This window comes from Massilia sp. IC2-477 (assembly GCF_020707265.1).
Taxonomy (GTDB): Bacteria; Pseudomonadota; Gammaproteobacteria; order Burkholderiales; family Burkholderiaceae_D; genus Telluria.
The window spans coordinates 397871-511815 of the sequence record NZ_JAJFEQ010000003.1 but is presented as its reverse complement, the minus strand read 5'-3'; the positions used below and the strand labels follow the sequence as shown (position 1 = coordinate 511815).

The 113945-nt window shown below is 65.4% G+C and carries 107 protein-coding genes and 2 tRNA genes (2 of these 109 running past the window's edge); 52 read left to right on the top strand and 57 right to left on the bottom strand.

Annotated features, from left to right (window positions below; translation table 11 throughout):
• Both LK542_RS08470 and LK542_RS08465 read right to left on the bottom strand, forming a co-directional pair.
• A protein-coding gene (locus tag LK542_RS08470; protein ID WP_027864053.1) for a DUF5985 family protein crosses the window boundary here: on the bottom strand, positions 1 to 64 show its 5' end (the start). 194 nt of this gene lie to the left of the window's left edge; 64 of the gene's 258 nt are visible here — the first part of the coding sequence; it begins with the start codon at positions 62 to 64; its stop codon lies beyond the left edge, outside the window.
• The gene (locus LK542_RS08465; protein ID WP_227811557.1) at positions 65 to 415 is read right to left on the bottom strand and encodes a hypothetical protein; all 351 of its coding nucleotides are present in this window, start codon (positions 413 to 415) and stop codon (positions 65 to 67) included.
• 217 nt (positions 416 to 632) lie between these two features.
• Here LK542_RS08465 and LK542_RS08460 point away from each other — a divergent pair, with 217 nt between their 5' ends.
• From LK542_RS08460 to LK542_RS08440, 5 genes are all read left to right on the top strand, one after another.
• Complete coding sequence (locus LK542_RS08460; RefSeq protein ID WP_227811556.1) at positions 633 to 1430, top strand: DNA/RNA non-specific endonuclease; 798 nt, start codon at positions 633 to 635, stop codon at positions 1428 to 1430.
• Positions 1431 to 1441: 11 nt separating this feature from the next.
• The gene (locus LK542_RS08455) at positions 1442 to 1699 is read left to right on the top strand and encodes a hypothetical protein (protein WP_227811555.1); all 258 of its coding nucleotides are present in this window, start codon (positions 1442 to 1444) and stop codon (positions 1697 to 1699) included.
• Positions 1700 to 1804: 105 nt separating this feature from the next.
• Entirely contained in the window at positions 1805 to 2230 is a 426-nt protein-coding gene (locus LK542_RS08450; protein WP_227811554.1) for a DUF2382 domain-containing protein, read from the top strand.
• 28 nt (positions 2231 to 2258) lie between these two features.
• Positions 2259 to 3473, top strand: a complete 1215-nt coding sequence (locus tag LK542_RS08445; RefSeq protein ID WP_227811553.1) for a YsnF/AvaK domain-containing protein — start codon at positions 2259 to 2261, stop codon at positions 3471 to 3473.
• A 235-nt stretch (positions 3474 to 3708) separates the two neighbouring features.
• Positions 3709 to 5574, top strand: a complete 1866-nt coding sequence (locus LK542_RS08440; RefSeq protein WP_227811552.1) for a hypothetical protein — start codon at positions 3709 to 3711, stop codon at positions 5572 to 5574.
• An 86-nt stretch (positions 5575 to 5660) separates the two neighbouring features.
• On the opposite strand, the gene LK542_RS08435 is transcribed toward LK542_RS08440, so the two are convergent.
• Both LK542_RS08435 and LK542_RS08430 read right to left on the bottom strand, forming a co-directional pair.
• Positions 5661 to 6650 (bottom strand): diguanylate cyclase, encoded by a 990-nt coding sequence (locus LK542_RS08435; RefSeq protein ID WP_227802955.1) that lies wholly within the window; start codon positions 6648 to 6650, stop codon positions 5661 to 5663.
• Between the two features lie 138 nt (positions 6651 to 6788).
• Positions 6789 to 7688 carry a sensor histidine kinase gene (locus tag LK542_RS08430; RefSeq protein WP_227811551.1) on the bottom strand — a complete coding sequence of 300 codons (900 nt, stop codon included), beginning with the start codon at positions 7686 to 7688 and terminating at the stop codon, positions 6789 to 6791.
• Between the two features lie 214 nt (positions 7689 to 7902).
• Here LK542_RS08430 and queE point away from each other — a divergent pair, with 214 nt between their 5' ends.
• The 9 genes from queE to LK542_RS08385 all read left to right on the top strand — a co-directional run bounded on the left by queE (position 7903) and on the right by LK542_RS08385 (position 15699).
• A complete protein-coding gene (queE, locus tag LK542_RS08425) occupies positions 7903 to 8538 on the top strand; it encodes a 7-carboxy-7-deazaguanine synthase (protein WP_227811550.1) in 636 nt (211 codons plus the stop codon).
• A 24-nt stretch (positions 8539 to 8562) separates the two neighbouring features.
• Entirely contained in the window at positions 8563 to 9012 is a 450-nt protein-coding gene (queD, locus tag LK542_RS08420; protein WP_227811549.1) for a 6-carboxytetrahydropterin synthase QueD, read from the top strand.
• Entirely contained in the window at positions 9002 to 9496 is a 495-nt protein-coding gene (gene tadA / locus LK542_RS08415; RefSeq protein ID WP_227811548.1) for a tRNA adenosine(34) deaminase TadA, read from the top strand. The genes queD and tadA overlap by 11 nt, the downstream gene beginning before the upstream one ends.
• A gap of 119 nt (positions 9497 to 9615) precedes the next feature.
• Positions 9616 to 10542, top strand: coding sequence for an alpha/beta fold hydrolase (locus LK542_RS08410; RefSeq protein ID WP_227811547.1), 927 nt, complete (start codon positions 9616 to 9618; stop codon positions 10540 to 10542).
• The gene (gene ldcA / locus LK542_RS08405) at positions 10539 to 11468 is read left to right on the top strand and encodes a muramoyltetrapeptide carboxypeptidase (RefSeq protein WP_227811546.1); all 930 of its coding nucleotides are present in this window, start codon (positions 10539 to 10541) and stop codon (positions 11466 to 11468) included. Before LK542_RS08410 ends, ldcA begins: the two co-directional genes overlap by 4 nt.
• 143 nt (positions 11469 to 11611) lie before the next feature.
• A complete protein-coding gene (locus LK542_RS08400; RefSeq protein ID WP_227802962.1) occupies positions 11612 to 13213 on the top strand; it encodes an ABC-F family ATPase in 1602 nt (533 codons plus the stop codon).
• A gap of 151 nt (positions 13214 to 13364) precedes the next feature.
• Complete coding sequence (gene nadA, locus LK542_RS08395; protein ID WP_227811545.1) at positions 13365 to 14510, top strand: quinolinate synthase NadA; 1146 nt, start codon at positions 13365 to 13367, stop codon at positions 14508 to 14510.
• Positions 14507 to 15379, top strand: a complete 873-nt coding sequence (nadC, locus tag LK542_RS08390; RefSeq protein WP_227811544.1) for a carboxylating nicotinate-nucleotide diphosphorylase — start codon at positions 14507 to 14509, stop codon at positions 15377 to 15379. Before nadA ends, nadC begins: the two co-directional genes overlap by 4 nt.
• Complete coding sequence (locus LK542_RS08385; protein ID WP_227811543.1) at positions 15376 to 15699, top strand: hypothetical protein; 324 nt, start codon at positions 15376 to 15378, stop codon at positions 15697 to 15699. Before nadC ends, LK542_RS08385 begins: the two co-directional genes overlap by 4 nt.
• Before the next feature lie 10 nt (positions 15700 to 15709).
• Here the strand turns inward: LK542_RS08385 and LK542_RS08380 are convergent, their stop codons facing one another.
• The 4 genes from LK542_RS08380 to nadB form a co-directional block, all read right to left on the bottom strand.
• A complete protein-coding gene (locus tag LK542_RS08380) occupies positions 15710 to 16717 on the bottom strand; it encodes an alpha/beta fold hydrolase (RefSeq protein WP_227811542.1) in 1008 nt (335 codons plus the stop codon).
• On the bottom strand, positions 16714 to 17607 hold the full coding sequence (locus LK542_RS08375; RefSeq protein WP_227802967.1) for an NAD-dependent protein deacetylase: 894 nt from the start codon (positions 17605 to 17607) through the stop codon (positions 16714 to 16716). The genes LK542_RS08380 and LK542_RS08375 overlap by 4 nt, the downstream gene beginning before the upstream one ends.
• An 84-nt stretch (positions 17608 to 17691) precedes the next feature.
• Positions 17692 to 18591 carry a DMT family transporter gene (locus LK542_RS08370; RefSeq protein WP_227811541.1) on the bottom strand — a complete coding sequence of 300 codons (900 nt, stop codon included), beginning with the start codon at positions 18589 to 18591 and terminating at the stop codon, positions 17692 to 17694.
• A gap of 40 nt (positions 18592 to 18631) precedes the next feature.
• Positions 18632 to 20260, bottom strand: a complete 1629-nt coding sequence (gene nadB, locus LK542_RS08365; protein ID WP_227811540.1) for an L-aspartate oxidase — start codon at positions 20258 to 20260, stop codon at positions 18632 to 18634.
• Between the two features lie 159 nt (positions 20261 to 20419).
• Here nadB and LK542_RS08360 point away from each other — a divergent pair, with 159 nt between their 5' ends.
• Both LK542_RS08360 and pnuC read left to right on the top strand, forming a co-directional pair.
• Positions 20420 to 20920, top strand: a complete 501-nt coding sequence (locus LK542_RS08360; protein ID WP_227811539.1) for a pyridoxamine 5'-phosphate oxidase family protein — start codon at positions 20420 to 20422, stop codon at positions 20918 to 20920.
• A 63-nt stretch (positions 20921 to 20983) separates the two neighbouring features.
• Positions 20984 to 21577, top strand: a complete 594-nt coding sequence (gene pnuC, locus LK542_RS08355) for a nicotinamide riboside transporter PnuC (protein WP_227811538.1) — start codon at positions 20984 to 20986, stop codon at positions 21575 to 21577.
• On the opposite strand, the gene LK542_RS08350 is transcribed toward pnuC, so the two are convergent.
• Complete coding sequence (locus LK542_RS08350) at positions 21574 to 21924, bottom strand: hypothetical protein (RefSeq protein ID WP_227811537.1); 351 nt, start codon at positions 21922 to 21924, stop codon at positions 21574 to 21576. The genes pnuC and LK542_RS08350 overlap by 4 nt on opposite strands.
• Before the next feature lie 61 nt (positions 21925 to 21985).
• Positions 21986 to 22429, bottom strand: a complete 444-nt coding sequence (locus LK542_RS08345) for a DUF411 domain-containing protein (RefSeq protein WP_227811536.1) — start codon at positions 22427 to 22429, stop codon at positions 21986 to 21988.
• A 107-nt stretch (positions 22430 to 22536) separates the two neighbouring features.
• On the opposite strand from LK542_RS08345, the gene LK542_RS08340 reads away from it, so the two are divergent.
• A complete protein-coding gene (locus LK542_RS08340; RefSeq protein WP_227811535.1) occupies positions 22537 to 23709 on the top strand; it encodes a tyrosine-type recombinase/integrase in 1173 nt (390 codons plus the stop codon).
• A 12-nt stretch (positions 23710 to 23721) separates the two neighbouring features.
• Here the strand turns inward: LK542_RS08340 and LK542_RS08335 are convergent, their stop codons facing one another.
• A complete protein-coding gene (locus LK542_RS08335) occupies positions 23722 to 24000 on the bottom strand; it encodes a hypothetical protein (RefSeq protein ID WP_227811534.1) in 279 nt (92 codons plus the stop codon).
• A 75-nt stretch (positions 24001 to 24075) separates the two neighbouring features.
• Positions 24076 to 25581: a hypothetical protein gene (locus LK542_RS08330; protein WP_227811533.1), complete on the bottom strand. Its 1506-nt coding sequence runs from the start codon at positions 25579 to 25581 to the stop codon at positions 24076 to 24078.
• A gap of 325 nt (positions 25582 to 25906) precedes the next feature.
• On the opposite strand from LK542_RS08330, the gene LK542_RS08325 reads away from it, so the two are divergent.
• Positions 25907 to 26776: a protein phosphatase 2C domain-containing protein gene (locus tag LK542_RS08325; protein WP_227811532.1), complete on the top strand. Its 870-nt coding sequence runs from the start codon at positions 25907 to 25909 to the stop codon at positions 26774 to 26776.
• A 182-nt stretch (positions 26777 to 26958) separates the two neighbouring features.
• Here the strand turns inward: LK542_RS08325 and LK542_RS08320 are convergent, their stop codons facing one another.
• Positions 26959 to 27387 (bottom strand): hypothetical protein, encoded by a 429-nt coding sequence (locus LK542_RS08320; RefSeq protein WP_227802978.1) that lies wholly within the window; start codon positions 27385 to 27387, stop codon positions 26959 to 26961.
• A 731-nt stretch (positions 27388 to 28118) separates the two neighbouring features.
• Between LK542_RS08320 and LK542_RS08315 the strand changes: the two genes are divergently transcribed.
• Entirely contained in the window at positions 28119 to 29111 is a 993-nt protein-coding gene (locus LK542_RS08315; RefSeq protein WP_227811531.1) for a site-specific integrase, read from the top strand.
• 27 nt (positions 29112 to 29138) lie between these two features.
• On the opposite strand, the gene LK542_RS08310 is transcribed toward LK542_RS08315, so the two are convergent.
• From LK542_RS08310 to LK542_RS08295, 4 genes are all read right to left on the bottom strand, one after another.
• On the bottom strand, positions 29139 to 30287 hold the full coding sequence (locus tag LK542_RS08310; protein WP_227811530.1) for an NADH:flavin oxidoreductase/NADH oxidase: 1149 nt from the start codon (positions 30285 to 30287) through the stop codon (positions 29139 to 29141).
• 114 nt (positions 30288 to 30401) lie between these two features.
• A complete protein-coding gene (locus LK542_RS08305) occupies positions 30402 to 30992 on the bottom strand; it encodes a hypothetical protein (RefSeq protein ID WP_227811529.1) in 591 nt (196 codons plus the stop codon).
• Between the two features lie 10 nt (positions 30993 to 31002).
• Complete coding sequence (locus tag LK542_RS08300) at positions 31003 to 32187, bottom strand: zinc-dependent alcohol dehydrogenase (protein ID WP_227811528.1); 1185 nt, start codon at positions 32185 to 32187, stop codon at positions 31003 to 31005.
• Between the two features lie 132 nt (positions 32188 to 32319).
• Positions 32320 to 33468, bottom strand: a complete 1149-nt coding sequence (locus tag LK542_RS08295; protein WP_227811527.1) for a glutathione-independent formaldehyde dehydrogenase — start codon at positions 33466 to 33468, stop codon at positions 32320 to 32322.
• Positions 33469 to 33904: 436 nt separating this feature from the next.
• Here LK542_RS08295 and LK542_RS08290 point away from each other — a divergent pair, with 436 nt between their 5' ends.
• From LK542_RS08290 to LK542_RS08275, 4 genes are all read left to right on the top strand, one after another.
• Positions 33905 to 35044, top strand: a complete 1140-nt coding sequence (locus LK542_RS08290) for a major royal jelly family protein (protein WP_227811526.1) — start codon at positions 33905 to 33907, stop codon at positions 35042 to 35044.
• A gap of 56 nt (positions 35045 to 35100) precedes the next feature.
• Positions 35101 to 35913, top strand: coding sequence for an SRPBCC family protein (locus LK542_RS08285; protein ID WP_227811525.1), 813 nt, complete (start codon positions 35101 to 35103; stop codon positions 35911 to 35913).
• A 10-nt stretch (positions 35914 to 35923) separates the two neighbouring features.
• Positions 35924 to 37096 carry a zinc-dependent alcohol dehydrogenase gene (locus LK542_RS08280; RefSeq protein ID WP_227811524.1) on the top strand — a complete coding sequence of 391 codons (1173 nt, stop codon included), beginning with the start codon at positions 35924 to 35926 and terminating at the stop codon, positions 37094 to 37096.
• Positions 37097 to 37195: 99 nt separating this feature from the next.
• A complete protein-coding gene (locus LK542_RS08275) occupies positions 37196 to 37513 on the top strand; it encodes a DUF5335 family protein (RefSeq protein WP_227811523.1) in 318 nt (105 codons plus the stop codon).
• A 21-nt stretch (positions 37514 to 37534) separates the two neighbouring features.
• Here LK542_RS08275 and LK542_RS08270 read toward each other — a convergent pair whose 3' ends face one another.
• Both LK542_RS08270 and LK542_RS08265 read right to left on the bottom strand, forming a co-directional pair.
• Positions 37535 to 40378 (bottom strand): EAL domain-containing protein, encoded by a 2844-nt coding sequence (locus tag LK542_RS08270; protein WP_227811522.1) that lies wholly within the window; start codon positions 40376 to 40378, stop codon positions 37535 to 37537.
• A 141-nt stretch (positions 40379 to 40519) separates the two neighbouring features.
• On the bottom strand, positions 40520 to 42715 hold the full coding sequence (locus tag LK542_RS08265; protein ID WP_227811521.1) for an OsmC domain/YcaO domain-containing protein: 2196 nt from the start codon (positions 42713 to 42715) through the stop codon (positions 40520 to 40522).
• Positions 42716 to 43035: 320 nt separating this feature from the next.
• Between LK542_RS08265 and LK542_RS08260 the strand changes: the two genes are divergently transcribed.
• A complete protein-coding gene (locus tag LK542_RS08260) occupies positions 43036 to 43887 on the top strand; it encodes a flagellin (protein WP_227811520.1) in 852 nt (283 codons plus the stop codon).
• 210 nt (positions 43888 to 44097) lie between these two features.
• On the top strand, positions 44098 to 45738 hold the full coding sequence (locus LK542_RS08255; protein ID WP_227811519.1) for a DUF4394 domain-containing protein: 1641 nt from the start codon (positions 44098 to 44100) through the stop codon (positions 45736 to 45738).
• 18 nt (positions 45739 to 45756) lie between these two features.
• Here LK542_RS08255 and LK542_RS08250 read toward each other — a convergent pair whose 3' ends face one another.
• The gene (locus LK542_RS08250) at positions 45757 to 46467 is read right to left on the bottom strand and encodes an anti-sigma factor domain-containing protein (RefSeq protein ID WP_227811518.1); all 711 of its coding nucleotides are present in this window, start codon (positions 46465 to 46467) and stop codon (positions 45757 to 45759) included.
• A complete protein-coding gene (locus tag LK542_RS08245) occupies positions 46464 to 47024 on the bottom strand; it encodes a sigma-70 family RNA polymerase sigma factor (RefSeq protein ID WP_227811516.1) in 561 nt (186 codons plus the stop codon). The genes LK542_RS08250 and LK542_RS08245 overlap by 4 nt, the downstream gene beginning before the upstream one ends.
• Positions 47025 to 47230: 206 nt before the next feature.
• Here LK542_RS08245 and LK542_RS08240 point away from each other — a divergent pair, with 206 nt between their 5' ends.
• The 4 genes from LK542_RS08240 to LK542_RS08225 all read left to right on the top strand — a co-directional run bounded on the left by LK542_RS08240 (position 47231) and on the right by LK542_RS08225 (position 51227).
• Positions 47231 to 49117: an AI-2E family transporter gene (locus tag LK542_RS08240; RefSeq protein ID WP_227811514.1), complete on the top strand. Its 1887-nt coding sequence runs from the start codon at positions 47231 to 47233 to the stop codon at positions 49115 to 49117.
• Between the two features lie 140 nt (positions 49118 to 49257).
• Positions 49258 to 50217 (top strand): chemotaxis protein, encoded by a 960-nt coding sequence (locus tag LK542_RS08235; RefSeq protein ID WP_227802990.1) that lies wholly within the window; start codon positions 49258 to 49260, stop codon positions 50215 to 50217.
• Between the two features lie 195 nt (positions 50218 to 50412).
• Positions 50413 to 50610: a hypothetical protein gene (locus tag LK542_RS08230; RefSeq protein ID WP_227811513.1), complete on the top strand. Its 198-nt coding sequence runs from the start codon at positions 50413 to 50415 to the stop codon at positions 50608 to 50610.
• A 65-nt stretch (positions 50611 to 50675) separates the two neighbouring features.
• Positions 50676 to 51227: a putative glycolipid-binding domain-containing protein gene (locus LK542_RS08225; protein ID WP_227811511.1), complete on the top strand. Its 552-nt coding sequence runs from the start codon at positions 50676 to 50678 to the stop codon at positions 51225 to 51227.
• Here LK542_RS08225 and LK542_RS08220 read toward each other — a convergent pair.
• Positions 51191 to 51634 carry a MarR family transcriptional regulator gene (locus tag LK542_RS08220; protein ID WP_227811509.1) on the bottom strand — a complete coding sequence of 148 codons (444 nt, stop codon included), beginning with the start codon at positions 51632 to 51634 and terminating at the stop codon, positions 51191 to 51193. The two genes, LK542_RS08225 and LK542_RS08220, sit on opposite strands and share 37 nt — an antisense overlap.
• Before the next feature lie 84 nt (positions 51635 to 51718).
• Here LK542_RS08220 and LK542_RS08215 point away from each other — a divergent pair, with 84 nt between their 5' ends.
• Positions 51719 to 52447 carry a siderophore-interacting protein gene (locus tag LK542_RS08215; protein ID WP_227811507.1) on the top strand — a complete coding sequence of 243 codons (729 nt, stop codon included), beginning with the start codon at positions 51719 to 51721 and terminating at the stop codon, positions 52445 to 52447.
• A 91-nt stretch (positions 52448 to 52538) separates the two neighbouring features.
• Positions 52539 to 54509 carry a U32 family peptidase gene (locus tag LK542_RS08210; protein ID WP_227811506.1) on the top strand — a complete coding sequence of 657 codons (1971 nt, stop codon included), beginning with the start codon at positions 52539 to 52541 and terminating at the stop codon, positions 54507 to 54509.
• A 69-nt stretch (positions 54510 to 54578) separates the two neighbouring features.
• Here LK542_RS08210 and LK542_RS08205 read toward each other — a convergent pair whose 3' ends face one another.
• Positions 54579 to 55556: a tripartite tricarboxylate transporter substrate binding protein gene (locus LK542_RS08205; RefSeq protein WP_227811504.1), complete on the bottom strand. Its 978-nt coding sequence runs from the start codon at positions 55554 to 55556 to the stop codon at positions 54579 to 54581.
• 222 nt (positions 55557 to 55778) lie between these two features.
• On the opposite strand from LK542_RS08205, the gene LK542_RS08200 reads away from it, so the two are divergent.
• Entirely contained in the window at positions 55779 to 57110 is a 1332-nt protein-coding gene (locus LK542_RS08200; RefSeq protein WP_227811502.1) for a PEP-CTERM sorting domain-containing protein, read from the top strand.
• On the opposite strand, the gene LK542_RS08195 is transcribed toward LK542_RS08200, so the two are convergent.
• The 9 genes from LK542_RS08195 to LK542_RS08155 form a co-directional block, all read right to left on the bottom strand.
• The gene (locus LK542_RS08195; RefSeq protein WP_227811500.1) at positions 57094 to 57792 is read right to left on the bottom strand and encodes a glutathione binding-like protein; all 699 of its coding nucleotides are present in this window, start codon (positions 57790 to 57792) and stop codon (positions 57094 to 57096) included. The two genes, LK542_RS08200 and LK542_RS08195, sit on opposite strands and share 17 nt — an antisense overlap.
• 261 nt (positions 57793 to 58053) lie before the next feature.
• Complete coding sequence (gene wrbA / locus LK542_RS08190) at positions 58054 to 58653, bottom strand: NAD(P)H:quinone oxidoreductase (RefSeq protein ID WP_227811499.1); 600 nt, start codon at positions 58651 to 58653, stop codon at positions 58054 to 58056.
• 73 nt (positions 58654 to 58726) lie between these two features.
• Positions 58727 to 59410 (bottom strand): alpha/beta hydrolase, encoded by a 684-nt coding sequence (locus LK542_RS08185; RefSeq protein WP_227811498.1) that lies wholly within the window; start codon positions 59408 to 59410, stop codon positions 58727 to 58729.
• Positions 59411 to 59455: 45 nt separating this feature from the next.
• Positions 59456 to 60355, bottom strand: a complete 900-nt coding sequence (gene lpxO, locus LK542_RS08180) for a lipid A hydroxylase LpxO (RefSeq protein ID WP_227811497.1) — start codon at positions 60353 to 60355, stop codon at positions 59456 to 59458.
• A gap of 178 nt (positions 60356 to 60533) precedes the next feature.
• Complete coding sequence (locus tag LK542_RS08175; protein ID WP_227803003.1) at positions 60534 to 60761, bottom strand: DUF6139 family protein; 228 nt, start codon at positions 60759 to 60761, stop codon at positions 60534 to 60536.
• A 107-nt stretch (positions 60762 to 60868) separates the two neighbouring features.
• A complete protein-coding gene (locus LK542_RS08170; protein ID WP_227803004.1) occupies positions 60869 to 61069 on the bottom strand; it encodes a hypothetical protein in 201 nt (66 codons plus the stop codon).
• Positions 61070 to 61220: 151 nt separating this feature from the next.
• On the bottom strand, positions 61221 to 62135 hold the full coding sequence (locus tag LK542_RS08165; protein WP_227811496.1) for a methyltransferase domain-containing protein: 915 nt from the start codon (positions 62133 to 62135) through the stop codon (positions 61221 to 61223).
• A gap of 117 nt (positions 62136 to 62252) precedes the next feature.
• Positions 62253 to 62906: an ankyrin repeat domain-containing protein gene (locus LK542_RS08160; protein ID WP_227811495.1), complete on the bottom strand. Its 654-nt coding sequence runs from the start codon at positions 62904 to 62906 to the stop codon at positions 62253 to 62255.
• A 2-nt stretch (positions 62907 to 62908) separates the two neighbouring features.
• Positions 62909 to 63691 (bottom strand): TatD family hydrolase, encoded by a 783-nt coding sequence (locus LK542_RS08155; RefSeq protein WP_227811494.1) that lies wholly within the window; start codon positions 63689 to 63691, stop codon positions 62909 to 62911.
• Between the two features lie 79 nt (positions 63692 to 63770).
• Here LK542_RS08155 and LK542_RS08150 point away from each other — a divergent pair, with 79 nt between their 5' ends.
• Complete coding sequence (locus LK542_RS08150) at positions 63771 to 64787, top strand: transporter (RefSeq protein WP_227803008.1); 1017 nt, start codon at positions 63771 to 63773, stop codon at positions 64785 to 64787.
• Positions 64788 to 64793: 6 nt separating this feature from the next.
• Here the strand turns inward: LK542_RS08150 and LK542_RS08145 are convergent, their stop codons facing one another.
• Genes LK542_RS08145 through mltG form a run of 5 tightly spaced genes read right to left on the bottom strand, consistent with a single transcriptional unit; the run spans position 64794 to position 68404 of the window.
• A complete protein-coding gene (locus tag LK542_RS08145; RefSeq protein WP_227803009.1) occupies positions 64794 to 65312 on the bottom strand; it encodes a GNAT family N-acetyltransferase in 519 nt (172 codons plus the stop codon).
• Positions 65313 to 65360: 48 nt separating this feature from the next.
• Positions 65361 to 65747 (bottom strand): PilZ domain-containing protein, encoded by a 387-nt coding sequence (locus LK542_RS08140; protein WP_227803010.1) that lies wholly within the window; start codon positions 65745 to 65747, stop codon positions 65361 to 65363.
• A 10-nt stretch (positions 65748 to 65757) separates the two neighbouring features.
• Positions 65758 to 66777 (bottom strand): DNA polymerase III subunit delta', encoded by a 1020-nt coding sequence (locus LK542_RS08135; protein WP_229521231.1) that lies wholly within the window; start codon positions 66775 to 66777, stop codon positions 65758 to 65760.
• Between the two features lie 2 nt (positions 66778 to 66779).
• Complete coding sequence (gene tmk / locus LK542_RS08130; RefSeq protein ID WP_227811493.1) at positions 66780 to 67409, bottom strand: dTMP kinase; 630 nt, start codon at positions 67407 to 67409, stop codon at positions 66780 to 66782.
• Positions 67406 to 68404: an endolytic transglycosylase MltG gene (gene mltG, locus LK542_RS08125; RefSeq protein ID WP_227811491.1), complete on the bottom strand. Its 999-nt coding sequence runs from the start codon at positions 68402 to 68404 to the stop codon at positions 67406 to 67408. The genes tmk and mltG overlap by 4 nt, the downstream gene beginning before the upstream one ends.
• Positions 68405 to 68527: 123 nt before the next feature.
• On the opposite strand from mltG, the gene LK542_RS08120 reads away from it, so the two are divergent.
• From LK542_RS08120 to LK542_RS08105, 4 genes are all read left to right on the top strand, one after another.
• Positions 68528 to 69586 (top strand): folate-binding protein YgfZ, encoded by a 1059-nt coding sequence (locus LK542_RS08120; RefSeq protein ID WP_227811490.1) that lies wholly within the window; start codon positions 68528 to 68530, stop codon positions 69584 to 69586.
• Positions 69587 to 69588: 2 nt separating this feature from the next.
• Entirely contained in the window at positions 69589 to 69867 is a 279-nt protein-coding gene (locus tag LK542_RS08115) for a DUF4936 family protein (RefSeq protein WP_227803014.1), read from the top strand.
• Positions 69858 to 70601, top strand: a complete 744-nt coding sequence (locus LK542_RS08110; RefSeq protein ID WP_227811489.1) for an NRDE family protein — start codon at positions 69858 to 69860, stop codon at positions 70599 to 70601. The genes LK542_RS08115 and LK542_RS08110 overlap by 10 nt, the downstream gene beginning before the upstream one ends.
• A 147-nt stretch (positions 70602 to 70748) precedes the next feature.
• Positions 70749 to 72593 (top strand): glycosyl hydrolase family 18 protein, encoded by a 1845-nt coding sequence (locus LK542_RS08105; RefSeq protein ID WP_227811488.1) that lies wholly within the window; start codon positions 70749 to 70751, stop codon positions 72591 to 72593.
• Between the two features lie 94 nt (positions 72594 to 72687).
• Here LK542_RS08105 and LK542_RS08100 read toward each other — a convergent pair whose 3' ends face one another.
• Genes LK542_RS08100 through LK542_RS08090 form a run of 3 tightly spaced genes read right to left on the bottom strand, consistent with a single transcriptional unit; the run spans position 72688 to position 74750 of the window.
• A complete protein-coding gene (locus tag LK542_RS08100; protein WP_227811487.1) occupies positions 72688 to 73596 on the bottom strand; it encodes an SDR family oxidoreductase in 909 nt (302 codons plus the stop codon).
• A 23-nt stretch (positions 73597 to 73619) separates the two neighbouring features.
• On the bottom strand, positions 73620 to 74402 hold the full coding sequence (locus LK542_RS08095) for an SDR family oxidoreductase (protein ID WP_227811486.1): 783 nt from the start codon (positions 74400 to 74402) through the stop codon (positions 73620 to 73622).
• A 45-nt stretch (positions 74403 to 74447) separates the two neighbouring features.
• The gene (locus tag LK542_RS08090; protein ID WP_227803019.1) at positions 74448 to 74750 is read right to left on the bottom strand and encodes a Dabb family protein; all 303 of its coding nucleotides are present in this window, start codon (positions 74748 to 74750) and stop codon (positions 74448 to 74450) included.
• Positions 74751 to 75029: 279 nt separating this feature from the next.
• Here LK542_RS08090 and LK542_RS08085 point away from each other — a divergent pair, with 279 nt between their 5' ends.
• Entirely contained in the window at positions 75030 to 76730 is a 1701-nt protein-coding gene (locus LK542_RS08085; RefSeq protein WP_227811485.1) for an MFS transporter, read from the top strand.
• Between the two features lie 51 nt (positions 76731 to 76781).
• Here LK542_RS08085 and LK542_RS08080 read toward each other — a convergent pair whose 3' ends face one another.
• The 4 genes from LK542_RS08080 to LK542_RS08065 form a co-directional block, all read right to left on the bottom strand.
• Positions 76782 to 77318 (bottom strand): DUF2939 domain-containing protein, encoded by a 537-nt coding sequence (locus LK542_RS08080; RefSeq protein ID WP_227811484.1) that lies wholly within the window; start codon positions 77316 to 77318, stop codon positions 76782 to 76784.
• A gap of 137 nt (positions 77319 to 77455) precedes the next feature.
• Positions 77456 to 78655 (bottom strand): transposase, encoded by a 1200-nt coding sequence (locus LK542_RS08075; RefSeq protein WP_227811483.1) that lies wholly within the window; start codon positions 78653 to 78655, stop codon positions 77456 to 77458.
• 140 nt (positions 78656 to 78795) lie between these two features.
• Positions 78796 to 79050 carry a hypothetical protein gene (locus tag LK542_RS08070; RefSeq protein WP_227811482.1) on the bottom strand — a complete coding sequence of 85 codons (255 nt, stop codon included), beginning with the start codon at positions 79048 to 79050 and terminating at the stop codon, positions 78796 to 78798.
• 32 nt (positions 79051 to 79082) lie between these two features.
• Positions 79083 to 81170, bottom strand: a complete 2088-nt coding sequence (locus tag LK542_RS08065) for a 3-hydroxyacyl-CoA dehydrogenase NAD-binding domain-containing protein (protein WP_227811481.1) — start codon at positions 81168 to 81170, stop codon at positions 79083 to 79085.
• A gap of 140 nt (positions 81171 to 81310) precedes the next feature.
• Between LK542_RS08065 and LK542_RS08060 the strand changes: the two genes are divergently transcribed.
• Positions 81311 to 82021 carry a hypothetical protein gene (locus LK542_RS08060; RefSeq protein WP_227811480.1) on the top strand — a complete coding sequence of 237 codons (711 nt, stop codon included), beginning with the start codon at positions 81311 to 81313 and terminating at the stop codon, positions 82019 to 82021.
• Positions 82022 to 82155: 134 nt separating this feature from the next.
• On the opposite strand, the gene LK542_RS08055 is transcribed toward LK542_RS08060, so the two are convergent.
• The 3 genes from LK542_RS08055 to LK542_RS08045 form a co-directional block, all read right to left on the bottom strand.
• On the bottom strand, positions 82156 to 83481 hold the full coding sequence (locus LK542_RS08055; protein WP_227811479.1) for an amidohydrolase: 1326 nt from the start codon (positions 83479 to 83481) through the stop codon (positions 82156 to 82158).
• Between the two features lie 101 nt (positions 83482 to 83582).
• Positions 83583 to 85016 (bottom strand): hypothetical protein, encoded by a 1434-nt coding sequence (locus LK542_RS08050; protein WP_227811478.1) that lies wholly within the window; start codon positions 85014 to 85016, stop codon positions 83583 to 83585.
• A 392-nt stretch (positions 85017 to 85408) separates the two neighbouring features.
• Complete coding sequence (locus tag LK542_RS08045) at positions 85409 to 87073, bottom strand: 3-(methylthio)propionyl-CoA ligase (RefSeq protein ID WP_307728952.1); 1665 nt, start codon at positions 87071 to 87073, stop codon at positions 85409 to 85411.
• 192 nt (positions 87074 to 87265) lie between these two features.
• Here LK542_RS08045 and LK542_RS08040 point away from each other — a divergent pair, with 192 nt between their 5' ends.
• From LK542_RS08040 to LK542_RS08005, 8 genes are all read left to right on the top strand, one after another.
• Positions 87266 to 88750, top strand: coding sequence for a protein adenylyltransferase SelO family protein (locus tag LK542_RS08040; protein ID WP_227811611.1), 1485 nt, complete (start codon positions 87266 to 87268; stop codon positions 88748 to 88750).
• A 16-nt stretch (positions 88751 to 88766) separates the two neighbouring features.
• On the top strand, positions 88767 to 89162 hold the full coding sequence (gene msrB, locus LK542_RS08035; protein ID WP_227803026.1) for a peptide-methionine (R)-S-oxide reductase MsrB: 396 nt from the start codon (positions 88767 to 88769) through the stop codon (positions 89160 to 89162).
• A 20-nt stretch (positions 89163 to 89182) separates the two neighbouring features.
• The gene (locus LK542_RS08030) at positions 89183 to 89824 is read left to right on the top strand and encodes a septation protein A (RefSeq protein WP_227811610.1); all 642 of its coding nucleotides are present in this window, start codon (positions 89183 to 89185) and stop codon (positions 89822 to 89824) included.
• A complete protein-coding gene (locus LK542_RS08025; protein WP_227803027.1) occupies positions 89814 to 90098 on the top strand; it encodes a BolA family transcriptional regulator in 285 nt (94 codons plus the stop codon). Before LK542_RS08030 ends, LK542_RS08025 begins: the two co-directional genes overlap by 11 nt.
• Positions 90099 to 90253: 155 nt before the next feature.
• Positions 90254 to 91033 carry a peptidyl-prolyl cis-trans isomerase gene (locus tag LK542_RS08020; RefSeq protein WP_227803028.1) on the top strand — a complete coding sequence of 260 codons (780 nt, stop codon included), beginning with the start codon at positions 90254 to 90256 and terminating at the stop codon, positions 91031 to 91033.
• An 81-nt stretch (positions 91034 to 91114) separates the two neighbouring features.
• Positions 91115 to 91906: a peptidylprolyl isomerase gene (locus LK542_RS08015; RefSeq protein WP_227811477.1), complete on the top strand. Its 792-nt coding sequence runs from the start codon at positions 91115 to 91117 to the stop codon at positions 91904 to 91906.
• A 154-nt stretch (positions 91907 to 92060) separates the two neighbouring features.
• Entirely contained in the window at positions 92061 to 92519 is a 459-nt protein-coding gene (locus LK542_RS08010; RefSeq protein ID WP_227811476.1) for a hypothetical protein, read from the top strand.
• Between the two features lie 146 nt (positions 92520 to 92665).
• Positions 92666 to 93088, top strand: coding sequence for a hypothetical protein (locus tag LK542_RS08005; RefSeq protein WP_227803031.1), 423 nt, complete (start codon positions 92666 to 92668; stop codon positions 93086 to 93088).
• Between the two features lie 286 nt (positions 93089 to 93374).
• Here LK542_RS08005 and purL read toward each other — a convergent pair whose 3' ends face one another.
• Entirely contained in the window at positions 93375 to 97400 is a 4026-nt protein-coding gene (purL, locus tag LK542_RS08000; RefSeq protein ID WP_227811475.1) for a phosphoribosylformylglycinamidine synthase, read from the bottom strand.
• Between the two features lie 176 nt (positions 97401 to 97576).
• Between purL and LK542_RS07995 the strand changes: the two genes are divergently transcribed.
• Both LK542_RS07995 and LK542_RS07990 read left to right on the top strand, forming a co-directional pair.
• Positions 97577 to 99205: a tetratricopeptide repeat-containing response regulator gene (locus tag LK542_RS07995; protein ID WP_227811474.1), complete on the top strand. Its 1629-nt coding sequence runs from the start codon at positions 97577 to 97579 to the stop codon at positions 99203 to 99205.
• Positions 99206 to 99246: 41 nt separating this feature from the next.
• A complete protein-coding gene (locus tag LK542_RS07990) occupies positions 99247 to 100920 on the top strand; it encodes a bifunctional diguanylate cyclase/phosphodiesterase (protein ID WP_227811473.1) in 1674 nt (557 codons plus the stop codon).
• 84 nt (positions 100921 to 101004) lie between these two features.
• Here LK542_RS07990 and LK542_RS07985 read toward each other — a convergent pair whose 3' ends face one another.
• From LK542_RS07985 to LK542_RS07975, 3 genes are all read right to left on the bottom strand, one after another.
• A complete protein-coding gene (locus tag LK542_RS07985) occupies positions 101005 to 101553 on the bottom strand; it encodes a hypothetical protein (protein WP_227811472.1) in 549 nt (182 codons plus the stop codon).
• A gap of 92 nt (positions 101554 to 101645) precedes the next feature.
• On the bottom strand, positions 101646 to 102683 hold the full coding sequence (locus tag LK542_RS07980) for a dienelactone hydrolase (RefSeq protein WP_227811471.1): 1038 nt from the start codon (positions 102681 to 102683) through the stop codon (positions 101646 to 101648).
• A 96-nt stretch (positions 102684 to 102779) separates the two neighbouring features.
• Positions 102780 to 106379: a hydantoinase B/oxoprolinase family protein gene (locus LK542_RS07975; RefSeq protein WP_227811469.1), complete on the bottom strand. Its 3600-nt coding sequence runs from the start codon at positions 106377 to 106379 to the stop codon at positions 102780 to 102782.
• 83 nt (positions 106380 to 106462) lie between these two features.
• Here LK542_RS07975 and LK542_RS07970 point away from each other — a divergent pair, with 83 nt between their 5' ends.
• The gene (locus LK542_RS07970; RefSeq protein ID WP_227811468.1) at positions 106463 to 107962 is read left to right on the top strand and encodes an NAD(P)H-hydrate dehydratase; all 1500 of its coding nucleotides are present in this window, start codon (positions 106463 to 106465) and stop codon (positions 107960 to 107962) included.
• Here the strand turns inward: LK542_RS07970 and LK542_RS07965 are convergent.
• Entirely contained in the window at positions 107959 to 108690 is a 732-nt protein-coding gene (locus LK542_RS07965) for an ABC transporter ATP-binding protein (protein WP_227811467.1), read from the bottom strand. The genes LK542_RS07970 and LK542_RS07965 overlap by 4 nt on opposite strands.
• Positions 108691 to 108730: 40 nt before the next feature.
• On the opposite strand from LK542_RS07965, the gene LK542_RS07960 reads away from it, so the two are divergent.
• Complete coding sequence (locus LK542_RS07960) at positions 108731 to 109315, top strand: arylesterase (RefSeq protein ID WP_307728949.1); 585 nt, start codon at positions 108731 to 108733, stop codon at positions 109313 to 109315.
• A complete protein-coding gene (mnmH, locus tag LK542_RS07955) occupies positions 109315 to 110370 on the top strand; it encodes a tRNA 2-selenouridine(34) synthase MnmH (protein WP_227811465.1) in 1056 nt (351 codons plus the stop codon). Before LK542_RS07960 ends, mnmH begins: the two co-directional genes overlap by 1 nt.
• A gap of 242 nt (positions 110371 to 110612) precedes the next feature.
• Here the strand turns inward: mnmH and LK542_RS07950 are convergent, their stop codons facing one another.
• The 5 genes from LK542_RS07950 to lon all read right to left on the bottom strand — a co-directional run.
• The gene (locus LK542_RS07950; RefSeq protein ID WP_227811464.1) at positions 110613 to 112529 is read right to left on the bottom strand and encodes a SurA N-terminal domain-containing protein; all 1917 of its coding nucleotides are present in this window, start codon (positions 112527 to 112529) and stop codon (positions 110613 to 110615) included.
• 117 nt (positions 112530 to 112646) lie between these two features.
• Positions 112647 to 112723, bottom strand: a tRNA-Asp gene (locus LK542_RS07945).
• Positions 112724 to 112742: 19 nt separating this feature from the next.
• Positions 112743 to 112819: transfer RNA gene (locus tag LK542_RS07940), tRNA-Asp, on the bottom strand.
• 68 nt (positions 112820 to 112887) lie between these two features.
• On the bottom strand, positions 112888 to 113160 hold the full coding sequence (locus LK542_RS07935; RefSeq protein ID WP_227803043.1) for an HU family DNA-binding protein: 273 nt from the start codon (positions 113158 to 113160) through the stop codon (positions 112888 to 112890).
• Between the two features lie 200 nt (positions 113161 to 113360).
• On the bottom strand, positions 113361 to 113945 hold the end of the coding sequence (gene lon, locus LK542_RS07930; RefSeq protein ID WP_227803044.1) for an endopeptidase La. 1827 nt of this gene lie beyond the right edge of the window; 585 of the gene's 2412 nt are visible here — the last part of the coding sequence; the start codon falls outside the window, past its right edge; its stop codon occupies positions 113361 to 113363.

The following is a 113945-nucleotide window of genomic DNA, read 5'->3' as shown; positions in this document are numbered from 1 at the left end:
CAAAGAGCAGCCAGGTACAGGCCAGCGAGGTCAGCATGCACAAGGTATAGATGAGTTCGCCCATTTAATGTTCCTTACGCAGGCGGAAGGCGTCGGCGAACTGCTGCGCCTTCCGGTCCAGTGTGGAGTGGATCAGGTTGGTGATGTCGACCAGGTGGCGCGAGTACAGCTCGGCCAGGTTGTCGACGCGTTCGCGCAGGGCCTCGCTCGCCGGGGCGTAGCAATACTGTTGCGCCTGTGGCGCAGGGCAGGGCGCGGCCATGCCGGCCCGGCACAGCTCGTCGAGGAGGCCCTGGGCCGTGCGTTCGCTGGTATACAGGCGGCCGGCGAGCATCTCCCCAGTCCATTCCTGGCCGGGATTTGCACGCAGCAGCAGCAGCGCTTCGAGGAAGGGCACGGAGGGTACGCTCGTCAAGATGAAACGGCGCAAGTCCTCTGGGATCGGCGGACGATTCATTCGCTTCGGGTGAAATTTCCCAAAAGGAATCTTTTGTTGAGAAAGGCAAAAGTCTAACGTATTCTTGCCGGAAACGCATTTCCAATCGTGCGCATGCATTTTTGCGGTTGTGTTTGACGGCCCTCAAGGTCGCTCGGCTACAATGCGCCCTATCGATAGTTTTGATTAGCTCAACATGTTCCAAGCCTTGCTGGCCCGTCTTGCGCGCCTGTCCTTTGCAGGTGCGCTGCTGGCCGCCGGCGCCGTCCAGGCCGCCGGTTGTCCTTCCCACTACCTGGATGGCCGCGCGCCGGAAATCCGCAACCCGAAGCTGGGCGCCGCCACCCGCGAACTCTGTTACAGCGAATTCGGCGTGATGCATTCGGGCGTGACCCGCACCGCGCTGTGGTCGGCCGAACACCTGGCGCCGAGCCAGCTGGAGGCCGCCGAAGGCCTGGACCGCGACAACGCCTTCCATCCCGAGCCGCGCCTGCCGCGCGGCCAGCGCGCCGAACTGTCCGACTATGCCCGCAGCGGCTTCGACCGCGGCCACCTGGCGCCCAACGGCGACATGCCGGACCGGCGCGCCCAGCGCGAGAGCTTCTCGCTGGCGAACATGGTGCCGCAGGACCGCGAGCACAACCGCCACATCTGGGCGCCGATCGAAGGCGCGGTGCGCAAGATGGCCAAGCGCGAAGGCTCGCTGTACGTGATCACCGGCCCGGCCTTCCTCGGCAGCAGCCTGCAAAAGGTCGGCAACGTACTCGTGCCCACCCACCTGTACAAGGTGGTGTACAGTCCCCGCCAGAAGGCGGCCGCCGCCTGGTTCGTCGAGAACCGCGGCGACGCGCCGATCCAGGTGATCCCGGTGGCGGAGCTCGAACGCATCGTCGGCATCGAACTGCTGCCCTCCCTGAGCCGGCAGCAAAAGGAGCGCATGCTCGCGCTGCCGAAGATCCGCCAGGGCAAGAGCCGCGACCGGAACCGCTACTGACCGGAGAAGCCATGAGCAGGAAAAAAAGTTTTACCCCCTACGCCAACGAAGCCGACGTGCTAGAGATCGGCAATCTGATGCTGGAAAACCGTCTCGACCGCATCACCATCTCGGGCGACCTCGACCTGACCGCCGACCAGGCCGGCCTGGAAGCGGCGCGCCGCCTGCACGCGCAGCTGGGCGAAATCGTCACCGCCCTCGAGGCGCGCGAGCTGCCGGAACAGCTGCCGCCGCCCGCCGTCAAGACGGTCGACAATCCCTTCTCCTGACCCTGCCGCCCCGGCCGGCATGCCGCCCGTCAAGGGTGTGCGCTGCCGGCGATGTTTGGAGTACGCTGGTCCGCTCTCGCATTTGCGATACCGAGGAGGCGGCAGATGTCCAGCAATTCCCACGAATCCATAGGCCAGGACGGTCTGCGGATCCCCGTGATCGAGGAGCAGCTCGCAGTCGGCACCCGCGTGGTCGACACCGGCCGCGGCGTGCGCATCCATAAAACCGTTACCGAACAGCCGGTCACCATCGACGAGCGCCTCATGCGCGACGAGATGGAGGTCCGGCGGGTGGCGGTCGACCGTGTGGTGGACGCCGGCGAAACGCCGGCGCCACGCTACGAGGGCGACACCCTGGTCGTCCCCGTGCTCGAGGAAGTGCTGGTGGTGGAACGCCGCCTGCGCATCAAGGAAGAGCTGCACATCACCCGCATCCAGCGCGAGGAGAGCTACCACGACACCGTCCCGCTCAAGGCCGAGCGGGTCGAGGTCGAGCGCTTCGACGACGCCGGCGCGCCACCTTCACCCTGACTCAACCCCTGTTTCCGGAGGTCTTACCATGCAACACACGCTTGTAGCTGTCTTCGACAACCGTACCGACGCCCAGAATGCCCTCAACGAACTGCTGTCCTCGGGCTTTTCCAGCACTGACGCGCGCCTCTCCGGCAGCGACGCCGGCAGCGCCACGTCGGCATCGTCCGGCGCCGATGACGACCTTGGCATCGGCGGTGGCATCAAGAGCTTCTTCAGCAACCTGTTCGGCACCGACAACAGCGATCACGCCAACCGCTACGAAGGCGCCGTGACCCGCGGCCAGCACGTGCTGACCGTGACCGCGGACTCCTTGCCGGAAGTCGAGCGCGCGGCCGACCTGATCGAGCGCTACGGCCCGACCGACATCGACGAGCATTCCGACGGGGTCGGCAGCATGGGCGCTGGCGCGCTGCTCGCCGGTAGCGGCAGCGGCATGAGCTCGTCCTCGATGTCGTCCCAGTCGTCCGGCCTGCAGTCCGACACGCTGCAGTCCGGCTCCCAGCAGGGGCTCGCCGGCGGCGCCTCGCTGCAGCGCGATACCCAGATGCAGACGGGTGCGACCGGCGCCAACATCGCCGCCACCCAGTCGATCCCGGTGGTGGAAGAGCAGCTGAAGGTCGGCAAGCGCGAAGTGCAGCGCGGCGGCGTGCGCATCTATTCGCGCATCGTCGAGACGCCGGTCAATGAAAGCATCGGCCTGCGCGAAGAGCATGTGGACGTGCAGCGCCGCGTGGTCGACCAGCCGATCAGCCCGGCCGACGCCACCGCCTTCAAGGAGCAGACCATCGAGATGCGCGAAACCGCCGAGGAAGCCGTGGTCGAGAAATCGGCCCGCATCGTCGAGGAAGTCACCCTCGGCAAGCAGGTCAATGAACGCCAGGAGCAGATCACTGACACCGTGCGCCACACCGAAGTGGACGTGCAGCGCGTGGGCGGCACCATGGCGCAATCCGACCTGCGCGACGACGACAGCTATTTCCGCAACCACTTCACCAGCAACTACGGCAGCTCGGGTGCTTCCTATGACGACTATGCGCCGGCCTACAGCTACGGCTCGCAGATGGCCAGCAGCGGCCGCTACAGCGGACGCCAGTGGGACGATGTCGAATCCGACCTGCGTACCGACTGGGAATCGCGTGGCGGCGCCGGCGGCGCCTCGACCTGGGAAAAGATGAAGGCGGCGGTGCGCCATGGCTGGGACCGGATGACCGGCGACACGGGCAGCAACCGGACTTACTGATCGCAGAAGCGGCTCAAAACGGCGCCTCCGGGCGCCGTTTTTACATCGCTCCCACTGTCCGGTCAGCCGCGCGCGGGTACTGCCGGGTTTGGAGTAATCTGGTCCCGTGCACATGCGCGCCCCGGGTGCCATGAGCCGTCGCGACCTCGCCCCATTCGCCAGAGCGGGCCGGGGTCGGACTGTTCCGCTGCACCCCGCGCGTGCTTCGACATTCACCCCTTACGGAGGAACGACCATGCAACATACTCTTGTAGCCGTGTTCGACAACCGGACCGACGCACAGAATGCGATGAACGAGCTGATGTCCTCGGGCTTCTCGCGCGACGAGGTCAAGCTTTCCAACGCCGACCCGACCGGCATGACGGACAGTGTCACCGGACAGCCGTCCACCAGCCATGATTCCAGCTCCGACACGCTGGCCGACGGCACCGGCCTGGGCATCGGCGCTAGCATCAAGCACTTCTTCACCGACCTGTTCGGCGCAGACAACAGCCCCCATGTCAGCAAATATGAAGGCGCCGTCACCCGCGGCCACCACGTGCTGACCGTGCGCGCCGATTCGCTGCCGGAAGTCGAGCGCGCCGCCGACATCGTCGAGCGCTACGGCCCGACCGATATCGACGAGCAGGCATCCGGCCCGGGCGCCGACATGGGCACCTTGGGCGCCTCGGGTGGTCTGTCCGAATCGATGCGCATGAGCGGCGCCGGCGGCATGCAGCAGTCGTCGCAGATGTCGGCGCAGTCCGATACCGGCTCCAGCCAGGGCGGCATGACTGCCACCGGCGCGGCGATCTCGTCCACCGGCGTCGGCGCCAGCATGGGCGCGGGATCGGGCCCGAACGCGATCCAGCAGCTCGACAATCCGGGCGACCGCAAGCTGTTCCAGCAGCAGTCGCTCAACCAGGCCGAGCCGATGGGCACGACCTACCAGGAGCCGCAGGGCAAGAGTGGCCTGACCGCAACCGGCGGCACCTCGCTTCAGGCCTCCACCCTGCAGGAAAACTCGGTGCAGGCGTCCGCACTCGAAGGCACCCAGAGCGACCGCAGCCTGCACAGCTCGGGCATCCAGGGCGGCACCCTGCAAGGCTCCTCGCTGGACGGCTCGGCCATGCAGGGCACCAGCGGTTCGATGCAGCGCGACACGGCCATGGGTTCCGGCAGCACCGGCTACAACGAAACCCAGCGCGGCAAGTCGCGCATCTATTCGCGTTCGCAGGATGCCGGCGCGGGCGGCGGCAGCGGCCTGGCTATCGGCAGCAATTTCTTCGGCGACGATGACGACGCCTACCGCAACCACTTCCTCGCCAACTACAGCGGCGACGATTACGATCGCGTCAAGCCTGCCTACGCCTATGGCTCGGAAATGGCACGTAGCGACAAGTACCGCGGCCGCAAGTGGGACGAAGTCGAGAACGACCTGCGCAGCGACTGGAGCACCCGCAATGGCGGCAGCGCCGCCGGCGATACCTGGGACCGCATAAAGGCCGCCGTCCAACGCGGCTGGGATCGCATGACCATGGACCGCGACGACGACACCTATTACCGCAGCCATTACGATACCAACCTGAGCAACTCCGGCATGGACTACGACAGCGTCAAGCCGGCGTATTCCTATGGTTCCGAGATGCGCAAGAGCGAGATGTACCGCAACCGGCCGTGGGACGATATCGAAGGCGACCTGGCGCGCGGCTGGGATTCCCGCGTCACCGGCACCACCGGCACCACGGGCATGTCGACCTCGAGTACCACCGGCACCGGCGCAGGCGCAGCCGTCAGCGGCGCCTGGGACAAGATGAAAACCGCCGTCCGTCATGGCTGGGATCGCATGACCGATGACGAGGACGACGACCGCGAGTACCGCAGCCACTGGAACGCCACCTACAGCACCGCCACCGGCGCCGGCAGCTACGACGACTACAAGCCGGCCTACAGCTACGGTTCCGAGATGGCGCGCAACGAGAAATACCGTGGCCGCCAGTGGGGCGAGGTCGAGAACGACCTGCGCACCGACTGGGATTCGCGCTACGGCAGCGGTGACCAGTCGACCTGGGAGAAGATGAAGTCGGCCGTGCGCCACGGCTGGGATCGCATGACTTCCTGATCCACACGCTGTAAAAAAGAATCGGCGCCTGCGTGGCGCCGATTTTATTTCCACATCTATCGAAGCGTCATGGGCAGCCGGAAGTCTTACGCAGCCTCGCTCAGCGGCAGGCTGATGCGGTTGCGTCCCATGTGCTTGGCCCGGTACAGGGCGGCGTCGGCGGTCGCGACCAGCTGGCTGGCGTTGTTGTCGGGCCCGGCAAGGGCGGTGGCGGCGCCGATCGACACCGTCACATGGCGGGTCGGCGCGGTGGAGGGCAGCTGCAGCGCCTCGACCCGGCAGCGGATGCGCTCGGCGACGATGGCCGCGCCCTTGAGCGACTGGTTGGGCAGGATCACGGCGAACTCCTCGCCGCCGTAACGCGCCACCAGGTCATTGGCCCGCATCTCGCTGGCGACGGCGCGGGCGATGCGCTTCAGGCATTCGTCGCCGCCGAGGTGGCCGTTGGCGTCGTTGTAGGCCTTGAAGTTGTCGACGTCGACCATCAGGAGCGACAGCGGCTGCTGCTGGCGCAGGGCGCGCGCCCATTCCGCGTGCAGGGTGTCGTCGAAACAGCGCCGGTTGGCGAGGCCCGTCAGCCCGTCGCGGGTAGCCAATTGCTCGAGCGCCACCTGCGCCATCTTCTCGTCGGTCAGGTCGCGCAAGGTCTCGACCACGGCCGCCAGCGCGCCGTCGGCCCCGAAGATCGGGCTGGCGTCGGCAGCCAGGTAGCGCCGGCGCCCGGCGCGCGGCATGTCGAACCAGCTCTCCAGGCACAGGCTGTTGGGGGCGCTCTCGTTGGCGCAGCGCGGCAGGATGCGGCGTACGTCCTCGCTGCGGTTCTGCAGCACCAGGTCGGCCAGGGTAGGGCGGCGGTGGTCATAAAAGCTGCGCCAGTGCTCGCTCGTGCCCAGCACCTCGTGGGCCGGCACGCCGGTGAGCAGTTCGCAGGCACGGTTCCAGATCATTACCCGGCCGTCCGTGTCCAGTACGAACACGGGGATCGACAGGGACGCCACCAGCTGACCGACGAAGGCCCCGTCTTTCACGAGTGTGGTCGGGGCGGGCGGGGTGCTGGGGCTTGCTGGACTGATCATGGTCTTCCTCTGCGGTTCCGGTCGTCGATTAACTGCCAACAGGAAACGATTCTGCTACCGCGAAGGTGCAACCTTATTGATTTGCAGCAAGACTCCAGCGCAAGCCAGTGGCGCGCCCGCCACGCAGGCGAGGAGCTGCTAGGCTGGCGCCGGCGTTCGGTACAGGGGCAGCGTCGCGCACAACACCGTCCCGCCGCGCCGTCCAGGGGCCAGGGTCAGCGTGCCGCCATAGGCTTCGGTACGCTCGCGCATGCCGTCCACGCCGTAGCCGGCGCTGCTCCGCCGCGGTGGGAGCGGACCGATGCCGTCGTCCTCGACCGTCAGCACCGCCTCGCCGGCGGCTTCGAGCAGGCTCACGCAGACCGTGGTGGCCTGGGCGTGGCGCGCCACGTTCGACAGCGATTCCTGCAGTACGCGAAACAGCACGGCGTCCCGCTCGCCGTCGCGCTCGGTGTCAGGCGCCGGGTCCTGGCTGGCGTCGAAGCGGTAGTCGAGCCCGTGCAGGCGGGCGAAGTCGGCCAGGTGGCGCTCCGCCGCCTGGCGCAGGCTCTGGCCGGCCGTGATCGGCCGCAGGCCGCCGACGATCGCGCGCACGGCGCGGATTGCGCCATCAAGGCTGGCGATCGCCGTGCTCAGCCTGTCGTGGGCGCCGGGGGAGGTGCCGCGCAGCGCGGCCTGCTGCAGGGCCAGCTCGGCCCGCAGCGACAGCAACCGGTGGCCCAGCTCGTCGTGCAGGTCGCGCGCGATCCGGCTGCGCTCGGCTTCGCGCACGCTTTCCTGCTGCCGTACCAGCCGGCACAGCACTTCGTGGCTCCCGGCCAAGGCATGTTCGGATTCGGCATGGGCGCCGCGTGCGGCCTGCAGCTGGCGCTCGAGCACGTTGCCACGCTCCAGCGCCGCCTGCGAGCGGCGTCCAAGCAGCAGGGCCAGCGCAAGGGCCGCCAGCGTGACCAGGGCGGCGCCGGCCAGTTCCGGCGCGGCGCTCGGCTGCGGCAGTGGAAAGGGCAGTGCCGCGGCGGCCGGCGCGGAGACGGCCATCGCGGCAAATGCTGATAAACATATTAGGAATGATGTGGGCTTGTTCATGGCGTCCTTCTTACGAGCATTCGGAACATTCCGTATGAAGGTACACCTTATTCCGACAGGAAATGTTGCTCATCCTCAATGCATACGAGACAGCGGGTGCGAGGCGGCGGCCATACCACCGGCCGGGCGGCGCGGGGTATAATGGAAGGTTGACGAGAGGCTTACCGTGACTTACAGCATCAAAGAGATCTTCTACACCCTGCAGGGCGAAGGCGCCCATGCCGGGCGCCCGGCCGTGTTCTGCCGCTTTTCCGGCTGCAACCTGTGGACCGGCCGCGAGGCCGACCGCGCCACCGCGGTCTGCCAGTTCTGCGACACCGATTTCGTCGGCACCGACGGCGAGCGCGGCGGCAAGGTCCGCGATCCGGATGCGCTGGCTGCCGAGATCGACGGCCTGTGGCCGGAGCTTCATCCTGCCAGCAAGTACGTGGTGTTCACCGGCGGCGAGCCGCTGCTGCAGCTGGACCGCCCGCTGATCGACGCGATGCATGCGCGCGGCTTCACGATCGCGATCGAGACCAACGGCACGCTGCCGGTGCCGGAAGGCGTGGACTGGGTCTGCGTCAGCCCGAAGATGGGATCGACGCTGGTGGTCGGGAAGGGCAACGAGATCAAGGTCGTCATCCCGCAGCTCGGGCAAGACCTCGCTGCCTACGAGCAGCTCGACTTCGAGAACTTCTACGTGCAGCCGATGGACGGCCCGCTCGCCGCGCACAACACGCGCCTGGCGATCGAGACCTGCCGCCGCAATCCCAAGTGGAAGCTCAGCCTCCAGACCCACAAACTCCTCCAGATTCCTTAAGAGATTTACAAGATCGCCCCCGCAATGTTGACCATTACCCGCAAGCTGGAATTCGATGCCGGCCACCGAATTCCCGACCACAAGAGCCAGTGCCGCAACCTGCACGGCCACCGCTACACCCTCGAGATCACCCTGACCGGCGACGTGATCGACGTTGAAGGAAATTCCGACAACGGCATGATCATGGACTTCTCGGACGTCAAGACGCTGGCGAAGGAACACCTGGTCGACGTGTGGGACCATGCCTTCCTCGTGTATGAAAAGGATGACAAGGTGCGCGAGTTCCTGGCCTCGCTGCCCGGCCACAAGACCGTGGTGATCGACTGTATCCCGACGGTCGAGAACCTGGCGCGCGTCGCCTTCAACATCCTGAAATCGGTGTTCACCGACCGCTTCGGCACCGGCCTGCGCCTGCACAAGCTGGTCCTGCACGAGACCCCGAACTGCTGGGCCGAAGTCACCGATGCACGATAAGTACATGGGGCTGGCCCTGGAACAGGCGCGCCTGGCCTGGGCCGAGGGCGAGGTGCCGGTGGGCGCGGTGGTGGTCAAGGATGGCGAAGTGATCGCCACCGGCTACAACCAGCCGATCGGCCGCCACGACCCGACCGCCCACGCCGAGATCGTCGCGCTGCGCGCCGCCGCCGACAAGCTGGGCAACTACCGGCTGCCCGGCTGCGAACTGTACGTCACGCTGGAACCCTGCATCATGTGCTCGGGGGCGATGATGCACGCGCGCCTGGCGCGCGTCGTGTACGCGGCGGTCGACCCCAAGACCGGCGCCTGCGGCTCGGTGCTCGACCTGTTCCAGGAAGGGCGCCTGAATCACCACACGGTCGTCGAAGGCGGCGTCATGGCGGAGGAGTCGAGCAGCCTGCTCAAGGCCTTCTTTGCCGAACGCCGCGCCGCCGCGCGCAAGTTGCCGACCGCTGACGAAGCGCCTGCAACGGGCGCTTGAGGCTCTGCGCGGTGCGCAGTCGAGCGTAAGATAAATCGTACGCCCGCACGAGCGCACTGCCAGGATTGAAAGTGGTATGCTGGCCGCATGCCGCTGATGCGCCGAAACGACAAGCCGCCATGCCCACGCTGAATGCCAACGGAATCCGCATCGCCTTCGATACCGCAGGCGACAGAAAGTCACCGCCCCTGCTGCTGGTGCACGGACTCGGCATGCAGCTCACCGCCTGGCCCGACGAATTCGTCGAAGGCCTCGTCGAGCTCGGTTTCTACGTGATCCGCTTCGACAACCGCGACTGCGGACTCTCCACCAAATTCGAACAGGCCGGCGTGCCCAACCTGGGCCTGGCCTGGCTCAAGTCGAAGCTCGGCTGGCCGCTGCGCGCCGCCTATCGGCTGGAAGACATGGCCGAAGACGCGATCGGCGTGCTGTCGGCCCTGGGCCTGGCGCGCGCCCACGTGGTGGGCGTCTCAATGGGCGGCATGATCGCGCAAATCCTCGCCGCCCGTTATCCGAAGCGTATCCTGAGCCTGACCTCGATCATGTCCAGTTCCTGTCGGCGCGGCCTGCCCGGCCCGGCGCGCAAGCTGGGCAAGCTGCTGTCCAGCCGTCCTGCCGACCCCGGCAACATCGACAGCATCATCGAACACGGCGTCGGCATCCTGCGCGCGATCGGCAGCCCGTCCTATCCGACGCCGGACAAGCAGCTGCACAAGCGGGTGGCCCGCTCGATACGCCGCAGCTACTGCCCGGGAGGCATGGCGCGCCAGATGATGGCGATCGCGGCCTCGGGCGACCGCTGCGCGCAGCTCTCGACCATCACCGCGCCCTCGCTCGTGATCCACGGCGCCGCCGACCCGCTGGTGCCGGTCGCCTGCGGCGAAGACACCGCCAGCCGCATTCCGAACGCCCGCCTCGAGATCATCGAGGGCATGGGCCACGACCTGCCGCCGCAGCTGGTCGAGCGGATTCTCGCCTTGATCGACGCCCATGCCAGGGGTAAGATGTTGCCAGACTCAACACCCCGGCTCTTCGTCAAACAGTGATCACCCAACAACTCGGCATCGCCGTCGTGGCCCCGGCCGGCCAGGCGCTCGACCCGTGCGCGGTCGACCGCGGCATCGCCCGCCTCGAGCAGCACGGCTGTCTCGTCCATAACTACTACGACCACAGCGCCATCCACGAACGCTTCGGCGGCACCGACGAAGGCCGCCTGGCGCAGCTGCGCGCCGCCATCGAGGATCCGAACGTACAGATCATCATGGCCCTGCGCGGCGGCTACGGCGCCACGCGCCTGCTGCCGCACATCGATTTCGAGGCGATCGCCGTCAGCGGCAAGCTGTTCGTGGGCTTTTCCGACATCACCGCCATCCACATGGGCCTGATGGCCCGTACCGGGGCGCTCAGCTATGCGGGGCCGATGATCGCGGGCGACTTCGGTTGCAGGGAGCCGGTGCAGTTCACGCTGGACAACTTCTGGCAGTGCCTGGCGGGCCCGACCCACACCATTACCGAGTGCGTGCGCGGCAATCCCTGCATCGAAGAAGCCGGCACCGTCTGGGGCGGCAACCTGGCCATGATCGTGTCGCTGCTGGGCACGCCGTACTTCCCGCGGATCGACGGCGGCATCCTGTACCTGGAAGACATCGCCGAGCACCCGTACCGGGTCGAGCGCATGTTGCTGCAGCTGGACCAGGCCGGCGTGCTGGCGCGCCAGCGCGCCATCGTCCTGGGCGACTTCTCCGGCTACAAACTGGCGCCGAACGACAATGGCTACGATTTCGACACCATGCTGGCCCACCTGCGCGCCACGCTGCCGGTGCCGATCCTCACGGGCCTGAGTTTCGGCCATATCCCGCGCCGGGTGACGATTCCCTTTGGCGCGCAGGGCAGGCTGGTCTCGCATGAAGAAGGCTTCACGCTCAGCCTGTCGGATTATCCAACGCTGCGCAGCGTCCCAAGCTACAGCTGAGCCCAGTACGACACCCCTGGACGGCGCGCGCAAGTGCGCCGTCTGTATTTCTGCCCCCTGGTGTCGCCCTGCGGGCCCCGCGATGGTAAAATCGCGGGTTATCCGGCAACTTCGTTGCTAACTTCGCTTTCAAAGGTTTCCTAGTGCTATCTACTGCCAATATCACCATGCAATTCGGCGCCAAGCCGCTGTTCGAGAACATCTCCGTCAAGTTCGGTGAAGGCAACCGTTACGGCCTGATCGGCGCGAACGGTTGCGGCAAGTCGACTTTCATGAAGATCCTCGGCGGCGACCTGGAACCGTCGGCCGGCAACGTCAGCCTCGACCCGGGCGAGCGCCTGGGCAAGCTGCGCCAGGACCAGTTCGCGTACGAAGACGTGCGCGTGCTGGACGTCGTCATGATGGGCCACACCGAGCTGTGGAACGCCATCTCCGAGCGTGACGCGATCTACGCGAACCCGGAAGCGACCGACGAAGACTACATGAAAGCGGCCGAGCTCGAAGGCAAGGTCGCCGAATACGACGGCTACTCGGCCGAAGCGCGCGCCGGCGAACTGCTGCTGGGCCTGGACATCGCCAGCGACCTGCACCAGGGCCCGATGAGCGCCGTTGCGCCGGGCTGGAAGCTGCGCGTGCTGCTGGCCCAGGCCCTGTTCTCGAATCCCGACATCCTGCTGCTCGACGAACCGACCAACAACCTGGACATCAACACGATCCGCTGGCTGGAGGACATCCTCAACCAGCGCAATTCGACGATGATCATCATCTCGCACGATCGTCACTTCCTGAACCAGGTCTGCACCCACGTGGCCGACATGGACTACGGCACCCTGAAGGTCTACCCGGGCAACTACGACGACTACATGCTGGCCTCGACCCAGGCGCGCAACCAGCAGCTGGCCAACAACGCCAAGGCGAAGGAAAAGGTCGCCGAACTGCAGGACTTCGTGCGCCGCTTCTCGGCCAACAAGTCCAAGGCGCGCCAGGCGACTTCGCGCGCCAAGCAGATCGACAAGATCAAGATCGAGGAATTCAAGCCGTCTTCGCGCGCCTATCCGTTCGTGCGCTTCGAAGGCGAGAAGAAGCTGCACCGCCTGGCCGTGGAAACCGAGGGCCTGTCGAAAGCCTACGACCGCCAGCTGTTCAAGAACTTCTCGATCATGGTCGAGGCGGGCGAGCGCATCGCGATCATCGGCGCCAACGGTGCCGGTAAAACCACGCTGCTGCGCTGCATCGGCGGCCAGGAGATTACCGGTCTCGCGGCCGACCAGGGCCGCGTGAAGTGGGCCGAGAACGCCAACGTCGGCTACATGCCGCAGGATCCGACCGAGGAATTCGCCGGCGGCGAAAACCTCACCGACTGGATGGGCCAGTGGACGCAGGAAGGCGACGACGACCAGGCCGTGCGCTCGATCCTGGGCCGCCTGCTGTTCGGCGGCGACGAAGTCAAGAAGTCGGTCAAGGTGCTGTCCGGTGGCGAGAAGGGCCGCATGATGTACGGTAAGCTGATGCTGGGCCGTCACAACGTGCTGCTGCTCGACGAACCGACCAATCACATGGACATGGAATCGATCGAGTCGCTCAACATCGCGCTCGACAAGTACGCCGGCACCATGATCTTCGTGTCGCACGACCGCGAGTTCGTGTCCTCGCTGGCCACCCGCATTCTCGAGGTCCGCGAGAACGAAGTCGTCGACTTCCGCGGCAGCTATGAAGAGTACCTGACCAGCCAGGGTATCGATTAATTTGTAGGGTGGGCGGGTCTCCCGCCCACGCGGTGATCGCTCAAGGCTCCGCTCCCGTGCCGGATGAACTTGATGCTACGTATCACCGCGTGGGGTGCATTGGTCCAGTGGACCAACGCACGAGCCGCCCACCCCACAGGAGACTAGCTGAATGAACGCACCAGTCAAAATATACGAATACGACCACCCGCAGGTGGGCGAGTCCTGCAGCATCAACCCGGCGACCGCCGAAGCCTGGGCGCGCGTGCCCGCGGTCCCGAGCGCCGCCGAGAAGGCGGAGCTGAAGGAACGCATCAAGCGCCTCCTCAAGGAGCGCAATGCGGTGCTGGTTGCCCACTACTACGTGGACGCCGAGCTGCAGGACCTGGCCGAGGAAACCGGCGGCTGCGTGTCCGATTCGCTCGAGATGGCGCGCTTCGGCCGCGACCACCCGGCTTCGACCCTGGTGGTCGCCGGCGTGCGCTTCATGGGCGAATCGGCCAAGATCCTGAGCCCGGAAAAGACGATCCTGATGCCGGACCTGGACGCGACCTGCTCGCTCGACCTGGGCTGCCCGGCCGACGAATTCGCCGCCTTCTGCGACCAGCATCCGGACCGCACCGTGGTGGTCTACGCGAATACCTCCGCCGCAGTGAAGGCGCGCGCCGACTGGATGGTGACCTCGTCGATCGGCCTGGACATCGTCAAGCACCTGCACGAGCAGGGCAAGAAGATCCTGTGGGCGCCCGATCGCCACCTGGGTTCCTACATCCAGAAGCAGACCGGCGCCGACATGCTGCTGTGGCAGGGTTCCTGCCTGGTGCACGATGAATTCAAGGGCGTCGAACTGGACCTGCTGAAGGCCGAATACCCGGACGCCAAGGTGCTGGTGCACCCGGAGTCGCCTAGCTCGGTCGTAGCCCAGGCCGACGTGGTCGGCTCGACCACCCAGCTGATCAACGCCGCCGTCAACCTGCCGGCGGATACCTTCATCGTCGCCACCGACAACGGCATCCTGCACAAGATGCGCGCCGCCGCGCCGGGCAAGCGCTTCATCGAAGCGCCGACCGCCGGCAACAGCGCCACCTGCAAGAGCTGCGCCCACTGCCCGTGGATGGCCATGAACGGCCTGAAGAACCTGGCCGAAGTGCTCGAGAACGGCGCGAATGAAGTGCACGTCGATCCGGAAATCGGCCGCCAGGCCAAGCGCGCGATCGACCGCATGCTCGATTTCGCCGCCGCCAAGAAGGCGCAAGCCCTGCCGAGCGGTGCGCTCGAGCAGAATGCGACACTGTTCAATGGAGTAGGTCCCGCATGACGACACTGCGCAATCCGCACGACCAATTCGACGAGAAGCTGCAGTCGGCTTACGAGGCCAATATCCTGGCCGCGCTGCTGGAAGACGTCGGCACCGGCGACCTGACCGGCATGCTGGTGCCGAACGATACCCGCGTCCAGGCGCGCGTGATCGTGCGCGAACAGGCCGTGCTGTGTGGAGCGCCCTGGTTCGAAGGCGTGATGCTGGCAATCGACCCGGATACCGAGATCGATTGGCAATACGCCGAGGGCGAGCTGATGGCGGCCGACTCGACCGTCTGCACCATCGAAGCCAACCCGCGCTCGCTGCTCACCGCCGAGCGCGCGGCGCTGAATTTCATGCAGCTGCTGTCCGGTGTGGCCACCGCCACCCGCAAGTACGTCGACGTGATTGCCGGCACGAAGGCGGCGATCCTCGACACCCGCAAGACCCTGCCGGGCCTGCGCCTGGCCCAGAAGTACGCGGTGCGCGTCGGTGGCGGCAAGAACCAGCGCATGGCGCTGTATGACGGCATCCTGATCAAGGAAAACCACATCGCCGCGGCGGGCGGCGTGAGCAAGGCCCTGGCTGCGGCCGAAGCGCTCGGCTCGGGCGCGCCGGTGCAGATCGAAGTCGAGACCATCGCCCAGCTGGAAGAAGCGCTGGCAGCGGGCGTGAAGTCGGTCCTGCTGGACAACTTCGACCTTGGCATGATGACCGAGGCCGTGCGCGTGAACGCAGGCCGGGCGCTGCTCGAAGCCTCGGGCGGCATCAACATGCAGACCGTGCGCGCGATCGCCGAGACCGGCGTGGACCGCATCTCGATCGGCAGCCTGACCAAGGACGTGCGCGCGACCGACTACTCCCTGCGCATCGTGGGGGCGCCATGATGGACTGGAGCAGACTGCGCATTTCGACCGGCGCCCGCATCCTGTGGCTGGCCCTTGGCCTGCTGCTGGGCGGCCCGACTTTGGTGAACGGCATCCAGACCGGCAGCACCGCCGACCTGTGCTTCGGCATCGGCATGCTGCTGGTGGGCGTGCGCGGCTTCCTGCGGCCCGTCATGTTCGGCAAAGCCGTGCGCATGGAGATGGATCCGCGCACGTCGCAGGTGTCGATCGGCTCGCCGATGCTGCATGGCGGCCTGTCGCTGGTGATCTTCGCCGCGCTGACGGCAGGGATCGTCATCAAGTACGTCATCAAGGGCTGACTCGCCCCGCTTACACCCCGCTCTCGCTGGCCCGTGCCAGCGCCTCCGCTTCCGGTGTGCGCACGTGCACCGGCTCTCCCACGCGCGCCGCGATCCCGTCGATAGCCTCCAGGACCTCGTCCGGATGCGCATAGTGGGTCATGTGCCCCACGCCCGGCTCCAGTCGCAGCTGGCTGTCCGGCAAGCGCTCATGCAGGCGTTCGGAGTTGTGGCCGCAGTCGACGATCTTGTCCTGCGTGCCCGCCACGATCGCCACCGGCACCTTCAGCTCCGGATAGCGCTTGGCCAGCGACATCGCTGCCGGCACCATGAGCGCACTCTCCGCAGCGCTCGCACGCAGCTGTTTCGGCCGCAGCGCCATCCAGACCGGGAAGCGATTGAAACGTTCGGACACCGGCATGGGCGCGAACACGCGCTTGGTCGCGCCGGGCCACAGGAGGCGCCCCGCCAGGGGCGAGACCGTGTAGCGCAGCAGGTCGCCGATCACGGGAAGCGCGGGTGGCGCGAGCGCTGCGACGTCCATGCGCACACTCGGATAGTAGTAACCGGACAGCAGTACCAAGCCGCGCACGGCGCTCGGCGCCTGCAGGCCCATCGCCAAGGCCACCATGGTGCCCCAGGAGTGGCCAAGCACGATGGCGGATTCCACGCCCAGCTGTTCCAGTGCGCGCTGCAGCAGGGCCGCCTGCCTGTCCGGCGTCCAGACCGTCGTGCGCGGACGGTCGCTGTAGCCGAAGCCCGGGCGGTCGAAGGCGATCACGCGGTAGTGCTTCGCAGCCGCTTCGATCAGGCCGCTCGTTTCGAAATCTTTCGAATAGACGCCGTTGCCGTGCAGGAGTACCAGCACCGGACCGGCGCCGCGCTCCAGGTAGTGCAGGCGAACGCCGTCAATGTCGACAAACTTGCCCTGCGGCGGGTTCTCCTGTTCCGCCCGCCGCGTTTTGGCGCGAACGTAAAAGAACGAGGCGGCCAGGCCAATGCCGGCCAGGATTGCGGTAGTACGGTAGCGCTTGGTCACAAAATCCCCCTGTGGTCGAGTAGTGGATGTGACTCCTCCGGCTCCTCCGCGTGGAGCAGGTCGGCGACGCGCGGCAGCAGCCGCTCGGCCGACTCTTCTATTTTGAGTGCGATCAGGTGGTCGGCGCGGGTCAACCCGAGGTTGACGGCCGCGATCGGCTTGCCCGCTTCCTGGGCCATACGGCAGAAGCGAAAACCCGAATACACCATCAGCGACGATCCGACCACCAACAGCGCATCCGCCGCCTCCATCTGCGCCAGGGCGCAGGCGGTCCGCGCCGGCGGGATGCCGTCGCCGAAGAATACGACATCCGGCGCCAGGGCGCCGCCACAATGGACGCAGAAGGGCACATGGAAATCCTCGATCGCATCCGGTTCGATCGCGGCATCGCCGTCGGGCAGCGGCGTGGCCAGCACGTTCGCCAGCTCGGGATTGGCCTCGTTCAGCAGGGTTTGCACGAAAGCGCGGGGAAACTGCGCCTTGCAGTGCATGCAGACCACGCTGTGGACGTTGCCGTGCAATTCGAGTACGGCAAGACTGCCGGCCTGCTGGTGCAGCCCGTCGACGTTCTGGGTCAGCAGGTACTTGATGCGGCCGTGTTTTTCCAGCCGCGAGAGGGCGCGGTGCCCATGGTTCGGCCGCGCCTGGGCCATGATCGGCCACCCGATCATGCTGCGCGCCCAGTAGCGGCGCTGGATCTCGGGCGAGCGCCGGAATTCCGGCCCCTGGATCGGTGTGCGGCCGCGGCGGGTGCCGTCGCGGTCGCGGTAATCGGGAATGCCCGATGCGGTGGACAGGCCTGCGCCTGTCAGCACGAGAGCGCGCGGATACCGTTCCAGGAATTCCGCCAGCGCCTCGGCCTGGTCTTGAACGGTGAAGCCTTCAGCCATGTTGCATACCTCCATTGGCTGGGATCGTAACATCCCGGCCGGAGGGCTTCTCACACCTTTCCGGCCTGAATTTCGGCTTGAACGTCAGCGCGCCGAGACGGCGATGCCCCCGACGATCATGCCGAAGGCAAGCACATGGTAGAGATGCGGCGCCTCGCCCAGGAAGGCCGACGACAGCAGTGCCGTGAAAAGCGGCGTGAGGTTGATGAAGAAGGCGCCGATACTGGGTCCGGCGCGCTGCACGCCGGCGCCCCAGCAGCGCATGGCCAGGATGGCCGGGCCGATCGCCACGTACAGCAAGGCTGCCGCGAGCGGCCAGCTCCAGGCGATGTGCACCTCGCGCAGCGCCCATTCGCCGCCCGCCAACGCGGCCGACCACAGCACCCCGTAGCCGACCTGGGCCAGCAGGAACGCGGCCCAGTCGGCGCGCAAACCAGGAACATCCTTCTGCTGCATCAGCATCCAGCTGTAGAAGGACCAGGCGATGGTCGCCAGGATCATGTACAGGTCGCCCGTCACCAGGCGCAGCTGCAGCAAGCCATGGATGTCGCCCCGGCACAGCACCACCAGTACCCCCAGGATCGACAGCACCGCCCCCACGATCTGCTTGCGCTTGACCGGGACGCCATAGAACAGGCGCCCGACCAGCAGCATCCACACCGGCACGCCCGAGGCGACCAGGGTGACGTTGATCGGGGTGGAGCTCTGCAGGGCCAGGTATTGCAGCGAATTGTAGAGTCCCACGCCCAGCAGCCCGAGCATGGCGTAGCGGCGCCAGTTGGCCAGCACGCCGCTGCCCTCCCTGAACGCCGCACGCCCGAGCGGCACCAGCACCAGCAGCGCGATCGACCAGCGGATCAGGTTCAGGGTCATCGGCGGCACGGCGTCGCGCACCAGGCGCCCGACGATGGCGTTACCGGCCCACAGCACGGGCGGCACGGTCAGGAGCAGGATGGTGGAAGGTATGAGGGCAGGGCGGTTCATGAGGCATCCGACCCGCTCGCGCGGGCCGGTCAAGCAGGGATCAGCGGCGTTCCGGCGTCAGCACGCTCGGCAGCGCCTTCGGCAGGGTGTCCGGGAAGTCCCGAGAATAATGCAGGCCGCGGCTTTCGTGGCGCGAGAGTGCGCTGTTGACGATCAAGGAGGCCACCTCGACCAGGTTGCGCAGTTCCAGCAAGTCGTGGGTGATGCGGAAGTTGCGGTAGTACTCGTCGATCTCTTCTTTCAGCAGCGCGATGCGGTGCTGCGCCCGCTCCAGGCGCTTGGTGGTGCGCACGATGCCGACGTAGTTCCACATGAAGCGGCGCAGCTCGTCCCAGTTGTGGGCGATGACGACTTCTTCGTCGGCATTCGTCACGCGCGACTCGTCCCAGGGCGGCAGCAGCGGATTGTCGATCTTCGGTGCGGCCGCGATCTGGTGCGCGCAGGCGCGTCCGATCACCACGCATTCCAGCAGCGAATTGCTGGCCAGACGGTTGGCGCCGTGCAGGCCGGTGCAGGCGGTCTCGCCCACGGCGTACAGGCCCGGGATGTCGGTGCGGCCGGCGAGATCCGTCACGATGCCGCCGCAGGTGAAGTGCACTGCCGGCACCACGGGGATCGGCTCCTGCGTGATGTCGATGCCCAGCTCCAGGCAGCGCGCATAAATGGTCGGGAAGTGCTCCTTGAGGAATTCCGGGCTCTGGTGGCTGATGTCCAGGTGGACGTAGTCCAGGCCGCGCTTTTTCATCTCGAAGTCGATCGCGCGCGCCACCACGTCACGCGGAGCCAGCTCGCCGCGCTCGTCGTGGGCCGGCATGAAGCGGGTGCCGGCTGCGGGACCGGCTTCCGGGGGGAGCTTCAACAGGCCGCCTTCGCCGCGGATCGCTTCCGTGATCAGGAAGGATTTCGCGTAGGGGTGGTACAGGCAGGTCGGGTGGAACTGAATAAACTCCATGTTCGACACCCGGCACCCTGCGCGCCAGGCCATCGCGATGCCGTCGCCAGTGGCGGTATCCGGGTTGGTGGTGTACAGGTAGACCTTGCCGGCGCCGCCGGTTGCCAGCACCGTGTGCTCGGCTTCGAAGGTCAGTACCTTGCCGCTCTCTTCGTCCTGCACGTACAGGCCGTAGCAGCGCGGCTGGCCCACCAGGTGCGGCGCGCCACCATGGACCCCTTTGCCGGTCAGCTTGTCGGAGGTGATGACGTCGATCGCGCAGTGGTGTTCGAACAGGGAGATGTTCGGGTGCGCGCGCACCTTCTGTTCCAGCGTCACCTGCACCGCGTGACCGGTGGCGTCGGCCGCGTGGATGATGCGGCGCTGGCTGTGGCCGCCCTCGCGGGTCAGGTGGAAGCCCAGTTCCGCCGAGGCGTCGCGGGTGAAGGGCACGCCCTGTTCGATCAGCCATTCGATCGCGGCTCGGCCATTCTCGACGATGTAGCGCGTGGCGGCTTCTTCGCACAGGCCGGCGCCGGCCACCAGGGTGTCGGCGATGTGCTGGTCGTGACTGTCGCTGGAATCGAGCACGGCGGCGATGCCGCCCTGGGCCCAGTTGCTGGCGCCGTCCAGCAGGGCGCGTTTGGAAATGATCGCAACCTTGCGCGTCTGCGCCAGGTGGAGGGCCACCGACAGGCCGGCCAGACCGCTGCCGACAATAGCGACGTCAAATTTCATGGCATGTTCAGTTTTGTACAGAGGCATCACTATAGACGATTTGGCCAGACCGCGTGAGGGCCGGGCGCGAGGACAAGGCCGGGTCAGTGTACGCAGGCGCACGGATGGGCGACAGCACGCGCGCTAGGATCGGCGTTCAATCAAACAGCGAGGAATGCCATGCCAGCTCATAACGCCCAGGCGCACGCGGCCGCCCTATCGGAGAAAATCGGTTCGATGCGCTTCGCCATGTTCACGACGCGCGACGCGAACGGCCACCTGATCAGCCAGCCGATGACCAAGCAGCAGGTCGATGCCGAAGGCGGCCTGTGGTTCTACACCCGCAGCACCACCGAACTGTGGGACAACATCGCCCACGAACCCGAAGTCAACGTCAGCTTCGCCGACAACGACAACAGCACCTATGTGTCGGTCAGCGGCACGGCTGAACGCGTGGTCGACCGCAACCAGATCCAGGCCCTGTGGAACCCGATGGTCCAGGCCTGGTTCCCGTCCGGCCCCGAGGACGAGCACGTGGTGCTGGTGCGGGTGATGCCGCATGCGGCCGAGTACTGGGATTCGAACGACAGCAAGATGGTGCGCATGTTCGCCATGGCCAAGGCGGCCGTCACCGGCTCCACGCCCGACGTCGACGCCGAGCACGGTACCATCCGGATGTAAGCAGAAGCTTGCCGGCGCGGTCCGGCTCGCTTAGAGTGCTGGCTTCTGCCCAGGGAAGCCAGCATGACCCCACTCGAGATCGCGGCCAACGCCTTTACCGCCGTGGCGATTTTCCTCGCCGGGCGCAACAGCGTCCACACCTGGTGGACCGGGGTCATCGGCTGCTCCCTGTTCGGCATCCTGTTCGCGCAGACCCGCCTGTATGCAGACGTGGTCCTGCAGGTCTTCTTCGTGGGCACCAGCCTGCTCGGCTGGTGGCGCTGGCTGCGCGGCAGGCAGGGCGCGCCGCTACCCGTGACCCATGCGGGCTGGCGTACGCTGGCCTGGATGGTGCCCGCAGGCGTCGCCGCCACCGCCGCCTATGGTGCGATCCTCCATTACTACACCAATGCCTATGCACCCTTCGTCGATTCGGCGGTGCTGGTGTTCAGCGTGATCGCCCAGCTCCTGATGATGGGGCGCCGGATCGAGAACTGGCCGGTCTGGCTGCTGGTGAACAGCATCGCCGTGCCGCTCTACGCCAGCTGCGGGCTATACCTGACGGCGGTGCTGTACGCGGCATTCTGGGTGAATGCGGTCGTGTCGTGGATCTGGTGGCGCAAGCTGGCCGCGCGCGAGTCGGGCGCAGCCCTGGCGCCAGTGGCGCACACGCTCTAGCGGCCTGGGGGCAGGTCGCTCTCGTCCTGGTTGCCGCCGGTCTCCGGTGTGCCCAGGCCTGTGCCAGTCGGGCTGGCCTGGTTGGGACGGGTGTCCTGCGGACCGCGCCCGACCTTCGTCATCGCGCTGCCTTCCGCCTCCACCTGACGGCCGCCGCCTTCTGTTCCTTCCGCGCCGCCCGGCGCATTGGCCGTTTCGCCGGACTGGTTGCGGGTGAGGCCATCGCCGCCGCTGCCACCGGTTTCCTGCTGCGTTTCGTGGGTGGGCGTCGCGCCCTGCTGGCCGCTGGTGGCGCCGCCGACGCCGAGCGTCGTCGAGGGATCGTTCTGTTGTCCTGGATTGTTCATGTCGGGCTCCATCGCTACGGAGAGCCCATTATGCCGACGATCCCCGTGGACGGGCGCGAGCTTACTGGTAGCGCTTGTAGACGCTGGTCTTGCCACCGTCCTTCACCAGCAGCACGTCGTACGCGTCCTTGCGCGGACCTTCCATGCCGGGAGACCCCATCGGCATGCCGGGCACAGCCAGCCCTCGCGCCTTCGGCTTTTCGCTCAGCAGGCGCTTGATCTCGCTGGCCGGGACGTGGCCCTCGAGCGCATAGCCGTTCACGCGGCCGGTGTGGCAGGAACCGTACTCGTTCGGGATGCCGAACTTTTCGCGGTAGTCGGACGTGTTCTCGACGTCCTGGGCCTTGACTTTGAAGCCGTTCGCTTCCAGGTGCTTGACCCACTCCTTGCAGCAGCCGCAGGTGGCGGTTTTATAGACCTCGATGACCGGTTGGGCGGCGCTGGCCGCGAGGGGCAGGGCGAGCAGGGCGGCGAACCCCGCCTGGGTGAGAAAACGCAGCAGCATGGGAGCTCCAAAGGCGACAGGAAAAATCGCATTATGCCGCAAGCACAGGCTTGGTGGCCCTTGTCCGAGCTGCTATACTGTATAAAAACACAGTATTAGAAAGCAACATGGTCACCTTCCTCCCGATCGACCTCGATCCGCTGCCTGAAGATTCACCCCAGCGTCTGGCCGCCAGCGCCCGCGGCGCCGTCTTTCGTGGCGTGGCGGACGAGCCGGTCACCGACGCCAGGAGCGACGCCGAGCTGGCGCGCGAGTATATCGGACAGGGAGAACTGAGCCCGAAATCGGTGGCCAACACCCAGAAGGAGCTGTACCGCTTCCTCACCTGGTGCCGGGAAGAGGCGCGCAAGACCTTCGGTCAGCTGACGGTGGCGGACCTGAACGCCTACAAGGAGTTCATCCGCAATCCGCCGCCCGAATGGATCTCCAGCACCAAGTGGCCGCGCAACGATCCGCGCTACCGGCCGTTTTCCGGCCCCTTGTCGGACGCCAGCCGGCGCCAGGCGATGATCGCGGTAAAGGGCCTGCTGGGCTACGCCGAACAGACCGGCTACCTGCGCCGCAACCCGGCGCGCCTGGTGCGCAACGTGCGCGCCGGCCAGGCCAGCCGCATCACGCGCTACCTGAGCCCGCAGGCCGTCGCGCATGCGATCGAGGCGGTGTCGAACCGCGTGGCCGACACCCCGGCGGCGCTGCGCCAGCGCGAACGCGACCGCTTTCTGCTGATCGCCTTTGCCCAGACCGGCGCGCGCCTGAACGAGATCGTCGGCGCCAGCATGGGCGCGATCTACAGCGAAGGGGACGGGCGCTGGTGGCTGGACGTGATGGGCAAGGGCGCCAAGCCGCGCCGCCTGCCGGTGCCGCCCGCGATGCTGGCGGCCTTGCGCGACTACCGCCAGGCCTTCGGGCTGCTGCCCCAGGCCAGCCGCGCCGACCGCACCCCGCTGGTGCTGTCCAGCCGCAGCAAGGAAGCCGTGTGCATCACGGACGAAGCGGCGTCCGAAGCCCTGAAGGCGGTCTTTGTGGCAGCAAGCGAGCGCGCCGAGGCGCTGGGCGACGGCGACAGCGCGGCCGCGCTGCGCCAGGCCTCGACGCACTGGCTGCGCCACAGCATGCTGACCAAGCACGCCAATAGCGGCGTGCAGCTCAAGACGCTGCAGGACACCGCCGGCCACGCCAACATCGCCACGACCGCGGCCTACCTGCACAAGCAGGACCACGAACGCCACGATGAAATCCTGGGTTCGGGCCCCGGCCTGGTGCCGGACCAGCCGGAGTAGCGCTGCGGGCGTTCAGATCGGCAGTTCGGAGGTGCCGCCGGTCGAGCTGCCGAAGTTCTGGAGTTCGTCGATCGACAGGCGCCGTTCGTTGAGGGCGGTGACGATCGCCTCGAGCTGGTCCGGGTCCGGGTGCAGGTAGACGATGCGCTGCTCGAGTTCGTTGTCCCAGTACTTCGTGTACGGCACGTCGGTTTCCGCCATCACCTTGGCGTCGAAGCTCCCGTCCATCATTTCGCCCACCAGGACGACCCTGGCCGTGTCCGGCGTCGTGTTCTTCACAGTGATGCCCATGCTCTTCCTTTCGAGTGATCAGTTCGCATAGTGCATTTTTACCTCCCTAAGCCCAGGGACGCAAACGGCTGGACGTCAGTCGTGCGCGCCTTGCGTGCACAGCGGCGGGCCGTCGACGTAGGTCCAGGTGCCGGCACCGGTCGCGACCCGGCCACGGACGCCGCACAGCTCCGTCTGTGCTGCTTCACTGCCCGCGTTGAACAGGATCTTTACCGGCGCCTGCCGCGATGGATAGGCCGCCACCACGTCCGCGTGCACGGCGCCATCGCGGTGCAGGCTGCGTTCGATGAAGATTTCCGGCTCCGGCGCGTAGAGGGCGGGGAAGCGCGCGAGCATGAAGCGCGCGGCCGGGCTGAACTCGAGGTAGTCGTAGCTGCGCGCGAACTTCATGGCGCCGGCTTGCGCCAGCAGGATCGCAGCGACCAGGGCAAGCGGCCAGCGCTGCAGGCGCTGCAGGTAAACCATGGCGAGGTAGAGCAGCGGCATGCCACCCCACATGGCGTAGCGCATCATGCCGTCCGCGCCCGAGTTCCAGTTGACGGTCGACAGCGAGGGAAGCGCCATCATGACGCTGAACAGGAGCGCAGCCGCCAGGTGCGGCAGCCAGCGCAGGCGCTCCCTGGCGGCGAGCTGTGCCAGCACCAGCAGCATCGCCACCGGCAGGCCGACGATCGTGCCCTGGTTCAGGTCGAAGAAGAAGGACAGCAGGCGTCCCGGCGTGACAAGGGTGGAGTCGGTCGACAGCACCGCGATGATGCTCGGGACGCCGAATTTCGCGAGACTGAACAGCACCGGAAGGCAGGCCAGCGCCGCCTGCAGCATCGACGCCAGCACGGTGTGGCGTGTGACGACCCTGCGCCATGCGGCGCCGAAGACCAGGCCTTCGTGTGCATGCACGTAGGCGATCCGGATCAGGGGCGCGAACACCGAGAACAGGATCAGCGGCGGATTCTGCATCGCCGCGACGCCCGCCAGCAAGGCGGCGGCGTAGGGGCGCCCGAGCAGGACCAGCAACAGCGCGGACAGCAGGGCGCAGGCACTGAAGAATTCGGGGCTGCACCAGTTGGCGTACAGCGCGCCGCCCGACAGCAGGAACAGCACCGTGCCGAAGACCGCGCGCCGCGGCGAGCCCGTGAAGCGATACAGGGCGATCGTCAGCACCGCGAGCGCCGCCAGGTTCACCAGTTGGAAAGCCTTGAACGGTTTGCCGCCCATGGCGTCGATCAGTTTGAAGGGGATCGCCGCCAGCGCCGGATAGGCGAAGAAGTGGATGGCATGGTAGCCGTCGTCCTTGCCGCGCACGAAGCCGGGGAAGGGATCGGAGGCGCCGGCCTGCATGCCGGCGCGCAGTCGATCGTGGATCGTGGCGAAGCCCGGTTCGGGCGAGAGGCGGGCGGCGGTGTCGATGTCGGACAGGCGGATGTCGGGCGTACCGTGGCTGGCAAGGGCGATTGTCATCAGGGCGTATTCCTGGAAGTCGCCGTTCTTCGAAGGGCGGCTCAGGAGCAGGGTCGCCAGAGACAGCAGGGCGATGAACAGGGCAATGCGGGCCGCGGGCCGGGCAGGGAGAAAGCGCTGCATGGTAAATGAGGCCGCATCCGCAGCGGACGACCGGCCTCGCATCCTTCGACTGTATGGGAACGGGCGTGATTCTAGCTTGCTATTCCTGCAATAGGAATGCTTGGGTCAGCTTTATCCGACTTGGATGGGATGCGGGCAGCTGCTGATGTCATCCGGAACCCGTAGCACATTCATTCCACCTGTCGTCGCAGGAAGGAAAATACTGCCTAAATGTCACTCGACATTAGCATATATAATGTCGAGTTCAATTTGAACTGGCGGCTTGGCCGGGACTTCGGCCGTTTCGGGGTAAGTGGTCGCGACAATATCGTTTGGAAGAATGCCAATGCAGACACAGCTGGTTTCATCGGGCGCCACGGCGCAGCACAACGAAGACTGGGCCGGATCGTTCCCGCGGCACGACGGCGCCGAACTGGTGATGATCGACGGCGGCACCTCCATGGCCGAACGCGATTACGTCGATCCGGTCAACGGCGACGTGGTCTGGTTCGTGAACCGCTTTGCCACGGCACTCAAGGCGCGCATCGAAGCGGACCTGGACCAGCAAACGGCAGTGCACGCTGCGATCGACGCCGTGTTCGACGAATTCCGCGCGCGCAGCGCCGGCCAGGACGTACCCGTATATGCCTGGCCGATCGCGGCCTTGACCTGGGTGCGGGCGCGCCAAGTGGCTAATGGCTTCCGGCTCGAACTGTACTGCCTGGGAGACTGCAAGGCCCTGATGCGCACGCCCGACGGCGTGGTTCACGACCTGGATCCTTTTGTGAATCCCCAGGAAGCGATCCTGCGCGCCGAGATCGCGAAACTGCAGGCCGAAGGCCTCAGCGACCCTGCAGCGCGCCAGGCGCGGCTCCTGCCGATGCTACGCGCGCGGCGCGAATTCCAGAACACGGTTGCCGGCACCAATTCGCTTTGCCTGCGTCCGAACGGCCCCCTGGGCGCGCGCACGTACGCCGTCGACGCGCCGCCAGGTTCCTGCGTGCTCGCCATGACGGACGGCTTCTACCGGCTGGTGGACACCTACGGGCTGCAGACGCCGGAGAGCCTGTTCACGCTGTGCCGGGAAGCCGGCGTGCAGGCGGCACTGGAGCAACTGCGCCAGTTCGAAGCGGTGCAGGCCGCTTCGGCGCAAACCCTGAAACGGGCGGACGACGCGTCGGCGATCCTGTGGTGCGCCGACGGCGTGCAGGATTAGGCCGGGCGGGGCGTGCCGGAAAATCCGTCCGCCCGTGCGCCTGGTCTGGCGAATCGATTGAAGTCTGCTGAGCTGCCTGCCTGGACGGGAGAGTGGACCAACTTGGTGTAACCCCGCTGCGGCCCATCACGGCTCAACAGCGGATTTAACATAATATAGATTATGCGCAGATTAGCATCGGCTCAGTGTTGCAGGCCGCGCGGCAATTGGTACACCGGACAATACCGATAATCCACGCTGCGCCCCCTGATCGTCTGCGTGAAGCTGAGCGCATCGCGCACCACGATCTGCTGGCGCACCGTATGTCGGGCGGCAGTTCCGCCGCGCGCATCGATGCACGATTGGTCGACCGTATACCGGCTTCCCTTGCGCGCGAAGACACGCGTCCGGCACCCGCGGTCGCGCAAGGAGCTGATGTTTCGTCCGTCATATTCCCGGATGTCCGGATTGGCCGGGGCTTCGCAGCGCACGCTTTCCGCAACGAATACACCGGGCTTGAGCTTGTAGATGCCACCCGGCTTCGGCGACGTATCGACGCTGGCCGCAGCGTCCCTGTCGCACACGAATGCGGCAAGGCTCAGCACGAGGTATAAAGGCCATCGCATGGTCATGATTGTCTTCTTCCTTCATTTGCAGTTGATCGTGGCCGCCATCATAGTCGGTGATGCATGGAACCTATTTCCCGTTACATAAGTAGGACAAATTGCGGTACATGTGAAGGCGCAACCCCGCGCAGGCCGCCGAGGGACGACTGATGGGTAGCGCACGGAGCGGCCGCCGGCGCGAGCGCTTGCCACAAGATCCAAGCGCGGGATCCTGGCCGTTTTCTGCACGCCGATGGGAAGCCGCATTCCTGAATTCTTCTGTTCCGGGACAACTCAACGGCGCGGGATGTTACTAGCCAAGCTGTCGTCGAGCTTCCGTCGGTCAACCGGCATCTGCCTCAGCTATGGGAGTGTGTGATCGCGCTTGCCGACATGGGCAAGCGTGAGATCGGTCCGACGCTTCTCCGTCATGACACATCTCTCGGCGATTTCGATCTTCCGGCAAGTGTACAAACAAGTCGAACGGCGGCAAGCGGGGACTGGAGGTCCTCAGAAATTGGCTCATCGGAGTCATCGGTGCCCAGGCGAACGATCGGCATTGCCCTACCCTGCCTTCACAGCCGCCGCGCCGCCTGCGCGCCCGTTGCCGATCATTGTTTTGTCGGCCGCAGTGGGCCGGTGCAGGTCGTCCCGGCCCCGGTCCTTGGTGGCCGGGGTTTTTGGGGTTCCGTCGAATCTCGTGGGTTAGTTACATTTTTTGGTGATATAGTAGCGCATCCCATACCGATATTTCCGCCATGGCCAAGCGATCATCCTGGGACAAGAATCCCACCAAGGCATTCGACGCCTTTATCGTCAGCCTCGATTTCGCCGAAACGGCCAAGCGCCTGCCCGCCGACGGCCAGTTCAAGACCATCTCGAAACAGTCCGTCGAGATTTATACCTATATGTTCCGGAACTTCTGCAACTGGCTGGCAGAACAAGGCAAGGCGTTTTCCGAGGTCGACCGGGCCGATCTCAAGCGCTTTATCGACCGCGCCGACGAGCATGGGCGCGTCATCAACAGCAAGATCGCTTACCGTTACCTGCGCCTGCTCGATCGCTGCTACCAGCATCTGGAGCTCGATCCGAACCCGGCGCGCGAGGCCATCCTGGCCACCGGCCAGGCCGAGTTCCTGCGCGATGATCCGACCCGGGCCTTGTCGGAGGACCAACTGCGCCGCTTCTTCGACGCCCTTCCCTCGGCGCCGGCACGCGTGCGCCAGCTGACGCCCTTCGACGGCTGGAAGCGCCGGCGCGACCGGGCCATGCAGGTGGTGATTGCACTGGCCGGGCTGCGAGTGGCCGAGGCGATCGGCCTGCTGCTCGCAGAGGTTGGGCAGCAGACCGATATCGAGGGCGGCATCGACATCACCATCACGCCAAGCGAGAAGCACCAGACGAGTCACGAACACGTCACGACGCTGCCCCGCGAAGGCGCCGTCGAGCTGCAGGCCTGGCTGCGGGAGCGCGCGGCGATGGGTATTCCGGGCGACTTCGTCTTCCCCGCCAATACCGAGGGTCGCAAGATGATCAAGAAGACCGTGTACATGCAGGTCCGGGCCACCTTCGAGCGCGCCGGCATCGACCTGTCGCGGGCAGGCGGGCGCACCTTGCGCAACACCTTCGCCCAGCGCAAGCTCGCCGAGGGCGCGACGCCGGACCAGCTCAAGGACACGCTCGGCCTGGCGCTCGAGCGCTCCGCCGCCGACTACCAGTTCGCGCGCGTCAAACCGGATCCCGATGAATGAAGCCAGGTACGGAGCCGGCCTGGCGCGCTACTTCGCGCGCCGCTTCACCGCATAGCCATACTGCACCGGCCAGCTTGGTTCTTCTTCGAACGCATGCTGCGCCTTCAGCGCCCAGTAGGGCTCGCGCAGGAGTTCGCGTCCGAGCAGCACGAGGTCGGCGTCGCCGCCGGTGACGATTTCGTCGGCCTCCTTCGGGTCGGTGATCAGGCCGACCGCACCGGTCAGGATCCCGGCGTCGTCGCGGATGCGGCGGCTGCACGGCACCTGGTAGCGCTTGGCCACCGGAATGCGCGCGGTCGGCAGGTTGCCGCCGGTGGACACGTCGATGAGATCGACGCCCAGCTCCTTGAGGCGCCGCGACAGTTCGACCGACTGCTCGATGTCCCAGCCGCCGGCGGCCCAGTCGGTAGCGGATATGCGCACGAAAAGCGGCAGCTCGGCGGGGACGACGGCGCGCAGGCGTTCGGTCACGCGCAACACCAGGCGCATCCGGTTTTCCAGGCTGCCGCCGTATCCGTCATTGCGCTGGTTGCTGTGCGGCGACAGGAACTGGTGCAGCAGGTAGCCGTGCGCGGCATGGATTTCCAGCACCTGGAATCCGGCCGTGAGGGCGCGCCTGGCGCCGGCCTCGAAGGCGTCAATAACGGCGTCGATGCCCGTTTCATCGAGCGCGGTCGGGATCGGGTCGCCGGGGTTGAAGGGAATCGGACTCGGCGCCACCACCGGCCACCCACCCTCGCCCGCCGTCTCGAGCGTGGCGCCGCCGGTCCAGGGCGCGGCCGTGCTGGCCTTGCGTCCCGCGTGTGCCAGCTGGATGCCGGCGATCGCGCCCTGGCTGCGCACGAAGCGGGCGATGCGCGCCAGGGGTTCGATGTGCTCGTCGCTCCAGATACCCAGGTCGCCCGGGGTAATGCGGCCGTCCCAGGTAACGCTGGTGGCCTCGACGATCACCAGTCCGGCGCCGCCCACCGCACGGCTGCCCAGGTGCACCAGATGCCAGTCGTTGGCCATGCCTTCCTCGGCCGAATACTGGCACATCGGCGCCATGGCGATGCGGTTGCGCAAAGTGAGACTGCGCAGGGCGAGCGGACTGAGAAGATCGACTTCCGGCACTTCCTGGTCATGGGCGGCGCCGGCCATCGCGCCGTGTGTGGCTTGGATACTATCCGGGCTCATTGCTTACCTCCGGGTGCAAGACAAACGTGAATGTGGATCGCAAGCGCGTGCGCCGGCACCCGTAGGTGCCGTCCACGACGCCCCGGCGCCCGGATGAGCCCGGGCCCTGGGGGATCAGTAAGGCCTGCGGCGCCTGCGCAAGGCCATGAGTCCGCCCACCACCACGGTGGCGATGAGCGCCTTGCGCACTAGGCCGGCCGGGTTATGGCGCAGCTCGGAGCGGATGCCCATCTCCCCGAGCACATTCGGCACATGGCCATGCGCCAGGTCTTCGACGATGCCCTCGACCATGTTGACGCGGTCGGCGGCGATCAGCATCAGCCAGTGGCGCAGGTCGTTCTCCGGCAGCTTGTAGGCGAGGCGCCGGATCGCACCGGAGAGCCACTTGGGCGGTTCCGCCGTGCCGAAGATCGGCGTGATGCCGGGACGCTCCGGCGAGCAGAACACTTCGACGGTCTGCGCCTGCTGGACCGGCTGCCCCTGCGGCACGTGGATGAAGCGTGGCGGTGTGCGTTCCATCGGCACGGCCGGCCGGTTCTTCTTGTCGAGATCCGAACCCCAGCCGGGGATGCGCTGCAACTGCTCGACCGGCGGGCTATGCCGGTTCAGGTCGTAGTCCATCTGGCGCTCGTAGCCGACGTGGCCGTGGTGATGTGGGTCGCGCCGTTGCTCGGCAAGATCGCGCTTGGCGATTTCGGTGTCCATGGCCTCTCCTTCAATGGATGACGCTGCGCGCCGTCGTGCGCGCCGAGCCTGCGCGCGGTGGAATCAGCACGGTTTTGATGCAGTTGTCGTACTTGCTGGAGAAGATGTGGTAGGCATCCGAAACCTCCTCCAGCGGCACCCGGTGGGTGATGATTTCCTTCGGGTTCAGGTGCCCCTGGCGGATGTGCTCGATCAGGTGCGGGACGTGGCGCTTGACGGCGGCCTGGTTCATGCGCAAGGTGAGACCCTTGTTCAGCGCGTTGCCGATCGGGACCGCGTTGAAGGTCGGTCCGTACACGCCGACGATCGACACGTTGCCGCCCTTGCGCACCGAATTGATGGCCCAGAACAGCGCGGTGGCCGCCCCCGCCTGCAGCATGGTCCAGCGCCCGGTCAGGGTCTGGGTCAGGCTGCCCGAGGCTTCGCAGCCGACGGCATCGATGCACACGTCCGCACCCAGCCAGTCCGTCATCTTCTTGATGTGCAGGGCGACGTCGCTCACTTCGCGGAAGTTGATGATCTCGCAGGGCGCGTAGCGCCGCACGAAGTCGAGCCGGTAGTCGACATGGTCGACCACGATGACACGGCCGGCCCCGAACAGCCAGGCGGACCTGGCGGCGAAAATGCCGACCGGCCCGGCACCGAACACGACCACGGTGTCGCCTTGCTGGATGTCGCCCATCTCGGCGGCCTGGTAGCCGGTCGGCAGCGCGTCCGTCAGCAGCACCGCGTCGTCATCCACAATGTCTTCGGGGATCTTGTACGGTCCCACGTCGGCCATCGGTACGCGGACGTACTCGGCCTGGCCGCCGTCGTAGCCACCGGTGGTGTGCGAGTAACCGTAGATGCCGCCCACCGCGGTCGCTTCGGGATTCGTGTTGTGGCAGTTGCTGTACAACTCCTTCTGACAGAAGAAGCAGCTGCCGCAGAACAGGTTGAACGGCACCAGCACGCGGTCGCCCGGCTTGAGCGTCTCGACCGCCGAGCCGACTTCCTCGACGATGCCGACGAACTCATGGCCGAAGGTGTGCCCGATGCGGGTATCGGGCACCAGGCCGTGGTACAGGTGCAGGTCCGAGCCGCAGATGCAGGCGCGTGTCACCCGGACGATGGCGTCGCCAGGGTGCTCGATCACGGGATCCGGCTTTTGCGAAGCCCGAATCCGGTATGGTCCACGATAGTTAGTTGCAAGCATAAAAAACCTCCCGTCAAGATTGTCGTCGTGCTCCCGCAGCCGCCGCCATCGGGCGGGAAAGTTGGACACCGTCGATGGCGTCACGTTCATCATTCATGCGCGGGCGTTTCTCGCAAACGAGCGCCATGCCGCCTAGGATCCCGGGTGCAGGACCACCTTCGTCCAGCCATGGTCGCGCGCGTCGAAGTGCTGGTAGGCGTCCGGCGCCTGGTCCAGTTTCAGCTCATGGGAAACGATGAACGAGGGCTTGGCGCGGCCCGCGTGGATCAGGTCGCGCAGTTGCCGGTTGTAGGCCTTGACGGGGCACTGGCCGGTGGCGACGCGCTGCCCCTTGAACCAGAGCATGCCCCAATCGAAAGCGATCTTGCCCTCTTTCGCGAGCTGGTCCGGGCTGCCCGGGTCCTGCGGAACGAACACGCCGACCACCCCGATGCCGCCGGTGAACTTGACGGAATTGACCAGGTTGTTCATCGTGAGGTTCGGACGCTCCTGCCGGTGGTGATGATGGTCGTGGCACTGGTAGCCGACGCATTCGCACCCGACATCGGCACCCAGCCCGTGGGTCAGGTCCATGACGCGCTGCACCGGGTCTTCCCTGGAATAATCGATCGGGATCGCGCCGATCGACTCGGCCAGCTTGAGGCGGTCGGCATGGCAGTCGACCACCATCACGCTGCAGGCGCCCTTGATCATCGCCGAGTGCGCGGCCATCAGGCCGACCGGACCGGCGCCGTAAATGACCACCGCGTCGCCGGGCTTCATGCCGGCCAGTTCGGTCGCATGCCAGCCGGTCGGGAAGATGTCGGCGCACATTACGTAGTCGGTCTGTTTCTGCTCCGCGTCCGGCGGCAGCTTCAGGCACATGAAGTCGGCCCAGGGCACCCTCAGGAATTCGGCCTGGCCGCCCTGCCATGGCCCCATGTCGGCAAAGCCGAAGGCGGCGCCGGCCACGCCCGGCTCGTTCGCCTTCAGGCAGTAGTTGGTCAGGCCGCGTTCGCAGTTCTTGCAGTGGCCGCAGCTGATATTGAAGGGCAGGCACACCCAGTCTCCAGGCTTGAGCCGCTCGACCGCCGGACCGACTTCCATGACCACGCCGAGGTTCTCGTGGCCGAAGGTGCGGCCCTGCTCGAAATCGGTCCGGCCCTCGTACATGTGGAGGTCGGAGCCGCAGATGTTGGTGCTGGTAATCTTGACGATGGCATCAGTCGGACGTTCGATCTTGGGATCGGGCACGTTCTCGACGGCGACCTGGTTGGGACCGCGATAGACGACAGCTTTCATGATCTGCTCCTTGTATCCACCAGGATGGAGCCGGGCCTGCATCACAAGACACGGCACAGCGTGGCAGTTGTTGATGAAGCCGCGGGAAGGCCCCGCGGGCGGGTCCGCCACCGCACGGGCATCGACCCGCCACGGGAGCATCCATTTCACAGTGACCGCAAGGCGTCCGATCACAAGGCCGGCATTCAATTTTTTTTCCTTATCGGCCTGCGCATCCGCATAGGGTGTGGGGTATCGCTCAGCGCACATTCTCATAGCGGCGGCGCGGTACCAGGCGACGGCGAGCAGCCAACACGATCGGGATGTGCGCCTACACATACATCGAATCAAGCGTGCCAGAATGGTCTTTCACGCAGTGGATTGCTGCCGTTTTTGAAAAGGAAGAGCCATGCGAATCACACCCATGTTTCTCGCACTCGTCTTTGCAGGAGCCAGCTTGTCCTCGGGATCGGCGCCGGCGCAAACGCCGGCGCTGCAGGCCCAGCCTGTGGCGCAGGCGGACCATCGCCGGGGCGAGGCCGTGTTGCAGCAGGCAGCCCAGTTCGAACACCAGGTCACCGGCGTGACCGTCAGCGAACGGGGCCGTATCTTCGTCAACTTTCCGCGCTGGACGGAAGACTCGCCCGTCTCGGTCGCCGAACTCATGAAGGATGGAAGCCTGCGTCCTTATCCCAACGAGCAGTGGAATGCATGGCGCAACGTACGGCGCGACGAGCTCGATCCAGCGGACCACTGGGTCTGCGTGCAGAGCGTGGTGGCAGACGGACGCGGCAGCGTCTGGGTCGTCGATCCCGCCGCTCCCGCCGTCGATGGCATCGTTCCGGGCGGACCGAAACTGGTGCGCATCGATTTGGCGAGCGACCGGGTGGCCCAGGTGATCCGCTTCGGCCAGGATATCGCCATCCCCGGCTCCTACCTGAACGACGTCCGCTTCTCGACGGACGGCAGGCATGCATTCCTGACCGACGCGGGACAACGCGGCGCGCTGGTCGTGGTGGAGCTTTCCTCCGGCCGCGCGCGCCGGGTGCTGGACGGCCAGCCATCGACCCAGCCCGAAAAAGGCGTGGTCGTGCGCACCGACGGCAGGCCGCTGCGCTATCCGGACGGACGTCCGGTGCTGTTCGCCGCCGACAGCATCGCCCTCTCGACCGACGGCGCCTGGCTGTACTGGAAGCCACTCACGGGCACGACCCTGTATCGCATCCAGACCGCGGCGCTCACCGGACGGGGCCTGGCCGGCGCGGACGTCTCCGGCCAGGTCCAGCCCTACGGCAGGGTCGGGCCCACCGACGGCCTCTGGATCGCCCGCCGCACGGACAGAGACAGCGAGATCCTGTTCCTCAGCTCCATCGAGGACAACGCGATCAAGGCGCGCAACCTGGCCCAGGGTCCGGGAGGCAGCCTGCGCACCGTGGTGCAGGACCCGCGCCTGCGCTGGCCCGACACCTTCAGCCAGGGACCGGACGGCAGCCTGTATGTGACCACGTCGCGTATCCAGGACTCGGCCTTCTTCAACCGGGACGCGCCACTGGCCCTGCCGACCCAGCTATGGCGCCTGCCGCGGCCACGCGACTGACATCCTTGTCCCGCGCGCTCACGCTGACTCTCGCGCAAAAAACGGCTTGATCCCGCTTGGCAGGCGTCTACACTGAGACGATCGCGCTGCCGCCCGGTACCGATACGGCTCACACCGACCAGGAAGGTTTGATCATGGCAAATGGCATCGATCCTGCGCAACAGGACACATCAAGGCCGCAGGGCCGCCCTTCGCCTGGCGCCGAGACAGGTGGCCAGATGCAAAACCTGGGCTGGATTCCCGTCGCACTCGGCGCCGCTGCCATCGTGGCAGGTCTCGGAGGGCGGAAGAAAGGCGCCGCGGCGCTCGCGCTCACTGCCTTCGCTGGCGCAGGCGCGTTGGGCAGCATGCGCAGCGCGCAGGCCGAACGCGCAAAAGGGAGCGGCAAGCCCGAGGCGGAGCGCTCGATCACGATCGGCAAGAGTGCCGATGAGCTTCGCCAGTACTGGCTCGACCCGAAGACGCTGCCGCAAGTCATGGCAGGCTTTGCCACCGTCACTGCTGCCGGCGAAGGCCGCATGCACTGGAAGCTGGAGGGCCCGTTCGGCCGTACCTGGGAATGGGATACCGAGACGGTAGACCGGCCCGGCGAGGGCATCGGCTGGCGCTCGATGTCCGAGCGCGGCACCAAGAACGAGGGATGGCTCCGCTTCGACGCGGCCCCTGCCGGTCGCGGCACCGTGCTGACGCTGCACTTGCGTTTCGACCCGCCCGCCGGCGGGCTCGGCGGCGAAGCACTCGAACTCCTGGGAAGCACACCCCTGAAGCTCGCCGCAGAAGCGGTGCTGCGGCGCTTCAAGAACCTGGTCGAAACCGGTGAAATCCCGACCACCATGCGCCAGCCCGCCGCCCGCGCCGATACCCAATGAGGAGCGGGACATGCGAGCACTTTACTGGAACGGCGTGAACGACCTGCGTGTCGGTAGCGTCAAAGACCCCGAAATCGTGAACCCCCACGACGCCATCCTGCGCGTCGGCCTGTCGACCACCTGCGGCTCGGACCTGCACTTCATCGACGGCTACATCCCGACCATGAAGGCCGGCGACGTGATCGGCCACGAGTTCATGGGCGTGATCGAGGAAGTCGGACCGGCGGTTAAGCGCGTCGCGAAGGGCGACCGCGTCGTCGTGCCTTCGTTCATCGTATGCGGCCAATGCTGGTATTGCCAGCATTCGCTGTACTCCCTGTGCGACAACACGCATCCCAAGCCCGAGCTGCAGGAGCCGCTGCTCGGCGGCTATTCCACGGCCGGCATCTACGGCTACACCCACGCCTTCGGCGGCTACGCTGGCGCACATGCGCAGTACGTGCGGGTGCCGTTTGCCGACAACGACTGCTTCAAGGTCCCCGACGGGGTAGCGGACGAAACCGCCCTGTTCCTGTCCGATGCCGCGCCGACCGGCTATATGGGCGCCGATTTCTGCAACATCCAGCCTGGCGACACGGTCGCTGTCTGGGGCTGCGGCGGCGTGGGCCTGATGGCGCAGCAGAGCGCCCGGCTGATGGGCGCCGAGCGGGTGATCGGGATCGACCGTTTTCCCGAGCGCCTGCAGATGGCGCGCGAACACGCCGGCTCGGAAACCATCGACTACACACAGGTCGACAGCGTGCTGGATGTGCTCAAGGAGATGACCGGCGGACGTGGACCCGACGCCTGCATCGACGCGGTCGGCATGGAGGCGCACGGCACCGGGCCGCAATATGCCTATGACCTCGTGAAGCAGGCCCTGCGCCTGGAAACGGACCGCGGCCAGGCCTTGCGCGAAGCGATCATGGCCTGCCGCAAGGGCGGCACCCTGTCGGTGCTCGGTGTCTACGGCCTGATCGACAAGTTTCCCATGGGCGTCATCATGAACAAGGGCATGACAGTGCGCAGCGCCCAGCAGCACGGGCAAGCCTACATGGAGCGGCTGCTTGGACACGCACAGAAAGGCGAGCTGAACCCGGCCTACCTCGCCACCCACCGCTTCTCGCTCGAGGAAGGGCCGCGCGGCTACGACATGTTCAAGCACAAGAAGGACGGCTGCGTACGCGCGGTGTTCGCGCCTTAGACCTTCAAGCGCCTCGTGCAATCCTTCTACGTGGCGGCCGTACCTGTGCGGACGAGTAAGGAGCAAAGTGATGTCTACGACAAAACTTGACAGAGCGGCATGGCAGAAAACCTTCGACCAGTTGTCGAAATCACAGCTGTCGGCAAGGAAGTGGAGATCGAGGCGACAGGGCTGAGTATCGGCGATCAGGTCGAGCAGGAATGGATCCAACTGCTGGGCATCAGCTACGACCCCAACAACGATCTCATCGAAATCCTGGTCGAGGGCCTCGATCACTTGATTCCGAAACCACGCGAAGTCTGGATCGATCACGGCCCTGGCGGACTCGCCAGCATGCAAGTCGTCGGCGCCGACGATGTGCGCCAGATCGTCCGGCTGCGCGAACCGCTGATGCTGCCCTACTCCGGCCCGGCATGAGCGCGCAAGGCTGCTGATCGCTCAGAACTGCTCCGCCGCCACCGGCCGCCCGAACAGGTAGCCCTGGAAGGCGCGGCATCCATGCATGGCGAGAAAGTTGCGCTGGTCCGCCGTTTCGACCCCTTCCGCAATCACATCCAGGCCCAGGCTCTGGCCCAGCCCAAGGATCGTGCGCGCGATCGCGGCGTCGTTCGGGTCGGTAAGCACGTCGCGCACGAAGGACTGGTCGATCTTGAGCTGGTCAAGCGGCAGCCGCTTCAGGTAGGCAAGCGACGAGTAGCCCGTGCCGAAGTCGTCGAGCGCGAAGCCGATCCCGTTTTCCTTGAGCGCGTGCATGGTGTCGATCGTGTTCTCGATATTCGCCAGCAGCAGGCTCTCGGTCAGCTCGAGCTTGATCAAGCGTGGGTCGGCGCCGGTGCGCGCGATGACCTGCAGCACCTGGTCCACGAAGCCGGGCTGGCGGAACTGGCGGGCGCTCACATTCACCGCCATCGTCAGGTGTGCGGTTTCCGGCTGCCTACCCCAGCGCACGAGCTGGCGGCATGCGGCTTCCAGCACCCACTCGCCCAGCGGCAGGATCAGCCCGGTCTCCTCGGCGAGTGGAATGAACACCGACGGCGACACCTGCTGGCTGCCCTGGCGCTGCCAGCGCAGCAGCGCCTCGGCGCCCACGGGCGCGCCCTTGCTGTCGGTCTGGCGCTGGTAAGCCAGGGTAAATCCGTGGCTTTGCAGGGTACGGCGCAGGTCGGCCTCCAGCTCGACGCGTGCATTGATGACTGTCTGCATGCGCAGGTCGAAGAAGCGGATCGTGTTGCGGCCCGCCGCCTTGGCCTGGTACATCGCCAGGTCGGCGCGCTTGAGCAGCTCGTCGATGTCCTTCATGTCCTTGTCGAACAGCGCCACACCGACACTCGGGCTCGCATGGTGCTGGTGTCCATCGAGCTGGAAGGGCTCGATGAATGCCCCGAGCAGCTTCTCTGCCACCAGCTCGGCCTGGGCTGCCGCATCTTCCGAGTCCGCGCTCAGGTACTCCAGCACGATGACGAATTCATCGCCGCCGTGGCGCGCCACCGTGTCGCTGCCGCGCGGCATCCGCGCCTCCAGGCGGCGCGCGACCTGCTGCAACAGCTGGTCGCCCTTGTCGTGTCCGAGCGTATCGTTGAGGGTCTTGAAGTTGTCCAGGTCGATGAAGAGCACGGCCCCGCCATGGCCGTCGCGCTTGGTCGCCGCCACCGCGTGTCGCAGGCGGTCCAGCAGCATGCGCCGGTTAGGCAGGCGGGTCAGCGGATCGAAGAAGGCCAGGTCCAGGATCGCCTGCTCGTCGTGCTTGCGCTGGGTGATGTCGGTGTCGATCGCCAGCACCGATTGCGGCTGTCCATCCTCGCCGCGCACCAGGGTCAGGTGCGATTCGACCGGGACCATGCGACCGTCCTTGCGGCGCTTGATGATTTCGCCGCGCCACTCGCCTTTGCTCAAGACCTCGTGAAAGGCCCCCTCCAGGTCTTTCTTGTCGTGGGTCAGGAGCTGGTCCTTGGTCTTGCCGACCGCCTCGGCGGCGGTCCAACCGAACAGGCGTTCGGAGCCCTGGTTCCAGTAGGTGATCCGCAAGTCGACATCGGACGCCGAGATCGCATCGTGGGCCTTGTCCAGGAGCGACGCCAGCAGCCGGTGGTGTGCTTCGGCCGCGCGGCGCTCGGCTTCGGCCTGCCTGTCTGCGGTGATGTCGAGCATCGAGCCGATCACGTTGAGCGTTGTTCCATCGGCGCCGCGCCTGAACACGCCCTGGTCGCGTACGGTGGCGTAGGAGCCGTCATGGCGCAGGAAGCGGTATTCGGCACCCCAGGTCGCCTTCCCAGCGTGCATCGCCGCATACAATCCGCCGACGACGCGCTCGCGGTCCTCGGGTGCGATCCGGGTGGTCCAGTCGTTGATGCCGTCATTGAAGGCGTCCGCGCCGTAGCCGAATACGGTATGCACGCCCTCGCTCCACCACAGGCGATCGCGGGGGACATCCCAGTCCCAGACGATGTCGCTGGTTACCCTGGCCACCATCCTGAAGCGCTCGGCGGTCTCGCGCTCCAGCTCTTCCAGGCGCTTGCGCTCTGTGATCTCGGTGGTGAAGGTTGCCAGGCCTTCCTCGGTGGGAAAAATGCGCACGTCCTTCCATGCCTGCAGCGGTGCGTAGTATTCCTCGAATTCGACCGGCTGCCGGTGCGCCATCGCGAATTCGTAGCGGGCCCCGAATTCCGTCCCGACCAGGTCCGGGTAAGCGTCCCACAGCACCTTGCCGATTAAGTCATGGCGCGAGCGGCGCAGCAGGCGCTCGGTTGCTTCGTTCAGGTAGGTAAAGCGCCACTGCCTGTCCAGGATGTAGAACGCATCGGCCATGGCTTCCAGCGTTCCCAGGAGCTTGCGCGACATCGCCTGCAAGGCCGCAGTCGATTGCCGCAGCTCGGTGATGTCGTGCACGGTGCCCGCCAACATCAGCTTGCCGGACTCTTCCAGGTAAGGCAGGCCGTGGACGCGCACATAGCGTGCCGTACCGTCTGGCCGGACGATACGGTGCTCGAGCTCGATCGGCCTTGGATGCTCCCGGTTCTCCCGGATGGCGGCCGCCACCACGACGCGGTCGTCCGGATGAACCAGGGACAGGAAGGTTTCGATCCTGCCGTCAAAGCCGCTTCTACCGACCCCCATGATGCGGCAGGTTTCATCGGACCAGACAAGCTTTTCGGAAGGCGGATGGAATTCCCAGGTACCGACGTGACCAATAGCCTGGACCTCGGCCAGCTGCCATGCGACCAACTGTTGGCGGTTCAAGGCGCCCGGCTGTCCGCCGCTTGCCGATCTCGTCTCCGTCGTCATGCTGTCGTTCCGCGATGTGCGGCGGCCGGGCCGCTCGTATTGCCGCCTGCAATTGCTTGCAGGCGGTATCAGGCATAGCGTTAGTGCAGCAATGGATAAGACGGGATGTGCAGAGCGAAGTTCCTCGATGCGGCGCGTGTCTCAGCGTGCGGCTTTGGCGCGCGCCGCGTGCAGTTTGCGGTAGCTGTCGAGCAAACGCGCGTGGCGCTCGAGGCCTTCGAGCTTCATGCTGGTTGGCGTCAGGCCGTAGAAGCGCACGCTGCCGTCCACAGAGCCGACCACCGCATCCATGCGCTCGTCGCCGAACATGCGGCGGAAATTGACGATGTAGTCGTCCAGTTCCATTTCGTCGTCCAGCTCCACTTCCAGCACCGCGCTCACGGCCTGGTAGAACAAGCCGCGCTCGACCGTATTGTCGTTGTACTGCAGGAAGGCGCCCACCAGTTCCTGCGCGTCCTCGAGGTCGCCCAGGGCCAGGCGGATCAAGAGCTTCAGTTCCAGGACCGTCAATTGCCCCCAGACCGTGTTCTCGTCGAATTCGATGCCGATCAGGGTGGCGACGTCGCCGTATTCGTCGAGCTCGTTGTTCTCCAGGCGTTCCAGCAGGGCCTCCAGCCGCTCTTCATCCAGGCCATGAATGTTGAGGATATCGCTGCGGAACAGCAGCGCCTTGTTGGTGTTGTCCCAGATGAGGTCCTCGACCGGGTAGATTTCGGAATAGCCCGGCACCAGGATCCGGCATGCGGTGGCCCCCAGATCCTCGTACACCGCCATGTAGGCCTCCTTGCCCATCTCTTCCAGGATGCCGAACAGGGCGGCCGCTTCCTGGGCGTTCGAATTTTCGCCTTGGCCCGAGAAATCCCACTCCACGAACTCGTACTCGGATCTGGCGCTGAAGAAGCGCCAGGACACGATGCCGCTGGAATCGATGAAGTGCTCGACGAAGTTATACGGCTCGGTCACGGCTTCGCTGGCGAAGGTCGGGCGCGGCAGATCGTTCAGGCCTTCGAAACTGCGGCCCTGCAGCAGTTCGGTCAGGCTGCGCTCGAGTGCGACCTGGAAGCTCGGGTGCGCACCAAAGGAAGCAAACACGCCGCCCGTGCGCGGGTTCATCAGGGTCACGCACATCACCGGATAGCTGCCGCCCAGCGAGGCATCCTTGACCAGTACCGGGAAACCCTGCTCTTCCAGGCCCTTGATGGCCGCGACGATGCCAGGATATTTGTCCAGCACTTCCTGCGGCACGTCAGGCAAGGCGATCTCGCCTTCGAGGATTTCGCGCTTGACCGCGCGCTCGAAAATCTCCGACAGGCACTGCACCTGCGCTTCGGCCAGGGTGTTCCCGGCACTCATGCCGTTGCTGACAAACAGGTTCTCGACCAGGTTGACCGGGAAGTACACGGTTTCGCCGTCGGACTGGCGCACGAAGGGCAGCGAACAGATGCCACGCTCGCTGTTGCCGGAATTGGTGTCGACCAGGTGCGAAGCGCGCAGTTCGCGCTCCGGATCGTAGATCTCGCGGGTGTAAGCGTCGAGGATGTCGCCCGGCAGCGCATCCTTTTTGCCCGGCTTGAACCAGCGCTCGTTCGGATAATGGACAAAGGGCGCCCCGGCAAATTCCTCGCCCCAGAATGCGCCGGCGTAGAAGTGATTGCAGTTGATGCGCTCGATGTATTCGCCCAGGGCGGAGGCCAGCGCGCTTTCCTTGGTCGATCCTTTGCCGTTGGTGAAGCACATCGGCGAATGGGCGTCGCGGATATGCAGCGACCACACGTTCGGCACGATGTTGCGCCAGGAGGCGATCTCGATCTTGATGCCCAGGTCGGCCAGCACCTTCGACATATTGGCGATGGTCTGCTCGAGCGGCAGGTCCTTGCCCGGGATATAAGTACTGTGCGAGGCATCCGGGCTGGCCAGCAGCAGGCCCTGGGCGTCGGCATCGATGTTCTCGACTTCCTCGATCACGAATTCGGGGCCGGTCTGCACGACCTTCTTGACGGTGCAACGGTCGATCGAACGCAGGATGCCCTGGCGGTCTTTTTCCGAAATATCGGCCGGCAGCTCGACCTGGATCTTGAAGATCTGCTTGTAGCGATTTTCGGGATCGACAATATTATTCTGCGACAGGCGGATATTTTCGGTCGGAATATCCCTGGTCGAACAGTACAGCTTTACAAAATAGGCGGCGCACAAGGCGGACGAGGCCAGGAAATAGTCAAAGGGGCCCGGGGCCGAACCGTCGCCCTTGTAGCGGATCGGCTGGTCCGCGATGACCGTGAAGTCGTCGAATTTGGCTTCCAGGCGAAGCTTGTCGAGAAAATTGACCTTGATTTCCATGGGGGTTCCAACCAGTGCTCTGTGAATGACCCGCCATTATCCTTGCTTTCGTCCGAACCCGGAAGGCACAGCGCCGGCTGCCGTTTGTCCCGACAAGCCGACTTCCGCCTGCAACTGTGAAAAATCGGCATGTTCTTTCTCGAGAACTACGGTGAAACCATATAAAGAGGCGCATTTCCATGATGTGTCTGACAACTTCTCAGAATTTTAAAAAAAATTTCCGTACGGCACTTAATGAAGCCGACGCCCGGGTCGCCTTGTACCAGTGAGCGCGAGTCAGACGCTCGCCACCAGAACAACCCCTTAATGGAATAGACACCATGCTGAGCCTCCACACTAACAACGCCGCACTGTCCGCCCAGACCTCGATCAACCGTACCCAGAACTCGCTGTCGACCTCGATGACCCGTCTGTCGACCGGTTATCGCATCAACTCGGCAATGGACGACGCTGCCGGCCTGCAGATCGCTTCGCGCCTGAAAGCGCAAACCTCGGGCATGGCCGTCGCCATGCGCAACACCCAGAACTCGACCTCGATGCTGCAGACCGCCGAAGGCGCGCTGGACGAAGTCGGCAACATGCTGGTCCGTATGAAGGATCTGGCAACCCAGGCCGCTGACGCTTCGTCGACCGACGACGACAAGAAGGCCATGCAGTCGGAATTCGACGCACTGGGCCTGGAACTGAAGAACGTCCTGCAGAACACCACCTTCGGCGGCACCAAGCTGCTGGTCGGCGGCACCACCGCTTCGTCGATGACCTTCCAGATCGGCGCTTCGTCGAGCGAAACCATGGCTGTCGACCTGTCGGCCGACATGACCCAGATGGCGTCGGACGTCAGCACCGCCACCGCCAACTACACCAGCACCACCACCGGCACCGAACTGACCTCGAGCGCCAACGCCACCATCGCTTCGCTGGAAACCGCGCTGAACTCGGTGAACAAGGTCCGTTCGGGCCTGGGCGCTGCCGCCAACCGCCTCGAGCACGTGTACAACAACCTGGCCAACATCAGCACCAACAGCAAGGCTGCTACCGGCCTGATCATGGACGTGGACTTCGCGACCGAAAGCGCGAACATGACCTCGAACCAGATGCTGCTGCAAGCCGGCACCGCGATGCTGAAGCAGTCGAACAGCATGTCCTCGATGGTCATGTCCCTGCTGCAGTAATCAGATTCAGTTCCCGCTCCACCCTGAAAGCCAGTCCCGCGGGACTGGCTTTTTTCGTTATGCAGTAGCGACATGCCAAAAAATATTTAGCGAAAGTGCATCCAAATACGTTCGGGCAGCGTAGAGCGTGTATCCACCGCGTTTCGGCTACATCCGGCTGCGACGGTAATGGTTACGGCATCCATTCAACCTCTACGACAGGAACTGACCATGAACAAACGTATCCCCGGGCTTCTTCTGGCTTCCACTCTCGCCTTCGTCCTGGCCGGCTGCGGCGGCGACGACGATCCGGTGGCAAGCGTCCCCGTGACCACGCCGCCGCCCACCGCCGTGACTGCAGGAGATTTGGTCGTGCTCACCACCGGCAACCGTCTGGTGTCCTTCAATCGCGATACGCCGGGCACGGCCCGCACTTCGGCGGCGGTGACCGGCCTGCAGGCGGGTGAAAGCCTGGTCGGGATCGATTACCGCCCCGCCGACGGCCAGTTGTACGGCGTCGGCAGCAGCGGCCGCATTTATACCCTGAATCCGGAAACCGGCGCGGCAAGCCTGAAGGCCACCCTGAGCGCCGACGCGGCCGACACCACGGCCCCATATACCGCCCTCGGCGGCAGCGAGTTCGGCGTCGACTTCAATCCGGTCGCAGACCGCCTGCGCGTCGTCAGCAACACCGGCCAGAGCCTGCGCATCAACGTCGACACCGGCGCCACCACCACGGACGGAAGCATCAATGGCGGAGCGGCTGGCAGCACGATCACGGCGTCCGCCTATACCAATTCCTTTGCCGGCACGACCAGCACCACACTGTACGCGCTGGACAGCGCGACCGACACCCTGTACGTGCAGAATCCTCCCAATGACGGCACGCTGGCGACCCCGGTGAGCCTCGGCCTGGATGCAGGCGCGGCCAACGGCTTCGACATCGACGCCCGCACCAACATGGGCTACGTCGTGGTCAACGCGGGCGGCACCCGGACCCTCTACACTGTCAACCTCGGCGCAACCGCCAACGCCGCAACCGCGGCCGGCGCACTGGCCCTGAGCGAAGACGCGCGCGGCCTGGCCTTGCGCGCGGGACCGGCGCCGGTGGTGCTCGCCCTGACCGATGCCGGCCGTATCGTCGCCTTCCGTCCAGCCACGCCCAACGTCTTGACTGCCGATATCGGGCTCGCCGGGCTGAATGCGAACGAAACCGTCGTGGGCTTCGATATCCGTCCGCGCGACGGCCTGTTATATGGAATCACCTCCGCCGCGCGCATCGTGACCATCGACGCGGCCACCGGCGTCACCACGGTCAAGGCCACGCTGGCCGCCGATCCTGCCGATACCACGCTGCCGTTTACCGGCATCGTCGGCAGCATGTTCGCGGTCGACTTCAACCCGGTGGCGGACCGGCTGCGCGTGATCAGCGACCGCGGCCAGAGCCTGCGCATCAACGTCGACACCGGCGCCACCACGACCGATGGCGCGATCAACCGGGCAGGCGCTGCGCCTGTCGTGACAGGTGCCGCCTACACCAACAGCATCCCGTCAGCCACTGCGACCCAGCTGTTCGACATCGATACCGACAGCGACAGCCTGGCGCTGCAAAATCCGCCGAATGAGGGCACGCTGGTGAATGTCGGCATGCTCGGCGTGGCGGTAGCGGGCGATGCGGCCTTCGACATTGCGGGGGGCGCGAATGGCATCGCGCTCGCCGCGCTGCGCACTACGGCAGGCGGTCCGTCCTCGCTGTACCGGATCGATTTGGCAAGCGGTGCGGCGACGCTGGTCGCCGGCAGTGCGGCGCCCGCGACCTCAGTCGCCGGCGCGGGCCTCGGACTGCGCGACATCGCGATTTCGCTGCGCTGACCGGGCGGCGCGCCGGTTCTAAGTCATCTTGACGGCGCGCCCGATGAACAGGATCGGACCGGTCGGCCGGCCGAGCGGCGAGCCCGCCGGCGGTTCGAGCGTGATCTCGAACAGCTGGTTCGGTTGCAGCGGAGGCAGCTTGCCGAGCGGGACCTCGACGGTCTTGCCCGGTTCGACCAGGCCGAGCGACACCGGGCCGGACCAGCCGTCGGCCTTGGTCCAGAGCTGCAGCGCGCGCGCGGCCGGCACCGCGTCCGCCCGCAGCGGCTGCAGACGCAGGCGCCCCTCATCCACCGACTGCAGTATCCAGCCAGGCGCCATGTTCCCGGGCGCGGCAAGTACCACCATGTAGCGTGCGGCTGGCGCCTGCGTCGGCTGTAGTGGAACGGTCGCCAGGACGATTGCCGCCGCGACGCCGGCTGCGGCGACGACGCGCCAGAGCGCCAGGCTGTCCCACCAGCGCGCCCGTGGCGCACTGCGCCCGGCCTTGCCACCGGCGTGTGCCGCCACCGAACGCGCGATACGGGGCCACAGTTGGGACGAGGGTTCTTCCGGCTCCACCAGCGCCGTCAGCGGCAACAGCCGGGCCTCCCATGCCTGCACGGCGGCCCGCAGCGCCGCATCCCGCGGCAGCGCCTGCTCGACGGCGCGCCGGCTTTCGGCGGACAAGGTCCCCAGCACGTATTGGCCGGCCAAGTCCTGTGGATCTTCCTTGCTCGGACTGTTCATCCCATGCACTCCCTTAATGCCGACAAGCCGCGCTTGATCCAGGCCTTGACGGTGCCGAGGGGCGACTGCAGGCGCTCGGCGATCTCGCTGTGCGAGCAGCCGTCGATATAGGCATACAGGATGCTGTTGCGCTTGCCGGCATCGAGCCCGACCAGGCAGTCGTGCAGACGGCCAATATCCTGGCGCAGTGCGATCGTCTCGTCGAGTCCGCCTGCCAGCCCAAGGGTGCCCGCATCCAGCTCCTCCAGCATGCTGTCTTCCACCGCGACCTCGCGTTCGCCGCTGCGCACCAGGCTCAGGGCCTGGTTGCGCACCACGCTGTAGATCCAGCCACGACCGGCGCCGCGCGCCGGATCGAAACTTGCGGCGCGGGTCCAGATATTCAGGAAAGCATCGTGCAGCACTTCTTCGGCAATCTGCCGGTGGCGCACGATGCGCAGCGCCACGCCCAGCAGGCGGCGGCTGTCCTGGTCGTAGATCCGGCGCAGCGCCAGCTGGTCGCCGCGCGCGCATGCCGCGAGGGCTGCTTCATAGTCGAATTCGGCCACAGCGTTCACGCCGCACCTGCCTGGCTCATGGGCACTCCAATGTCGGTTTTGTTGCTATCATGCCAATGTAACACAAGCATATAACTTACGGACCAGCTCGTTCTGGCTGGCGGCGCGAGTGCCGAAGGCGTTTCGCCGCCTATTGCACTTGGCGAATACGGTTTTTTCCTTTATACATACCCGGTTCTCAATTCTCTCGCCGACCAACGTCCTGCATGAATCTCCAGCCACCTTCCCTGCGCATGACGGCCGGTACCGTCGTCAGCGCCACCTGCGTCGTCGCCCTGCTGTATTTCGGTCGTGAAGTACTCGAGCCGCTGGCGCTCGCGCTGATCCTGAGCCTGGTGCTGGCGCCGCTGGTTCGCAGCATGACCCGGGTCGGCCTGGCGCGCATGCCGGCCGTGCTGCTGTCGGTGGCCCTGGTCGCGACCGCCGTCGGCGGGGTCGGCGCGGTGCTGTTCGACCAGCTGGTGACGATCACCCGCGACCTGCCGCAGTACCGGGCCGCGATCAAGACCAAGGTGGCCAAGGTGCGCGAACTGGTGGAGCGCCCGATCACCCGCATCGAGCAGGAGCTGAGCGCCGTGGCGCCGGTGCCGGCGGTCGAGGCCGCGCGCGTCCGGCGCGGCAACCTGGTGGTCAATCCGAACCAGCCGCTGCCGGTGGAAGTGCGCACGCCGCGCACCATGAAGGACACGCTGGGGCGCGTGATCAACCTGGTGTGGGGGCCGATCGGCGAGGCCGGCGTGGTGCTGATCCTGCTGGTCTTCATCCTGCTCGAACAGGGTTCGCTGCGCGACCGCCTGGTGCGCCTGGCGGGCCAGGCCGAGGTGAGCCGCACCATCCGCACCCTGGGCGACGCGGCGCAGGGCGTGTCGCGCTTCTTCTTCTCGCAGTTCATCGTCAACGCCACCTTCGGGGTGGTGATCGGCCTGTCCTTGTGGCTGGCGGGAATCCCGCATGCGGTGCTGTGGGGCGTGCTGAGCGGCGCGCTGCGCTTCGTGCCCTACCTGGGCGTGCTGCTGGCCGGCGCCATCATCGCCGTGTTCGTGGCGGCGATCGATCCCGGCTGGTCGCTGGCCGTTACCTGCATGGCGATCTTCCTTGCTTTCGAGCTGGTGCTGGCCAACTTCATCGAACCCAAGGTGTATGGCCACAGTTCCGGGCTGTCGCCGCTGGCGGTGATCGTCTCGGCCCTGTTCTGGGGTGCGCTGTGGGGCCCGGTCGGCCTGCTGCTGTCGACCCCGCTGACCCTGTGCCTGGTGGTGGCCGGGCGCCACGTGCGGGCGCTGGCGCCGATCACGATCCTGCTGGGCGACGCGCCCAACATGTCGGACGCCGAGCGCTTCCACCAGCGCGTGCTGGCCGGCGAGGCCGACGAGCTGACCAAGGACGCGCGCGCCTACGTGCGCCGCTACAGCTTCGCGCGCTACTGCGACCACGTGCTGCTGCCGGGCCTGCGCATGGCGGTGTCCGACCTCGGCACCGGCACCATCGACAAGGCCCAGGAAACACGCATGCGCGCGGTGATCGCCAACATCGCGGAAACCGTGGCCTGTGCCTCGGACGGCGGTGCGCGCAACCGGCGCAAACCGGTGCCGCTGCTGGACGCCAACATCGGCGCCCACCTGCGCCAGATGCGTGAGGCGCGTTTCGGCCGCTGGCAGGGCTCGCTCGACGTGCCGCACGGCTCGATCGTGCTGTGCGCCGGCCTGCCCTCGGAGCGCGACGAATTCCTGACCGAACTGCTGGTGCGCGCACTGCGCGAGGGCGACGTCGACGCCCGCAGCCTGGTGGTGGGCACCCCACTGGAACGACCTGAGGGCAGCACCCCGGAACTGGTGTCCACGGTTTTCATCACCTATCCGCGCCAGGACAACTTCGATGCCTGGCGCGCGGCCGTCGCCGAGCTGCGCCACGACCTGCCGGAAGCGCTGATGGTGACCGTGCTGCTGCCGTATGACGAGCAGCTGCCCAAGCGGGCGCTGGTCGAGGCCTATGTCGACATGATCCTGCGCTCGTTCGAGGAAGGCCTCGCCTTTGTGGCGCCGGACCGTAGCGCGCCGGCGAAAACCAGCGCTGCCCCGGAGCTTGTGCGTTGAGCATTCGGAATCGTCAAATTTGTTGTTTTTCCGCCTTGCTCGTGTGAAAAATCACGAGCTTTTTGCCCCAGTCTTTACGGTTCATGATGTTTCGCACGTAAAATGCTTTCCTATCGGCATTACTTTTATAACGGCGGAATATGAAATCGGTTCAACAAGAAGTCGACGAGCGCAGCAACCTCACCAGCAACAACAAGTTCGAACTGCTCCTGTTCCGCCTCGGCGGCGATGAAAACGGCGAGCGCAGCGAACTGTTCGGCATCAACGTATTCAAGATCCGCGAAATCGTGGCCATGCCCGAAATCACCGCCGTGGCCGGCTCGATGCCGCACGTGCTGGGGGTAGTCAACCTGCGCGGCCAGATCATCCAGGTGCTGGACCTGCCGGCGATCGCCGGCGTCAAGCCCAAGACCGGCCTGAACATCATGCTGGTGACGGAATTCGCCCGAACCACCCAGGCGTTTGCCGTCGAAAGCGTCGAGGAGATCGTGCGCCTGGACTGGAACCAGGTGATGTCGGCCGAACGCACCGCCGCCAGCGGCATGGTCACCAGCATTGCGCGCCTGCCGGAAGAAAACGGCCAGCCGGGCCGCCTGGCTCAGGTGCTCGACGTCGAGACCATCCTGCGCGACATGAACCCGGATTCCGGTCCCGAGATCAACCAGCAGACGGTCGGCTCGAAGATCCAGATCAAACCGGGCTCGGTGGTGCTGGCGGCCGACGATTCGGTGGTTGCGCGTGCGCTAATCGAACAGGGCTTCGAAGCCATGGGCCTGCCCTTCATCATGGCCAAGAGCGGCAAGGAAGCCTGGGACCAGCTCAACAGCATCGCCAGCACCGCCGAAGCCGAAGGCAAGTCGGTGCACGACAAGGTCGCCCTGGTGCTGACCGACCTCGAGATGCCGGAAATGGACGGCTTCACCCTGACCCGCCACATCAAGAAGAGCGCGCGCTTTTCCGGCCTGCCGGTGATCATCCATTCCTCGCTGTCGGGCACCACGAACGAAGAGCACGTCAAGAACGTCCAGGCCGACGCCTACGTGGCGAAGTTCTCGGCCGAAGACCTGGCGACCACAATCCGCCGCGTCCTGCGCCAGTAAGGCGGCGCACGCTCGCGTCAACCCGGCGCGCATGGAATCCGTTGTGATGTAACAAACGCTAACACAATCTCCCGTGTGCGCACCGGCAGTCGATATACTATTGACAACAAGCCGGTACGCAATCGGGGGTACCTGCTAGGCGGAGGGCGACTTCCGCCGACCGGACACGCGGGGCCTCCCCGCAGAGAGCGAACCATGCCGCAACGACGACGCGATGACGATACTGCAGTGACTGCCGAGTACGCCTTCTTTCTGGCGGAAACCCGGGGCCTGCGTTTCGCCCTCGATTACCTCGACAACTGTCACATTCCACGCGACATCCTGCTGCGCGCGCTCGACCAGCCCGAACAACGCCGCCGCATCGAACGGCGCCGCTATCCCCGCAACGATTGACCTCTGAAACGCGCTGCGCGCCGGCGCGCGGCGTGCTACCGTAGCTGCTGGAACGAGGAATGGCCATGCAGCGCAGCTACCGTTGGCGCCCCACGGAGGGCATCGGGCTCGAACACCTGATCCTGGATCACCGCGAGGACGTGATCGTCGCCGACGGAGTCGTGATCGGCGACCGCGGCGACGGCCCGTTCGGCTGCAGCTACCGGATCTGCTGCGATACCGGCTGGCGCGTGCGCTCGCTCGAAGTGCACACCGCCGGCGGCCGTTTCCTGGTGCTCACCAGCGACGGCGACGGCCACTGGCGCGACAGCGACGGCCGCGCCTTGCCCCGACTCGACGGCTGCATCGACGTCGACCTCGCCGCCACCCCGTTTACGAATACCCTCCCGATCCGTCGCCTCGGCGAGGCGCTGCACCAGCGCACCGGCATCGCAGTCGCCTGGGTCGCCGTCCCCTCGCTCGAGGTGCGGCGCCTTGATCAGGCCTATACGCGCCTGGCCGACGGGCGCTGCCTGTACGAGGGACCAATCGGCGAGTTCCAGGCCGAGCTCGAGCTCGACGCCGACGGCCTGGTGCTGCACTACCCTTCGCTGTTCACCCGGGTCGATGCGCCCTGAGCGCGCAGGCGCTCCTCGACCCGGCCCAGCAGGGCCTCCAGCTGGGCGCGCTCGGCCCCGTCCAGCCCGGCCAGCGCCTGCGCCGCCAGCCGTTCGCCGTGGCGGCGCACCTCGGCGTACACCGCCGCACCCGCCGGCGTGAGATGCAGGCGCGTGCTGCGGCGGTCGAGCGCGTCCGCACGCACCTCGACCAGGCCCTTTTCGCGCAGGCCCTGCACCAGCCGCGTCACCTGGGCCTTGTCGCGCCCCGAACGTTCGGCCAGGTCGCGCTGGGTCGCTCCGGGATGGCGCGCGATATAGCCGAGCGCCCGGTTTTCCATATGGCTCAGCTCATGCTCGGTCGCCCGCAAGGAGCGGTATTGCTGCGCCCGGAACAGATGCATGATCTCGTGGATCGCCTCGAACACACCATCTCCGCCCGCAGGCGGATGGTTGACATCATCAACTAAATTTTCCATAATAGGTGACATTATCAACCAATTTGGACCAACATGGAACAGCCAAACCGCAAGGGCGTACAGCGTGTGCGCCACGAACTGCGCATTCGCGACGTGGCGGTCAGCCGCGTCGACCCGCTGGGCGACAGTTTTCTCGCCATCAGCTTCCAGGGCGAGGCACTGGAAGGCTTCGTCTCCGCGTCTTTCGATGACCACGTCAAGTTCATGTTCGAGATCGAGGGCAAGCAGCTGCGGCGCGACTACACGCCGCTGTGGTACGACGCCGACAAGCGCGAGCTGACCCTCGAATTCGCCCTCCACGAAGGCGGCGGCGCGTCCGACTGGGCGAAAAGCGCGGCGGTCGGCCAGCAGGCCGTCATCGGCGGCCCGCGCGGGTCGATGATCATTCCGATGGAGTACGACTGGTACCTGCTGGCAGGCGACCGCAGCGCCCTGCCCGCCATCCGGCGCCGGCTGGCCGAACTGCCGCTCGGCAGCCGCGCGATTGTGGTCGCGGCCGCTAGCGGAGCCGATCGCCTGCCGCTGCCGACCCAGGCGCAACTGGATCTCACCTGGGTCGAGGACGACCAGGGCCTGCTCGCCGCCTTGCGCGACCTAACTCTGCCGCTTGGTGAGGGATTCGCGTGGTTTGCCGGCGAAGCCGCGACGGCCAAGCAGGTCCGGTCTCTGCTCGGCGACGGGAAAGGCATTGCCAAAGAAGCCATGCGGGTGTCGGCTTATTGGAAGCAGGGTGTGGCCGACCACCACGAGAATCTGGAGTAAAGGGTCAAAAAGCAGCGATGCTGCTAACCCAGTCAATGACTTAAGGCCTTGATCTGGCTATAATTTCGGCCTTCGCATCAAGGATCCCGCCATGTCACTGCTCGACCACCAGCTTGAACTGCTGTCGCCCGCCAAAACCGCCGAGATCGGCCGCGAGGCCATCCTCCACGGCGCCGATGCGGTGTACATCGGCGGCCCCGCCTTCGGCGCGCGCCACAACGCCAGCAATCCGCTGGAAGACATCGCCAGCCTGGTCGAGTTCGCGCACCGCTACCGCTCGCGCATCTTCGTGACCATGAACACGATCATGCACGACAGCGAGCTCGAGCTCGCGCGCAAGCAGATCTGGCAGCTATACGAAGCAGGCGTGGACGCCCTGATCATCCAGGACATGGGCCTGCTCGAAATGGACCTGCCGCCGATCCAGCTGCACGCCAGCACCCAGTGCGACATCCGCACCGTGGAAAAGGCGCGTTTTCTTGGCGACGTCGGCTTCTCGCAGCTGGTGCTGGCGCGCGAACTCACGGTCGAGCAGATCCGGAAGATCAAGGCCGAAGTCGACACCCCGCTCGAATACTTCGTGCACGGCGCCCTGTGCGTGGCCTTCTCGGGCCAGTGCTATATCTCGCACGCCGATACCGGCCGCAGCGCCAACCGCGGCGACTGCTCGCAGGCCTGCCGCCTGCCCTACACCCTGAGCGACGGCCAGGGCCGCGTGGTGGCCTACGAAAAGCACCTGCTGTCGATGAAGGACAACGACCAGAGCCGCAACCTGGAAGCCCTGGTCGACGCCGGCATCCGCTCCTTCAAGATCGAAGGGCGCTACAAGGACATGGGCTACGTGAAGAACATCACCGCCCACTACCGCCTGCTGCTCGACGAACTGCTCGAGCGCCGTCCGGAATTCGCGCGCGCCGCCAGCGGTTCGACCCGCGTGCTGTTCACCCCGGACGTCGACAAGAACTTCCACCGCGGCCATACCGATTACTTCGCGCTCGGCCGCCAGGACGACATCGGCGCTTTCGACTCGCCGAAGTACATCGGCGTCGAGCTGGGCAGCGTGACGCGCATCGGTCCGGATTTCATCGAGCTGGCGACGAATGCGGCCATGGCCAATGGCGACGGCCTGAACTACATGAACAAGCGCGATACGGTCGGCATCCAGGCCAACACGGTGGAGAAGCTGGGCGAAGACGAGGACACCCAGCGCTGGCGCGTGTTCCCGAACGAAATGGTGAAGAGCCTGGCTGGCCTGAAGGTCGGTACCATCGTTCACCGCAACCGCGACCACCAGTGGGAATCGGCACTGAGCAAGAAGTCGTCCGAGCGCAAGGTGCGCGTCGACATCGTGCTCGGCGAGCAGCCGGGCGGCCTGCGCCTCACCCTGGTCGATGAGGACGGCATCGAGACCGTGACCGGCGCCGACATCGCCCTGCAGCCGGCCCAGCAGGCGGCGCAGGCGGACAGCGCGCTGCGCACCAACATCGCCAAGCTGGGCAACACGATGTTCGAGGCCGGCGCGGTGGAGCTGCAACTGTCGCAGCCCTGGTTCGTGGCCGCCAGCGCGATCAATGCGCTGCGCCGCGACGCCATCGCCGCGCACGAAGCGGCGCGCCTGGCCGCCTGGGACCGTCCGGAGCGCAAGGCGCCCGCCGAGCCGCCGGCGATCTATCCAGAACAGCAGCTGAGCTATCTGGCCAACGTCTATAACGACAAGGCGCGCGCCTTTTATCACAAGCACGGCGTGCAGCTGATCGACGCCGCCTACGAGGCGCACGAAGAGCCGGGCGAAGTGTCCCTGATGATCACCAAGCACTGCCTGCGCTTCTCCTTCAACCTGTGCCCAAAGCAGGCCAAGGGTGTGCAGGGCGTGCAGGGCCAGGTCAAGGCCGAGCCGATGACCCTGGTCAGCGGCAACGAGCGCTATACCCTGCGCTTCGACTGCAAGCCCTGCGAGATGCACGTGGTGGGCGCGATGAAGGACAACATCCTCAAGCAGCCGCCGCCTTCGGCCGTCCCCTACAGCCCACTGGTCTTCCATAAGCAGCGCCCGCGTGCCTGAGTCTTGAGAAGACGATAAAAAACGCCGCCCGGTTGCCCGAGGCGGCGTTTTTCATTGAGGCGGCGAATGTCAGTCGACGGTCGCGCCGCTTTGCTTGACCACCTTGCCCCAGCGCGCGTGCTCGGCCGCGACGAACTTGCCGAAGTTCTCAGGCGTATCGCCCACGAAGTCCGAACCGGTATCGGCCAGCACCTTCTGGAATTCCGGCTGCTTCATGACCTTGACGGCTTCCGCATTGATCTTGGCGACCACATCTTTCGGGGTCTTGGCCGGTGCGAACATGCCGTACCAGGCGTAGGACTCGATCTGCGGCAGGCCGGCTTCGGCGAAGGTCGGCACATCCGGCAGCAGTGGCGAGCGCTTGGCGCTGGAGATCGCGATCGGCTTGACCTTGCCGCTCTTGATGTGCGGCATGATCGCGATGGTGCTGTCGAACATCACCGGAATATGGCCGCCCAGCAGGTCGGAGATCGCCGGCGCCGAGCCTTTATAGGGCACGTGGGTCATCTCGAGCTTGGTCACGCTGGCGAACAGTTCGCTGGTCAGGTGCTGGGGCGTACCGTTGCCCGAGGAGCCGTATGAGAACTGGCCCTTCTTCGACTGGATATAGGCCATCAGTTCCTTCAGGTTCTTGGCCGGCACCGATGGGTGGGCGACCAGCACCAGCGGCACGCGCAAGAGGTTGGTGACCGGCGCCAGATCCTTCAGCGGGTCGAAGTTCATGTTCTTGTACAGGCTCGGGTTGATCACGATCGGTGCGCTCGAGGTGATCAGGAGGGTCATGCCGTCCGGCTTGGCGCGCGTCACCGCCGCCGTGCCGATGTTGCCGCCGCCGCCCGCGCGGTTGTCGATCACGAAGGATTGTCCCAGCCCCTGGGTCAGGCCCTTGGCCAGCGGACGCGCCGCAATGTCCGACGGGCCGCCCGGCGGCCACGGAACCACCACCGTCACCGTCGAGCTTGGCCAGCCCTGCGCCAGTGCGCTGATGGACATCACCGATGCCGCCAGGGCAAAGGCAAATTGTTTGGTGCCGAAGAGTCGTCGCATAGTCTCCATCCTTTGTTAGTGAATTGGCATTGAGCGACAGTGTATCCTATTCAGCCCCCGGCAACACAGCGGCTACTACGTAGGCGGTATTTGCGCGAATTGAGGCCAGGATGACACCCGCACGGGGTAATTACAACATTCCCGTCAATTTTCGCAAAGGAAATCTAGATTTATTAATAGAAATGAACTACGCTGTAGGAACTCTCCTACTTTCCCACGAACATGGACCGCAGTTACCCCTACAGCCGCCGCCTGCTGTCACGCGCCCGCCTGCACAAGCGCATGGCTGTGATGGCTGCCGCCGGCTTGCTCGGCGCGACGGCGATGTTCATGCTGACGTGGAAACCGGACCCGATCGCTTCCGCCGTTCAGGCATCTGCCCTGCTGGCGTCGACAGATGGCGTGCAGAGCGTGCGCGGCGTGCGCCGCGTCTATCCCTATTCCGTGGTGCCCGGCGGCGTGTCCGGCAAGACCGAACTGGCGCGCGTGATCCGCACCGATCGGGTGGTGGCAAGCCATTACGCTACTTTCGACGTCGACCAGGCGCGCCCGGTCGTGGTCCAGAAGCCGCGCGCGGTGCACGTGTCCTATCGCAAGGGTGGACAGGTCTACTGGACTGCCCACAAGGTCATGCTGGCGCCGGGCGAGACCTTGCTGTCGGACGGACGCAGTGAAATGCGGGCACGTTGCGCGAACCGGATTTCGGACGTGGCCCAGTACCCGGTGGAAGCCCACCAGCCCGCCATGGATGAACTCGACAATGCAGTCGAGCTCGATGAAGACGAAGAATACGCGCTCGGCCCGGACGGCCTGCCGGTGTCGACGGCCGGCGGCGGCGGCATTCCACGCCACACGGGCCAGCGCTCGCCCGGCCGCCTCGGCGGCGGTGGCGGCGGCGGCGCGGCGCCGGGTGCGACGGCGCCGGACAGCATGCTCGCAAGCAGCACCTTCTCGCCCGCTTCCGCGATGAGCACCGCGATGGGCATGGCAGGCTCGTCCAGCAGCATGGGCAGCCGCCCGCGGCCGGCCGCGACGCCGGCCCCCACCCCCACACCCACCGGTTCGGGCGGCAGCGAGAGCAGCAGCGGCGGCTCGTCCGGGTCGCAGCCCACGTCAGGCGGCGGCGAACCCGTCTCTGCACCAGGCGCCGGCACCGACGTCGTCACATCGCCCGGGATTCCCGAGACCGGCGCCGGACAGCCGCCGACGGGCCTGCCGCCAGTGACCGGCGACCCCGGCACCGTGCCCGTGCCGGGTACGTCGCCGGAGCCGGATCCGATGCCGGTGTTCACGCCCGAGCCACAGCCGCAGCCGGGCAATCCGGTGCCGACCCCGCCGGCCGGCAATGGCCCGCTGTTCCCGCCGACCGGACCGGAGACCGGCCCCTTGATCCCGCAACCGCCGCTCACGCCGGCGCCTCCGCTCGAAAGCGTCGAGCAGGAACCGAAGGCGCCCAACACCGTGCCGGAACCCGGCAGCGCCTGGCTGCTCGCCGGCGCGCTGGCCTCGATGCTGGGCCTGCGCCGGCGCGCCCGCTTCAAGCGGGAATCTTGAGTCCGGCAGCAACGGCCGGACGCGCGCGGAAGGCTTCGAGCGCGGCCTGCACGCGCGGGAAATCCTGAAAGCCCACGAGTTCGCCCGCGTCGTAGAAACCGACCAGGTTGTTCACCCAGGGGAAGATCGCGATGTCCGCGATGCTGTACTCCTCGCCCGCCACCCACCGATGCCTTGCCAGCTGGCCTTCGAGCACGCCGAGCAGGCGTTTTGACTCGTTCACATAGCGGTCGCGCGGGCGCTTGTCCTCAAGTTCGCGGCCGGCGAACTTGTGGAAGAAGCCGAGCTGGCCGAACATCGGCCCAATCCCGCCCATCTGGAACATCAGCCACTGGATCGCGGCGTAGCGCCCGGCCGGGTCGCTAGGCAGGAACTTGCCGCTCTTCTCGGCCAGGTAGATCAGGATCGCGCCGGATTCGAACAGCGGCAGCGGCTTGCCGCCCGGTCCGTTCGGATCGAGGATGGCGGGAATCTTGTTGTTCGGGTTGAGCGAAAGGAAGGCCGGCGACATCTGGTCGTTCGTCTCGAAGCTGACCTTGTGCGCCTCGTAGGGCAAACTGGTCTCTTCCAGCATGATCGAGGCCTTCACGCCGTTCGGCGTGGGCAGCGAGTAAAGCTGGATGCGGTCAGGATGCTGTGCGGGCCACTTGGCAGTGATGTCGAAAGCGCTGAGGTCTGGCATGGTGTTGTCCACGAGGATTGATGGACTGCCAACGATAGCAAACTTCCCACGCGCTTGCCGGAGGCGGCCTAATGCCGGTCAGTTAGTGACAATTGTAGGGTGGGCGGCTTGCCCGCCCACGCGGTGAGCGTGGTGATATGAACAGCCGCACGGGCTATAGTACTGTGATTTGACCGCGTGGGCGGAAGACCCGCCCACCCTACGGATGAGCGATGGCCCTTAAGTGACTGGCATTAGGAGGCGGCCCGCTTTTAGCGCTTCTTAGCCGAACAGCTTGTTGGCGGTGCGTGCGATCAGTTCACCCTGGTGGCGTGCGCCGCCCAGTTCGATCTCGCTCGGCTGGCGCTGGCCCTGGCCGCCCGCGATGGTCGAGGCGCCATAGGGGCTGCCACCGACGATCTCGTCGAGCGACATCTGGCCTGCATAGCTGTACGGCAGGCCAACGACTGTCATGCCGAAGTGCAGCAGGTTGGTGATGATCGAAAACAGCGTCGTTTCCTGGCCGCCGTGCTGGGTGGCGGTCGAGGTGAAGGCGCCGCCCACCTTGCCGTTCAGGGCGCCGCGCGCCCACAGGCCGCCGGTCTGGTCGAGGAAGGCCGCCATCTGGGCCGGCATGCGGCCGTAGCGGGTTGGCGCGCCGATGATGATGGCGTCGTAGTCCGGCAGTTCGTTGACGGTCGCGATCGGCGCATCCTGCTGCAGCTTGAAGTGGGCGTTCTTGGCGATCTCTTCCGGTACCGTTTCGGGCACACGTTTCACGTCCACCGTCGCGCCGGTCGAGCGCGCGCCTTCCGCGACGGCATTCGCCATCTGCTCGATGTGGCCATAGGTGGAGTAATACAGAACCAGGACTTTCGACATGCCTTCCTCCCTGTAGTGATTGGCAAAACCCCTATTCTGCTGCGATCGCCGATTTCGCGGCACGCGCGAGGCTTTATGCGCCGCTGAACCAGCTTAGGGCCGCTTGCGCGATTTCCGGTGGAATCACGTGCTCACCCTCGAACTCTTCGTAACGCAGCGGATACCCGGCGGCGCGCAGCTGGCGCACGATCCGGCGGCTGCAGGGGTCGATCGGAAGGATGGGATCTTCCGTGCCATGCGAAATGAACACCTTCGGCTCGCCACGCGCCTGGAGCGGCCCGATGAAGCCGGGCGAAAAGGCCAGGATGTGGCTGAACAGGTCACCGTTGGCCAGGCCCAGCGACAGCGCATACGAGGCGCCGTCCGAGAAGCCGCCCACCGCCAGCCGTGTGGCATCGACGTGATAACGCGCGAACACGTCGTTCAATGCGCGGTCGGCCAGGTCGCGGTCGGGTCCGTAGCTGCGCCCGGCGATGATGTCCCAGGTATTGCGGCGTGAGGAAGGCGCAATCAGGATCAGACCGGCCTGGTCGGCCAAGTGCAGCAACACGCGCAAGCCGTCATGGGCATGGCCGCCGGCGCCGTGCAGAAGCAGGACGAGCGGGGCTGGCGTCTCGGGCTTGTATTGGTTGGAAACGAAGACGTAGCTGTCGCGGGTGCCGCCGACGGCCAGCTCGTGCAGGCCCATCGGGGAATCAGCGGGAAAGACGGTGGTGGCGGGCGCGGGACGCGCCGCCAAGCGGGCATCGGCGGACATGGGGCCTCCTCGGACGGGTGGCCCGGGCAGGCAAGCCTTACCCGGTCAGATCCAGTAGATGAAGGCGGCCAGCGCGATCACCAGTAGCACGCGCGTGATGTTGTAGGCGGTCTTGTTCCACGCCTTGAAGCGGCGGCGGTACTGGCCCATGTAGAAAGAGATGCGGAACAGCTTGCTCACCAGGCCGACCTGGTCGCCCGTTTCGTTGGGCGAGGCGGCGGCAGTCATCACGGTGCGGCCGAACCAGCGATTGAAGGACCCCATCCAGCGGTAGCGCATCGGGCGCTCGACGTCACAGAACAGGATCACGCGGTCGCTTTCGCTGCCGTTGATGGCCCAGTGGATGAAGGTTTCGTCGAACACGACGCCCTGGCCGTCGCGCCAGCTGTGGCGTTCGCCGTCGACTTCGATGAAGCAGCGGTCGTCGTTCGGCGTGGCCAGGCCCAGGTGGTAGCGCATCGAGCCGGCGAAGGGGTCGCGGTGCGGGTTCAGCTTACCGCCCGGCGGCAGCTCGGCGAACATCGCGGCCTTGACCGAGGGGATAGCCTGCAGCAGCGCATAGGTCTGCGGGCACAGGCGCTCGGCCGATGGATGGCTGGCGTCATACCATTTCAGATAAAAGCGCTTCCAGCCGTTCTTGAAGAATGAATTGAAACCCGCGTCGTCATTCTGCTCGGCGGCCTTGATCTTTTTGAGGGCCAGCAGGTTTTCGGCTTCGGCGCGGATGATCGGCCAGTTCTCCTGCAGCTTCGCCAGTTCCGGGAATTCGCTCACCGGGATGAAGGGCGTGCTCGGCACCTTCGAGAACTTATGCATGAAGATGTTGATCGGCGCCATGAACGACGAGTGGTCGAACAGCTGGCGACGGAAAGGCAGGCGCACGCGGCCGCGGAAGTGGATATGCAGGATCGACAGGATATAAAATCCGACCACTAACCACTTCATTACGTCCTCCGTCCTTGCTGGCTTGCCTGATAAGGGACGCAGGATACCACAACGGCCACTCAGCCGTCGAAGGCGGGGTCGTTATTCCGTGGAACCATGTTGCGCCGGCTAAGCGCGGTGCGCGCGCCGGCGCGGGGTCGATACTTCAGTCCGGCGAGGCTGCCGGACTGAGAGAAACTCAGTGCTGGACCGAGGTGATCGCATACCCTTTTTCGCTGATCTGGCCGGCCACGTTCTGCAGGTCGTAGTCTTCCAGTTCGTCGGCATCGTCCGCCACCTCGATGGCACGGACTTCGATTTCCCAGTCGGTGTTGGTGGCTTCTTCAGGGATGTTGCGTGCTTCCGGCACCGCCAGGTAGGACAGTTTGCCGTCGTTTTCTGGTCTGCGGTAAATATCCAAGCGCATAGTCGTTTCCTCAAGTCAAAGCCCGCTTTCCCGATGAAAGCGGGCACCCACAGTAGAAAAGATTAAGGCGCTGTCGTCTGTTAATTGACCCACACTCAGCCGCGCACTCAGCGGCCGGGCGATGCCCCGAGTATGCGCGCGGGCAACATCACAATGGCGCGCAACAGTTCGAACACGGCCTCGACGCCGACACCGAGCAGCCGGAACGGCAGCAGAAGCAGCCACACCAGCGGGTACAGCACCAGGGCCAGCAGGGCGATGGGCCAGCACAGGAACAGCAGCAGCAACCATAGCAGGAAACCTAACATTGTTCTCGTTCCTTTGGGTGGTAAGGGGTAGGAGAACTGTAAGTTACCGGGACGGGAGCGACAATCCGTGTGCGACGGACGGGGCAAAAGGCGGGGTGGACGGGGAAATTTGCAGGGTGAGCGGCGCGAAATCCGCCCACCTGCGGAGGCATCAGGCGAAGGCCGCGACCTGCTCCGTGACGCGTTGGTTCACGACCTGCGCGCGCAGCGAAGCCTGCAGCGACGGAATCGACCCGCCCGCGCGGTACTGGAAGGCCACGTGCACCAGGTCGCCCGCCTCCACCTTCACCGGCTGGGCCAGCGGCAGCGTCATGTAGTGGTTCAGCCAGTCGATCGTGTTCGACTCTTCCTGCACGATCGCCAGCACGTTCTTGGTGATGAAACGCATCGCATTGAGCATGCCGCTCTTCTCCGCCACGATCCCGCCTTCCCAGGCGAACACATTGTCGACCGGCTGGCTGAAGTCGATCAGGCTGTACACGGCCGGCTGGCCGAGCTCGACGGTGCCCGGGTAGACCACGCCGGTTTCCTGGAACTGGACGATCGGGGCGTAGAAACCCTCGAAATCGTATTCCTGCTGGATCGGCTGGGCCGCCATGATCACGGCTTCCGGCAGGAACACCGGCAGCGGGCCGCCGAACTTGGCCAGATAGCGGCGCTTGAAGGATTCGATCACCTCGACCTGCTTCTCGCGGAGCATGGCGACGTGGATCATTTCGCAGATCACGACGTCCACCGGCTCGGGCGGCAGGTAGTCGAAGGCGTCGGCGTGGATCACCTCGACCTTGTGGCCGTTGGGATTCACCGCCAGGAACTTGCGCGCCTCACGCACCATGTCGGGATTGAATTCAACGCAATAGACCTTCGCCGCCTGCTGAGCCGCGAAGAAGGACAGGACGCCCGTCCCGCCACCCAGTTCCAGCACCTTGGCGCCAGGTTTCACCGCATAATGGATGGCAGACTTGAAGCTGTGCATCCTGTTCTGGTCCATCAGCATGTTGTGATGGTAGTGGACTGGAATGAACTGCCCCAGGTAGCAGCTTTCGATTTCGCGTTCGTTCAGCATCGGTATCCTCGACGTACAAGTTGTACAGTGAAGCCATTATGGCCAAGGATGCACGGCGCCCATGCGTCGAGCTGGAGGGTGTTTACCGTCCAGTTCCCACAGGAAATGCAAAAAACGTCAGCGTTTGAAGGAAGTAATGCTTGCGGCGATGTCGGTCTGGCCGGCGCGCTCCGCGATCTGGGCCGCAGTCAGGCCCTCCGTGTTCTTGAGCTGCGGATTGGCGCCCCCCTCCAGCAGCAGCCGGACCACAGCGGGCTGGCCTTCGCGCGCCGCCATCATCAGGGGCGTGTAGGCGCCGCTTTCACGCGGCGAGACCGCATCCAGCTTCGCCTTGCGGGCAATCAGGAGGCGCGCGATGTCCTCGCTGCCGGCGGCGGCCGCGTAGTGTAACGGCGTCCAGCCGGCGCGGTTGACCTGCGCGCCCTTGGCCAGCAGCGCCTCGGCGGCGCGCCGGTTGTTCTTGAAGGCGGCCATCATCAGCGCCGTGTTGCCGTTCATCGCCTTTGCTTCCAGGTCGGTGCCCGGATGGGCGAGCAGCGCATCGAACACCCGCATCGAACCCTCGCGCACCGCCAGCACCAGTGCCGGCTCGCCGCCCACCGGGTTGATCTCGTTGGCGTTGACTTCCTTGCCGACCATCCCCTTGACGGCCGAGACGTTATCGACCTGCACCGCACGGAAGAAATCCGCGATCTGCTGCGGCGTGGCAGCTGTCGCCACGCCGGAGGTCAATACGGATACGACGAGGATGGCGCGGCGGATGAGAAGCATAGTCAGGCTTTCGCGGTCTGGAACAGGTTGAAGAAGTTCTCGCTGGTCTGCGCGGCGACGTCGCGCAGCGACACGCCCTTCAGGTTGGCGATGAATTCGCCCACGTGGGCCACATAGCCCGGCTCGTTCATCTTGCCGCGGAAGGGTACCGGCGCCAGGTAGGGCGAATCGGTCTCGATCAGCATGCGTTCTAGCGGAACGGCCTTCGCGACTTCCTGCAGCTCCTTGGCGCTCTTGAAGGTGACGATGCCGGAGAACGAGATGTAGAAGCCCTGCTCCATGGCGGCCTGGGCAACCTCCAGCGATTCGGTAAAGCAGTGCATGACGCCGGCCACGCCGCCCGCCTCGGTGCCGGCGCCCTCTTCCTTCATGATGCGGATGGTGTCGGCGGAGGCGGCGCGAGTATGGATGATCAGGGGTTTGCGCGTTTCACGCGAGGCGCGGATGTGAGTACGGAAGCGCTCGCGCTGCCATTCGAGGTCGCCCTCGAGGCGGTAATAGTCGAGACCGGTTTCGCCGATGGCGACGATCTTCGGGTGGTTGGCCAGCTCGACCAGCTGCTGGACGGTGGGTTCGGGCGTGTCTTCGTAGTCGGGGTGGACGCCGACGGAAGCAAAGATGTGGGGGTGTTCTTCAGCGAGGGCGCGCACCTGCGGAAAGTCCGGCAGGTCGACGGAAACGCACAGCGCGTGCGTCACCTTGTTCTCGGCCATCTTGGCCAGGATCTCGGGCATCCGGGCAGCCAGCTCCGGGAAATTGATGTGGCAGTGGGAATCGATAAACATCCCGTCATTTTAATCCAGTCGGCTCCGGTCCGTCGCTGCCGGTGCTTGCTCTACAATATCCTAAGGACCACTGGACGGGATGCGCATGGCAATCGAGAACTTCAACTACGGATCGGACGATTCCGGGCTGGTATGGGGCTACCTGATGGCGCCGGCGGCGCCGGCGGTTCCCATTGGTACGGTTGAAGCCATGGAATGGCTGGCGCGGCGGCCGCCCTCGCAATTCATCTGGATGCATTTCAATCTGTCGAACTCGGCCAGCGAGCGCTGGCTGCGCACCCAGGCGGGGCTGCCCGAGGAATTCTTCGCCGCCCTGCACCAGGGCTCGCGCTCGACCCGCATCGAGGCGGCCGACGATGCCCTGATCGCGGTCGTCAATGACGTGCTGCACAACTTCACGCTGGACGACGCCGACATCTCGACGCTGTGGGTGCACGTAACGCCCTACGGCGTCTTCAGCGCGCGTCGCAAGCCGCTGGAATCGATCGAACGCCTGCGCCAGGCACTGCGGCAGGGCGAAACCTTAGACAGTCCAATCCAGTTGCTGGTGCACCTGCTGCGCGACCAGGCCGAGGTACTGGTCAACATCGTGCGTGAAGCGGTGGCCCGGGCCGACGTGATCGAGGACCAGTTGTTGTCCGGTCGCCCCACCCGCAAGCGCGAAGACTTGGGCGCCCTGCGGCGCGTCCTGGTACGGCTGCGCCGCCTGCTGGCGCCGGAGCCGGCGGCCGTGTTCCGCCTGCTGCAGCGTCCACCGCTGTGGATCACCGCGCACGACCTGCAGGACCTGCGCCAGGCGACCGAAGAATTCGACGTGGTGCTGAGCGACATGAGCGCTCTGCAGGAACGGATCAAGCTGCTGCAGGAGGAGATTGCCGCTGGCGTCAACGAAGACAACAACCGCAGCCTCTTCCTCCTGACCATCGTGACCGTCATGGCCCTGCCGATCAATATCGTCGCCGGCCTGATGGGGATGAACGTGGGCGGGGTGCCGCTGGCCGAACACCCGCACGGGTTCCTGATCGTACTCGGCCTGATCGGCGGCTTCAGTGCCCTCGTCGCCTGGGTCCTGCTGAGGCTGCAGCGGCAGCGCTGAACGGAGTCAAGCGACCCGCTTCCCGAGGATGATCAGATCGCGCTCGATGCCATCCAGGTTCGCGACGCGTGGGAAATGCGCCCACTTCTCGAAGCCGTATTGTCCGAACAGCGCCAGGCTCGGCGCATTGTGGCCGAAGATGAAGCCCAGCAGCGTATGCACGTTTACCTTCGGCGCATGCGCAATGGCCAGCTCCAGGCAATAGCGCCCGATGCCTTTGCCACGCGCCTGTTCCGCGATGTAGATCGACACCTCGGCCGTCCCCGAATAGGCCGGGCGGCCGTAAAAATTCGAGTAGGACAGCCAGCCCAATACTTCCGGCTGCTCAGCAGTATCCTCAGCAGAATGGATCACCCACAGCGGCCGGCGCTCTGGCGTATGGTCGGCAAACCAGGCTTCGCGCGACTGCACCGTGATCGGTTCGGTGTCGGCGGTCACTTCACGCGAAGCGATGGTGGAATTGTAGATATCGACGATGACCGGCAGGTCGTCGCGGGTGGCAAGGCGGTGGACGTAGGACGGCATAGATTAAGCGAGGCTGATCCAAAGTCAGCAAAGGTAAGGAAAACTGAACTAGAGGGTATGCGTGGCGCGCGAGGAGCGCAGTGCAGCGCCGAGGATTTCTTCGATCCTCAGCTTGGCGCGCTGGCCGGCTTCGTCCGCCGGGAAGTGCACGCCGATGCCCTGCGCCTTGCTGTTGTTCGCGCCAGCCGGGGTGATCCAGGCCACCTTGCCGGCGATCGGGTATTTGTTGGGGTCGTCCATCAGCGACAGGATCAGGTAGATTTCGTCGCCGATTTTATAAGGTTTGGTGGTCGGCACGAACATGCCGCCGTTCTTCAGGAAGGGCATGTAGGCGGCGTACAGCGCGGCCTTTTCCTTGATCGCCAGCGACAGCACGGACGGCCGCGGCGGCTGCGGGGCCGCCGTTCCCTGCTGCTCTCCGGGGGTGGCGCTCATCGGTTTCCTTTCATGCACAGCACGAAGTGTACTCAAGCAACATATCTTCGACAAACAATTTCGCCGAAAGGGGATGGTCGGCGACGGCGCGGCGCTCGTTGGCGGCCTTGATCGCCCGGTTCAGATTGCCGGTCGCTACCCTGCCCGCCAGTCCGGCAAGCTCCTTCTGATAGCGCGGATAATAGCGGATTCGGCCGGACAGCTTCACCGACAGCACATCGTACAGCCAGCGCTGCTGCCAGGCGACCAGCGCCGACAACTGCGCCTTGGCCAGCTTCTCGGCCGCGCGCAAGGAGCCCTCGACGCTCGGATTGGCCAGGAAGTGCAGCAGCACATCCATCTCTTCGCGGCTGCCGGCTTCCGCCTCCGCCAGCGCGGCGAGCGGCGCGCCGCCCTGCTCGCGCAGCCAGCTGTCGGCATCCTGCACACCCTGGGCCTTGAGCCAGGCCAGCGCCTCGTCGTGGGCCGGCATCGGCAGCGCGAACTTGCGGCAGCGCGACAGGATGGTCGGCAGGAGGCGGTCCAGGCTGTTCGAGGCCAGCAGGAACACAGTGCCCGGCGGCGGTTCTTCCAGGGTCTTGAGCAGCGCATTCGAGGCCGGCATATTCAGCGCTTCCGCCGGATACAGCACCACCACGCGCAGGCCCTGGCGGTGGGTCGAGATGTTCATGAAGTCGCCCAGTGCGCGCACCTGCTCGATCTTGATTTCTTTCGACGGCGCCTTGGTCGACTTGGCCTTGGTGGCGGTCTCGCCGCCCTCCTCGACCTCACCTGCCGGATCGTCTTCCAGCGCCTCCGGCCGCACGCGGCGGTAGTCCGGGTGGTTGTTCTGCAAGAACCAGCCACAGGACGCGCATGCGTTGCAGGCGTGGCCGTCGGGGCGCACGTTCTCGCACAGCAGAGCCTGGGCAAAGGTCTCCATGAAATCGGCCTTGCCGACCCCAAGCGGGCCGTGGAACAGGATGGCGTGCGGCAGTCGTTCGCGCATCTGCTGCAGGCGCTCCCACGCCGTTTGCTGCCAGGGGTACATCGTCACAACAATTTCTCCAACACTTCAGCCAAGCGCACCTGGATGGCCTCGATGGTCTGGGTCGAATCCACCACCACGATGCGCTCGGGGAATTGCGCCGCGCGGCGCAGGTATTCGTTACGGCATTTCTCGAAGAACGCCGCCTGCTCGCGCTCGAACTTGTCGAGGGTGCGGGTGGCGTCCAGGCGCTCGCGGGCCACCTCCAGCGGCACGTCGAACAGCAGGGTCAGGTCCGGCTGCAGCTTCGGATGCACCCAGTGTTCCAGCGCTTCCAGCCGGCTGCGGTCCAGGCCCCGGCCGCCGCTCTGGTAGGCGAAGCTGGCGTCCGTGAACCGGTCCGACAGTACCCAGTCGCCGCGCCCCAGGGCCGGCTCGATGACTTGCGCCATGTGCTCACGGCGGCTGGCGAACATCAGCAGGGCTTCGGTTTCCAGGTGCATCTTCTCGTGGAGCAGCAGTTCGCGCAGCTTTTCGCCCAGCGGCGTGCCGCCCGGTTCGCGCGACGACACCACGGTCTTGCCGCGCGACGCCAGGAACTCGGCGACGAAGCCGATGTGGGTCGATTTGCCGGCCCCGTCGATGCCTTCGAAGGTGATGAACTTGCCTTGCACTTCCCTACCGCCTTGCGTCATTTGCCCGTCCGCCGCTGATACTGGTTGACTGCACGGTTGTGCTCGTTCAGGTTCTCCGAGAAATGGCTGGTGCCGTCGCCGCGCGACACGAAATACAGCGCCTGGGTCTTGGCCGGCGCCAGCGCCGCCGCCAGCGACTGCACGCCCGGCAGCGAAATCGGCGTGGGCGGCAGGCCGGTGCGGGTATAGGTATTGTACGGGGTGTCGGTCTGCAGGTCCTTCTTGCGGATGTCGCCGCCGAAGCGCTCGCCCATGCCGTAGATCACGGCCGGGTCGGTCTGCAGCATCATGCCGGTACGCAGGCGGTTGACGAACACGCCGGCGATCATGCCGCGCTCGCTCTTCTGCCCGGTTTCCTTTTCGATGATCGACGCCATGATCAAGGCCTCGTACGGGTTCTTGTACGGCAGGCTCGGATCGCGCGTTTCCCAGGCAGCCTTCAGGTGGTTCAGCATGGCCTGGTGGGCCTGCTTGTAGATGGCCAGCTCGGAGGAGCCCTTGGCGAACAGGTAGGTATCCGGGAAGAACAGGCCTTCCGGATTGGTGTACTCGCTCGAAATCTTCTTCATCAGCTCGTCGTCCGAGAGCTTGACGGTGTCGTGACGCAGGCGCTCGTGGGCCGCGAGGGCGGTGCGCATCTGCTTGAAGGTCCAGCCTTCGACGATGGTGACGGCTTCCTGCGCGAATTCGCCGCGCACCAGCTGGCGCAACAGGTTGCGCGGCGTGGTGTTCGGCTTGAGCTCGTAGCTGCCGGCCTTGATCCGCCCGGCTTCGCCCGTGACGCGGGCCAGGATGTTGAACAGCTGCGGATTGACCGGCACGCCGGCCTTGACCATCTGCTGGGTGGCCACGCCGACGCCGACGCCCGGGTCGATGGTGAAGTCGATTGCCGGACCGTCTGTCGTCAGCGGGCTTTTGGCCCAGTATGAAAAGCCGGCGACTGCGGCGATCGAGACGATGACGCCGGTGACCACTAATTTTTTGATGAATGCCATGGGTTCTTGTTTTGGTTTTCGCCGTGGGTTTTGCCCACCTCGGCGCGATTTTGCCGACATCTTTATAATGAGCCCGTAATGATAAAGCTTATTTGCTACTGAATTGCTAATACTAACGGGATTATGAGTAACTGGACAGATACCCTTTCCTCGATGGGCGCCCGCTTCCATATTGACGAAGCCGCCCAAGTGGAAGATTTCGGCCGCGCATTGACCGCCGCCGAACTGGCCGACGGCTTCTTGGCCCCCGTCACCGACCTCGGCATCATTGCCGTTGCGGGAGACGATGCCGCCAGCTTCCTGCACAACCAGCTCACCAACGACGTCGAGCACCTCGGCCTCGGCGAAGCGCGCCTGGCCGGCTACTGCACTCCCAAGGGCCGCCTGCAGGCAACCTTCCTGTACTGGCGCGACGCTGACGCAGTGTACCTGCAACTGCCGCGTACGATCCAGCCGCCGCTGCAGAAGCGCCTGACGATGTTCGTGCTGCGCGCCAAGGCCAAGCTGCGCGACGCCACCGACGAAGCGCCCTTCGCGGCCGTGCTCGGCATCGGCGGCGCCAAGGGCGAGACAGCCCTGCGCCGCCACGTGGCGCAACTGCCGGACGCAGCTTACGGCAAAGTCGACGGCCAATCCGGCACCGTGATCCGCCTGGCCGACGTCTTCGGCGCGCCGCGCTACCTCTGGCTGACCGATGCCGAGACGGCGACCGCTGCGCTGCCGGGTCTCGCCGGCGAACTCGCGCTGGGCGGCAACCAGGCCTGGCAACTGGCGTCCATCCACGCCGGCGTGCCGCAGGTGACCGCCGCCACCCAGGAACAGTTCGTGCCGCAGATGGTGAACCTCGAGCTGCTGGGCGGCGTCAATTTCAAGAAGGGCTGCTACCCGGGCCAGGAAATCGTCGCGCGCAGCCAGTACCTGGGCAAGCTCAAGCGCCGCACGGCGCTGGCCACGGTGGCCAACCCGGCCGCCCGCGCCGGTGACGAGGTATTCTCGATGCTTGACCCCGGCCAGCCTTGCGGCATGGTCGTGAATGCGGCCGCCAATGGCCTGGGCGGCGCCGACCTGCTGGTCGAGATGAAGCTCGACGCGCTCGGCGAAGATGTGCGCCATGGCGCCGCCGGCGGCCCGGTGCTCAGCTTTCAGCACATGCCCTACCACCTCGACGCGCTCGACGTCTAGCGATGATCGACCTGTACGTCTACTACAAGGTGCGCGAGCATAACGCCGCCAGCCTTGCGCCCCGGGTGCGCGCCATGCAGGCGCAGCTCGGACTGCCTGCGCAGCTGAAGCGCCGTCCGGAAGAGCGCGACGGCCTGCAGACCTGGATGGAAGTCTATCCAGCGGTACCGGGCGGCTTCGCGGCCGCCGTCGAGCAGGCGGCGCTGGACGCCGGCCTGCTTGCGTATATCGAAGGGCCGCGCCGGTCCGAAATCTTCACGGACCTCGACCTATGTGCCTGATCGTCTTTGCCTGGCAGGTGCTGCCGGGCGTGCCCGTCATCGCGGCGGCCAACCGCGACGAATTCTATGACCGCCCCGCTACCCCGGCCGCCCCCTGGCCGGAGCATCCGCACGTGATCGCGGGACGCGACCTGCAGGGCGGCGGCAGCTGGATGGGGGTAAGCACGACGGGCCCGAACGGCCCGCGCTTCGCTGCGCTGACCAATATCCGGGGGCCGCTGGAGCGGCGCGAGAACGCCCCGTCGCGCGGCGACCTGGTGGCCGGATACCTGACCGGCGAGCTGCCGGCCGCCGACTACCTGGAACAGGTGATCGCGCGCGGCGACGTCTACAACGGCTACAACCTGGTGCTGGGCGACCGCGACACCCTGTTCTGGTACTCGAACCGCGGTGGCGAAGATCCGCGCAATGGCAAGCCGCTCGAGCCGGGCCGCATCTACGGCATTTCGAACGGCCTGCTGGACGCGCCCTGGCCCAAGGTGCTGCGCACCAAGGCCCAGTTCGCCAGCCTGCTGTGCCAGGGGGCGCCGGAGGACGCCTATTTCGAGATGCTGGCCGACACCACCCGCGCGCCCGACCTGCGCCTTCCGGAGACGGGCATGCCGATCGAGGTCGAGCGCATGCTCTCGCCGGTGTGTATCGAAATGGAGGGCTACGGCACCCGGACGTCGACGGTCGTCAAGCTCTACCGCGAGGGCGAGCCGGAACTGCACGAGCGCGTCGTCCAGCCGTAATGGGGCGGGCCGTCACGTATCACCGCGTGGGCGGAATTCGCCCACCCTACGTTCCCCCATCCGTGGGGGCATTACATTTCACAGACATATTGACAGCCGGGCGCGCTGTTACATTGTTTCCCTGTGGCAACCACATGAGGAAACGATATGAAAACATCATTGAAGCGTCTTGCAGTTCTCACCCTGGTGGCGGGTTGCGCCAGCAGCCCATGGGCAGTGCAGGCGGCCGAACCAGCTAGCAAATGGGTCACCGGCTACTACGGCGGCTACTTCTGGGACAACGGCGACTACCAGGCTCCCGAGCACGTCGACATGACGGCCATGACACATTTCGTGTTCGCGCGTATCGGTCCGGGCGGCGGCAAGACCGGCAAGCCCGGCGAGATCGTGCTTGGCGCCGGCTCGGCGCACGACCGGCGCGACCTCGGTCCCGGTGCGGCCTGGGACAAGACGGTCGAGGAATACATGATCATGCGCGCCCACCAGGTCGGCACCAAGGCGCTGATCATGCTGGGCGGCGAAGGCGACAACGCGGGCTTCATCGCCTCATCGCAGCCGGAAGTGCGCCCGCTGTTCGTGAAGAACCTGGTCGACTACATGGTCGCCAAGGGCTACGACGGCGTCGACGTCGACTGGGAAGGCATCGCCGACAAGGCCGTCGAGGAACAGGCGCTGCTCGAAGCCCTGATCGCGGACATCCGCAAGGAAGCGAATGCGCGTCCGCGCTACCAACAGAGCCCGGTGATCATCACCTTCCCGGCCGGCATGCTCAACACCAACATCGACAAGGTCACCGAGCACCACAAGCGCGTGGCGAACCTGGTCGACCAGTACAACTTCATGAGCTACGGCATGGGTTGGTTCGGCCAGGGCTGGACCTCGACCACCTTCGCGCCGCTCACGGGCCACAAGGGCTCACGCCCGATGTCGATCGCCAGCACGATCCAGATGTACGAAGACGAAGGCATTCCGCGCTCGAAGCTCGGCATGGGCCTGGGATTCTACGGCATGAACTACGCGCCGCCCTACACCGGCCCGGACCAGGAAACCGATGGCGACCTGAGCCAGTGGTCGGTATTCGACGTGCGCTGGAATTACGCCCAGCTGCACAAGCACGGCTACCTGGACAAGGGCATCTACGCCTGGGACGCCGCGACCCAGACCAGCTACCGCACCTACCCGGGCGGCTACACCCCGGCCACCCGCACTGACTGGGCCACCGGCTACCTGAGCTACGAAGAGCCGGCGACCATCGCCGCCAAGGGCGCCTGGGCGAATTCAAACCGCGCGGGCGAAGGCGCAGCCGGCACCATCATCTGGCTGGTCAACTACGGCACCACGGACGGCGTCAACAACCCGCTCCTGACCGCCACCAAGAAGGCCTTCCTGGATCCGAACGCGGTCGAACCTGGTCCCTACCCGAACCCGCTGCCGCCCGCGCCGGTGCCGACCGTGTCGGTCACCTTCGACAAGCCGAACGACTGGGGCAGCGGCTGGTGCGGCACGATGACTGTCAAGAACGTGGGTGACGTGGCCGGCTGGTTCGTGGCCGAGACCGACTTCCCGGATACGATCATGTCACTATGGAACGGCACCTACACGCTCGAGAACAAGAAGCTCGTCGTGAAGGGCATGAACTGGAACAAGATGCTGCGTCCGGGTGACGCGACCGAGATCGGCCTGTGCGCGACGCGCCCGGTCAAGCCGGTGGAACCGCCGCCGCAACTGCCGGCCGGTGCGCTGACCTCCAAGCTGATCATCACCGGCGACTGGGGCAGCGGCTACTGCGCCAAGGTGGCGGTAACCAATACCAGTGCGGTGAAAGCGGTGCGCTGGAGCGTGCAGCTGCCGGTGCAGGGCACGCCGAGCGGGCTGTGGAACGGCAAGTACACGCTGGAGAACGGCATCATGACCCTGTCGGGCGCGGACTGGAATCCGGACCTGGCGCCGGGGGCGACCAATGATGATCCAGGCTTCTGTGCGAGCCGCTGATTCATTCGACGTGATTTGACCGCGTGGGCGGAAAATCCGCCCACCCTACGGTAGGGTGGGCGGATTTCCGCCCACGCGGTCCGTGACAGGATGCTCAGCGCCGTCCTTTAACCCCTGCCCTCAGCATCTCCGTCACCTGCGGCGTCGCCGCATACGGATCCGCCGGCTGCGCTCCCTTCACGATCGCGTCGAAACGCTCCGCCACCGCACCCAGCGCCTGCGGATGCGAATAGATAAAGAAGCGCTCCTCGCGAATCGCATCGAACGTCATGCGCGCCACGTCCGCCGCCGTCACCTTGCCCGACTCGACCGCCTTTTCCGTCATCATCTGCGCCGCCATCTGGCTGGCCGTGGTGCGCTCGTGGCTGGCCAGTTCGTCCGGGCGGTTGCGGTGCGACTGGGCGATCCCGGTCGGCACGAAATACGGGCACAGCACCGAAGCCTTGATCGGTGCATCGACCAGCCGCAAATCGTGGTGCAGGGTTTCGGTGAGCGCCACCACCGCGTGCTTGGACACGTTGTAGACGCCCATCGCCGGCGGCGTCAGCAGCCCGGCCATCGAGGCCGTGTTCACGATATGCCCTTCGAAATCGGCATCGCGCTGCGCGCACTCGAGCATCACCCGGGTGAACACGCGCACGCCGTGCACCACGCCCATCAGGTTCACGCCCAGCACCCACTCCCAGTCCTGTTCCGAGTTCTCCCAGATCAGCCCCCCCGAACCGACGCCCGCATTATTGAAGACCAGGTGCACGTGATGGAAGCGGGCGATGGCGGAATCGGCCAGCTCCTGCACGTGCGCGCCCTTGCTGACGTCGCACACCATGGCCAGCACTTCGGCGCCGCCCTCCATCAGCTCTTCGGCCGCGTGTTCCAATGCCTTGGCCTGCACATCGGCCAGCACCAGCTTCATGCCAAGGCTCGCTGCCGTGTTGGCGAACTCGCGTCCCAGCCCGCTGGCGGCGCCCGTGATGACGGCAACCTTGCCGCTAAAATCCTTCATGCTCCCTCTCCCTCGTTAGCCGTTCAGACTGCGGACACGCCTCCATCGACGGCCAGCGTCTGCCCGGTGATGTGCTTGCCGGCGTCGGAGGCAAACAGCACCACCGCGCCCTTCAGGTCCTCGTCGTCGCCGAGACGGTTCAGCGGCGCGTCCTTGGCCAGGTTTTCGGCGCCGAATGCGGCCAGCACGCCCTTGGTCATCTTCGACGGGAAGAAGCCCGGCGCGATCGAGTTCACCGTGATGCCGTAGCGGCCCCATTCGCCGGCCAGCGCCCGAGTGAAGTTCACCACCGCGCCCTTGGAGGTGTTGTAGGCGATGGTCTGCATCGTGCCCGGCGGGTTGCCGGCCAGGCCAGCGATCGACGAGATACTGATGATACGCCCGTAGCGGCGCGGGATCATGGACAGTTTGCCGACCGCCTGCGTGACCAGGAAAATGCTGCGCACGTTCAGGTCCATCACCTTGTCCCAGGCTTCCAGCGGATAGTCTTCCGCCGGAGCGCCCCAGCTGGCGCCGGCATTGTTGACCAGGATGTCGACGTGGCCGAGCCGGGCGATGGCTTCCTGCACGAAGGATTGCACCTGCGCCTCGTCGGACAGGTCGGCCGCGATCGCCGAAGCGTCGATGCCGCGCTCCTTCAGGTGGGCGACGGCGGCGTCGAGCTCTTCCTGCTTGCGCGAGGAAATCACGACGCGGGCGCCCTGCTCGCCGAGGGCTTCGGCCATCTGCAGGCCGAGGCCGCGCGAGCCGCCGGTGACGATGGCGGTCTTGTCCTTGAGTGAAAAGAGTTCCTGGGTGGTGCGCATTGTTGTCTCCGTCATTTGTTCTGGTAATGCGGCGTGGAGGCCGGCTTACACCTCGTAATCCATGCACTGCCGCCCTTCGCGAATCGCGCCGATGAAAGGCACCACCGCCTTGTGCGTCGGATGGTCGATATATGCCTGCAGCGCCGCGCGGTCGGCAAACTCGGAATACAGCACCACGTCATAGGTCGCTTCCAGCCCCGGCTGGGCCAGCATCACTTCGAACTTGAGCTGACCCGGCACGATATTCGCGCACGCATCCAGGCGGCGTTTCATTTCGCGCGCATTGCTCAGGCGGTCCGCGCCCTCTGCTTCATCCTTCAACTTCCACATCACGATATGCTTGAGCATTTATCTTCCTTTACACGGCTTGCTAGGGCCAATCGAGAATAGCATGATTAAGTACGGTCGTTCGTAAAAAAGTTGCAAGTTCATATTGCGCGCCGCAGCATCTGTCCTTACAGAGTGAAGAAGCGTGTTTACGGGAAGTGTTGACAGCTTGTTACAGCTCATCTGTAAGCTCCGTGTAAGTTTGGAGTAATTATCGTGTAAGGAAACCGGAACACACTCCGCGACAGCTGACAAACAATCAGCATTTCCGGTGACACTAATACCTATACGGAGACACACATGGCAATCACACCCGGCATGACCGCCGGAGGGAGCGCTTCATCTTCCTCCGCCGGAATCACCAAGGAAGAACGGAAAGTCATTTTCGCCTCTTCCCTCGGCACGGTGTTCGAGTGGTATGACTTCTACCTGTACGGCTCGCTCGCTACCATCATCGCCAAGCAGTTCTTCATCGGCGACCCCACCACCACCTTCATCTTCGCCCTGATGGCCTTTGCCGCCGGCTTCATCGTGCGTCCCTTCGGCGCGCTGGTGTTCGGCCGCCTCGGCGACATGATCGGCCGCAAGTACACCTTCCTGGTGACGATCCTGATCATGGGCGCCTCGACCTTCCTGGTCGGCCTGCTGCCCAGCCACGCGTCGATCGGCATCGCGGCGCCGATCATCCTGGTCTCGCTGCGCATCCTGCAGGGCCTGGCGCTTGGCGGCGAATACGGCGGCGCCGCCACCTACGTGGCCGAGCACGCCCCGCACGGCAAGCGCGGCCTGTTCACTTCCTACATCCAGACCACGGCGACCATCGGCCTGTTCCTGTCGCTGCTCGTGATCCTGGGAACGAGGACCGCCATGGGCGAGGACGAGTTCCAAGCCTGGGGCTGGCGCATTCCCTTCCTGGTCTCGGTGATCCTGCTGGGCATCTCGGTCTGGATCCGCCTGTCGATGGCCGAGTCGCCGGCCTTCGCCAAGATGAAGGCCGAAGGCAAGACCTCGAAGGCGCCGCTGTCGGAAGCCTTCCTGAAGCCGAAGAACGCCAAGGTCGCCTTCCTGGCCCTGGCCGGCCTGACCATGGGCCAGGCGGTGGTGTGGTACACCGGCCAGTTCTACGCCCTGTTCTTCCTGACCAAGACCCTGAAGATCGACGAGCCCACCGCGAACATCCTGATCATGATCGCGCTGGCCCTCGCCACTCCCTTCTTCATCTTCTTCGGCTCGCTGTCCGACCGGATCGGCCGCAAGTGGATCATCCTGGGCGGCTGCGTCATCGCTGCGGCGACCTACTTCCCGATCTTCAAGGCGATCACCCACTACGGCAATCCGGCCCTCGAGCGCGCCATCCAGACCGCGCCCGTGGTGGTGGTGGCAGACCCGAATACCTGCCACTTCCAGGTTGACCCGACCGGCACCAAGAAATTCCCGTCGTCCTGCGACATCGCGACCCGCATGCTGACCGCCGCGTCGGTGAGCTACACCATCCAGGAGGCGCCAGCCGGCACCGTGGCTGCAGTGAAAGTGGGCGATACCACCTTCCAGTCCTTCAATGCGGTCATGACCCCGGACGGCCTGAACTTCGACGCCGCCTCGAAGACCCAGGAAGACGCGCTCAAGAAGCAGGTAACGGGCGCCCTCACCACTGCCGGCTATCCAGCCAAGGCCGACCCGGCAGAGGTGAACAAGCCGATGCTGGTACTGCTGCTGTTCATCCTGGTGCTCTACGTGACCATGGTGTACGGTCCGATCGCGGCGATGCTGGTCGAGATGTTCCCGACCCGGATCCGCTACACCTCGATGTCCCTGCCCTACCACATCGGTAACGGCTGGTTCGGCGGCATGCTGCCGACCGTGACCTTCGCCCTTGTGGCGCTCAAGGGCGACATCTATTACGGGCTGTGGTACCCGATCATCATCGCGCTGGCGACCGTCGTCATCGGCGGCCTGTTCATCCGCGAGACCAAGGATAACGACATCTACGCGCACGACTGAGCGCGCCGTCGTCCGTCCGAAATGCCGCTGGCGACAGCGGCATTTTTTTGTCTACTCCTCGCGTAACTCGACCGCCGCCAGCTTCCAGCTCCACAGGCCGTCCCGGTCGAGGATAAAGGCGACGCCGCCGCCGTCGGCCCGCTGCACCACGGCCTGGCCCCAGCCGCGGTAGGACAGGTCGTAATTCACCTTGTCGCGCGCCCCTTCGCCGGTCGGCGCCGGCGAACCTTCCTGCTTGGGCTGGACGCGGATGTCGCCGGAATCCAGCATCGCCGCCACGCCCGCCGGCGAGACGGCGGCATCGACCACCGGATCGATCACCGCCAGCGCCATCGCCTTGCCGAAGGCGGCGAAGGGATTCGCGCCCGATTCCCCGAGCACGCCCTGGGCGCCCAGGCGGCGCATGACCTGGACCTTGACGCTTTCGCGCAGGCTGGGGTAGTCGACATACGCGGACAGGGCCTGCGCGTCGCGGGCCTCGACGGCGACGCGCATGCGGTACAGCGCCAGGTGCGGGCTGGCAAAGAGGGCGGCCGCCAGGGTAGCGATCGCGGTAGCGGCGCCGATGGCTGCCGTTGTTGTCTTCATGGCGTTGACGCGGATGGTTGGCTCAGCCGTCAGTATATGCATGCCGGCGCGGCCAACGCGCGCGCGATGCATGCGGCGGCTCAGGCGAGAGGCAGCTCGATCGTGAACCGGCTACCGTTCCTCCAAACTTACGCAAGTTATGCAGAGCAGGCTTTGCTGTTGGATTCCTGCTTCACCGGGGCCGGTTTCGCCTTGTGCTCACGCCCAAGGCCAGCGCCTTCCCCTTCACAGGCAGCGACGGTGGAACTCACCGCCATGTTCTTCAGGTTGATGGCCGCATTGATGTCGCGGTCGTGTTGCGTCTTGCAACCCGGGCAGGTCCATTGCCTTGTTCCCAAACCGAGCGCTTCGTGCTTGTAGCCGCAGCACGAGCACAGGCGACTGCTCGCGAACCACCTATCGGCGACGACCAGGTGCCCACCCCGCCATGCCGACTTGTACTCGAGTTGGCGACGCAGTTCGTAAAAACCCATGTCGGCGATGGCGCGCGCCAGGCGGGAATTGGCCATCATGCCTTTCACGTTAAGATCTTCGATACCGATCGTGTGAAAGCGCCGCGCGATGCTGGTGCTGAGTTGATGCAGGCTGTCACGGCGGATGTTGGCGATCCGCTCATGCAGTCTGGCCAGCTTCAGCCTGGCCCTGGCCTGATTGCGCGAGCCCTTGACCTTGCGCGACAGGGCCCGAGACAGGCGGCGCAGGCGCCCCAGCAGGAAGCGCAGCGCCTTCGGTCCTGCCAGCTTCTCCCCGGTCGACAGGGTGGCCAGCGCCGCGATGCCCAAGTCCACCCCCACCGCGCCTTGGTTCTCGGCAAGCGGCAAGGACGGGTGCTCTGTATCGACAGTGATGCTGGCATACCAGTGGCCGGCGGTGCGGGAGATGGTGGCCGCGATGATCCGGCCCGCGAAACGCAGGGCTTCGCGCATTCGCACCCACCCCAGCTTGGGAATCCGGAGCTTCTTGCCCTCGAGGCGGAACTGGTCGTTGGTCAAGCTGAAACGGTCGTGCCGGCCCTTCTTGCGGAAGGCTGGATAGCGCGCCCGCCGTTCGAAGAAATTCTTGAAAGCCTCACCCAGCTGCATGATCGCCATCTGCGGCGCGTTCTTGGTCACCTCGAGCATCCAGGGGAATTGTTCACGCTTGATGGCATTGAGCTGGCGGCGCAGGGCCGCTTCGCTCGGCTTCGGCAACGCCTGGTCGAGCTTGCCAGCTTCGTACTGCCGCTTCCACTCGGCCAGCGCCCAGTTGTAGGCAAAGCGGGCCACACCAGCGGCGCGCGCCAGGTAGGCCGCCTGCACGTTGCTCGGGGCGAGCCGAATGCGGTGCGCTACGAGCATGGGGGTCCTGGTGGTAGCCGCGGTCGTCATACTAAATGAGACCGTGTAGAGCTAAACAAGTTCTGGGCGAACTGCTAAAACCCGTCTGCCCCCACGATGTCGCGCCGGGACACGCGCTGCGAGCGCAGCGACACGTCCCTTCAGCCCCTGCGCGCAGGCGGATCGAGCAACTTGCTGGACGGCGCCACCAGCAGCACCACCAGCCAGCCGAGGAAGTCGAAACAGCGCCAGAAACCGACGAGGCAGAAGAAATACACCAGCCACTGCGCCAGGCTCTCCGGCGAAGCCATGCCCGCCGCCCGCAGCACCAGATTCGACAGCAGCGCGCTCAATGCGGCCACGATACCGACGAACCACCATGTTTGACGCAACCGCGTCTCCAGCGCTTTTGCCATCCCCGATCTCCTGCGTTGATGTTCGATGTGCCTCAGCCGTTGAAGCCCTTGCCCTCGCCTGCCAGGCGCTCCAGCAAGGGCGCCGGTGTCCAGGCCTCGCCGTGCCGGCCTTGCCCGTACTTGCGGACGGTATCCAGCACCTTCGCCAGGCCGATGGAATCCGCGTAGAACATCGGGCCGCCGCGATGCAGCGGGAAGCCGTAGCCGGTGAGATACACCATGTCGATGTCCGAGGCGCGCAGCGCGATGCCCTCTTCCAGGATCTTCGCGCCTTCGTTGACCAGGGCGTAAATCAAGCGCTCGACGATCTCGGCATCGCTGATCGCGCGGCGCTCCAGGCCGATGTCGGCCGAGTGCTGGCGAATCATGTCGTTGACCAGCTCCGACGGATACGTCTTGCGGTCGCCCGCCTTGTAGTCATACCAGCCGGCGCCGGTCTTCTGGCCGAAGCGGCCCTGCTCGCACAGCAGGTCGGCGGTCTTCGAATAGGCGATTTCCGGCGACTCGACGGCGCGGCGCTTGCGGATGTACCAGCCGACGTCGTTGCCGGCCAGGTCGCTCATGCGGAACGGGCCCATCGCAAAACCGAATTTTTCGACGGCGCCGTCAACCTGCTCCGGCAGCGCGCCTTCTTCCAGCAGGAAGAAAGCCTGGCGCAGATACTGCTCCAGCATGCGGTTGCCGATGAAGCCGTCGCACACGCCGGAGACGACACCGGTCTTCTTGATCTTCTTCGACAGCGCCAGGCTGGTGGCCAGCACGTCCTTGCCGGTCTCGCGGCCGCGCACGATCTCGAGCAGTTTCATGACATTGGCCGGGCTGAAGAAGTGCAGGCCGATCACGTCCTGCGGACGCTTGGTGAACGCGGCGATACGGTCCAGGTCCAGGGTCGAGGTATTCGACGCCAGGATCGCGCCCGGCTTCATGACCGCATCCAGCTGGCGGAACACCGACTCCTTCACGCCCATGTCCTCGAACACGGCCTCGATCACGATGTCGGCCCCGGCGATGTCGGCGTAGTCCAGCGTGCCCTTGATCAGCTTGATGCGCTGCTCGGCCTTCTCCGGCGTCAGCTTGCCCTTCTTGACCGTATTCTCGTAGTTCTTGCGGATCGTGCCCAGGCCCTTGTCGAGGGCTTCCTGTTTGGTTTCCAGGATGGTGACCGGGATGCCGGCATTGGCGAAGTTCATGGCGATGCCGCCGCCCATGGTGCCGGCGCCGATCACGGCCGCGCTCTCGATCTTCCGGGTCGGCGTATGGCCTGGGACGTCCGGTACTTTGCTGGCGGCTCGCTCCGCCATGAAGGAATGGCGCAGCGCCTTGGATTCCGGCGTCTGCATCAGGTGCAGGAAGCGCTCGCGTTCGAACTGCAGGCCCTCCTCGAAGGGCCTGGTCACCGAAGCGGCCACGGTTTCGACACATTCGACCGGGGCCGGGAACGGGCCGGCCATCGCCTTGACGGTATTACGCGAGGACTCGATGAAGGCTTCGTGATTCGGGTAATCGACCTTGCGGTCGCGTACCTTGGGCAGCGGCCGAGTGTCGGCGACCTTGTTCGCGAAGTCCACGGCGGCCGCAATCAGGTCGGTCCCGGCCGGGAAGACTTCGTCGAACAGCGCGGTGCCGGCCAGCTTTTCGGACAGGACCGGGGTGCCGGACACCACCATGTTGAGCGCCATCTCCAGGCCCAGCACGCGCGGCAGGCGCTGGGTGCCGCCGGCGCCCGGCAGCAGGCCGAGCTTCACTTCCGGCAGCGCGATCTGGGCGCCCGGCAGCGCGACGCGGTAGTTGCAGCCCAGGGCCAGTTCCAGGCCGCCGCCCATGGCAACGCTATGGATCGCGGCCACCACCGGCTTGCTGCAGTCTTCCACCACGCGGATCAGGGTGTGCAGGGTCGGCTCGGTGAGCGCTTTCGGCGAATTGAATTCGCGGATGTCCGCGCCGCCCGAGAAAGCCTTGCCGGCGCCGGTCAGCACGATCGCCTTGATCGACTCGTCCGCTTCGGCCCGGCGAATCGCCTCGACGGCGGCGACGCGCGTCGCCAGTCCGAGGCCGTTCACCGGCGGATTATTCAGGGTCACTACGGCAACGCTGCCTTGGACGGTGTAGTCGGCGCTCATGTCTCTTCCTTCTCCTTGTTGTTGGTGCTGGCTGCTGCCAATCTTCTTAACTATACATCAAATAAAAGTACGTTCGTATTATTTTCTGGCCTTGTCGATTGTGCCAGAATAGTGCCTTGTTACGATAGTTTGAACACGACATGGAAAAACTGATTGCGCAGTTCCTTCGCCTCTACCTGATGCCGGGCATGGTCGCACCGAGCGACCTGGTGCCGCCTGTCTCGCTAGTGTCGGGCGACGACCTCACACGGGCCATCGTGATCGATTTCGCCAGGGGGCGCCACAGCGCGCCGGACCAGCACTGGACCGAGCTGTGCGCGGTGGCGAACCGGCTGCAGGAAGCCTACGGTTTCCCGGCGCCGGCCGTCAGCATCACCGGGGCCAGCAGTTTCCGCCTGTGGCTGTCGCTGGAAGAACCGGTTCCGCTGGGCGACGCCCGCCGCTTCCTGTCGATGCTGCGCGACGAACACTTCCCGGAGCTGGACCTGCAGGCTACGACCGAGGTCGAACTGCCGCCTTGCCTGAACGCGCAGACCGGCAAGTGGGCGGCCTTCATCCATCCGGGCATGGGAGCGTCGTTTGTGGAAGAAGCCGGCCTCGACGTCGCACCGCCGCTGGCGGCCCAGCTGGCCTTCCTCGAAGGGCTGGAAAGCATCGGCAAGGCCCAGTTCTTCGACGCGCTGGTGTCGATGAAACAGGGCGATGCGCCGCAGGCGGCAGCGCCAGCGGCAACCGAGCCGCCGCCGAAGGACGGCCTGCTGCTGAAGGATGCCACGCTCGAAGACATCGTCCGCCACCTGCATGCGATGAATATCGAGCCGACTTTCCGGCATCTGCTGCGTCCCGATTGAACACAGCCCATCTCAGGCGACCCTGGCCTGAAATGGGCTGTACCGCTGCGCTGGCGACGGTTTTTTTCTCTGTCATCGTGCAAGAATTGGCTTGACGCCAGCGCGTCCGGCGCCGGAAGGTCGCAGGGCAGCGCTCAGCGCTTGCGCATCAAATCCTTCAAAGCCACCACCGTCGACTCGACACCCATCCGCACCGCCGGCCCATGCTCCACCTTGAATAGCGGACTGTGATGGCTCGGCAGCCGCAGCGTGCCCGCCTTGGCCGCCGCGATGTCCTGCGCCGCCGTACCGCCCACGGTGAAATACACGCTCGGAATATACGGATCCGTCACGAACATCGGAAAGTCCTCCGACCCCATCCCTTCGCGGAACTCCTCGACACCGATCGCCCCGGCGCCCAGTTCCCTGGTCCAGGCCGCGCGCAGGCGCCGCACCAGTTCGATGTTGTTGACCACCGGCGGCGCTGGCGTATCCACCAGCTTCACCTCCGGCAGTTCCGACTCCGCCATGCCCGCGGCACGCGCCGTGTTCTCGGCCATGCGCTTGATGCCGTCCAACAGTAGCGCCCGTGTCTTCGGATTCTCGCTGCGCACGGTCAGTTGTAGTCGGGCGTTGTCGCCGATGATGTTGGCCTTGGTCCCGCCGTGGAAGGAGCCGACCGTGATCAGGCCCGGCTCGCGCGGGCTGAGTTCGCGGCTGACGATCGTCTGCAGGCCCATCACGATCATCGCCCCCAGCACGATCGGGTCCTTGCCGCGGTGCGGCTGGGCGCCGTGCGCGCCCACGCCCTTGATCAGGATTTCGACGGTGTCCGCGCCCGAATACGGCGACACTTCCGATGCCAGCACCGTCCCCACCGCCATGTCGGCCTTGACGTGAAAGCCCAGCGCGTAATCCGGCTTGCCGAAGCGCTTGTACAGCCCGTCCTTCATCATGGCCAGCGCCCCGCCGATGCGTTCTTCGGCCGGCTGGCCGATCAGCATCAGCGTGCCCGACCAGGCAGCACGGTCGGCCGCCATGCGCCGCGCCGTGCCGACCAGGCTGGTCATGTGGATGTCGTGGCCGCAGGAGTGCGCCACCGGTGTGACATTCCCTTCCATGTCCTTCTGAGTCGCGGTCGAGGCGTTCGGCAGGCCGGACTTTTCCGTCATCGGCAGGCCGTCCATGTCCGCGCGCATCATCACCAGCGGGCCGGGGCCATTCTTCAGGATCGCCACCACCCCGGTGCCGCCGACGCCTTCGGTCACGGTGAAGCCGGCCGCGCGCAGCTCCTTGGCCAGGCGCGCGGCTGTCTTCACTTCGAGGAAGGACAATTCGGGATTGCGGTGGAAGTAGTCGAGCAATGGCGCCAGGTGGGCGTCGTAGTCGCGCGCGACCGCTTTTGACAGCTCGTTCGGCGTATCCAGCGCAGCTGCCGGCGACACGGCAGCCGCCAGCAGTAAGGGGAAAAGTTTTTTCATTAGGATGCTCGAGTCAGGTTCATGCAGTTGGCAACCGATGGTTCGCGATACGCGCCGCGCAGCTCGTCAGAGGCTACCCATCTAAATCGAAATTGGCCCAGCTAATCTCGCTTACTCGCCGATTTCTTTTGCGTAGCATCGATTACAACGATATCCGAAGCAGCCTCGCCAGCATCAAGACGTTCGGAACGAATTTTTTGGATCGTAAGAAGCTTATTCCCCAAGTCCCCATAATCGATTACGACAAAAATCCCGAAAAATGTCTTCGCTGCATCTTTATAATATTCAAGTTGCTTTTCATAACCATGTCTGACAGTGCCACTCGAGCGCTTCATTTCCACAAGCACCCTTGCCTCATATCCTTTGCTAAATTTAAAGTCAATCGGCCCACCACCCATATTTGCCTCGGGTGAGATATCAACGTCGTTCGCCTTGCAAAAGCAGTCGGCAATTGCAAAATAGATCAATTGCGACGCCCGCTCCTTTTTAGGAACCCCGTTTACCCATAATGCCTCCCATAGATTTCCCTTTTCGACATGGTGCTTGAAGGCTGCAATGGTCTCGTGCACTAGTTCGGCAATCTTTTCTGGCCCCGATGAAAGCTCGAACTTTTTGTCTACCTTAAACGAATCAACATTCGACTGAAGTACCTCCTTTAGCTTTCTATATCCAAGAGAGTCATCTTCCTGGTTATAGGGCTGCGCATAATCCTTGATTGCTTTAAGGAAAGAATTGAACAAATCAACTGATTCAAGGGCGGCCTTACGTATTGCTTCCTTCCGCTCCGTTGCCGTTGTTCTTTCTGATCTCGCCAAGAAAGAATTTACTCTATCGCGAATCTTCTGATTAAAGGAAATGGCTTCATATATTTCAGAAGGGTCGTTAGAGATCGGTAGCTCCCGAACGATGTCACTCGGCACAAGAATTACATACTTCTTTTTGCCTCCACCGACATCAAATGATGGCAAACTATACTGGCTGTCTCCGTCTTTATCGCTCGTCGAAATGCCATTGGCTAAGCAAAAGGCCTCTGTAATTTCAGATAGCTCATTCGCGATCACTCGAGTCGTGAAATCGCTAATGGTGTCTGGCCCAACCTTCTCCTCAAAGAACCCCATGAGACCCATCATTTCGGGGTCCTTACTGCCCAAGGTTACAATTTCCTTCGCGGTTCGAACTATTGTATCTCTAATTTCATTTGGTCTCGAGCTTCCAGATCTTCCACTTCCGCCGTACCCCAATCCATTATCTGCTGGTTCGCTAAGGTCCAATAGCCGCTGCGCGCCTTTCCAAGCCGCATCGCCTTCGCGCTCGGAAATGGTCAGCAACCGCAAAAAATCACTGAAATGACGTCTAAATTGTGGTAAAGCCTTCTCCTTAATGATTCGATTCGAAGACTTCTCTAATAACGTTGGGTCGATGAAGAGCTGTGTATCGACGTTCAGGAATGGATCGACTAAACCTGCCGCTTCCACTACACCAGGCTTTAAGCCGAAATATGTCGAGAATAGAATAGGATTCTGTACTTTTGCCATTGTCTAATTATCCGCATTAGGTTGACCGCATTTACCACCAAGTGCCATGGATGAAGTCCTAAAATACCCCGAGCAGGTACTAAGGATATTAGTTCTTCATGGCAACTTTGCTCAAGAGCGCATCTGTAACTAGATTTGTTCAACGGTGACATTTGTGCCTTGTAAACTCGCCGCCCGCAGCCCTTTTGCTAGGCGCTCCGCCGTCCTTAGTTCGAAGAAGGACAGTTCCGAATTGCGGTGGAAGTAGTCGAATAGCGGCGCTAGTCGGGTATCCTAGTCACGTGGGACTGCCTTCAACAGTTCATTCGGTGTTTCAAACGCCACGGCTGACAGCACGGATGTTGCCAGCAGCAAGGGAAGCAGTTTCTTTGTGAAGATGGCAGGGTTCGCGTTCATGCGGTCGGCAGCCGATGTTCGCTGTACGCGTCCCGCAGCTTGTTCTTCTGGATCTTGCCGGTGCCGCCGACCGGCAGCGCCTCGGCAAACACGACGTCGTCCGGGATCCACCACTTCGCCACCTTGTCCTCGTAGAAGCTGAGCAGGTCCTCGCGCGTCAGCTCGGCGCCGGGTCGCTTGACCACGACCAGCAGCGGGCGCTCGGCCCACTTCGGATGCGCCACGCCGATGCAGGCCGCCTGCAGCACCGCCGGGTGCGACATCGCGATGTTCTCCAGGTCGATGGAACCGATCCACTCGCCGCCGGACTTGATCACATCCTTGCTGCGGTCCGTGATCGCGAGGTAGCCATCCGGGTCGATGGTGGCCACATCGCCGGTCGGGAACCAGCCGTCCTGCAGAACGTCGCCGCCCTCGCCGCGGAAGTAGCCGGACACCACCCACGGGCCCTTCACCAGCAGGTGGCCATAGGTGGTGCCGTCCCAGGGCAGCTCGCTGCCGTCGTCGTCGACGATCTTCATGTCGACGCCGTAGATCGCATGCCCCTGTTTGCGCAGCACGGCGCGCTGCTCCTCAAGCGGCAGCGTCTTGTGCTTGCCGAGCAGCGTGCAGGCGGTGCCGAGCGGCGACATCTCGGTCATGCCCCAGGCGTGCACCACTTCCACGCCCAGCTTGTCGATCAGGGTGTCCATCATGGCCGGCGGACAGGCCGAGCCGCCGATGACGGTGCGGCGGAAGGTCGAGAAGCGCAGCTCGTTCTGCATCACATGGTTGATCAGGCCGAGCCAGACCGTCGGCACGCCGGCCGAGAAGGTGACGCCTTCGCTTTCGAACAGTTCATACAGCGACTTGCCGTCCAGCGCGGGCCCCGGAAACACCATCTTCGCGCCCGACAGCGGCACCGAGTACGGCAGGCCCCAGGCATTCACGTGGAACATCGGCACCACCGGCAGCACCGTGTCGGCCGCCGAGACGTTCAGCGCGTTCGGCATCGCCGAGGCGTAAGCATGCAACACGGTCGAGCGGTGCGAGTACAGCGCCCCCTTCGGGTTGCCGGTCGTGCCGGAGGTGTAGCACAGGGCCGCGGCGGACCGCTCGTCGAACTGCGGCCAGGCATACTCGCCCGAAGCGGTCGCGATCAGGTCTTCGTAGCACAGCAGGGTCGGGATGCTGGTTTCCTTCGGCATGTGGCTGCGCTCGCACATGGCGACATAGCCCTTGATGGTCTTGCAGTGGCGCGCCATCTGCTCTATCGCGGGCAGGAACGTCATGTCGAAGAACAGGTACTGGCCTTCGGCATGGTTGATGATGTAGGCGATCTGCTCCGGGTGCAGGCGCGGGTTGATGGTGTGCAGAACGGCGCCCGAGCCGGATACCGCATAGTACAGCTCCATGTGGCGGTAGCCGTTCCAGGCCAGCGTCGCGACCCGGTCGCCCATCCCGACGCACAGCCCCTGCAGGGCCTGGGCCATGCGGCGGGCGCGCAGCTCGCACTCGCGGTAGGTGTAGCGGTGGATGTCGCCTTCCACCCGGCGCGAGACGATCTCGCTAGCGCCATAGTGGCGCGCGGCGAATTCGATGATGCTCGAGACGAGCAGCGGCTGGTCCATCATCTGGCCCATCAGGGGACTTGTCTGGTGTGCGGAAACGGCGGCGGTCATCGGAACTCCATGAGCAGATTGGCAACTAATGGCTCAGTTTCGTCTGGTGACTTACGCTGCGTCAACGGGAATCGATGATGCAGTGCAGCATCCATGCCACCATCCCCGCTCGCTCTTCGGCACCCTGGCCGGATGCAGGCGTGCGCCGATAGAATCTGCCCGGTACGGTAGAATCCTGCACATACCGCACGCATAAGCGAAGGAACGACCATTACTGCTGACGAACTCCCCTTCAACAACTCGTTTGCCGAGTTGCCGCCGGCCTTTTATACCCGGCTGATGCCGACGCCCTTGCCGTCGCCCTATTTCATCGCTGCCAGCGCACCTGCGGCGGCGCTGGTGGGGCTCAACCCGCAGGCGCTGGCGCAGGAGGATTTCGTCGCCGTGTTCACCGGTAACAAGGTGGCGGTGCGCTCTCAGCCACTGTCCGCCGTGTATTCGGGCCACCAGTTCGGCGTCTGGGCCGGCCAGCTCGGCGACGGCCGCGCGATCGTGCTCGGCGACCTGCCGACGCCAACTGGGCAAATGGAATTGCAGCTCAAGGGCGCTGGCCTGACGCCTTACTCGCGCATGGGCGACGGCCGCGCCGTCTTGCGCTCGTCGATCCGCGAATTCCTGTGCTCGGAAGCGATGGCCGCGCTCGGCATTCCGACCACCCGCGCCCTGATGCTGACCGGCTCCAACCAGCGCGTGATGCGCGAGACCGTCGAGACCGCCGCCGTGGTCACCCGCATGGCGCCCAGCTTCGTGCGCTTCGGCTCCTTCGAGCACTGGCACTACCGCAACAAGCAGGACGAGCTGCGCACCCTGGCCGACTACGTCATCAAGAACTGGTATCCGGAATTCACCGGCGCCGCCAATCCCTACAAGGAGCTGCTGGCCGAGGTCACCCGCCGCACCGCCGTCATGATCGCCCACTGGCAGGCGGTCGGCTTCATGCATGGCGTCATGAACACCGACAATATGTCGATCCTCGGCCTGACCCTGGATTACGGCCCCTTCGGCTTCATGGAAGCCTTCGACGCGAACCACATTTGCAACCACACCGACCAGGGCGGCCGCTATTCTTATGCCAACCAGGTGCCGGTGGGCCACTGGAACTGCTACGCGCTTGGCAACGCCCTGCTGCCACTGATCGGCACGCCTGAGGACACCGAGGAAGCGCTGGACGTCTACCGTCCCGCGTTCGGCGCCAAGCTGGACGAGCTGCTGCACGCCAAGCTGGGCCTGCTGGATGCGCGCGACGGCGACAGCGCCCTGTTCGACGCGATGTTCCAGCTACTGCAGGCAAACCATGCCGACTTCACCCTGTTCTTCCGCCGCCTGGGCGAGCTGCAGCTCGAAGGCAGCCTGGAGAGCGATGCGCCGCTGCGCGACCTGTTCCTCGACCGCGCGGCCTTTGACGCCTGGGCCGTTCAATACCGCGCGCGCCTGAAGGCCGAAGACAGCCGCGACGAGCTGCGCCGCGCCGCGATGCACCGCACTAACCCGAAATACGTGCTGCGTAATTACCTGGCGCAGAGCGCCATCGAACAGGCCCAGAACGGCGACTTCGGCGGCGTGCACAAGCTGCTGGCCATCCTCGAGCGCCCCTTCGACGAGCAGCCGGAAAACGAATCCTATGCGGCCCTGCCGCCCGACTGGGCAGCCCACCTCGAAGTGAGCTGCTCTTCCTGAGACCACGAGAACGACCATGAACGATAAAGTGACCAAGAGCGACGCCGAATGGCGCGCCCAGCTCGACCCGATGCAATACCAGGTGACCCGCCACGCCGCCACCGAGCGCGCCTTTACCGGCAAGTACTGGGACCACCACGAGCACGGCATCTACCACTGCGTGTGCTGCAACACAGCGCTGTTCGAGTCCGACGCCAAGTTCGAATCCGGCTGCGGCTGGCCAAGCTACTTCAAGGCGCTCGACCCGGATAATGTCATCGAAAAGGTCGACCGCACCCACGGCATGGTTCGCACCGAGATCATCTGCGCCGTGTGCGACGCCCACCTCGGCCACGTGTTCCCGGACGGCCCGCCGCCGACCGGCCTGCGCTACTGCATCAACTCGGCCGCCCTGCGCTTCGAGCCCGCCTGAACCGCTGAGGACTCTACATGATCAAGTTTTTGTTCGACATGCTGCCGGTGATCCTGTTCTTCGGCATCTACAAGTATGGCGAAAGCAACCCGGAATGGGCCCACGGCCTGACCTCCGACTATCTCGGCTTCCTCATTTCCGGCGGCGCGGTGCCGGCGGCGCAGGCGCCGATCCTGCTCGCCACCGCCGTCACGATCCTGGCCACGGTGCTGCAGATCGTCTACCTGCTGGCGCGCCGCAAGAAGGTTGACGGCATGCTGTGGCTGTCACTGGGCGTGGTGGTGGTCGCCGGCGGCGCCACCATCTATTTCCATGACGAGACCTTCATCAAGTGGAAGCCGACCATCCTGTACTGGGCCTTCGGCGCCGCGCTGCTGCTGGCCCAGCTGATCTACCGCAAGAACCTGATGCGCTCGGCGCTTGGCGGCGCCATGAGCCTGCCGGACGCCGTCTGGAACCGCGTGCTGTATGCCTGGATCGCCTTCTTCGTCGGGCTCGGCTTTTTGAACCTCTTGATGGCTTTCGTGGTCTTCCGTAGCGATACCGGCGCCTGGGTCAGTTTCAAGCTGTTCGGCATCAGCGGCATCCTGTTCGCCTTTATCATCATCCAGTCGCTGTTCTTGTCAAAACATATACAGGAGGACGCCCAAAATGGAAGCTAACCGTACCGAACGCCTGCGCGAACGCCTGCAGGCCGAACTCGCCCCCACCCTGCTGGAAATCAGCGACGACTCGCACCTGCACGCCGGCCACGCCGGCGCCGCCTCCGGGGGCAGCCACTACAGTGTGAAGATCGTGTCCGACAAGTTCCAGGGCCTCACGCTAGTCATGCGCCATCGTCTTGTGTATGATGCCGTTCACGAAATGATCAACAAGGCGGAAATCCATGCGCTGGCCATCACGGCCCAGACGCCGGCGGAGCAAAGCGGGGGCTGAGGCCCTTGCCGGATTCCTGGGGGAACGCCTGTAGCTCATCTTCAGTCAGCTTTAAGAATAGTGGCCGACAATATGTAACGCGAAGTACCAGAACTTGAAGTACAAGAACTAATCAAATCTCGTCCAAGCACATCCCTCCCACAGGAATTCCAGAAATGACTTTTAAGCCAGCACGCCTGCTGTTAGCTCTGATCGCCGTTGCCGCAGCACCTGCCTTCGCCCAGAACCTCGCCGTCGTGAACGGCAAAGCCATCCCGACCTCGCGCGTGGACGAAGCCGTCAAGCAGCTGGTCGCCGCTGGCCAGGGCCAGGATTCGGTGCAGATGCGCGCAGCGATCAAGGAAGAGATGATCGCGCGCGAAGTGTTGATGCAGGAAGCGATCAAGCAGGGCTACGACAAGAAGCCGGAAGTCAGGCAAGCGCTCGACAATGCGCGCCAGGCCATCGTGGTCAACCAGCTGGCCCGCGACTACATCGCCAAGAACCCGGTGACCGATGCCGAAATCAAGGCCGAGTACGACAAGTTCAAGGCCCAGACCGGCGACAAGGAATACCACGTCCGCCACATCCTGCTGGACACCGAAGCCGATGCGAACGCGGTGATCGCCAAGATCAAGGGCGGCGCCAAGTTCGAGGAACTGGCCAAGCAGTCGAAGGACACCGGCACCGCCAACAACGGCGGCGACCTGGACTGGGCTACCCCGGCCTCCTTCCCGCCTGAATTCGCCGCCGGCTTCACCAAGCTGCAGAAAGGCGCCGTCACCGACAAGCCGGTGAAGACCGCCAACGGCTTCCACGTCATCAAGCTGGACGATACCCGCGCCGCCAAGCTGCCGTCGCTGGACGAAGTCAAGCCGCAGATCGCCGACGCCCTGGCCCAGCAAAAACTCGCGGCCTACCGTGAGCAAATGGTCAAAAAGGCAAAGGTGCAGTAAGATGTACTACCGCCGGTGCTCATGGGCACCGGTTATTGCCGCCGCGCGGCGAACTTTTTGTGTTTAGATAGGACCTCAACAATGATTTTGAAGCCAGCCCGCCTGTCCTTGGCAATCAGCTTTGCCGTAACCACGATGATCGCCGCGCCTGCCTTCGCGCAGAACGCCGCCACCGTGAATGGCAAGCCGATCCCGGCGGCAAAGCTTGACCAGATGGTCAAGCAAGTGGTCGCACAGGGCCGCGCTACCGATACCCCTGCGCTGCGCGAAGCGATCAAGAAAGAGCTGATCGGCCGCGAAGTCCTGATCCAGGAAGCCGACAAGGCAGGCGTCGGCGGCCGCGCCGACGTCAAGGCTGCGATCGACAACGCCCGCCAGAGCATCATCATCAACGCGATGCTGGCCGACTACGTCAAGAAGAACCCGATCAAGGACGCCGACATCAAGGCCGAGTACGATCGCTTCAAGGCGCAAGTGGGCGACAAGGAATACCACGCACGCCACATCCTGGTTCCGACCGAAGACGAAGCCAAGGCCCTGATCACCAAGCTGAAGGGCGGCGCCAAGTTCGAAGACCTGGCCAAGGCCAACTCGAAGGATGGTTCGGCAGCCAACGGCGGCGATCTGGACTGGGCAAGCCCGGCCAACTACGTGCCTGAGTTCTCGAAGGCCATGGTCGCCCTGCAAAAAGGCGCCATCACCGACACCCCGGTCAAGACCCAGTACGGTTTCCACGTGATCAAGCTGGAAGACGTGCGCCAGGCCAAGATCCCGGCCCTGGACGAAGTCAAGCAGCAGGTCGCGGAATCGCTGCAGCAGCGCCAGCTGGCGCAGTACCGCGAAAGCCTGGTCAAGAAGGCCAAGATCCAGTAATCCTGGTCTTCGCAGCTGGATCCAGCAAGAAAGCGCCCCTCGCGGGCGCTTTTTTCGTTTCGGAACTGTCCTACGGCGGCGCGGTGCGTGCGCCTATTCAGTCCCCTGCCACGACGGCTAAGATGGTCTCCAGGACAACCACAAGGAGACCAGCATGAGCACCGAACAGCGCACTCAGCAGGGACCAGTACCCGACGGCGGCCGCGAGGGGCCGGGCGAGGACATGCGCACGGCCGGCGAGGACATGAGCCTGCCCGGCGCAGGCGGCGGCGCACTTGGGGCTGACCAGTCGGCCGAGCCGGTCTGGCGCTACCAAGTGCCGCCACCCGGCAGCGGGACAGGCGCGGAACAGTCGAACGCGGGACACTACACAGCCAATGCGGCGGGTCATGGCGGCGGCATCGTCAGCGCACCGGCCGACACCAACGTCAACGCCCCCGGGCAGCCGCTGAGCGGCGCCGGCAGCGCGACCGATCCGGCCGGCGGCACGGTTGGCGGCATCCAGGCCAGCCGCGAGGCCCAGGCCAATGGCGGCGCAGCCCGCGGCGCCCCGGACATGGCCAGCAATGCAGACGGCAACATGAGCGGTTCGGCAGGCACTGACCGTTCCTGATCCCTTACAGCGAAGGCGCTTCAGCGGAAGCGCCTTTTTCTTTGGGCAAGCACGTGCGCCCTCTCCTACGCACGTCTGCTCGCTCGTCCTATTGAAGGCTCGCTTTAGAAGACTACCATCGAGCCATCCATAGACAGGAGGACAGCATGGACAAGGAACAGGCAAAGCGTGGCGCAGCCACGCAGGAAGACAGCAAAGCCTCGCAGGGCGGCCTGTGGCAGTACCAGGTGCCGGCCCAGGATCCGGGTGCAGGCGCGGTGCAGTCGAACGCCGGCCACTACACGGGCGGCGCACACGGCGGCGACAGCCAGCAGGGCGATTTCCTGCCCTCGCCACCGGACGCGAACGCCATGCCGGCAGGCGCGGCGCAAACCAGCCGCGGTAGCGCGGGCCGGTCCGAGACAGGGGGCGGTGGTGGCGGCGGTGGCGATACGGGTAGCGGCAGCGCCGGCGGCAGCCAGGGTGGCGCCGGCGGCGGCAACCTGGGCGGGGCCGGCGCGGGTGCCGGCAAGACCCCGGGCACCCCGGGCGGCAACGGCACCCCGGACGAGCCGATCTGGGGCAGCTGAACTGTCACACCCGTAGGAGTGGTCCGGTCCACTGGACCAGATCACCCCTACGATTCAAGCATGAAAAAAGCGCCTCCGAGGAGTAATGCCAGTCACTTAAGAGCTATCGCTCATCCGTAGGGTGGGCGGGTCTCCCGCCCACGCGGTCTAGTCACACCACTGCAGCCCGTGCGGCTGTTCGTATCACAACTATCACCGCGTGGGCGGGCAAGCCGCCCACCCTACGATTCTCACTAACTGACCGGCATTCCTCCGAGGAGGCGCTTTTCGTCGTCGCGTGGAGCGATCAGCCGACCCACTTGCGCGCATTGCGGAACATGCGCATCCATGGCGATTCGTCCGGCCAGGCCTCCGGCGCCCACGAGTGCACGACGGTGCGGAACACGCGCTCGCCGTGCGGCATCATGGCGGTGAAGCGGCCGTCTTCGGTCGTCACGGCGGTCAGGCCGCCCGGCGAGCCGTTCGGGTTGAACGGATAGGTCTCGGTCGCCTGGCCGCGGTTGTCGACGTAGCGCATCGCCTTCATGACGCCGGTCAGGTCGCCGGTCAGCGAGAAGTCGGCAAAACCTTCGCCGTGGGCGATGGCGATCGGCGCCTGGGTGCCTGCCATGCCGGCGAAGAAGATCGACGGCGAGTCCAGCACCTCGACCATGCCGAAGCGCGCTTCGAACTGTTCCGACTTGTTGCGGGTGAACTTCGGCCAGGCCTGGGCGCCCGGGATGATCGATTTCAGGTTGCTCAGCATCTGGCAGCCGTTGCACACGCCCATGCCGAAGGTATCCTGGCGCGCGAAGAACTTCGCGAACTGGTCCGCCAGTTGCGGGTTGAACAGGATGGTCTTGGCCCAGCCTTCGCCCGCGCCCAGCACGTCGCCGTAGGAGAAGCCGCCGACGGCAATGATGCCCTTGAAGTCGTCCAGCTTGGCGCGGCCCGCGATCAGGTCGCTCATGTGCACGTCAATGGCCGTGAAGCCCGCTTCGTGCATGGCCCAGGCGGTCTCGATGTGCGAGTTGACGCCCTGCTCGCGCAGGATGGCCACGCGCGGGCGAACGCCCGTCGCGATGAAGGGCGCGGCTACATTGTCGCGCAGGTCGAAGTTCACGATCGGCGACATGCCCGGATCGCTTTCGTCCAGCAGGCGATCGTATTCCTGGTCGGCGCAGTCCGGATTGTCGCGCAGGCGCGCAATGCGCCAGCTGGTCTCGCTCCACAGGCGGTGCAGGACGCTACGCTTCTCGCTGTAGATGACTTTCGCATCACGGGTGAATTCGATCACGCCGCGGTCATTCACCTTGCCGATGATGTGGCTGCAGGCGCCCAGGCCCAGCTCACGCAGCACCGCCATCACGGCCTGCTTGTCGTCCATGCGTACCTGCAGCACCGCGCCCAGCTCTTCGCTGAACAGCGCGCGCAGGGTCATCTCGTTGCGGCGTTCGCCTACCTGCGTAGTCCAGTTCTTGGCATCGCCCCAGTCGGAGGCGTGCTCGCCTTCCATGGTCAGGATGTCGAGATTGACCGACACGCCGGCGCGGCCGGCGAAGGCCATCTCGCACAGGGTCGCGAACAGGCCGCCGTCCGAACGGTCGTGGTAGGCCAGCAGCTTGCCTTCGCGGTTCAGGCGCTGCACGGCATTGAAGAAGGCCTTCAGGTCTTCCGGTGCGTCGACGTCCGGCACACTATCGCCCAACTGCTGGGTCACCTGGGCCAGGATCGACGCGCCGAGGCGGTTCTTGCCGCGGCCGAGGTCGACCAGCACCAGGGCGGAGTCGCCGAGGTCCGTGCGCAGCTGCGGGGTCAGCGAACGGCGCACGTCCGACACCGGCGCGAAGCTCGAGACGATCAGGGACACCGGCGACACCACCGACTTGCTCGCACCTTCATCGTTCCAGGTGGTGCGCATCGACAGCGAATCCTTGCCGACCGGGATCGACACGCCCAGTGCCGGGCACAGCTCCATGCCCACCGCCTTCACGGTATCGAACAGGGCGGCGTCCTGGCCCGGCTGGCCGCAGGCCGCCATCCAGTTGGCCGACAGCTTGATGTCCGAGATGTCGTCGATCGCGGCGGCGGCGATGTTGGTGATCGCCTCGCCCACGGCCATGCGGCCCGAGGCGGCGGCGTCGATCACCGCCAGCGGGGTGCGCTCGCCCATCGCCATCGCTTCGCCCACGAAGCCGTCGTAGGACATGGCGGTGACGGCGCAGTCTGCAACCGGCACCTGCCAGGGGCCGACCATCTGGTCGCGCACGGTCATCGCGCCCACGGTACGGTCGCCGATGGTGATCAGGAAGGATTTATCGGCCACGGTCGGGTTGAGCAGGACGCGGCGCGCCGCTTCGCCCAGCTCGATGCCGGTCAGGTCGATGGCCGGGAAGTTGTAGCTGACGTGCTCGACGTCGCGCAGCATCTTCGGCGGTTTGCCGAGCAGGACGTCCATCGGCATATCGACCGGGTTGTTGTTCTCCTGCGGGTCGATCACCTTCAGCTGGCGTTCCTCGGTCGCGGTGCCGACCACTGCGTACGGGCAGCGCTCGCGTTCGCACAGGGCGGCGAACTTGTCCAGGTCCATCGGCGCGATCGCCAGCACGTAGCGCTCCTGCGATTCGTTGGACCAGATCTCTTTCGGCGCCATGCCGGATTCTTCGAGCGGCACCTTGCGCAGGTCGAAGATCGCACCGCGCTTGGCGTCGTTGACGATTTCCGGGAAGGCGTTCGAGAGGCCGCCCGCGCCCACGTCGTGGATCGAGATGATCGGGTTATCGGCGCCCATCTGCCAGCAGCCGTTGATGACTTCCTGGGCGCGGCGTTCCATTTCCGGATTGCCGCGCTGGACCGAGTCGAAGTCGAGGTCGGCGGTGTTGGTGCCGGTCGCCATCGAGGAAGCGGCCGAGCCGCCCATGCCGATGCGCATGCCCGGGCCGCCCAGCTGGATCAAGAGGCTGCCTACCGGGATCTCGTCCTTGTGGGTGTGCTCGGCCGAGATGTTGCCGATGCCGCCGGCGATCATGATCGGCTTGTGGTAACCGTAGACGGCGTTCGCCGCGCCCACGTTCTGCTCGTAGGTGCGGAAGTAACCGCCCAGCACCGGGCGGCCGAATTCATTGCTGAAGGCGGCGCCGCCGATCGGGCCGTCGATCATGATCTGCAGCGGCGATGCGATGCGCTCCGGCTTGCCGTACACCGCGTCCACGCGGCCGGCTGCGCCCTGGGTGACGTCGCTCGCGTTTTCCCACGGACGCTGCGCGTCCGGCAGCAGCAGGTTCGAGACCGTGAAGCCGGTCAGGCCGGCCTTCGGCTTGGCGCCGCGGCCGGTCGCGCCCTCGTCGCGGATCTCGCCGCCGGCGCCGGTCGAGGCGCCCGGGAACGGCGAAATCGCGGTCGGGTGGTTGTGGGTCTCCACCTTCATCAGGGTGTGCACCAGCTCCGTCGATGGCGCGTACTCGTTGCCGAGGCGCGGGAAGAAGCGGGTGACGGTGGCGCCCTCGATGATCGAGGAGTTGTCGCTGTAGGCGACCACGGTGCCGCGCGGATTCAGCTGGTGCGTGTTCTTGATCATGCCGAACAGCGACTTGTCCTGCTTGACGCCGTCGATGATCCAGTCGGCGTTGAAGATCTTGTGGCGGCAGTGTTCCGAGTTGGCCTGCGCGAACATCATCAGCTCGACGTCGGTCGGGTTGCGCTGCGCTTTCGTGAACGCCTCATGCAGGTAGTCGATCTCGTCGATCGACATGGCCAGGCCGAGTTCCGTATTGGCGCGCACCAGTGCGTCGCGGCCCTGCCCGATCACGTCCACCGTTTCCAGCGGACGGCCTTCCAGTTCGTCGAACAGGCGCTGGGCCTCGTCGGCATTGCGCAGCACGGTCTCGGTCATGCGGTCGTGCAGCAGCGCGGCCACAAGCGCGACTTCGTTCTCAGCCAGCTTCTTCGGGGCGCCGATACCGGTGCCGAGGATGCCACCTTTCAGCACCACGGTATAGCCGACGCCGCGCTCGATGCGGTGCACGTGCGCCATGCCGCAGTTGTGGGCAATGTCGGTGGCCTTCGAGGCCCAGGGCGAGATCGTGCCCAGGCGCGGGATGACGAAGAACTCCTCGCTCACGCCTTCGTACAGCGTTTCCGCAGCCGGCTCGCCATAGGTGAGCATGGCCGACAGGCGCTGGGTGTCGTCCGTCGACAGCGGGCTGCTGGTGTCGATGAAGTGGTAGAAGCGTGCCTGGACTGCTGCAATCGTCGGTGCGACGGCCTGGAGTTGCGACAGGAGGCGTTGGCTACGGAAGGCGGAAAGGGCGTTGGAACCCGGCAGAATCAACATGGCTGAGAAGTTGGTTGATGCAGCGTAGCTGCTAGGGTGGAAGATAGCCCGCCATTATACAGTGTTGCAATGCAGCGTTGCATTCCCGCCAGCGTTGACCTTGTAGAACGGACATTTCTTGATCCTGCAGGAACTTATCGGTATTGTAACGGCTACATAATTACAAATGGTGCGAGATGCAAGAGAACGCCAACCTGTCGGTCCTGATCGTCGACCCCAGCCAGGGGATGCGCGGCAGCCTGCAAAACATGCTGAACCAGACCGGCATCAGCAAGGTCGAGTCAGCCGTGAATGCCAGCACCGCCATCAAGCAGCTCGGCAAACGCAGCTACGACATCATCCTGTGCGAATACGACCTGGGCGGCCCGTCCGGCGACGGCCAGGACGGCCAGCAGTTGCTGGAAGACCTGCGCCACCACCGTTTGATCACCGCCTCGACCATCTTCATCATGCTCACCTCCGAGGGCGTGTACGACAAGGTGGTCAGCGCGGCCGAGCTGACTCCGACCGACTACGTACTGAAGCCCTTCACCGTCGAGATGCTGAGCAGCCGCATCAAGCGCGCGCTGGAGCGGCGCACCGCCCTGCTCCCGGTATGGCAACTGGCGGCCCAAGGCAAGCCGGTGGACGCCATCCGCGCCTGCACTACCGCCGCCATCGCCAGCCCGCGCTATGCGCTCGACTTCCTGCGCCTGAAGGCCGAGCTGCACGTGTCGGTGGGCGAGCAGCGCGAGGCGGCCGCGATCTACCGCGACGTGCTGGCCGAGCGTCCGCTGGGCTGGGCCGGGCTGGGCCTGGCGCGCACCATGGTCGCGCAGGGCCAGTTCGAGGAAGCGCGCGACACCCTCGAGGCGCTGGTGCAGGCCAATCCGCGCCTGATGGCGGCCTACGACCTGCTGGCGCGCTGCCACGAACAGCTGGGCGCCAGTGCCGACGCCCAGAAAGTGCTGGAAGAAGCCGTCTCGATCTCGCCGCACATGGTGCGCCGCCTGCGCAAGCTGGGTGAAGTCGCGATGGAAAACGGCGACGCCGAAGCAGCCGAGAAATCCTTCAAGCAGGTCGTGACCAAGGCGCGCTACTCCGAATTCCGCAACCCCGAAGACCACGTCAACCTGGTCAAGGCCCTGGTAACGCGCGGCGACGTGGCGGGCGCCGGCGGGGTGATCCGCGACCTCGAGCGCAGCATGCGCGGCAATGCCAACGTCGATGCCTGCAAGGCCTATTCGAACGCCCTGTTGCTGGAGAAGACCGGCAACGTCAGCGCCGCGGTGGCCGAGCTGTCGAATGCCGTCAGCGCGGCGCGCACCAGCAGCGGACTGTCCTCCAATTTGCGGATCAACCTGGCCCAGGCCTGCCTGGAACACCAGATGGACGAGCAGGCCTCGAACGTCATGATGACGGTGATGCACGACACCTCCAGCGCGGTGACGGTGGACGAAGCCATGGGCGTGTTCGTGCGCGCCGGCCGCCCCGACCTGGCCGACGGCATGGGCCAGCAGCTGCGCGCCCAGGCCCAGATCCTGCTCGGCGTGGCCGACGAGAAGCGCAACATGGGCGATGTGCGCGGCGCGGTGCAAACCCTGCTCGAGGCCCTCCATATGGCACCGGGCAACCTGCAGGTGATGGTCGCCGTCGCCGGCGGCATCCTGCGCCAGGTGAACGAACTCGGTTGGGACCACAGTCTCGCCGAAGTGGCGGACGAACAGATCGAGCGCCTGCGCGCGATGGACCCGGCGCATCCACGCCTTGCCGCGCTGCTGGACGAGTTCCAGCAGGCCAAGCGCAAGTACGGTATCTCGACGTGAACCACACCCCGTCCTCGCGCGCCCGCGGCCGGCAATAAACGATGAAGATCGTCGACACCTACTTCCGGCTCCGTTCGGGCAAAGGCAAGTCCGGCTGGCTCATGCTGCCGGTACTGCTGTTGATGGTGGTCGGCGTGTATTCCCTGGTGCATGCCACCGGCGGCATCAAGTACGTCTATTCGCACTCGATGTACATTCCTGTCATGCTGGCGGGCCTGTGCTACGGCTGGTCCGGCGGCATCCTGATTGCCGTCATCGCGGGCATCGCGCTCGGTCCCCTGATGCCGATCGAGGTCGTCACCGGCGAGCCGCAAAAGGCCGCCAACTGGCTGTTCCGCACCGGCTTCTTCCTGTTCGTCGGCGTCCTGAGCGGCATCGCAAGCAATGCGGCCCTCGCCCAGGTACGGAAGCTGCAGTGGATGACCCGGCACGACCCGGCCACCGGACTTCCCAACCTGACCGCCCTGCTCGACGCGCTGGGCGCCGGCGACGCCAACCCGTCCGGCTTCGCGCGCCGCGCGCTGGCGGTGATGTCGATCCGGAATGCGCCGGAGCTGCGCACGGTGTTCGGGGTGGCGGTTGTCGAGGAAAACATGACGCAGTTGGCCGGGCGTGCGCTTGGCAGCCTGCCGCCCGGGGCCCGCGTGTTCCGCGTCAGCAGCGAGCAGCTGGCGGTGCTGTTCGAGGATCCCGAGGGCGCCTCGGCCGACACCCTCGCCCGCGTCGGCGCGGCCTTCCAGCTGCCCTTCCTCTACCGCGAGGTGCCGCTGCACCTCGACGTCCTGGTCGGCTACGTGGTGCTGGCCGACGCCGGCGTGGCCCCGCAGGATTACCTGCGCCGCGCCCAGTCGGCCACCTTCCACGCGTTCGAAACCGGCAGCGAGATCGCCCACTACCAGGTACAGCTGCACGACAGGACCAGGGACAGCCTGGCCATCCTCAGCGGGCTGCGCATCGCGCTGGAGCGGCGCGAGCTGCTGCTGCACTACCAGCCCAAGGTATGCCTGCGCACCGGCACCGTGCGCGGGGTCGAAGCCCTGATGCGCTGGAACCACCGCGAACGAGGCCTGATCGGGCCCGCCGTGTTCATCGAGCGCGCCGAGCAGAGCACCCTGATCCATGCGCTGACCGCATTCGCGCTCGAGACGGCCCTGGGCCAGGCGCTGCAGTGGCAGGCGCAGGGCATCGACCTGCCGGTAGCCGTGAATATCTCGTCGCGCAACCTGGCGCACCCGGACTTCGCCAGACGGATCCTGGATACGCTGGCGCGCTGCGGCGCGGCGCCGCGCCTGCTCGAACTCGAGGTCACCGAAAGTTCGCTGATGCTGGATGTCGCCCGCACCACCGCCGAGCTGCAGCTGCTCGCACGCCAAGGCGTCCGGGTTACGATCGACGACTTCGGCACCGGCTACTCGTCGCTGGCCTACGTGCAGCGCCTGCCGGTGTCGCACCTGAAGATCGACCGCAGTTTCGTGTCCGACCTGATGAGCAGTCCCGACAGCCAGCACATCGTCGAAACCGTCGTGTCGCTGGCGCGCAAGATCGGCCTGCAGACGATCGCGGAGGGCGTCGAAGACGCGGCGACCTACGAACGGCTGCAGTCCCTGGGCTGCGACATGGCCCAGGGTTTCTACCTTGCCCGGCCGATGCCGGCCGACGCTCTGCCTGCCTGGCTCGGAGCCTTCGACAGCAAGGTCGCGCGCATCCCGGCTTGAAGGCGATTGCAGCGCTGCAATCGTAACTCGGCTTGGCGCACGTTTCGATTGCATCGACGCAAACGTCGACGGCGCGCTGGCGCGCTAGCCTTCTTCGAAGATGCAGCCCACATAGGCCACGGTGATTCGCTCCAGACGCGCCGTGTCGCCGATCTGGCCAGGGAAGCGTTGCGCTGTCGACGCCGCGCACCCGTCCTCGCGTTCGTGCAGGCGCGCCTGGCAAGCGCCTTCGCTCAGGCCGTACTTGTTGCGGGCGCAGCTCTTCTCCAGACGGCCTGCCAGCTCTTGCAACAGCCTGGCGTCCACGCCGGACGCCTGCAGGGCCGCGTCGAGGGCCGCCCGGCCACGTTCGCTGTCCTGCTGTTTGGCGACCGTAATTGCCTCCGCTTCCGCCAGTCCCCGGCGCTCGATATACGAATTCGCGCCCCAGCCGAGCGCGAGCAGCGGGATGGCGAACAGCAGCCAGCCGAACTGACGGCCGGTGCCGACCTTCGCCCCGGCTTTATGCGTCGGCCGGGCAGGCTCGCCGGCCGCTGCGTTCACCTTCGCGTAGCAGACCCCGCAGCTGGGGCACTGCCAGTCCGGATTGGTGGCGTCAAGGGGGCGGGCATGGCTGCATTTCGGGCAAATCACGGCGATCCAACATCGATTCAGGCTGCAAGGAGCGCAAGTGTAGCGCCCGCAGGGCCCGGAAAAACGCGTGAATTGTCACAGGGCGGCCCTCGTCATCGAGGCGCCTGCGCAAGGCTGCCCAGGTGCTTGCCGAAGAAGGCGATGACGCTCGCATTCATGGACTCATGGAAGGCGTCCCTGTCGAAGTCTGCGCTGTCCGCGCACAGGAGCGGAGGCCCGAACAGGCCGCATGGCACCAGGAAGGAGAAATGCCCCGCTCCGGGAACCGAATGGAACTCGGCGCGCTGACCGAGTCCCTCGCGAACCATCCTGGTGTTGCTCGCGTACGGGACATGCGTGTCCCGCTCGCCGCTCCACAACTGCACGGGAGCGCGTACCCCAGCAAGGGCGTCCGGCTGCATCAGGAATCCCAGGCCCGGCGCCGCGACGACGGCTGCCTTGATCCTGGCGTCGGGCGACAAGACATTGCCCGCCCGTGCCTGCGCAGGATTCAACAATGGAGACCGGCCTTCGCGCAGCAGCTTACAGATGAACTCCGGCGTTCGGGCGCAATGGGCCGCGATCTGTCCCAGGTCGGGCCGGGCACCAAGCGCGGCAAGGACCGTCGCGCCGCCGGCGGAAAATCCGAAGGCGCCGACCCGCCCTGCGTCGATACGGGTTCGTCCCTCCCAGCGCCCCAGCATATGGTCGACGCTCGCGCGCAGCTGACGTGAACGCGCACCCAGCCAGGGCACCGTCCCGGCAGCGCTTTGGTCGGTAAAATTGTCGCGCGCGTGCATGGGCGCCGCCACGATGTAACCCGCTCCGGCCAGGGCAAGGGCGAGGCCGGCATGGCTGCCCGGTCCACCTCCGTTGCCGTGCGAGATCACGACCAGCGGCAGGCCGCTACCCGCTACCTCCGCATCGCGCGCGACCTTCATTAATCGCAGTCCCAGCCAGCTGGTCGGCCAGGGGCGCGCCTCGGTCGGATACCACACGCCGATGGGGAAGGCCTGTCCGCCCTCGTCCACGGCCTGGGTGATCTGGAAGCCCACCGGCTTTTGCGAGTCCAGCGCGGTCCAGAGCACCGCTCCGGCGAGTACGCAAGCCAGCACGGCCAGCAGCAGGAAGACGCGGCGTATCCATTTCATCGTCGTGGTCGCAAAAGAGGATAAGGCCCCTATCTTGCTGGCGAAGCGATGGACGATGCAACAACTACCTCTGGCGCATAAACCGCCGCATCAACATTACGGCTTGCCGAAACCGCCCCCGCCCGGCGTCTCGATCACGAACAGGTCGCCCTGTTCCATGCCGACCTTGCCGATATGGCCCAGGGTCTCCAGGCTGCCGTCGGCGCGCAGCACCGTGTTGCGGCCCCGCTCCCCGGGTTCGCCGCCGGCCATGCCGAAGGGCGCGTGGATGCGGTTGTTCGACAGGATCGCCGCCGTCATCGGCTCCAGGAAGCGGACCTTGCGCACGCCGCCGTTGCCGCCGCGCCAGCGTCCGGCGCCGCCGGAGCCATGACGGATCTCGTAGCTCTCGAGCCGCACCGGGAAGCGGAACTCGAGGATCTCCGGGTCGGTCAGGCGCGAGTTGGTCATGTTGGTCTGCACCACGTCGGTCCCATCGAAACCTTCGCCCGCCCCGGAGCCGCCCGAGATGGTCTCGTAGTACTGGTAGCGCGCGTTCCCGAAGGTGAAGTTGTTCATCGTACCCTGGCTGGCCGCCATCACGCCCAGCGCGCCGTAGAGGGCATTGGTGATGCAGGTCGAGGTCTCGACGTTCCCGGAGACCACCGACGCCGGATAGTGCGGGTTGAGCATCGAGCCCGGCGGGATGATCACTTTTAAAGGCTTGAGGCAGCCGGCATTCAGCGGGATCTCGTCGTCGACCAGTGTGCGGAACACGTACAGCACCGCCGCCATGCACACGCTCGAGGGCGCATTGAAGTTGTTGGGCAGCTGGCCTGAGGTACCGGTGAAGTCGATCTCCGCGCTGCGGTTCGTGCGGTTGACGCGCACCGCCACCTCAATGCGTGCGCCGTTGTCGAGCTCATAGCGGTACTGCCCATCCTGCAGGGCGGAGATCACGCGCCGCACCGCCTCCTCCGCATTGTCCTGCACGTGCCCCATGTAGGCGCGCACGACGTCCAGGCCGAAATGCGCCACCATCTTGTGCAGTTCCTCGACGCCCTTCTGGTTGGCTGCCACCTGGGCGCGCAGGTCCGCCAGGTTCTGGTCCGGGTTGCGCGCCGGGTAGCGCGCACCAAGGAGCAGCGCACGCGCCTCCCCCTCGCGCAGCACGCCGTCGAGGCCGTCCACCAGCTTGAAGTTGTCGATCAGGACGCCCTCCTGCTCGATGTGGTGCGAGTCCGGCGGCATCGAGCCTGGCGTCGTGCCGCCGATGTCGGCGTGGTGGCCGCGCGAGCCGACGTAAAAGAGGATTTCGCGGCCAGTCTCGTCGAACACGGGCGAAATCACCGTGACATCCGGCAGGTGGGTGCCGCCGTTGTACGGGTCGTTCAGGGCATAGACGTCGCCGGCTTTCATGGTGCCGGCGTTCTTGCGCATCACGGACTTGATGCTCTCGCCCATCGAGCCCAGGTGCACCGGCATGTGCGGCGCATTCGCCACCAGATTGCCGTCGGCGTCGAAGATCGCGCAGCTGAAGTCGAGGCGCTCCTTGATGTTCACCGAATAGGCCGTGTTCTGCAGGCGCAGGCCCATCTGCTCGGCGATCGACATGAACAGGTTGTTGAAGATCTCCAGCATGACCGGGTCGGCCGTGGTGCCGATGGCGCGCCGTTCGGGCAGCGCTTCCACCCGGCGCAGCACCAGGTGATTGTAGGGCGTTACCTGGGCCTGCCAGCCCGCTTCCACCACGGTGGTGGCGTTCGCCTCGGCGATGATGGCCGGGCCGCGCACGATGTCGCCGGCTTGGATGGCCGCGCGCAGGAACACGCCGGTGTCCAGCCAGGCGCCGCCACTGAACATGCGGACGGTTTCGCCCGGCGCCGGCATCGAGCCGCCGGAGTTTTCACCCGCCCGCGCTTCGGCCGGCGCATCCGAGCGGCCGATGGCCTCGACCGACACTGCCTCGACCACCAGCGCGCGCGAGGGCATCAGGAAGGAATAGCGGCGCTTGTAGGCGCCCTCGAAGGCCGCCTGCATGGCGTCCAGCTCGCCGAAGGGCACGACGATGACCGAATCCGTCCCTTCGTAGCGCAGGTGGACGCGCTGCACCAGTTCGATGCGCTCAGGAGCCACGCCCTGTCCCAGCAGCTGGTCGCGCGCATTGGCGCCCAGCGCGGCCAGGCGCACCGCCAGCGCTTCGCTGCCGGCATCCTTCAGGCGCTGCTCGACGGCCTGCTCGCGCATCGCGGTCTGGTCAGCCAGGCCCATGCCGTAGGCCGACAGTACGCCCGCCAGCGAATGAATGAACACGGTCTTCATCCCGAGCGCATCAGCCACCAGGCAGGCATGCTGGCCGCCGGCGCCGCCGAAGCTCGTGAGTGCGTACTCGGTGACGTCGTGGCCACGCTGCACCGAGATCTGCTTGATCGCATTGGCCATGTTGCCGACCGCGATCTGGATGAAGCCTTCCGCCACTTCTTCCGGCGCAGGCGTGCTCCCGATAGCCTGGCCGATGTGCTCCGCCATGGCGGCAAAGCCGGCGCGCACCGCTTCCAGGTCGAGCGGCTCATCTCCGCTTGCGCCGAACAGGCGCGGGAAATGCTGCGGCTGGATCTTGCCGAGCATGACGTTGCAGTCGGTGACCGCCAGCGGACCGCCGCGGCGGTAGCTGGCCGGGCCCGGGTTGGCGCCTGCGCTGTCCGGGCCGACGCGGTAGCGGGTGCCGTCGAAGTGCAGGATCGAGCCGCCGCCGGCCGCCACGGTATGGATGCTCATCATCGGCGCGCGCATGCGAACGCCCGCCACCTGGGTCTCGAATGCCCTTTCGAACTCGCCGGAAAAGTGCGACACGTCGGTCGAGGTGCCGCCCATGTCGAAGCCGATCACCCGCTCGAAGCCGGCCAGCCGGCTGGCGCGCACCATGCCGACGATGCCGCCCGCCGGGCCGGACAGGATGCTGTCCTTGCCCTGGAAAGCGTGCGCATCGGTGAGGCCCCCGCTCGACTGCATGAACTGCAGGTTCACCCCGGGCAGCTCGCCCGCCACCTGATCGACGTAGCGGCGCAGGATCGGCGACAGGTAGGCGTCGACCACGGTGGTGTCGCCGCGCGCCACCAGTTTCATCAAGGGGCTGACCTCGTGCGACACCGACACCTGGGTGAAGCCGATTTCGCGCGCGATGCGCGCGGTGGCCGCCTCGTGCGCGGTATAGCGGTAGCCGTGCATGAACACGATGGCAAGCGAACGCAGGCCACGCTCGTAGGCGCCCTGCAGCGCCGCGCGGGTGGCGGCTTCGTCCAAGGGCAGCACCACGTCGCCATGGGCGCCCATGCGCTCCTCGATTTCGAGGACCTCGGCATACAGCAGCTCGGGCAACACGATGTGGCGGTCGAACAGGCGTGGCCGGTTCTGGTAGGCGATGCGCAGCGCATCGCGGAAGCCGCGGGTGATGGCCAGCACGGTCGGCTCGCCCTGGCGCTCCAGCAGCGCGTTGGTGGCCACCGTGGTACCCATCTTGACGGCCTCCACCTGCGCCACCGGTACCGGCTCGCCCGCGGCCAGCCCGAGCAGTTGACGGATGCCGGCCACCGCCGCATCGCGGTACTGTTCCGGATTCTCGGACAGCAGCTTGTGCGTTACCAGTTGCCCGTCAGGCCGACGTGCCACGATATCGGTGAAGGTGCCGCCACGGTCGATCCAGAACTGCCAGTCCATGTATGTACTCCTGCTGCGGGTAGAAACGCCTATTGTAGTCCGCCCGCGCGACCGTTTTGGCGAAAATGCATGACAATATGCTCATGGATACCGACCTCTACACCGTCGCGCAGCTGCGCGAAATCGAACGGGCCGCCTATGCCGACCTGCCGCCCGGCGCCTTGATGCGCCGCGCCGGCGAAGCGGCGGCGAAGTTCGCCCTCGAACTGCTAGGCGAGCGGCGCGACAAGCCGGTCCTGCTGCTGGCCGGTCCGGGCAACAATGGCGGCGATGCGCTCGAAATGGCGGCCATCCTCGCCGACGCGGGCGTGGACGCCACCGTGCTGCATCTGCCGGGCCAGCGCGAGACCACCGATGAAGCAGCCAGCGCCCACGAGCGCGCGCGCGACGGCACGGTCGGCTTCATCGACATGCTGCCGCCGAACGCGGACTGGGGCCTGGCGGTCGACGGCCTGTTCGGCATCGGCCTCACGCGCCCGATCGAGGGCGAATACCGCGACCTGGTCGCCGCGCTCAACAGCATGCGCTGCCCGGTGCTGGCGCTCGACGTGCCCAGCGGGCTGGATGCCGACACCGGCGCCGTGATCGGCCCGGATGGCGTCGCGGTGCGGGCCACGCACACCATCACCTTCCTGGCGAACAAGCCAGGGCTGCACACGGCGGACGGCCGCGACCACGCGGGCCAGGTCCAGGTCGAGCGGCTAGGCCTCGCGCAGGACCTGTTGCCCGCGCCTGCCGCGCGCCTCGCTTCGGCCGAGGTGTTCGCGGGATGGCTGGCGGCGCGCCGCCACAACACCCACAAGGGCAGCTTCGGCGACGTGGCCGTGATGGGCGGCGCGCACGGCATGGCGGGTGCGCCGGTCCTGGCCGCGCGCGGCGCCCTGTACGCCGGCGCAGGCCGGACCTTTGTCGCGATGCTCGACCCGGGCCCCGGCTACGACAGCGTCCAGCCCGAGATCATGTTCCGCCTGGCCGACGACTTCGATTTTGCCAAGCGGACGCTCGTCATCGGGCCCGGCATGGGCGGTTCCGCGACCGCCATGCGCCTGCTGGCCAAGGCCCTGGACAGCGACAGCCCGCTGGTGATCGACGCCGATGCCATCAACCTGATCGGCGCCAGCCCCGACCTGCTGGGACGCCTAGCGCAGCGCACGGCGCCAGCAGTGGTGACGCCGCACCCACTCGAAGCGGCGCGCCTGCTCGGCATGACAGCAAGCGCGATCCAGGCCGACCGATTGACGGCTGCGCGCGAGATGGCCCTGCGCACGGGGGCGGCAATCATCCTGAAGGGATCGGGCTCGGTCATTGCGCGTCCGGACGGCGCCATGCTGGTCAACCCGACCGGCAATGCGGGCCTCGCGACGGCTGGCAGCGGCGACGTCCTGGCGGGGATCTGCGGCGCCCTGCTGGCGCAGGGCTGGCCGGCATGGGAAGCGGCAGCGGGTGCGGCGTGGATCCATGGCGCCGCGGCCGACCTGCTCGTGGCACACGGCGTCGGGCCGATCGGCATGACGGCGGGCGAGCTGCCGGCGGCCGCGCGCGCGGTGCTGAACCTCCTGGTGCTGGAAGCGGCGAGAAATTAAGCGAGGCGACCGGCGGCGATGGTGATGGTGCGGCCGCAGCGCGCGGCCATCGCCGGATCGTGCGTCACCAGCACGAGGGTGGATCCGCGCTCGCGGTTCAGTTCGAACATCAGGCCGATAATCGATTCGCCGGTGGCGGCATCCAGGCTGCCGGTTGGCTCGTCCGCGAACAGCAGCGGCGGCTCGGTGACAAAAGCGCGCGCCAGCGCGACGCGCTGCTGTTCGCCGCCCGACAGGTACTTGGGGTAGTGGCGCAGGCGGCTGCCCAGGCCGACGCGGCCCAGCATCGCCTCGGCCTTCGCGCGGGCGTCGCCGTCGCCGCGCAGTTCCAGCGGCAGCATCACGTTTTCCACCGCGTTCAGGTGGGCCAGCAGCTGGAAGGACTGGAACACGAAGCCCAGCTTGGCCTTGCGGAAGGCGGCGCGGCCGTCCTCGTCGAGGGCGAAGATATCGGTCCCGCCCAGCAGCACCTTGCCTTCGGTCGGCGTATCGAGGCCGGCCAGCAGGCCGAGCAGGGTCGACTTGCCCGAGCCGGAAGCGCCGACGAGCGCGAGCGTCTCGGCCGGTTGCACGGTAAAATTGATGTTTTGCAGGATGGTGAGCTCGCCGCTGGCGTCCGCCACCCGCTTCGTCAGGCCGCTGACGGCAATCGCCGGGGTACGGACATCGGGCGTCGCTGCCGTATCTTTAACCAGACCATTCTTGTACGCCTCGGGGTGATCACGCATGCTAGCTATTCTTAAAAAGTTGTCCGTCGGTGCCTGCCTGATGCTGGCAGCATCGGCGAGCGCCTATTCTGCACCAAAAACCGTGCTCGTGGTGGGTGACAGCCTGTCCGCCGAATATGGCATTAGCCGGGGTGCCGGCTGGGTCGCCCTGCTCGAGCAGAAGCTCAAGGCCGAGAAAGTCCAGGCCAGGGTGGTCAACGCCAGCGTCAGCGGCGAGACCACCATCGGCGGGCGCACCCGCCTGCCCGCCCTGCTGGAGCAGCACAAGCCAGACATCATGATCCTCGAGCTCGGCGCCAACGATGGCTTGCGCGGCCTGCCGGTGGCATCGGCCGAAAGCAACCTGCGCGCCATGGTCAGCATGGCGCAGCAGAAGAAGGCGCAAGTGGTGCTGGTCGGCATGCGCATGCCACCCAACTACGGCCGCGCCTACACCGAGAGCTTCTTCAACATGTTCAAGAAGCTTTCCACCGAAACCAAATCGCCGCTGGTGCCCTTCATGCTGGAAGGCGTCGCCGACAAGCCGGCCCTGTTCCAGCAGGACCGCCTGCACCCGACGGCCGCCGCCCACCCCATCATCCTGAACAACATCTGGCCGCAATTCGCGCCGCTCGTGAAAAAATAATGAAATACCCTGCCGTCCTGAGCTTCGCCGACATCCTTCCCGACCTCGATTCCTTCGACACCATCATCGACGCACGCAGCGAGTCGGAATACGCGCTCGACCGCATCCCGGGTGCGATCAACGCGCCGGTGCTGGACGACGCCCAGCGCATCCGGGTCGGCACGCTGTACAAGCAGGTTGGCGCCTTCGAGGCCAAGCGCGTCGGCGCGCCGCTGGTGGCCGCCAACATCGCGCGCCATATCGAGACCCTGTTCGCAAGCAAGCCGCGCGAATGGAAGCCGCTGGTCTACTGCTGGCGCGGCGGCAACCGCAGCGGCTCGATGGCCCACATCCTGGCCAAGATCGGCTGGCCGGTGGTGCAGCTCGACGGCGGCTACAAGGCCTATCGCGCGCACGTGGCCAGCGCCCTGGAGAATCCGCCGGAGCTGGACTTCCGCGTGGTCTGCGGCACCACCGGCAGCGGCAAGAGCCGCCTGCTCGAGACCCTGGATCGCATGGGTGCCCAGGTGCTCGACCTGGAAAAGCTGGCCGCCCACCGCGGCTCGGTACTGGGACACCTGCCCGACGAGCCGCAGCCGACGCAGAAGATGTTCGAAAGCCAGATCTGGCACCAGCTGCGCCACTATGACCCCAGCCGCCCGGTGTTCGTGGAGTCGGAAAGCAAAAAGGTCGGCAACCTGCGCGTGCCGGATGCGGTGATGAAGCGCATGCGCGCCTCGCCCTGCATCTCCCTGTCGCTGTCGCGCGAGAACCGGGTTCGCCTGCTGATGGAAGACTACGAGCACTTCTGCAAGGACCCCGCCGCCCTGACCGGCCAGCTGGACCACCTGGTACAGCTGCACGGCCACGAGAAGATCAAGGCCTGGCACGAGATGGCCAACAACGGCGCGATGGCGGACCTGGTGGACCAGCTGCTGGTGGAACATTATGATCCGGCCTACCTGCGTTCGATCGACAGGAACTTCGTGCAGTTTCCGAAGGCGGAGGTGCTGGAGCTTGGCGATATCGCCGCGAGTGATTTCGAAGCCGCTGCGCGCCGTTTGCATCCTGCTTGAGTACCGTTAGCATCATTCTCACCGCTCGCCTTTGATCCGTCATCCCGGCCCAGGCCGGGATCCAATTCCGTCGCACTGGGAGAACGCAAGCGTTCCTGGCGTCATGTGCAAACTTGGATCCCGGCCTACGCCGGGATGACGTGCTAAGGGTGTGGCATCACTGATGCTGCGCCACGATTCAACATACAAAACAAAAAGCCCGGCTGCTCACACAGCCGGGCTTTTCTTTACCTGCTTGCCGCTTACTCGGTCTTCGCTCCGAGCTGCGACGGCTGCACGTTGATCTTCGCCTTGGCCTTGGACTTCAAGGCTTCGACGTAGTTGAACATCTCCGCCTGGCCGACCATGCCGGCCACGGTCTGCGCTTCCTGCTTGCGGCGGTTCGCGTCCGGTGCGGCCGGCTGCGAGACCTTGCCGATGCGGTAGACGCCATAGCCCTGGCCCGGAATCTCGACGCCCACGTAGGCCGGCAGCTTGCTCACGTCCGCCTTTAGCACCGCGATTGCGGCGGTGGTGTTGATGGTCGGTTCCTTGGTGCGTGCCACGACCTTCGGCTCGCCGAAGCCGGTGGCGTCGCCCGATGCCTTGGCGGCGTTCAGCTTCTGTTCGCCGGCGGCACGCGCCAGGCGCGCAGCTTCCTCGATCGTCACGCGCTGGCGGATCAGGGCGTCGACTTCAGCCAGCGGACGCTTGGTGGCCGGCTTGAACTCCACCACGCGACCCGAGATCAGCACGCTCGGCGCCACTTCCACGGCTTCGGTGTTGCGCTTGTTCTTGACGGCGTCCACGCCGAACAGCGCGGCCAGGAACTTCTCGTTGTTGAACGGCGCCTGCGCCTGCTGCGGGTTCGGCTTGCGGGTCAGGCCGTCCACGGTCTGGATCTTCAGGCCCAGCTTGTCGGCCACGGGCTTGAGGCTCTCCGACTGCTCGTAGACCATGTTGGTGAAGATCTCGGCCATTTCCGAGTACTTCTTCGACATCTTCTGCTTCTTCAGGTCGGCAGCGATCTCTTCCTTCGCGCCGTCCAGCGGCTTTTGCGCGGCGGGCTTGAGCGACGTGAGCTTGATGATGTGGTAGCCGAACTCCGACTGCACCACACCGCTGGTCTGGCCTTCCTTCAGCGCATAGACCGCGTCTTCCACCGGCTTGACGAGACCGCCCTTCTCGACCACGCCCAGGTCGCCGCCCGACGGGGCCGAGCCCGGATCCTGCGACTGCGCCTTGGCGATCTCGGCGAAGTTGTCCGGGTTCTTGCGGACCTCGGCCAGCACTGCCTCGGCCTTGGCCTTCGCGGCCGCCTGGTCGGCCGGCTTGGCGTCGCGCGCCACCGTGATCAGGATGTGGCTCGCGGTGCGCTGTTCCGGCGTGGTGTAGCTCTTGAGGTTCTTGTTGTAGTAGTCGGTGACTTCGGCGTCGGTCACCTGCACCTGGCTGGCCACGGCTTCGGCGTCGAACACGACGTATTCAGCCTTGACCTGTTCCGGGATCGAGAACAGCGCGGCGTTCTTGTCGTAGTAGGCCTTGACCATCGCGTCGGTGACCTTCACCTGCGGGAGGAACTGCGCGATCGGGAACTGCATCTCCTGGACTTCGCGTTCCTGGTCGTTGATGTCCGACAGGCGCGCGGTCACGCTGCGCGGGGCAAAGGCGGTCGACTGGATCGAACCGGCCAACTGCTGCACGGTGAGGTCGCGGCGCAGGCGCTGGTCGAACATGGCCGGGGTCATGCCCTGCGCGGCCAGTGCGGCCTTGTACTGCTCCATGTCGAAGCTGCCGTCCGGTTTGCGGAAGGCCTGCACTTCCTGGATGGTCTTGGCCAGTGCGGCGTCGCCCACGGTCATGTGGGTGCGCGCGATTTCGGCGTTGATGGCGCGTTCCGCCACCAGGTTGTTCAGGATCGCCTGCTTGGCTTCCGGCGTCTCGAACATCTTCTGGTCGAACTGCGGGCCCATCATCTGGCGCGCCTGGTCGATCTGGCGGCGCTGGGCTTCTTCCCATTCCTGCTGGGTGACCTTCTGGCCGGCCACGGTCGCCACGCCGGAAGCAGCGTCGCCGCGGTCCTGGTAGCTCTCGACACCGACTAACACGAACGATGGCAGGATAATGACGAGCAGCAGCCCCTGCATCACGCGCTTGTTGTTACGGACAAAATCAAACATGGTCAGCCATTCAAGGTTGAAAATGCTTTAACAGCACAAGTTAAAAAAAAAGGCGAACTCGCGTTCGCCCCTTCTCGTCTTCCGGAGCCTTCGCAGACTTCGGACCTTACTGAATCCTGGCGGAGCGGACGGGGCTCGAACCCGCGACCCCCGGCGTGACAGGCCGGTATTCTAACCAACTGAACTACCGCTCCAGAATAATGTTGTGGATGTTGGCGGAGCGGACGGGGCTCGAACCCGCGACCCCCGGCGTGACAGGCCGGTATTCTAACCAACTGAACTACCGCTCCAACAAGAATTCACTACATCGGACTGCCATTTCTGGCAGTACCCTCTGCATGTCACTGCAGAGAAGGCATTAGTTTACAGCATCTTTCAGAGCTTTACCAGCCTTAAATTTCGGAACCTTCGCTGCGGCGATCTTGATCGGTTCCTTGGTACGCGGGTCGCGGCCGGTGCGCGCGGCACGCTCGCCCACGGTGAAGGTGCCGAAGCCGACCAGCGTCACGCTGTCGTTCTTCTTCAGGGACTCGGTCACGGCTTCGATCATGGCGTCGAGAGCGCGCGTCGCCGAGGCCTTGGTAATGTCCGCGGACTTCGCGATTTCTTCGATCAGTTCTGTCTTGTTCACTCTAACCCTCGTTTATACGTTGGACGCCGTGGCGTCTTCCTGCAAAAGTGCAAGCGCGTATTAAACAAGGGCAACATTGGTCTGTCAAGCAACATCCATGGAGGGTGGAATCGGTTGTACGGATGCGTCACTTCGCGCATGCGTGCAGGCCAAAAAAAAACAGGCGCCAAAGCGCCTGTTTCATCGATCGCGCGTAGCGATCAGTGCTTGACCACGTCGGTCGACGCTTCAGTCGCCGCCGCCGCCGGGGTCACCGCCACGGTCGCCGGCACGTCGGCCAGCGCTTCCGGCTGGCGCTCCAGGGCGACTTCGAGGACCTTCTCGATCCAGCGCACCGGCACGATCTCGAGCTTGTTCTTGACGTTGTCCGGGATCTCGGCCAGGTCCTTCACGTTCTGCTCGGGGATCAGGACCGTCTTGATGCCGCCGCGATGTGCTGCCAGCAGCTTCTCTTTCAGGCCGCCGATCGGCAGCACTTCGCCGCGCAGCGTGATCTCGCCCGTCATCGCCACGTCGGCGCGCACCGGGATGCCGGTGAAGGCCGAGACCAGCGCCGTCGTCATGCCGATACCGGCCGACGGACCATCCTTCGGCGTCGCGCCTTCCGGCACGTGGATGTGGATGTCGGTCTTCTCGAAGGCTTCGGCCTTGATGCCGAAGCGCTGCGCACGCGAACGCACCACGGTGCGGGCCGCTTCGATCGATTCCTTCATCACGTCGCCCAGGGTACCGGTGCGGATGATCGCGCCCTTGCCTGGCACGTTGACGGCTTCGATCGTGAGCAG

Bases quoted from the DNA above. Each gene is read 5' to 3' on its own strand.
- LK542_RS08280 (WP_227811524.1), top strand. From the start codon at position 35,924: ATGCGAGCACTTTACTGGAACGGCGTGAACGACCTGCGTGTCGGTAGC.
- LK542_RS08440 (WP_227811552.1), top strand. From the start codon at position 3,709: ATGCAACATACTCTTGTAGCCGTGTTCGACAACCGGACCGACGCACAG.
- LK542_RS08070 (WP_227811482.1), bottom strand. From the start codon at position 79,050: ATGGCAAAAGCGCTGGAGACGCGGTTGCGTCAAACATGGTGGTTCGTC.
- LK542_RS08115 (WP_227803014.1), top strand. From the start codon at position 69,589: ATGATCGACCTGTACGTCTACTACAAGGTGCGCGAGCATAACGCCGCC.
- LK542_RS08215 (WP_227811507.1), top strand. From the start codon at position 51,719: ATGGAACAGCCAAACCGCAAGGGCGTACAGCGTGTGCGCCACGAACTG.
- LK542_RS08340 (WP_227811535.1), top strand. From the start codon at position 22,537: ATGGTCACCTTCCTCCCGATCGACCTCGATCCGCTGCCTGAAGATTCA.
- LK542_RS08060 (WP_227811480.1), top strand. From the start codon at position 81,311: ATGGAAAAACTGATTGCGCAGTTCCTTCGCCTCTACCTGATGCCGGGC.
- LK542_RS08090 (WP_227803019.1), bottom strand. From the start codon at position 74,750: ATGCTCAAGCATATCGTGATGTGGAAGTTGAAGGATGAAGCAGAGGGC.
- LK542_RS08080 (WP_227811484.1), bottom strand. From the start codon at position 77,318: ATGAAGACAACAACGGCAGCCATCGGCGCCGCTACCGCGATCGCTACC.
- LK542_RS08320 (WP_227802978.1), bottom strand. From the start codon at position 27,387: ATGACCATGCGATGGCCTTTATACCTCGTGCTGAGCCTTGCCGCATTC.
- LK542_RS08325 (WP_227811532.1), top strand. From the start codon at position 25,907: ATGCAGACACAGCTGGTTTCATCGGGCGCCACGGCGCAGCACAACGAA.
- msrB (WP_227803026.1), top strand. From the start codon at position 88,767: ATGAACGATAAAGTGACCAAGAGCGACGCCGAATGGCGCGCCCAGCTC.
- lpxO (WP_227811497.1), bottom strand. From the start codon at position 60,355: ATGAAGTGGTTAGTGGTCGGATTTTATATCCTGTCGATCCTGCATATC.
- LK542_RS08345 (WP_227811536.1), bottom strand. From the start codon at position 22,429: ATGCTGCTGCGTTTTCTCACCCAGGCGGGGTTCGCCGCCCTGCTCGCC.
- LK542_RS08170 (WP_227803004.1), bottom strand. From the start codon at position 61,069: ATGTTAGGTTTCCTGCTATGGTTGCTGCTGCTGTTCCTGTGCTGGCCC.
- LK542_RS08110 (WP_227811489.1), top strand. From the start codon at position 69,858: ATGTGCCTGATCGTCTTTGCCTGGCAGGTGCTGCCGGGCGTGCCCGTC.
- nadB (WP_227811540.1), bottom strand. From the start codon at position 20,260: ATGAAATTTGACGTCGCTATTGTCGGCAGCGGTCTGGCCGGCCTGTCG.
- LK542_RS08005 (WP_227803031.1), top strand. From the start codon at position 92,666: ATGGACAAGGAACAGGCAAAGCGTGGCGCAGCCACGCAGGAAGACAGC.
- LK542_RS08165 (WP_227811496.1), bottom strand. From the start codon at position 62,135: ATGCTGAACGAACGCGAAATCGAAAGCTGCTACCTGGGGCAGTTCATT.
- LK542_RS08335 (WP_227811534.1), bottom strand. From the start codon at position 24,000: ATGGGCATCACTGTGAAGAACACGACGCCGGACACGGCCAGGGTCGTC.
- LK542_RS08150 (WP_227803008.1), top strand. From the start codon at position 63,771: ATGCGCATGGCAATCGAGAACTTCAACTACGGATCGGACGATTCCGGG.
- LK542_RS08265 (WP_227811521.1), bottom strand. From the start codon at position 42,715: ATGGAAATCAAGGTCAATTTTCTCGACAAGCTTCGCCTGGAAGCCAAA.
- mnmH (WP_227811465.1), top strand. From the start codon at position 109,315: ATGAAATACCCTGCCGTCCTGAGCTTCGCCGACATCCTTCCCGACCTC.
- purL (WP_227811475.1), bottom strand. From the start codon at position 97,400: ATGTTGATTCTGCCGGGTTCCAACGCCCTTTCCGCCTTCCGTAGCCAA.
- LK542_RS08085 (WP_227811485.1), top strand. From the start codon at position 75,030: ATGGCAATCACACCCGGCATGACCGCCGGAGGGAGCGCTTCATCTTCC.
- LK542_RS07995 (WP_227811474.1), top strand. From the start codon at position 97,577: ATGCAAGAGAACGCCAACCTGTCGGTCCTGATCGTCGACCCCAGCCAG.
- LK542_RS08015 (WP_227811477.1), top strand. From the start codon at position 91,115: ATGATTTTGAAGCCAGCCCGCCTGTCCTTGGCAATCAGCTTTGCCGTA.
- LK542_RS08250 (WP_227811518.1), bottom strand. From the start codon at position 46,467: ATGAACAGTCCGAGCAAGGAAGATCCACAGGACTTGGCCGGCCAATAC.
- LK542_RS08445 (WP_227811553.1), top strand. From the start codon at position 2,259: ATGCAACACACGCTTGTAGCTGTCTTCGACAACCGTACCGACGCCCAG.
- LK542_RS07950 (WP_227811464.1), bottom strand. From the start codon at position 112,529: ATGTTTGATTTTGTCCGTAACAACAAGCGCGTGATGCAGGGGCTGCTG.
- LK542_RS08025 (WP_227803027.1), top strand. From the start codon at position 89,814: ATGGAAGCTAACCGTACCGAACGCCTGCGCGAACGCCTGCAGGCCGAA.
- LK542_RS08275 (WP_227811523.1), top strand. From the start codon at position 37,196: ATGGCAGAAAACCTTCGACCAGTTGTCGAAATCACAGCTGTCGGCAAG.
- LK542_RS08010 (WP_227811476.1), top strand. From the start codon at position 92,061: ATGAGCACCGAACAGCGCACTCAGCAGGGACCAGTACCCGACGGCGGC.
- LK542_RS08270 (WP_227811522.1), bottom strand. From the start codon at position 40,378: ATGACGACGGAGACGAGATCGGCAAGCGGCGGACAGCCGGGCGCCTTG.
- LK542_RS08075 (WP_227811483.1), bottom strand. From the start codon at position 78,655: ATGCTCGTAGCGCACCGCATTCGGCTCGCCCCGAGCAACGTGCAGGCG.
- nadA (WP_227811545.1), top strand. From the start codon at position 13,365: ATGAACGCACCAGTCAAAATATACGAATACGACCACCCGCAGGTGGGC.
- LK542_RS08350 (WP_227811537.1), bottom strand. From the start codon at position 21,924: ATGAACAATCCAGGACAACAGAACGATCCCTCGACGACGCTCGGCGTC.
- LK542_RS08100 (WP_227811487.1), bottom strand. From the start codon at position 73,596: ATGAAGGATTTTAGCGGCAAGGTTGCCGTCATCACGGGCGCCGCCAGC.
- LK542_RS08160 (WP_227811495.1), bottom strand. From the start codon at position 62,906: ATGCTTCTCATCCGCCGCGCCATCCTCGTCGTATCCGTATTGACCTCC.
- LK542_RS08185 (WP_227811498.1), bottom strand. From the start codon at position 59,410: ATGTCCGCCGATGCCCGCTTGGCGGCGCGTCCCGCGCCCGCCACCACC.
- LK542_RS08065 (WP_227811481.1), bottom strand. From the start codon at position 81,170: ATGAGCGCCGACTACACCGTCCAAGGCAGCGTTGCCGTAGTGACCCTG.
- LK542_RS08455 (WP_227811555.1), top strand. From the start codon at position 1,442: ATGAGCAGGAAAAAAAGTTTTACCCCCTACGCCAACGAAGCCGACGTG.
- LK542_RS08305 (WP_227811529.1), bottom strand. From the start codon at position 30,992: ATGGACACCGAAATCGCCAAGCGCGATCTTGCCGAGCAACGGCGCGAC.
- LK542_RS08430 (WP_227811551.1), bottom strand. From the start codon at position 7,688: ATGGCCGTCTCCGCGCCGGCCGCCGCGGCACTGCCCTTTCCACTGCCG.
- LK542_RS08435 (WP_227802955.1), bottom strand. From the start codon at position 6,650: ATGATCAGTCCAGCAAGCCCCAGCACCCCGCCCGCCCCGACCACACTC.
- LK542_RS07980 (WP_227811471.1), bottom strand. From the start codon at position 102,683: ATGAAATGGATACGCCGCGTCTTCCTGCTGCTGGCCGTGCTGGCTTGC.
- LK542_RS08105 (WP_227811488.1), top strand. From the start codon at position 70,749: ATGAAAACATCATTGAAGCGTCTTGCAGTTCTCACCCTGGTGGCGGGT.
- LK542_RS08315 (WP_227811531.1), top strand. From the start codon at position 28,119: ATGGCCAAGCGATCATCCTGGGACAAGAATCCCACCAAGGCATTCGAC.
- pnuC (WP_227811538.1), top strand. From the start codon at position 20,984: ATGACCCCACTCGAGATCGCGGCCAACGCCTTTACCGCCGTGGCGATT.
- LK542_RS08135 (WP_229521231.1), bottom strand. From the start codon at position 66,777: ATGTACCCCTGGCAGCAAACGGCGTGGGAGCGCCTGCAGCAGATGCGC.
- LK542_RS08140 (WP_227803010.1), bottom strand. From the start codon at position 65,747: ATGAGCGCCACCCCCGGAGAGCAGCAGGGAACGGCGGCCCCGCAGCCG.
- LK542_RS08360 (WP_227811539.1), top strand. From the start codon at position 20,420: ATGCCAGCTCATAACGCCCAGGCGCACGCGGCCGCCCTATCGGAGAAA.
- mltG (WP_227811491.1), bottom strand. From the start codon at position 68,404: ATGGCATTCATCAAAAAATTAGTGGTCACCGGCGTCATCGTCTCGATC.
- nadC (WP_227811544.1), top strand. From the start codon at position 14,507: ATGACGACACTGCGCAATCCGCACGACCAATTCGACGAGAAGCTGCAG.
- LK542_RS08200 (WP_227811502.1), top strand. From the start codon at position 55,779: ATGGACCGCAGTTACCCCTACAGCCGCCGCCTGCTGTCACGCGCCCGC.
- LK542_RS08310 (WP_227811530.1), bottom strand. From the start codon at position 30,287: ATGAGCCCGGATAGTATCCAAGCCACACACGGCGCGATGGCCGGCGCC.
- LK542_RS08205 (WP_227811504.1), bottom strand. From the start codon at position 55,556: ATGCGACGACTCTTCGGCACCAAACAATTTGCCTTTGCCCTGGCGGCA.
- LK542_RS08330 (WP_227811533.1), bottom strand. From the start codon at position 25,581: ATGCAGCGCTTTCTCCCTGCCCGGCCCGCGGCCCGCATTGCCCTGTTC.
- LK542_RS08260 (WP_227811520.1), top strand. From the start codon at position 43,036: ATGCTGAGCCTCCACACTAACAACGCCGCACTGTCCGCCCAGACCTCG.
- LK542_RS08255 (WP_227811519.1), top strand. From the start codon at position 44,098: ATGAACAAACGTATCCCCGGGCTTCTTCTGGCTTCCACTCTCGCCTTC.
- LK542_RS08210 (WP_227811506.1), top strand. From the start codon at position 52,539: ATGTCACTGCTCGACCACCAGCTTGAACTGCTGTCGCCCGCCAAAACC.
- LK542_RS07960 (WP_307728949.1), top strand. From the start codon at position 108,731: ATGCTGGCAGCATCGGCGAGCGCCTATTCTGCACCAAAAACCGTGCTC.
- wrbA (WP_227811499.1), bottom strand. From the start codon at position 58,653: ATGTCGAAAGTCCTGGTTCTGTATTACTCCACCTATGGCCACATCGAG.
- LK542_RS08095 (WP_227811486.1), bottom strand. From the start codon at position 74,402: ATGCGCACCACCCAGGAACTCTTTTCACTCAAGGACAAGACCGCCATC.
- LK542_RS07975 (WP_227811469.1), bottom strand. From the start codon at position 106,379: ATGGACTGGCAGTTCTGGATCGACCGTGGCGGCACCTTCACCGATATC.
- LK542_RS08175 (WP_227803003.1), bottom strand. From the start codon at position 60,761: ATGCGCTTGGATATTTACCGCAGACCAGAAAACGACGGCAAACTGTCC.
- LK542_RS08450 (WP_227811554.1), top strand. From the start codon at position 1,805: ATGTCCAGCAATTCCCACGAATCCATAGGCCAGGACGGTCTGCGGATC.
- tmk (WP_227811493.1), bottom strand. From the start codon at position 67,409: ATGACGCAAGGCGGTAGGGAAGTGCAAGGCAAGTTCATCACCTTCGAA.
- LK542_RS07970 (WP_227811468.1), top strand. From the start codon at position 106,463: ATGGATACCGACCTCTACACCGTCGCGCAGCTGCGCGAAATCGAACGG.
- LK542_RS08460 (WP_227811556.1), top strand. From the start codon at position 633: ATGTTCCAAGCCTTGCTGGCCCGTCTTGCGCGCCTGTCCTTTGCAGGT.
- tadA (WP_227811548.1), top strand. From the start codon at position 9,002: ATGCACGATAAGTACATGGGGCTGGCCCTGGAACAGGCGCGCCTGGCC.
- LK542_RS08300 (WP_227811528.1), bottom strand. From the start codon at position 32,187: ATGCTTGCAACTAACTATCGTGGACCATACCGGATTCGGGCTTCGCAA.
- LK542_RS08155 (WP_227811494.1), bottom strand. From the start codon at position 63,691: ATGTTTATCGATTCCCACTGCCACATCAATTTCCCGGAGCTGGCTGCC.
- LK542_RS07965 (WP_227811467.1), bottom strand. From the start codon at position 108,690: ATGCGTGATCACCCCGAGGCGTACAAGAATGGTCTGGTTAAAGATACG.
- LK542_RS08195 (WP_227811500.1), bottom strand. From the start codon at position 57,792: ATGCCAGACCTCAGCGCTTTCGACATCACTGCCAAGTGGCCCGCACAG.
- LK542_RS08145 (WP_227803009.1), bottom strand. From the start codon at position 65,312: ATGCCGTCCTACGTCCACCGCCTTGCCACCCGCGACGACCTGCCGGTC.
- LK542_RS07990 (WP_227811473.1), top strand. From the start codon at position 99,247: ATGAAGATCGTCGACACCTACTTCCGGCTCCGTTCGGGCAAAGGCAAG.
- LK542_RS08050 (WP_227811478.1), bottom strand. From the start codon at position 85,016: ATGGCAAAAGTACAGAATCCTATTCTATTCTCGACATATTTCGGCTTA.
- queD (WP_227811549.1), top strand. From the start codon at position 8,563: ATGTTGACCATTACCCGCAAGCTGGAATTCGATGCCGGCCACCGAATT.
- LK542_RS08295 (WP_227811527.1), bottom strand. From the start codon at position 33,468: ATGAAAGCTGTCGTCTATCGCGGTCCCAACCAGGTCGCCGTCGAGAAC.
- LK542_RS08020 (WP_227803028.1), top strand. From the start codon at position 90,254: ATGACTTTTAAGCCAGCACGCCTGCTGTTAGCTCTGATCGCCGTTGCC.
- LK542_RS08120 (WP_227811490.1), top strand. From the start codon at position 68,528: ATGAGTAACTGGACAGATACCCTTTCCTCGATGGGCGCCCGCTTCCAT.
- LK542_RS08370 (WP_227811541.1), bottom strand. From the start codon at position 18,591: ATGAACCGCCCTGCCCTCATACCTTCCACCATCCTGCTCCTGACCGTG.
- LK542_RS08410 (WP_227811547.1), top strand. From the start codon at position 9,616: ATGCCCACGCTGAATGCCAACGGAATCCGCATCGCCTTCGATACCGCA.
- LK542_RS08230 (WP_227811513.1), top strand. From the start codon at position 50,413: ATGCCGCAACGACGACGCGATGACGATACTGCAGTGACTGCCGAGTAC.
- LK542_RS08235 (WP_227802990.1), top strand. From the start codon at position 49,258: ATGAAATCGGTTCAACAAGAAGTCGACGAGCGCAGCAACCTCACCAGC.
- LK542_RS08055 (WP_227811479.1), bottom strand. From the start codon at position 83,481: ATGAAAAAACTTTTCCCCTTACTGCTGGCGGCTGCCGTGTCGCCGGCA.
- LK542_RS08045 (WP_307728952.1), bottom strand. From the start codon at position 87,073: ATGACCGCCGCCGTTTCCGCACACCAGACAAGTCCCCTGATGGGCCAG.
- LK542_RS08225 (WP_227811511.1), top strand. From the start codon at position 50,676: ATGCAGCGCAGCTACCGTTGGCGCCCCACGGAGGGCATCGGGCTCGAA.
- LK542_RS08240 (WP_227811514.1), top strand. From the start codon at position 47,231: ATGAATCTCCAGCCACCTTCCCTGCGCATGACGGCCGGTACCGTCGTC.
- LK542_RS08385 (WP_227811543.1), top strand. From the start codon at position 15,376: ATGATGGACTGGAGCAGACTGCGCATTTCGACCGGCGCCCGCATCCTG.
- LK542_RS08375 (WP_227802967.1), bottom strand. From the start codon at position 17,607: ATGGCTGAAGGCTTCACCGTTCAAGACCAGGCCGAGGCGCTGGCGGAA.